Below are 113,639 nucleotides of genomic sequence, written 5' to 3' on the forward strand. Positions count from 1 at the left end.
GAATCATGTCGGCCAGGCCGATGTGAGAGTCCCTTTTGGGGCCTTAGCTCAGCTGGGAGAGCACCTGCTTTGCAAGCAGGGGGTCGTCGGTTCGATCCCGACAGGCTCCACCATGTTCGAGTTTGTTCCGGAAGAGTCTTTCCGGGTCTGTAGCTCAGGTGGTTAGAGCGCACCCCTGATAAGGGTGAGGTCGGTAGTTCGAGTCTACCCAGACCCACCATTCTCTGAATGACGCATACAATCGATCTTTATACGCATCAGCACTGTGGCTGGTACGTGTTCTTTTAAAACTTGTGACGTAGCGAGCGTTTGAGATGTTCTATCAGACGTGTCGTGAGGCTAAGGCGAGAGACGTAAGTCTCTTTATTGATTGAGTCGTTATATTCGTATCCGGGCTTTGTACCCCCGGGTCACATGTATAACCCAAGGCAACTTGCGGTTATATGGTCAAGCGAATAAGCGCACACGGTGGATGCCTTGGCGGTCAGAGGCGATGAAGGACGTGGCAGCCTGCGAAAAGTATCGGGGAGCTGGCAACAAGCTTTGATCCGGTAATGTCCGAATGGGGAAACCCACCCGCTTGCGGGTATCCTGCAGTGAATACATAGCTGCTGGAAGCGAACCTGGTGAACTGAAATATCTAAGTAACCAGAGGAAAAGAAATCAACCGAGATTCCGTAAGTAGCGACGAGCGAACGCGGACTAGCCCTTAAGCTGATTTGGTTCTAGGAAAACACTCTGGAAAGGGTGGCCATAGAAGGTGATAGCCCTGTATCTGAAAGGGCCATTTCAGTGAAGACGAGTAGGGCGGGGCACGTGAAACCCTGTCTGAACATGGGGGGACCATCCTCCAAGGCTAAATACTACTGACCGACCGATAGTGAACCAGTACCGTGAGGGAAAGGCGAAAAGAACCCCGGAGAGGGGAGTGAAATAGAACCTGAAACCGTGTGCGTACAAGCAGTAGGAGCTCCGCAAGGAGTGACTGCGTACCTTTTGTATAATGGGTCAGCGACTTACTGTTCGTGGCAAGCTTAACCGTATAGGGGAGGCGAAGGGAAACCGAGTCTGATAAGGGCGCATAGTCGCGGGCAGTAGACCCGAAACCGGGTGATCTAGTCATGCCCAGGGTGAAGGTGCGGTAACACGCACTGGAGGCCCGAACCCACTCCCGTTGCAAAGGTAGGGGATGAGGTGTGATTAGGAGTGAAAAGCTAATCGAACCCGGAGATAGCTGGTTCTCCTCGAAAGCTATTTAGGTAGCGCCTCATATGTATCCTCTCGGGGGTAGAGCACTGTTATGGCTAGGGGGTCATCGCGACTTACCAAACCATTGCAAACTCCGAATACCGAGACGGACTGTATGGGAGACACACGGCGGGTGCTAACGTCCGTCGTGAAAAGGGAAACAACCCAGACCCACAGCTAAGGTCCCAAATTCAGTGCTAAGTGGAAAACCATGTGGAAAGGCACAGACAGCCAGGAGGTTGGCTTAGAAGCAGCCACCCTTTAAAGAAAGCGTAATAGCTCACTGGTCGAGTCGGTCTGCGGGGAAGATTTAACGGGGCTAAGCACTGAACCGAAGCTTGGGGTGCATAACTTTGTTATGCGCGGTAGAGGAGCGTTCCGTAAGCCTGCGAAGGTGGATTGAGAAGTCCGCTGGAGGTATCGGAAGTGCGAATGCTGACATGAGTAACGATAATGCGGGTGAAAAACCCGCACGCCGAAAGCCCAAGGTTTCCTTGCGCAACGTTAATCGGCGCAGGGTGAGTCGGCCCCTAAGGCGAGGACGAAAGTCGTAGTCGATGGGAAGCAGGTTAATATTCCTGCACCTCGCGTAAGTGCGATGGAGGGACGGAGAAGGTTAGGTGTACCAGGCGTTGGTTGTCCTGGGGAAAGGCGGTAGGTTTGGATCTTTGGCAAATCCGGGATCCTCTAAGACCGAGCACCGAGACGAGCCTTTATGGCGAAGTCACTGATACCACGCTTCCAGGAAAAGCTCCTAAGCTTCAGCTTACGCAGACCGTACCGTAAACCGACACAGGTGGGTAGGATGAGAATTCTCAGGCGCTTGAGAGAACTCGGGTGAAGGAACTAGGCAACATGGCACCGTAACTTCGGGAGAAGGTGCACCCTTTTTGGTGGCTCGTGCGAGCTATAGCTGAAGAGGGTCGCAGTAACCAGGCCGCTGCGACTGTTTATCAAAAACACAGCACTCTGCAAACACGAAAGTGGACGTATAGGGTGTGACGCCTGCCCGGTGCTGGAAGGTTAATTGATGGGGTCAGCCGCAAGGCGAAGCTCTTGATCGAAGCCCCAGTAAACGGCGGCCGTAACTATAACGGTCCTAAGGTAGCGAAATTCCTTGTCGGGTAAGTTCCGACCTGCACGAATGGCGTAACGACAGCGGCGCTGTCTCCACCCGAGACTCAGTGAAATTGAAATCGCTGTGAAGATGCAGCGTTCCCGTGGCAAGACGGAAAGACCCCGTGAACCTTTACTATAGCTTTACACTGAACGTTGAGTTCGTCTGTGTAGGATAGGTGGGAGGCTATGAAACTGTGGCGCTAGCTGCAGCGGAGCCATCCTTGAAATACCACCCTGTCGTGCTTGACGTTCTAACCTGGGCCCATTATCTGGGTCGGGGACCGTGTATGGTGGGTAGTTTGACTGGGGCGGTCTCCTCCTAAAGAGTAACGGAGGAGCTCGAAGGTACGCTCAGCGCGGTCGGACATCGCGCACTGTGTGCAAAGGCATAAGCGTGCTTGACTGCAAGATCGACGGATCAAGCAGGTAGGAAACTAGGACTTAGTGATCCGGTGGTTCTGTATGGAAGGGCCATCGCTCAACGGATAAAAGGTACTCCGGGGATAACAGGCTGATACCGCCCAAGAGTTCATATCGACGGCGGTGTTTGGCACCTCGATGTCGGCTCATCACATCCTGGGGCTGTAGTCGGTCCCAAGGGTATGGCTGTTCGCCATTTAAAGTGGTACGCGAGCTGGGTTCAGAACGTCGTGAGACAGTTCGGTCCCTATCTGCCATGGGCGTTGGAGATTTGAGAGGGGCTGCTCCTAGTACGAGAGGACCGGAGTGGACGAACCTCTGGTGTTCCGGTTGTCACGCCAGTGGCATTGCCGGGTAGCTATGTTCGGAAGCGATAACCGCTGAAAGCATCTAAGCGGGAAGCGCGCCTCAAGATGAGATCTCCCGGGGCACAAGCCCCCTGAAGGAACCATGTAGACTACGTGGTTGATAGGTCAGGTGTGTAAGTACAGCAATGTATTGAGCTAACTGATACTAATGATCCGTGCGGCTTGACCATATAACCTCAAGTTGCCTTGGCTTTACGACAACGTCGTAAGAGCATCCAAGTGCACGCTACGTCACAAGAACTATGCGAGGCTGGCGCCTTGTCCCAACGGGACGAGTGCGACTCTCCAAAAGCCTCCCTGGTGAAATTAGCGCTGTGGAACCACCCGATCCCATCCCGAACTCGGAAGTGAAACGCAGCTGCGCCGATGGTAGTGTGGCTCAAGCCATGCGAGAGTAGGTCATCGCCAGGGTTTATACCCAAAACCCCGCTGCTCACGCAGCGGGGTTTTTCTTATTAAGTGAAGGCATCGCTTTTTCGGATACCTTCCGCCCCCAAGGGCACGATCGCGAAGCTGGCGCTGAAAGCGCTGCTGCAACCGTCTCCCTGGTGAAATTAGCGCTGTGGAACCACCCGATCCCATCCCGAACTCGGAAGTGAAACGCAGCTGCGCCGATGGTAGTGTGGCTCAAGCCATGCGAGAGTAGGTCATCGCCAGGGTTTACACCCAAAACCCCGCTGCTCGCGCAGCGGGGTTTTTCTTTGCCGGATGTAAGTGTGCCGTGGTTGCCGGCCAGCGGCCGGCACTACCGGTGATCGACAGTGGGTAGATCCACGCCATGCGTGGATGGGGCGCCTGGCGCACAAAAGCGGCGCCCCGTGGGGCGCCGCTCAGGCCTGAACCTTGGTCAGTCGAGCAAGCTCGACTCTACTTGGCCGGGGCCTTGTCCTTCATCATGGCGTCGCGGGCCGCCTTGAACGGGTTGCCTGCGTACCAGTTCGGCCAACGATCACCGCCGGCCAGCTCCTTGCCGACGCCATACATCAGCTGCAGGTCTTCCACGGTGCCGTCCAGCTTCCAGGTGGCAGCGTCGAACTCATCCTTCGGGCCGTGGTAACGGTTGGCACCGTAGTCGGCAGCGGCCTTGCGACCTGCCTCCACACCACCCTCGCGCAGGTCTTCGCCACCATCGGCATACAGCGCCGGCACGCCGGCCTTGGCGAAGTTGAAGTGGTCCGAACGGAAATAGAAGCCGCTCTGCACCGACGTCTCGCCATGCAGGGTGCGGTCCTGTGCGGCGGCCAGCGGCTTGAGGATGTCTTCCAGCTCCGAGCTGCCGAAACCGGTCACCGTTACGTCCTTGGCACGGCCGGCCACCGACATCGCGTCGATGTTGATCACACCGGCAATCTTGTCCAGCGGGAAGGTCGGGTGGGCGACGTAGTACTTCGAACCCAGCAGGCCCGACTCTTCCAGGGTCACGGCCAGGAACACCACCGAACGCTCCGGCTTCGGATCCTGGTGGGCCATGGCCTCGGCCACCTCGAGAATGCCGGCCACGCCGGTCGCATTGTCGACGGCGCCGTTGTAGATGTTGTCGCCGGTCTCACCCTCGTGCTTGCCCAGGTGATCCCAATGAGCCATGTACAGCACGGCCTCATCGGCGCGCTTGCTGCCCGGCAGCACGCCCACCACGTTGCGCGACTGCTTCTGTGCAATCTGGCTCTTCAGATCAACCGCAGCGGTGGCCTTCAGCGGCACCGGCTTGAAGCCACGCTTGCTGGCGTCCTTGTAGGCCTGCGCCAGGTCCAGGCCCGCACCGGCAAACAGCGCCTTGGCCGCGTCGGCACTCAGCCAGCCCTGCACCGGGATGCGCGCATCCGGATCGTCCTTGGCCGGCAGGTCGTACTGCGGGCCGGCCCAGGAATTCTTCACCACGTCCCAGCCATAGGACGCGCCGGCAGTGTCGTGCACGATCAGTGCGGCGGCAGCACCCTTGCGCGCGGCTTCCTCGAACTTGTAGGTCCAGCGCCCGTAGTAGGTCATGCGCTTGCCGTCGAACAGCTTGGCGTCATCGACGTGGAAGCCCGGATCGTTGACGAACATCACGACCGTCTTGCCCTTCCAGTCCTGGCCGGCGTAGTCGTTCCACTTCTGTTCCGGCGCATCGACGCCGTAGCCGACAAACACCAGATCGCTGGCGTCGACCTTCACTTCGGCTTGGCCGGTGCGGGTGCCGACCACCATGTCAGTGCCGAACTTCAGCTCGGTGGTCTTGCCACCCTGGGTGATCTTCAACACGGTCGAGGCATCGGCCGTGGTCTCGGTCATCGGTACATCCTGGAACCAGCTGTCGCCGTTGCCGGGCTGCAGGCCGATGCGCTGCATCTGGTCGCGGATGTAGTTGACCGTCAGTTCCTCGCCCTTGCTGCCCGGCGAACGGCCTTCGAACTCATCCGAGGCCAGGGTCTTGACCATCTCGGCGAAGTCGCCGGCGTCGATCTCCGGCGAGAACGAGTGGGCCGCCGGCTTGGTGGTGGTGGCAGCGGCGTCGGTGGCCGGCGCAGGTGCCGGAGTGTCTTCGCCTTTGCAGGCACTGAGCGCGGCCGCAGCGGCCAGGCACAGGAGGAGTTTGCGGGGCATCGTCGATTCCTGGGAAACAAAGGGCGGCCGCACGCCTTGCGCGACCGGTGTCAGTGAGTATCACCGAACCCGGGAGGGCCGGTGCGCTCAGTCCGCCGGGGCGGTTTCGGTGTCGAACGGGATCGGCTCGGCGCCGGTGACCGGGCCAATGCGGGCGCTGCGGTGCACGTACAGCACCACTTCGCGTTCGAACTGCAGCGGGCCGTTGACCACGGCATTGGGGCCGACAATCACGCGCGGCTTGCGGCTGGCGGTCAGCGAGACGCTGAAGTTCGGCTTGCGCACATGCACACCGCCGTTGACCTGTGAGCCGATGCCGACGGTGATGTCACCGTTGACGGTCTCCACGTCCTTGCCGATGCGGGTCTCGACCAGACCGATACCGCCGTTGACGGTCTCGACGCCGCCTTCGATCTGGCTGCCGCGGTCGGCGAAGATGCTGCCGTTGACGGTGCTGACGCTGCCGTTGGCGATCACCTCACGGCCCAGCCGCACGCCGCCGTTGACGGTCTCGATCTTGCCGGTGCGGGCGCGGTCGGCGACCTTCACCCCGCCGTTGACGGTGTCGATGCTGCCGGTCTCGACGCCTTCGCCGACCCGGATGCCGCCGTTGACGGTGTCCAGCTTGCCGTAGCGCTGGCCGGGCTCGGCGCTGATGCTGCCGTTGACCTTGCTGATGTTGTCCTGCGCCGCCACCGGCGTGGCGACCAGCAATACGCCCAACAGCAACGGAATGGAAAGAGTGTTCATGGCGCCCTCGATGGAAGTGCGGCTGGCAGGCCGCGTGCGGAGATGTCACCATTCCCCGGTACCCCCTGCAACTGCCTGAAGTCACTGGAAAGCCCTTGCGCGACAACGTCTCCCCATCACGCCAACCTCACATCGCCGCGGCCCGTGGCGGGCGCTGGCTGTTGTTGGGGCTGGCCCTGATGCTGGCCGTGCCGCTTCCTGGTGCCGCACAGACCACCCGCGAGACCGAGCGCAAGCTGCAGAAGCTGCGCAACGAGCTGAAGGATGTCGCGCAGGAACGGCGGCAGATCGAAGGGCAGCGTGGGCAGGCGTCGCGGCAACTGCGCGAGGCCGACGAGAAGGTGGCCCGCAGTGGCCGGGCATTGGCACAGACCGAAACGGCACTGCGCGAGCAGAACCAGGCACTGGTCGAGGCCGAGCGCCGCCGCAGCAGCCTGCAGGCCAATCTGGCCCAGCAGCATCGCGAGCTGGCCGGCCTGCTGCGTGCCGCCTACCAGCTGGGCAGCCATGCACCGCTGAAGCTGTTGCTGTCACAGGACACCGTGGCCGATGCCAACCGTGCGCTGGCCTATCACCGCTATCTGCAGCGCGAGCGGGCGCAGCGCATCACCACGCTGACCGCCGACCTGAAGGAGCTGGAAGGGCTGCAGACGCAGATTGCCGAGCACCAGCAGAAACTGCAGGGCACCCAGCGCGACCAGAAGCAGCAGGCGGCGACGCTGGCGGCCGATCGTCGCGATCGCGCGCAGACCGTGGCCTCGCTGGACGAGCGCTTCAAGGACCGGCGGGAGAAGGAACAGGCGCTGGGCCAGGATGCCAAGGCGCTGGAAACGTTGCTGGCCAACCTGCGTGCCGCTGCGGCCCGCGCCGAAGCCGAACGCCGTGCTGCGGCCCGTCGCGCGGCAGCGGAGAAGGCGGCTGCCGAGAAGGCCGCGCGGCAGGCGAAGGCGGAAGGGCGTCCACCACCGCCGACCAAGGTGCCGCCTGCGGTGGCTTCGGCCCCGGCGCCGAAGGTCGGTGGCCTGGGCTGGCCGCTGTCGGGCAATCTGTTGGCCCGCTACGGCGGCAAGCTGCCCGATGGCCGTACCAGCAGCGGTGTGCTGATCGGGGCACCGGCTGGCAGCACAGTCACAGCGGTGGCCGATGGCACCGTGGTGTTCTCCGACTGGATGACCGGCTACGGCATGATCCTGATCGTTGACCACGGCAATGGCTACATGAGCCTGTACGCGCACAACGACACGCTGCTGAAGGATGCCGGGGCCCGGGTCAGCCGCGGCGACGCCGTGGCCAAGGTTGGCAATTCCGGAGGGCAGGGCGTCACGGCGCTGTACTTCGAGCTGCGTCGCGGCGGGCAGCCGGTCAACCCGGACAGCTGGCTGCAGCGGCGCTGAACCTGGCCTCGCTGCCAGCGCTGCGGATTCAACGGGAATTTAGCTGTGCTTCGCGCATAATCGCGGCATGTGCCTTGGGCACGATGCCACCGTCGACAGGAGTGATCCATGCGCGCAGCCCGTACCGCCACCCTTTTGCTGGCCCTGTTGCCGGCGCTGTCCTGGGCGCAGCAGACCGCGCCCGCCCCGGCCCAGGAAACCAGTGGGCAGGCAGCGAACAGCGAGGAGGCGGTGACCTCGAAGGTGCCGCTGGAAGAGATCCGCCGCTTCGTGGCCGTGTACAACGCCGTGCGCGCGGCCTATGTCGATCCGGTCGATGACAAGAAGCTGATGCAGTCGGCGGTGCGCGGCCTGTTGCTCGACCTCGATCCGCACAGCACCTATTTCAACAAGGAAGATGCGCAGGCCTTCGACGAGCAGGCCAACGGCGCCTATGAGGGCATCGGCGTGGAGCTGCAGCAGCAGCCGGACAACGCCAGCATGAAGGTGATTTCGCCGATCGACGACACGCCGGCGGCCAAGGCCGGCATTCTCGCCGGCGACCTGATCATCGCCATCGACGGCAAGCCGATCAGCGCCATCGATGCCAGTGAACCGCTGCGCGGCCCGGCCGGTAGCAAGGTGGTGCTGACCATCGTGCGCGATGGCAAGCCCAAACCGTTCGATGTCAGCCTGACCCGCCAGACCATCCGCGTGACCAGCGTGCGCAGCCGCCTGCTGGAACCGGGCTATGGCTACATCCGCCTGAGCACCTTCCAGGCCGACACCGGCTCGGATTTCCAGAAGCATGTGCAGCAGTTGCAGAAGCAGTCCGGTGGCCAGCTCAAGGGCCTGGTGCTCGATCTGCGCAGCAACCCGGGCGGACTGCTGACTGCCGCTGTGCAGGTGGCCGACGATCTGCTCGAGAAGGGCAACATCGTCAGCACCCGTGGTCGAATCAGCATCAGCGATGCGCGCTTCGATGCGACCCCGGGCGACCTGTTGAAGGGCGCACCGGTGGTGGTGCTGGCCGATGCGGGTTCGGCCAGTGCCTCGGAAGTGCTGGCCGGCGCGCTGCGCGACAACAAGCGCGCGCGCGTGGTTGGTAGCCGCACCTTCGGCAAGGGCTCAGTGCAGACCGTGCTGCCGCTGGACAACGGGGATTCGGTGAAGTTGACCACGGCGCGCTATTACACACCCAGCGGCAAGTCGATCCAGGCCACCGGCATCGTGCCGGACGTTGAACTGAAGCCGGCCCCGACGCCGGCCGACGATGCGCTGCCGGCCAGCCTCAGCGACTACAGCGAAGCGACCCTGCCGGGCCACCTGCGCGGCGACGACGAAGGCACCGAGGGCTACCGCGCCGGCGCAGTGCTGCCGGGCGACGGCCCGATCAACGACGCGCTGGCCGAGCTGAAGAATCCGGGTTCGGTGGCGGCACGTCTGAAGGCCGAAGCGGCCAAGGCGGACGCGGCCAAGGCCGCGAAGGCTGCAGCGGCCAAGCCGGAAGCCAAGGTCGAACCGAAGACGGAGGGCAAGCCGGAAGCCAAGCCCGCTCCGGTGCCGGCCAAGCCCTGACGGTAGCGCCGGGCCATGCCCGGCGGACGAGGCCCGAGTCGAGCAAGCTCGACTCTACGGAAAGGTGGGTCAGCGTGGAGCCGGCCAGCGGCCGGCACTACCGGGGCGGTCAGAACCCGTGCCGCTTGCGCAGGCGGCGGGCGATCGCTGCCCGCACGTAGACCCCGTACACCACGCCGAACACGAAGCCGCCGATGTGCGCCCACCAGGCCACCATGCCGAAGCTGGGGCCGATATGGGCGAACACCACCTGCAGCGCGGCCCACACGCCGATCAACAGGTAGGCCGGGGCGCGTACGAACTCCAGGAACAGGCCGAGCGGAATGACCACGCCCAGCCGCGCACCCGGGAACAGGGCCAGATAGGCGCCGATCAATGCCGAGACGGCGCCACTGGCGCCGATGATGATCTGGTCCGGGCTGCCCATGGTGTAGATCGCCACCAGGTTGGACACCGCGCCGCCGACCAGGAACAGCAGCAGCAACCGCCATGGCCCCAGTACGCGTTCGGCCGGCAGGCCGAAGATCAACAGGAACACCAGATTGCCCAGCAGGTGCGACCAGTCCGCGTGCAGGAACAGAGCGGTGAACAGGCGCAGCACGCTGCCGTCCTGCAGGGTCGCCCACCAGTCCAGCGGGTGGGTCAGGCCGGTGGACAACGCACCCCAGTCCAGCCAGAGACTGCTGCGGGCATCGTCCGGGCGCGAGATCGACCACAGGAACGCCAGCCACAGTGACGCAAAAAGCACGGGCGTGGCCCAGCGCAGGGCCGTCTTCTTGCGCGACGGGAGGGAGACGAACATGGGCAGTAGCCTAGCCTGACGGCGCCTGGGGCGGGGATTGTCCTGTTCAGCTTTTGAGACGGAAAAAGCGCCGGCGCTGTTATTGTTTCATTAACAGCTCTGGGTAATACTCGCATACGGCGTCGTATGTCGGGAGGGGAATCCGGCGCGCTTCGAACGGTCCCCCGGGGCTGGTCGGGCGCAGGCGCACTCAGAGCAACATCACCGCTTACCGGAGAGAGAACTACGATGCAAACCGCTTCCACCATTGCCCGTCTGACCCTGCTGGCCGTCGGCGTTGCCGGTGCGCTGGCTGCTGCTGACGCCAACGCTGCCGCCTTCCAGCTGAAGGAAAACAGCGCCAAGGGCCTGGGCCGCGCCTTCGCCGGCTCCACCGCTGCCGAAGGCGACGCCTCGGTCATCGCCACCAACCCGGCTTCGATGCGCCTGCTCGATGGCACCATGCTGCAGGGCGACGTCAGCGCCATCAGCTTCGGCGCCAAGTTCCGCGGCCAGGGCAAGTACGGCAACGGCGCGCCGATCTCGGGCGGCAACGGCGGCGACGCCGGCATGATCGCCCCGGTTCCGGCCGCCTACTTCCACCTGCCGTTCGGCGAGAACGACAACATGCACTTCGGTGCCTCGCTGACCGTGCCGTTCGGCTTCAAGACCGAATACGACCGTGACTGGGTCGGCCGCTACAACGGCGTCAAGACCGAGCTGCAGGCGATCGACCTGGGCGTGGCGTTCTCCTACGACGTCAACCCGTACCTGTCGTTCGGTGCGTCGGTGTTCGCCGAGCGCCTGAACGTCGACCTGACCAGCGCCGTCGATACCGGCACCGCCATCAACGCCACTGCCCAGCGCACCGCTGCCAAGCGCGTGCTCGACGCCGGCGGCACCGCTGCCCAGGCCGCTGCCGCTTCGCAGGCCGCTGCACGCCAGGTGGCCCAGCTCGGCTTCTCGCCGGGTACCGCCGATGGCTTCCTGCGCATCAAGGGCGATGAAGTGTCCGTGGGTTACACCCTGGGCATGACCGTCACCCCGGTGGAAGGCACCAACATCGCCTTCAGCTACCGTTCGCAGGTCAAGCACAAGATCACCGACGGCACCGCCGACTTCACCGTTCCGGGCAACGCCCAGGCGTTCCTGGCCTCGACCGCGCCGGGCACCTTCATCGACAGCAACGGCCGCGCCTCGATCACCCTGCCGGCCAGCGCCACCGTCAGCTTCAGCCACCGCGTGAACGACCAGTGGAAGGTCATGGCTGACGTCTCGCGTACTGCGTGGAGCAAGTTCGACCAGGTGACCGTCGACTTCGATTCCAACCAGCCGGACAGCGTGCTGCCGTTCCACTACCGCGACACCACCTTCGCGTCGATCGGTACCGAGTACCGCATGAACGAGAAGCTGACCCTGCGCGGCGGCCTCGCCTACGACCAGACCCCGACCACCGACGCCCACCGCGACGTGCGCGTGCCGGACACCACCCGCAAGTGGCTGTCGCTGGGCCTGACCTACGCGGCTTCGGACAAGATGGAATACAGCGTGGGTTACACCCACCTGTTCACCAAGGACCCGAACGTCAACTCGACCTCGGCCACGGCCAACACCGTGACCGGCAAGTACAAGGTCACCGGCGACGTGCTGGCGGCTTCGATGCAGTACAAGTTCTGATCCAGGCGATTGCCTGACGCAGGACACCGAGGGCCCCGCGCAAGCGGGGCCTTTTTTGTGCTGCGCCAGGGCATCCACGCGTGGCGTGGATCTACCGGGTGCGCCATCCGGATTGCCGATCCTCGACAATAGGGCGATGAACCTGTCCGACCCGAACTTCCAGCTGGAGCTGGCCGCCAACATCGCCGTCGCCGGCTCGATCCTGCTGGCCGGCCGCAACAACGTGCACACCTGGTGGCTGGGCATTGTCGGCTGTGCGCTGTTCGCTGCGGTGTTCGAACGCTCGCACCTGTACGCGGACATGGTGCTGCAGTTCTTCTTCATTGCCATCAGCGTGCTGGGCTGGTGGCAGTGGCTACGCGGCGACCATGGTGCGCCACTGCCGATCACCGCGCTGCGGCCGCGCGCGTGGGCCTGGCTGGCACCGTTGGCGGTGGTGGCCACCTTCAGCTACGGCTGGATGCTGACCCGCCTGACCCACGCCTATGCGCCGTACGTCGATTCGGCGGTGCTGGTGCTGAGCGTGATCGCGCAGATCCTGATGATGCGGCGCAAACTGGAGTCGTGGTGGGTGTGGCTGCAGGTCAACACCATTGCGGTGCCGCTGTATTACAGCCGCGGCCTGCATCTGACCTCGATCCTGTACGTGGGCTTCTGGATCAATGCGCTGGTGGCCTTGCGCCATTGGCGCAAGCTGATGCGGGTGTAGAGCCGAGCCCATGCAGGCAAGGCACAAAAACCCCGCGTCAGCGGGGTTTTTCGTTTACCGCATGACGCCTGGGATCAGTCGCCCAGAGTCAGCAGCGAGGCGTTGCCGCCGGCAGCGGTGGTGTTCACCGTCACCGTCTTTTCGGTGGCAAAGCGCAGCAGGTAGTGCGGGCCGCCGGCCTTCGGGCCGGTGCCGGACAGGCCCTGGCCGCCGAACGGCTGCACACCGACCACTGCACCGATCTGGTTGCGGTTGACGTAGACGTTGCCGACGTGGACGCCGTTGCTGATGCGGTCGACGGTCTCATCGATGCGCGAATGCACGCCCAGGGTCAGGCCGTAGCCGGTGGCGTTGATCTGCTCGATCACCGCATCGAGCTGGTCGCCCTTCCAGCGGATCACGTGCAGGACCGGCCCGAAGATTTCCTTGTGCAGCTGGCCAAGGTCCTTCAGCTCGTACGCACGCGGTGCGAAGAAGGTGCCATTGGCTGCCTCGGTGGACAGCTCGGCGGCAGCGATCAGGCGCGCTTCGCGGTCCATGCGTTCGGCGTGGTCCTGCAGGATCCTCAGCGCGTCGGCATCGATCACCGGGCCGACGTCGGTGGACAGCAGGCCGGGGTTGCCGACCTTCAGTTCCTTCATCGCGCCGGCCAGCATGGTCATCACCTTGTCGGCGATGTCGTCCTGCACGAACAGCACGCGCGCGGCCGAGCAGCGCTGGCCGGCGGAGGTGAAGGCCGAACCGATGGCGTCCTTGACCAGCTGTTCCGGCAGCGCCGAGGAGTCGGCGATGAAGGCATTCTGGCCGCCGGTCTCGGCGATCAGCACGCCGATGGCGGCATCACGTGCGGCCATCGCGCGGTTGATCGCACGGGCGGTGTCGGTGGAGCCGGTGAAGGCGACGCCGGCCACGCGCGGGTCGGCGGTCAGCGCGGCACCGACGGTGGCACCGTCGCCCGGCAGGAACTGCACCACCTCGGCCGGCACGCCGGCGTCGTGCAGCAGCTTCACCGCGTAGTAGCCGATCAGGTTGGTCTGCTCGGCCGGCTTGGCGATGACGCTGTTGCCGGCGGCGAGGGCGGCAGCGACCTGGCCCAGGAAGATCGCCAGCGGGAAGTTCCACGGGCTGATGCAGACGAACACGCCGCGGCCGTGCAGCTGCAGCTCGTTGGATTCACCTGTCGGGCTGGGCAGCTTCTCGGCGTGGCTGAACTGCTCGCGGGCCTGCTTGGCGTAGTAGCGCAGGAAGTCCACCGCTTCGCGCACTTCGGCGATGCTGTCGGGCAGGCTCTTGCCGGCTTCCTTCACGCACAGCGCCATGAACTCGGGCATGCGCGCTTCCAGCTGGTCGGCGGCGTGTTCGAGGATGGCGGCGCGGCTGGCGGCCGGGGTGCGGTTCCAGGCCGGCTGCGCGGCCACGGCATTGGCCAGGGCCTTCTGCACGGTGGCGGCATCGGCGGCCAGCCACTGGCCGACCACTTCGCGGGTATCGGCCGGGTTGGTTACCGGCAGCGCGGCGCCGGCCGGGTTGGCACCCGGCACCAGCGGGGCGGCCTGCCAGGGCTTTACTGCCGCGTTGATCTGCTCGGCCAGGGCGCGCAGTTCGTTGTCGTTGGCGAGGTTGGCGCCCATGGAGTTCTTCCTGTCGTGGTTCTGGCTGCGCAGCAGGTCAACCGGCAGCGGGATCTTCGGGTGGGGGATCGAGGCGAACGAGGACACCATTTCGACCGGATCGCGGATCAGGTCGGCGATCGGCACGCGTTCGTCGGTGATGCGGTTGACGAAGCTGGAGTTGGCGCCGTTTTCCAGCAGGCGGCGCACCAGGTACGGCAGCAGGTCTTCATGCGAACCGACCGGCGCATACACGCGGCAGGGCAGGCCCAGGCGGTCGGCCGGCACCACTTCGGCGTACAGGTCATCGCCCATGCCGTGCAGCTTCTGGTGCTCGTACACGCCACCGTTGGCGATGCTGCGCACTGCGGCGATGGTGTGCGCGTTGTGCGTGGCGAACATCGGATAGATCGCATCGGCGTGCGTGAACAGGCGCTTGGCGCAGGCCAGGTAGGACACGTCGGTGTTCTGCTTGCGGGTGAACACCGGGTAGCCCGGGTAGCCTTCGATCTGCGCGCGCTTGATCTCGGCATCCCAGTAGGCGCCCTTGACCAGGCGCACCTGCAGGCGGCGACCGGCGCGGCGTGCCATGTCGGCCAGGTGGTCGATCGTGTATGGCGTGCGCTTCTGGTAGGCCTGCACGACCACGCCGAAGCCATCCCAGCCAGCCAGCGAGGCGTCGGAGAACACCTGCTCGATGATGTCCAGCGACAGTTCCAGGCGGTCGGACTCTTCGGCGTCGACGGTGCAGCCGATGCCATAGCTCTTGGCCAGCTGTGCCAGCTCCAGCACGCCCGGCACCAGGTCCTTCAGCACGCGCTCGCGCTTGGCGTGCTCGTAGCGCGGGTACAGCGCCGACAGCTTGATCGAGATGCCCGGGGCGTTGTTGACGTCGCCGTCCGGACGGCCGCCGCGTGCCTTGTGATCGCCGCCGATGGCGTGGATCGCACGACGGTAGTCTTCCAGGTAGCGCAGCGCGTCCTTCATGGTCAGCGCACCTTCGCCCAGCATGTCGAAGGAGTAGCGGTAGCTGGCGTTGTCGCCCTTGTGCGAGCGCGACAGCGCTTCGCTGATGGTGCGGCCCATCACGAACTGGTGGCCCATGATCTTCATCGCCTGGCGCACGGCCAGACGCACCACCGGCTCACCGACGCGGCCGACCAGGCGCTTGAACGCGCTGGGCGCATCGGCGCGGGTGGCGTCGTTCATCTGCACCAGCTTGCCGGTCAGCATCAGGCCCCAGGTGGAGGCGTTGACCAGCACCGAGTCGCTGCCGCCCAGGTGCTTTTCCCAGTCGGCATCGGCCAGCTTGTCGCGGATCAGCTTGTCGGCGGTGTCCTGGTCCGGAATGCGCAGCAGCGCCTCGGCCACGCACATCAGCAGCACGCCTTCCTCGCTGCCCAGGTCGTACTGGCGCATGAAGGCTTCGATCGCGCCCTGATCCTTGGCACGCACGCGCACGCGGCCGACCAGGTCGGCGGCCAGCGCCTGCACCCTGGCCTGTTCCTCGGCCGGCAGGCGGGCCTGCGCCAGCAGCTCGCGGACGTGGCTGGCCTCGTCCTTCAACCAGGCATCGGTGATGGCCTGGCGGAACGGGTTGGGGGACGCCGGCAGTTCCGGCGACAGCAGCGCGCCGGGACGCGGAGCGTCGCTGGCGGCAGGGGAGGAGGAGGGTGCGTTCATGCCGGTCCGGCCAGTGGAAAACTTGGCGATTTTAATCATTTTTGCGCCCTTCGGAAGTGCCCCGCAGAGACCTTCATGAAGGGCTGATAGCCCCTAACGGTGGTGGATTCGGCGTGTTCAGCAAACCCGGCCATATTTGTGCTGAATTCGTCATTCGCGCCGCCGACCTCATGCTGTGTTGCAGCATGGGAAAAAGTGTGAATGCACCCTTGCTACCGGCGAGAGGGCGGGGCTACCATCGAGACGTTTCCCGCGGCAGGAACGCGGTTGCGACATGATCGAGGTGCTTCCAGCTCCGGATGGGTCAGGTACGCAGCTGCGGCTGCGTCCCCCACGGGCGCTCGATGCCCGGCAGTTCGTCCTGTTGTTCACCGTGTTGGCCGGTGCGATGTGGCTGGTGTCCGCCCTCGGGTGGTTGGCCGGCAATGCATTCGCACCCCTGTTCGCGCTGCTGTACAGCCTGGTGCTGGCGGCGGCACTGCGTGCCTTGTGGCGCAGTGGTGAACGGCAGGAGGAGATCCGGGTAGTGCCGGCGTACGTGGAGGTCATCCCCGTACCCGGTGGATCGCCGGTGTTCCGGGCCCACCCCCACTGGGTGCGCCTGCTCACCGACGACGAGAGGGTCCGGCTGGCATCCAGCGGCCGGCAGGTGGAGGTGGGGAGTTTCCTCGCGCCGGCCGAACGTCAGACGCTCGCAGAGACACTTGAAAGCTTGCTCGCCGCCAGCGATGGCGGCAACCGACGACGCTAAGGGTCTAGGCAATGAAGCAAAGCAGCAGGTGGGGCACGAAGTGCGTGAACGCGGTCGCCGCAGTGCTGGCGACCGGGGGACTGATGCCGGCGTTGGCCTGGGCCCAGGCGGCCGATCCCAAGCCGTGGCAGCTGAACATGGGCAAGGGGTGACCCAGACCTCGCGCCTGGCCTGGGAATCGAACAATCTCTCGCTGATCGTCTGCACGGTCATCGGCGTCATCGTGTTCGGCGCGATGGCCTATGCGATGTTCAAGTTCCGCAAGTCCAAGGGCGCAGTGGCGGCCACCTTCAGCCACAACACCAAGGCCGAGGTCATCTGGACGGTGATCCCGGTGATCATCCTGATCGTGATGGCATGGCCGGCCACGGCCAACCTGATCAAGATGTACGACACCCGCGATGCCGAGATGACGGTGAAGGTCACCGGCTACCAGTGGATGTGGAAGTACGAGTACCTCGGCGAGAACGTCACGTTCACCAGCCGCCTGGACCGCGAGTCCGACCGCGTGCGGCAGAGCGGCGTGGTGCCCACCCGCGAGAGCCATCCGCACTATCTGCTGGACGTGGACAACCGGCTGGTGCTGCCGGTCGATACCAAGGTGCGCTTCGTCATCACCTCCGACGACGTGATCCACGCCTGGTGGGTGCCGGCGCTGGGCTGGAAGCAGGACGCGATCCCGGGCTTCATCAACGAGGCCTGGACCAGCATCGAGCAGCCCGGCGTGTACCGCGGCCAGTGCGCCGAACTGTGCGGCAAGGACCACGGCTTCATGCCGATCGTGGTCGAGGCGGTGTCCAAGGAAGACTTCAAGCGGTGGCTGGCGCAGCGCAAGCCGGCACCGCCCGCAGCACCGGCGGCCCCTGCGGCGCCGGCAGAACCTGCTGCACCGGCCGCTGAGGCACCGGCCGCCCCGGCGGCGGTTGAAGCCGGCAACGCACCTGCCACCGCGGCCAGCGGCGCGTGATGTAAAGCCCGTGGCCGCCTGCGGCCGCGGTGACAACCGATTCTGAGAGGTGTTTTGCAATGGCGCACTCGGCAGTTGGGCACGACGATCACCATCACCATCCGGGCTTCTTCGAGCGTTGGTTCTTCTCGACCAACCACAAGGACATCGGCACGCTGTACCTGGGTTTCAGCTTCATCATGTTCATCATCGGCGCGGCGATGAGCGTGGTGATCCGTGCCGAGCTGGCGCAGCCGGGCCTGCAGTTCGTCAAGCCCGAATTCTTCAACCAGATGACCACCGTGCATGCGCTGGTGATGATCTTCGGCGGCGTGATGCCGGCCTTCGTCGGCCTCGCCAACTGGATGATCCCGCTGCAGATCGGCGCGCCGGACATGGCGCTGCCGCGCATGAACAACTGGTCGTTCTGGCTGCTGCCGGTGGCCTTCAGCCTGCTGCTGCTGACCCTGTTCCTGCCCGGTGGTGCACCGGCCGGTGGCTGGACGCTGTACCCGCCGCTGTCGCTGCAGGGCGGCTACAACGTGGCCTTCAGCGTATTCGCCATCCACGTAGCCGGCATCAGCTCGATCATGGGCGCGATCAACATCATCGCCACCGTGCTGAACATGCGCGCGCCGGGCATCGACCTGCTGAAGATGCCGATCTTCTGCTGGGCCTGGCTGATCACCGCGTTCCTGCTGATCGCGGTGATGCCGGTGCTGGCCGGCGCAGTGACCATGCTGCTGACCGACAAGTTCTTCGGCACCAGCTTCTTCAACGCCGCCGGTGGCGGTGACCCGGTGATGTACCAGCACATCTTCTGGTTCTTCGGGCACCCTGAGGTCTACATCATGATCCTGCCCGCCTTCGGCGTGGTCAGCGAGATCATCCCCACCTTCAGCCGCAAGCCGCTGTTCGGCTACCAGGCGATGGTGTACGCCACCGCCGCGATCGCCTTCCTGTCGTTCATCGTCTGGGCCCACCACATGTTCACCGTGGGCATGCCGCTGGGCGGCGAGATCTACTTCATGTTCGCCACCATGCTGATCTCGATCCCGACCGGGGTGAAGGTGTTCAACTGGGTCAGCACGATGTGGCGCGGCTCGTTGACCTTCGAAGCGCCGATGCTGTGGTCGGTGGCCTTCGTCATCCTGTTCACCATCGGCGGTTTCTCCGGGCTGATGCTGGCGATCGTGGCCGCCGACTTCCAGTACCACGACACCTACTTCGTGGTCGCCCACTTCCACTACGTGCTGGTGACCGGTGCGGTGTTCGCGCTGATTGCCGCGGTGTACTACTGGTGGCCGAAGTGGACCGGGCGCATGTACAGCGAGAAGTGGGCCAAGGTGCACTTCTGGTGGTCGATCGTGTTCGTCAACCTGCTGTTCTTCCCACAGCACTTCCTCGGCCTGGCCGGCATGCCGCGCCGCATTCCCGATTACAGCGTGGCGTTTGCCGACTGGAACCTGATCAGCTCGATCGGTGCGTTCGGCATGTTCGTCACCCCGTTCATGATGGCCGCGATCCTGCTGTCGTCGCTGCGCAACGGCGAGAAGGCTGAGGCCCGAAGCTGGGAAGGCGCGCGGGGCCTGGAATGGACGCTGCCGTCGCCGGCACCGGCACATACCTTCACCACGCCGCCGACCATCCGCCCGGGGGACCTGGCGCATGACGACATCACGCATTGAGGTGGGGCATGCATAACGAGAGCCCACTTGCCCCGTGTAGAGCCGAGCCATGCTCGGCTGACGAGAAGCAGCCGACCAACGGTCGGCTCTACAACAGCGAAGAACAGCCGACCAGCGGTCGGCTCTACCAGAGCGACAGCCAGAGCAACGGCATCGAACAGCAGCGCCAGCGCGCCAGGCGCACTGCGGCCTGGGTCGGCGCGATCGCGGTGCTGGTCTACGTCGGCTTCATCCTCAGCGGAGTGATCGGCCGATGAGCGAGGCACCGGCCAGCACGCCGTCACCCAGCGCCGGGCTGCCGCGCCTGATCGGCGTGGCGGTGGCGGTGTTCCTGCTGACGTTCTCGCTGGTGCCGCTGTACCGCATCGCCTGCGAGAAGGTCTTCGGCGTGCGCCTGGAGCGCGGTCCCGGCAGCGAGGCCAGCACCGGCGCGGCGGCCGGCAAGCGCACCGTGCGCGTGGAGTTCGATGGCGGCGTCAATTCGCGGCTGCCGTGGTCGTTCCACCCCGAGCAGCTGACCATGGACGTGGTGCCGGGCGAACTCAACGAAGCGCTGTACTTCGCCCGCAACGACAGCGCCAACGCCGTGGTCGGCAGCGCGGTGCCTTCCGTCGCACCGGCGCGCGCGTCGGGCTTCTTCAGCAAGACCGAATGCTTCTGTTTCACCGCGCAGACGCTGCAGGCCGGCGAGAAGCGCGACATGCCGGTGCGCTTCATCGTCGATCCGGACCTGCCGCCGGAAATCAAGACGATCACCTTGTCCTACACTTTCTACCGCAACGACGCGCTGTCCGATCGGCTGGCCCCGGCCGCCACCTCGGAAGGCGCGCACGCCGCACCCTGACCCGGATACCGACATGGCCCAGACACCGACCGACGCCAACGTGTACTTCGTTCCGGCCCAGAGCAAATGGCCGTTCGTGGGTTCCATCGCGATGATGGTGACCATGGTCGGCGTGGCCAGCTGGCTCAACGATGCCAGCTGGGGACGCTGGACCTTCTATATCGGCATTGCGATGCTGGTGCTGACCCTGTTCTGGTGGTTCAGCGATGTGGTGCGCGAATCGCAGGCGGGCCATTACAACCGCCAGGTGGATGGCTCGTTCCGGATGGGCATGGTCTGGTTCATCTTCTCGGAAGTGATGTTCTTCGGTGCCTTCTTCGGCGCGTTGTTCTACACCCGCAACCTGGGCCTGTCCTGGCTCAGCGGCGAAGGCCGTGGGGTGATGACCAACGAGCTGCTCTGGCAGGGCTATTCGGCCGGCTGGCCCACCAACGGCCCGGCGGCGATCGGCGGTGCGTTCCAGACCATCCCGGCCTGGGGCCTGCCGCTGATCAATACGCTGATCCTGCTGACCTCCGGCGTGACCCTGACCATCGCCCATCACGCACTGAAGGCTGGCAACCGCCGCCAGCTGCTGATCTGGCTGGGCCTGACCGTGGTGCTGGGCCTGGGCTTCCTGACCCTGCAGGCGGAGGAATACATCCACGCCTACAAGGAGCTGAACTTGACGCTGGGTTCCGGCATCTACGGTTCGACCTTCTTCATGCTGACCGGTTTCCACGGCGCGCACGTGCTGCTGGGCACGATCATGCTGATCGTGATGTGGCTGCGGTCGGCCAAGGGGCACTTCACCCGCGACAACCATTTCGGTTTTGAAGCCGCCGCGTGGTACTGGCACTTCGTCGACGTGGTGTGGCTGATGCTGTTCCTGTTCGTCTACGTGCTTTGACCACGCAGGCAACGGTGGCCTCAGCCGCCGATGCCGTGCGGCTTGATCCAGCCCATGTAGATGCTCACGATCACCAGCAGGATCAACGCCACCGACACCGAGATGCGACGTGTCAGTGCGTTGACCGTGCGCTTGGTCTGGCCGCGGTCGACCAGCAGGTAGTACAGGCCGGCGCCCAGATTCCAGACGATGACGATCAGAAACGCGATTACCAGCAGGGTCTTCAGCGAATCACTCATGCGCGGCTCGAGGGCAGGGTGGATGCGCCTATCTGACCGCGTTTGCGCGGACTTGTCATGATGCGCCAGCACACACGCGTGATTGGATGGCTGCTGGCCGTGCTGGCGATGGCCGCTTTCACCGCATTGGGGCTGTGGCAGCTGCAGCGCATGCATGCCAAACAGGCCATGTTGGATGCACAAGGTCCAGCCGCAGCGCAGGTACTGTCGCTGGCACAGGCCCTGGCAGCACCCGGTGCGTTGCACGGTGTGGCCGATCACGGTCGCTTCCTGCCCGGCGTGGTGCTGCTGGACAACCAGACCCGGCACGGCCGGGCGGGCGTAAAGATCTACCGCCCGTTCCGCAGTGACGATGGCAGCGTGCTGCTGGTCGACCTGGGATGGCGCGCGCTGCCGCCCGACCGCACGTTGCCGCAGGTGCCGCCGCCGCCCTCGCCGGTGGCGGTGCGCGGGCTGCTGGCACCGCCGCCGGCGGCCGGGTTGGCACTGGGCCCCGCATTCTCCGCCACCGGGGAACCGGGCCGCTGGCTGGCCAGCCGTCTGCCCGCCGAAGGCCTGGCCCGCGCGCTGGGACTGCAAGCGCTGCCAGAGCGGGTGCTGCGGCTGGACCCGGCGCTGCCGTTCGGCGACGAGCGCGACCTGGACCTGCTGCCCAACACGCTGCCGCCGCAGCGCCATCTGGGCTATGCCGTGCAGTGGTTCGGGCTGGCCCTGACCGTGCTGGTGGTGGCGCTGGTGCTGGAATGGCGCCGGAGACGCGCGGTGGCCCGACCGGCATCCCTTACCCAACCATGAGAAAATGCCCCGCATGAACACTGCTACGTCCCCGCAGGCGCGCGGCTCCGGCCGCCGGACCCTGGTGCTGCTGTTTGCCGTGTTCTTCGGCGCGATGGCGCTGGCCGCCGTGCTGCGCTTCTCCGGTTGGCAGCCGACCGGGCACCGCAATGCCGGCCAGTTGCTGAAGCCGCCGGTGGATCTACGCCAGCAGGCACCGACCCTGGCCAATGGCCAGGCCTATCCGTGGAACCCCGAGGCACGCACCTGGCGCCTGCTGGTGGCGCCGTCCGGGGCTGCGACGCGCAGTGCGTCACTTTGTCGCAGGGACTGGGCAAGGTGTGGCAGCTGTTCGGCCATAACGCCGATAATGTCGAGATCCTGTGGCTGGGAACGCCACCGGCGTCGATCGCCTCGCTGCCCGCGCTGCGGCCGCTGGCTCCGTCGCCCGCCCTGCGCGCGGCGTTGCCGGGCGTCGATGATCCGGCGGGACTGCCGGTCTACGTGATCGATCCGAACGGCTTCGTGATCATGCGCCATGCCCCGGGTTCCGACCTCGGTGGCCTGCGCAAGGACATGGCCACGTTGCTGAAACTGAAGTGAGTCCCGTTTGATGAGCCTTTCCGCGCGTCCGGCGCTGCACCGCAATTTCCACCGCCTGGCGTGGTTCGCCATGATCATGACCGCGAGCACGATCATGTTCGGCGCCTTCGTGCGCCTGTCCGATGCCGGCCTGAGCTGCCCGGACTGGCCGACCTGCTATGGCCGCGCCACCTGGCCGCAGCACATCGAGGAGACCGTCGGGCACCCGGCCGCAGAGATCCGCCCGCTGGAGACCCACAAGGCCTGGCGCGAGCAGGTGCACCGCTTCCTGGCCGGTGCGCTGGGCATCGAGATCCTGACCCTGGCCCTGCTGGCCACGCGCAAGCGACGCTTCGGAAGCACGGCGGTGGTGACCGCCTGCGTGCTGGTGGCCGCTGGCATACCGTTGTACATGATGGGCTGGCATGGCACCGCCAGCGCCCTGGCATTGATCGGCGAGGCGATCCTGCTGATCGCCGCGCTGCGCTGGAGCAACATCGACCTGGCGCGCGCAGCGCTGCTGACCCTGGCGGTAGTGATCTTCCAGGCCCTGCTGGGCATGTGGACGGTGACGTTGTTGCTCAAACCCATCGTGGTGATGGGTCACCTGCTGGGTGGCATGCTGATGTTCGGCCTGCTGGTGTGGATGGCCTGGCGTGCCACGCATGTGCCGATCACCCTGGCCGAAGCACCGAAGCTGAAGTGGCTGCTGCGCATCGGCGTGGCCGTGCTGGTCACCCAGATCGCACTGGGTGGTTGGGTCAGTGCCAACTACGCCGCGCTCGCCTGTGGTGGTGGCAGCCTGTCGATGGACAACTTCCCGCGCTGCGCCAACCAGTGGTGGCCGCAACACAACTTCGCCGAAGGCTTCACTCTGTGGCGTGGCATCGGCGTGGATTACGAAGGCGGCGTGCTGGACGGCGCCTCCCGTATCGCCATCCAGATGGCGCACCGCCTGTTCGCGATGGTGGTGGCGGTCTACCTGCTGTGGCTGGGCGTGCGCCTGTTCCGCCTGCCGAGCATGCGTGGCTGGGCCAGCGCGCTGATCGCGCTGCTGGTGCTGCAGGTCACCCTCGGTATCCTCAATGTAAAGCTGGCGCTGCCACTGGAAGTGGCCGTTGCCCACAACGGCGTGGCCGTTGCCCTGCTGTTCGTGCTGGTCAGCCTGCTGGCCCGCCTGCGTGCCCCGGACTGATTCCATGTTTGCCAATTACCGCCAGTACTGGGACCTGACCAAGCCCAAGGTCGTCGCCCTGATTGTGTTCACCGCCCTGGTCGGCATGGTCCTGGCCATTCCGGGCGTGCCCAGCTGGGAGCAGGTGCGTGCCGGCCTGCTCGGCTTCCTCGGCATCTGGCTGGCCGCTTCGGCCGCCGCCGCCATCAACCAACTGCTGGATGCGCACATCGACGCGCAGATGGCGCGCACCTCGTGGCGTCCGTTGGTGGTGGGCAAGGTCAAGCCATGGCAGGTGCTGGTGTTTGCCGGCGTGCTGATCGTGCTGTCGATGGTCATCCTGGTGCTGTGGGTGAACCTGATCACCGCCGTGCTGACCTTCGCCTCGCTGATCGGCTACGCGGTGATCTACACCGTGTACCTGAAGCGCGCGACCTCGCAGAACATCGTCATCGGTGGCCTGGCCGGGGCGATGCCGCCGATGCTGGGCTGGGCCGCGGTCACCGGCATGCAGGGCCCGTCGGACTGGGCGTACTCGTCGCTGCTGGTGCTGATCATCTTCATCTGGACGCCGCCGCACTTCTGGGCGCTGGCGATCTTCCGCCGCGAGGACTATGCCAAGGCGAAGATCCCGATGCTGCCGGTGACCCATGGCGTGGTGCACACCCGCAAGCAGATCATGGTGTATTCGGTGGTGCTGGCGCTGGTCTGCCTGCTGCCGTACCTGGTGGGCATGAGCGGCGCGTTCTACCTGGGCGGCGCGATCGTGCTCAACGCCGTGTTCCTCTGGTACGCCTGGCGCATGCTGGACCCGCCGGACGAACTGTTCTCGATGAAGATGTTCCACTACTCCATCGTCTACCTGATGGCGCTGTTTGCCTTCCTGCTGGTCGACCACTGGATCCTGCCCTGGTTGTAAGGCGCCACCTGTAGAGCCGAGCCCATGCTCGGCTGAGGGGGAGAGCAGCCGAGCGTGGGCTCGGCTCTACACTTGATCCCTTCCAGCGGCGTCGCCATTGCTGTTCCTGACCCCAAGGAAAGGAGCGAGCAAGGATGCATTCGATTTTCCGCTGGACCACCGCGCTGCTGCTGGCGCTGGGCATGGCGTTCGGTGCGCATGCCAACGACACTGCCGCGCAGATCCGCCAGCACGCCGCCGAGCATCGCCTGCTGGTACTGGGCGAATTCCACGGCACCCGCGAGGTACCACTGCTGGTGCGCCAGCTGGTGGACGACTACAGCCGCGACGGTACGCCGGTACTGCTGGCGCTGGAACTGCCCCGTGCTGAGAGCCCCGCGCTGCACGACTATCTGGATTCCGATGACGGGACGGCGGCGCGCCAACGCCTGCACGACCGTGCGTTCTGGACCGTGCGCAATGACCAGCACGATGGCCGCCGCAGCCGCGACATGCTGGCGATGATCGAAGCACTGCGCGCGCTGAAGGCACAGGGCCGTGCGATCGAGGTGGTGGGCTACGACGTGAACAGCAGCGACGGCGGCAACCAGGATCGCGATGACCGCATGGCCGCCGAGCTGCGGCGCCTGTACCGGCGCCTGCCCGACGGCGCACGCATGGTCGTGCTGACCGGCAATGTGCACGCCATGCTGCAACGCCCCGCCGATGCGCCGCCGGAAATGCAGACCCGGCCGATGGCATCGACGCTGCGTGACCTGGATATCTACAGCGTGCGGCTGGAAGCGCTGCGTGGGCACTTCTGGGGATGCATGGACCGTTGCAAGGCACTGGCCCTGCTCGAACGGCCGGCGCGCGCGGCGCAGGTCAACACCCATGCCGAGCGCGAGTACGACCTGTGGGTGTGGATGCCGCAGCTGAGCGTCGGCACCCTGGTGGACCCGTAGCGCCAGGCAACCCATCCACGCATGGCGTGGATCTACCCCAAACCATCGGTGACGTCGACCAGCAGTAGATCCACGCCATGCGTGGATGGGTCTCCTGATCCCGTGCATCCGGTGTCGGCTTCCCCTCCCCAGGATTGCGCCGCGCCAAAAAATCTACCGGGCAAGGTGTAGGGATTTGCCGCGTCGCTGACTCCCCGCGAGCCATGGATCACAGATGCGGATGGATCTGCCAGGCGGGACGATCCGGAGTGGATACACAGGACGAGCGAGATGACTCGCAATTCTGTGGAGCAATCAATGAGAAGCCACTTTTCTCTGCCCATCGCTCTAGGTGCCGCGGTTGCCTGCCTTGCCGGCAATGCTTCAGCGGAAGTGAAAGCATTGAGCCGGGCGAACTGTATCGGATTCATCAATGAATCCGTTACCTACGAACGGCCTCAGTTTCGCAACTTCCAGGGGTCGGCCGTCACCAGACACATCCCGCTGGGGAACATCGAACCAAAGCACGTCTTCGGTGCACCCAACAATGGACACTTCTCCTGGCGCTTCTACGCGGGGGATGGCTCCGATCCGGAGCGGATGGTCGTCCACGGCTATCACACATGGGTGCTGGACGGGCGTGTATTCACTCAGTCCACGAGCGCGGTCGACTGCCAACTTTCGGAGTGGTGAGCATCATGAAAAAGCTCGTTTGCATCGCAATCCCATTGGCGATATCGATGTCCGCCCACGCGTCCCAGTCGGGTACAGATCCCGATCCGGTGGGACGTTGGCTGCACCAGCGTGCCCTGCAGATGGCAATGCAGGATAAGGATTCGACTATGGGAAGGTTGTCCGCCGGCGTGGGCAGCTACCGCATCGTGCGATTGGCGGACCTGGACGCACCTGAAGAGGTGAAGCGTCAGCTTCGTGCTGACATCGCGCGATCCGAAGGGGTGGTGCGGGTTGCGGAGGGCAGTATCCCGACGCAGGCCCAGATGCTTGCGGCCCTGCCTCGACGTCACCGCTCGGCATCGGAACTGCGCCAGCGCCTGCCGCAGCCTCCCAGCGCGCTGCTGGCCAGCCCCTTGGGGCCGGCAGAATTGATTGGCATGGAGCCCAGTGGCGTGCTGGAGGGAGGGACGTCCTCGGGCCTCAGTCGCTTCTACCGGCTGGGGGTGTCGGCATCGTGGAGTTCAGCGAGAACAACTTCCTCGCTGCGGGCACGCACATCGAAGCCATCGCCGAGGCGCAGAACACCACGGTCAACGGCGTACTTGCGCAGCTGAGGAAGCGTGCTGATGGCGTTGGCCACACCCGGGTGGAGCTTGCCTGGACGGGCCGCAGCAAGACCTACAGTCTGGTGGCCACGGGTGAAAAGGGTAGCGACGTGGAGCGTAACGCGCGGTTGCTGCACGACATCGCAGCGGCCATCGTGGATTAGTGGCGGAACGGGGAGCATCCACGCATGGCGGTACATCAGCCGAGCATCGGCTCGGCTCTACAGTAGATCCACGCCATGCGTGGATGGCGTTTTCGGCAACAACCCGCGCGCCCGATCAGGGCGCGCGCTTTGCATACCGCTGCGCGATCACGCCGCAGACGATCAGCTGGATCTGGTGATAGATCATCACCGGCAGCACGATCGCGCCGAGGCTGCCGCCGGCAAACAGCACCTTGGCGATCGGCACGCCGGTGGCCAGGCTCTTCTTCGAGCCGCAGAACACGATGGCGATCTCGTCCTCGCGGTTGAAGCGCAGGCGGCGGGCGATGAAGGTGATCAGGGGCATGGCGATGCCCAGCAGCACCGCGGCCACGATCGCCACCGCGAACAGCGACAACAACGGCGTCTTGCTCCACAGCCCTTCGGTGACCGCTTCGCCGAACGCCGAGTACACCACCAGCAGGATGGTGGCCTGATCGGTATAGCGCAGCAGCGCGCGCTGCTTTTCCACCCAACCGGCGATCCACGGCCGCAGCAGATGGCCGGCCACGAACGGCACCAGCAGCTGCAGCATGATGCCGCCGATGGCATGCAGCGGGTCGTGCACGCCGCCGGAGGTACCGGCCAGCGCGGTCAGCAGCAGGGGTGTGAGGAACACACCGAGGATGCTCGACAGCGAGGCGCTGCACACGGCCGCAGGCACGTTGCCGCGCGCCATCGAGGTGAAGGCGATGGAGGACTGCACGGTGGACGGCAGCGTGCACAGGAACAGCACGCCCAGGTACAGCTCCGGGGTCAGCAGCCAGCCCGACAGCGGCTTGAACAGCAGCCCCAGCAGCGGGAACAGGATGAAGGTGCAGGCCAGGATGGTCAGGTGCAGCCGCCAGTGCAGCATGCCGCCGATGATCGATTCGCGCGGCAGGCGCGCGCCGTGCAGGAAGAACAGCGCGGCGATGGCCACCGTGGTGACGTCGTCGAGGACGATGGCGGCAGCGCCCTTCATCGGCAGCAGCGAGGCCAGCCCGACGGTGCACAGCAGGGCGAGGGTGAAGTTGTCCGGTCGCAGGCGCGACCACCAGCGGGTCATGGGGGCGGACTCCTTGGTGCGGGTGATTCAGGGCGAGGTGACCGGCGTGGCCAGGCGCTGGCGGGTGGCGGCTTCCAGCGACTTCAGGCCGGCACGCTGGCCGAGCTGCAGCGCCTGTTCGGGGCTGGCCTGTTCGTAGCGTGCGTTGACCAGGCCGAGCACGGCGCCGGCGCGGTTGCCGGAGGCGCAGTGCAGCAGCACCGGCCCCTGGCTCTGCCGCAGGGCCAGGTGCACGGCACGCACGTTGGCCGCGTCCAGGCCCTCGGCGCCGGCCACTGGAATGCGCACGTAGCGCAGGCCCAGCGATTCGGCGACGCCGGTTTCGTCGAAGCCACGGTCCTCGCCGGGCTGGCGCAGGTCGATCACGGTGCGCACGCCCTGCGCGGCAAGCTCGCGCAGCTGCACGGCGCTGGGCTGGCCGCCGGCATACAGGCCAGGGCGGACTTCGTTGAGCGCCGCGTCTTCGGCCAGCGCGGCCAGCGGCAGGCAGAGCGACAACAACAGCAGGCAGGTCAGGCGCAGCGGCATGGTCTTCTCCGTGAAAACGTCCTGCCGCTACAGGCGCAGTCCGGCGCGGGCCTTCAGCAGCTCGCGCAGTTCGTACTTGTCAGTATCGTCCAGGCCCTGCTGGCGCTGCTTTGCCAACAACTCCTCCAGACGTTGCACCAGCAGCTGTTTCTCCAGCTGGGCCACGGCATCGTGCAGTTCCTGGGTCCACATTGCCTCGTCGCCCGGCATCGTCTGCGCGGCCAGGGTATGCAGGGAGGCCTGTTCTTCGCGGCCGTCGAAATGCTCCAGCAGCGCGCCGGTGCTGATGTCCGGGCGCTGTTCGACCAGCCCCAGCAGCTCCAGCAGCAGTTCCACGCCGGGCAGGCGCAGGCCCTGGAAGTGGTGCTTGCCGCCCAGGGTCAGCGCCAGCGAAGGCTGCTGCAGCAGTACGGCAATCGCACCACGCACCAGGCTGCGCTTGGCCACCGGTTGGATCGAACGCGCCGGCGGCCGTTGCGGCATCGGCGAACGTGCCGCCTGGGCATTGCCGCCGAGGCCGGTCAGCTGCCCCAGCTGCTGCTTCATCAGATCGCCGAAGGCGCCATCGGGAATCTGCGCCAGCATCGGCTTTGCGCGTTCGGCCAGGCGGGCCTTGCCGTCCAGCGTGCCCAGGTTGATCTCGCGGGTCAGCTCGTCGAAGAAGAACTGCGACAGCGGCGTGGCCTGCTTCAGGCGCTCGTTGAACGCCTCGGCGCCTTCCTTGCGCACGATGGTGTCCGGGTCTTCGCCATCGGGCAGGAACAGGAAGAACGCCTGGCGGCCATCCTTCATGCGCGGCAGCACCGATTCCAATGCCTTCCAGCCGGCGCGGCGGCCGGCGGCGTCGCCGTCGAAACAGAAGAACACGTCCGGCGCGTTGCGGAACAGCAGCTCGGCATGGTCCGGCGTGGTCGCGGTGCCCAGCGTCGCCACCGCCTGGGTGACGCCGAACTGGAACAGCGAGACCACGTCCATGTAGCCCTCGACCACGATCAAGCGCTCGATCTTCTGGTTGGCCTGGCGCACCTGCCACAGGCCGTACAGTTCGCGGCCCTTGTGGAACAGCGCGGTCTCGGGCGAGTTGAGGTACTTGGGGCCGTCGTCCTTCTCGAACACGCGGCCACCGAAGGCGATCACCCGGCCACGGCGGTCGAAGATCGGGAACATCACCCGGTCGCGGAACTTGTCGTAGACGTGGCCGCGATCGTTCTTGGAGAACAGGCCGGCACGGTCGAGCAGCTTCATGCGCCGCTCGTCCTTGCCCAGTGCATCGCGCAGGCCGCTGTAGCCATCCGGCGCATAGCCGATCTGGAAGCGGGCGCGGTTGTCCTCGTCGACGCCACGGCCATCGAGATAGCTGCGTGCCTTGTCACTGCCTTCCAGGTTCTTCTGGAAGAACCTGGTGGCCGCATCCAGCGCCGAGTAAAGCTCGCGGCTGTCGTCCTGCTGCTGCGGGCTGCGCGGGTTCTCGTTGCGCGGTACTTCCATGCCGGCGCGCTTGGCCAGCTCATCCACCGCATCGAGGAACTCGAGGCGGTCGTAGTTCATCAGGAAGCTGATTGCGGTGCCGTGCGCGCCGCAACCGAAGCAGTGATAGAACTGCTTGGTGGGCGAGACCGTGAACGAGGCCGAGCGCTCGTCATGGAACGGGCAGCGCGCCGCGTACTCCTTGCCCTGGCGCTTCAACGGCACGCGGCTGCCCACCACCTCGACGATGTCGGTGCGGGCCAGCAGGTCGTCGATGAAAGCGTCGGGGATACGGGCCATGGGCAACAGGGCAGGGCGCAGCCGGCAGGCCGCGCAGAAGGGAAGGCAGGTTCCCTAGTCTACTCGCTGGTGGCCGCCGGGCCCGCTTCTTCGCTGGTGTCCCCGCCCTTGGCCAGCTGGGCCCGTGCATACAGGCGTTCGTCGATCACCGCGGTCATCAGTGCGCCGACGAAGAACACCGCGGTGGCGTAGTAGATCCAGACCAGCGAGATCACCAGCGCGCCCATCGAGCCGTAGGCGCTGCCCGGGGCCACGGTGGCGATGTAGACGCCGATGCCATAGCGGCCCAGTGCGAACAGTACCGAGGTGATGGCGCCGCCGATGAAGGCCTGGCGCCAGGCCACGCGGCGGTCGGGCAGGTAGTGGTAGAGGAAGGCGAAGGCCAGCGTGTACAGCAGCAGTGAGGTGAGGTAGCCGATCGCCGGCAGCACCGAGGGCAGCTGTGCGAACACCACCTGCAGCGCGGTGGTGGCGGTCATCGACAGGATCAGCAGGAAGCCCAGCGCCAGCACCACGCCGAAGGAGAACACGCGCTTGCGCAGCCAGGCCTTGATGCCATCCAGACGCTGCCCGCTGGTGTGGAAGATGCGGTTCAGTGCGTTCTGCAGCTGGGCGAACACCGCGGTGGCACCGACAAACAGCAGCAGCGTGCTCCACAGCCCGGCCAGCGAACCCATGCTGGGCTGGCTGTTGGCGTTGTGCAGCACGGTGTCGGCGACGCTGGCCACGCTGCTGCCGGCCACCGAGCCGATCTGGCCGATCAGTGCCTGCTGTGCCGGCGGGTACAGCGAAGCGGTCAGCCACAGCAGCAGCACCAGCAGCGGGGCCATCGACAGCAGGGCGTAGAAGGAGACCGAGGCGGCCTGGGTCAGCACGTCGATCTCGACGAAGCGCTTGGCCACGGCCATCGGGAAGCTGTCCTGCAGCTTTCCCAGGCGTGATCGGACGGCAGGCAGAAGGGCGTGGGGATGCGGCATCGAAGCAGAAGAAGGCAGGTGGATGATGCTTTTTCTAGCAAATCAGGGTGTTGGGTTGGGTGAAGTGCCTATTCAGACGTTGTGCCGTACAGCGTCCGCGCTATCCTTCTGCCCGACCGTGGGTGCGCAGGGGGCTGCCGCCACGGTATCCGCGGCCGGCTGCCGCTGCGCAGGGCCGCGACATTCCAATTTCTCTGCAAAAGGACGCGTTATGAAAGGGATGGTCTACACCACGATGGTGTTGCTGGCGACGGTGAGTGGCTCGGCGGCCGCCGCCTCGGCTGCCTGCGAGAAGGCATTCAAGACGGTAGGGGATCCGCGCAACGGCGCGATGTACATGGCCGATGTGACGGTGCCGGGGCTGAAGGTGCAGAGCGCACTGGACCAGCTGCGGCAGATCGGTGCCGAGGACCAGTTCGAGATCGGCGGCCAGCTGGTGGAAGGCAACACCGGCAACCAGTACCTGATCCAGACCAAGGGCCTGCGTACGCCGCTGGTGCTGATCGGTACCGCCGACCACACCGGCCGGGTGACCCTGGCGACCAAGCTGGCGCGTGGCCAGACGATCGGGCAGGACGAGGCGCGGCAGTCGATGTGCGCGATGCTGGACAAGCTGAAGGGCGGCAGCCAGGGTGAGGCGCTTGCCGCTGCCGCGCGCGCGAAGCAGCCGATGCCTGCGCTGGAAGACGTGGCCGCCCCGGACCTGTCCAAGAAGATGGGCAAGGAAGTGCGCAGCACGATGGCCGCCTACAATGCCGCCGGCAGCTTCAAGGACCTGATGCTGGGTACCACCACCAACAAGGAAGACCTGGGCGATCGTTCGGCTACCTTCCTGCCGCTGTATGCGAAGTACATCGGCCGCCGGTACCGCATCGACGGGCAGATCTATACCGTCAACCGGAACAGCTACTCCACCCGCCCGGGCGAGGTGGGATCGATCAACTACCTGGTGACGCCGGAACGCGGCCTGCTGCGGATCCGCCAGAACGACACCTTCAACAACAACAACTACACCATCCGCTGCGAGTTCGCGCCGGACCAGGCGGCCAACTTCAGCGTGCTGCGCGAGCGTGACTGGGCCAAGCTGGAAGGTGAGGTCAGTTCGATCGAAGGCAGCTCGATGACCCTGCGCAACTGCCGCCAGGCGTAAGCGGCAGCGCCCCTGCCTGCAGCAATGACAAGGCCCGCATAGCGCGGGCCTTGTCGTGTGCAGCAGGCGGTGCGGTGGTCAGCCGGCCAGGGCCTGCTTGACCAGCTTGGACACCAGGCCCATGTCGGCCTGACCGGCCAGCTTGGGCTTCAGTGCGCCCATCAGCTTGCCCATGTCGGCCGCGCCGGTGGCGCCGGTTTCGGCGATGGCAGCCTGGATGGCGGCCACGATCTCGGCTTCGCCCATCTTGGCCGGCAGGTAGGCTTCGATGACCACGATCTCGGCACGCTCGATCTCGGCCAGGTCTTCGCGCTGGGCCGCTTCGTACTGGCTGACCGAGTCCTTGCGCTGCTTGACCATCTTGTCGAGCACGGCGATCACCGCGGTGTCATCCAGCTCGATGCGCTCGTCCACTTCGCGCTGCTTGATGGCGGCGTTGATCAGGCGGATCACGCCCAGCTTGTGCTTCTCGCCCGCCTTCATGGCGGCCTTCATGTCGTCGGTGAGCTGCTGCTTCATGCTCATGAGGAACCTCGTGGTGGTGGTGGGGCGGGGCGGATGCCCGGGCCCGGAAACGCAAAAGCCGGCGACGCTCGCGCGTGCCGGCTTCGGCTTCACCGCGGAAGGACAAGCCTGCCGCAATGAAGATGCGTCCGATCAGTACAGGCGCTGACGCTTGGTGACGTCGCGCGACGAGCGGCGCAGCTGACGCTTCACAGCAGCGGCGGCCTTGCGCTTGCGCTCCTGGGTCGGCTTTTCGTAGAACTCGCGCTTGCGGGTTTCGGCCAGCACACCGGCCTTTTCGCAAGTGCGCTTGAAGCGGCGAAGAGCAAACTCGAAGGGCTCGTTCTCGCGGACTTTGACGCTGGGCATGGAATCTCCGGGACACAGTAGAACCGGGTCACGCCCGGCGAGCCGCACATTATAGCGGCGAATAGACAAACTGCAAGCGGCCAACCCTGAATACGGGCCGGAAGTTCGAAAGCAGTGAGATCTGCACATCCCCCGAGGGGGCGGCAGGGGCGTCATAATAGCAGGCATGCGAGTCCTTGGCATCGAATCTTCCTGTGATGAGACCGGCGTGGCGGTGTATGACACCGATCTGTCCGGCAGCGCGGCCCTGCGCGCCCATGCGGTCTACAGCCAGATCGCGCTGCACGCCGAGTACGGCGGTGTGGTGCCCGAACTGGCCAGCCGCGACCACGTCCGCAAGCTGCTGCCGCTGGTGCGCCAGACCCTGGCCGAAGCGGGCCTGGGTGTGGACGACATCGACGGAGTGGCCTACACGGCCGGCCCCGGCCTGGTCGGCGCCCTGCTGGTGGGTGCCGGCGTGGCCCGTTCGCTGGCCTGGGCGCTGGAGGTGCCGGCGGTGGGGGTCCACCATATGGAAGGCCATCTGCTGGCCCCGCTGATGGAAGATGACCCGCCGCAGGCGCCGTTCGTGGCACTGCTGGTCTCAGGCGGCCACACCCAGCTGGTGGCGGTCGATGCCATCGGCCAGTACCGCCTGCTGGGCGAAACCCTGGACGACGCGGCTGGCGAAGCCTTCGACAAGACCGCCAAGCTGATGGGCCTGCCGTACCCGGGCGGCCCGCAGCTGGCCAAGCTGGCCGAGCAGGGCACGCCGGGCGCGTACCGCTTTGCACGGCCGATGACCGACCGCCCGGGGCTGGATTTCAGCTTCTCCGGCCTGAAGACCCAGGTCCTGATGGCCTGGCGCGACAGCGACCAGAGCGAACAGACCCGCGCTGACATCGCGCGTGGCTTTGAAGATGCGGTGGTCGAGACCCTGTCGATCAAGTGCGAACGCGCGCTGGAAGCGGCCGGGACCAATGTGATCGTGGTGGCCGGCGGTGTCGGCGCCAACAAGCGCCTGCGCGCGCGCCTGCAGCAGATGGCCGAGCGTCTTGGTGGCCGTGCCTGCTTCCCGCGGCCGGCGCTGTGCACCGACAACGGCGCGATGATCGCCTTCGCCGGCGCGCTGCGCCTGCAGGCCGGCCAGCACAGCCCACCGAAGGTGGATGTGACCCCGCGCTGGGACATGGCGACCCTGCCGGCGGCGTAATCCGCTGTCTGTAGCGTCGAGCTTGCTCGCCGGGGTTGGTCGTAGCAACAACAGTCGAGCAAGCTCGACTCTACAAAGGCGGTGAGGCAGTCGAGCAAGCTCGACGCTACGGGCGGGCACCCAACGGCGACGCCGCCAACACCGTCGTCGCCCGCTCGTGCCGCTGCAGCCACCCCAGCGTATGCGGGCAGCGTGCATGGATCAGCCGCCCGATCGCGGCCAGGTCTGCGCCGATGTCGCGCTCCAGGATGGGTTCGTGGTGGGCGATGCGGTTGCGCAGGTGCCGGATGCGTCCAATGTCTGCGTGGATGGCTTTCCTGATGACACTGGGATGCGCCGAAGGCGCATGACGTAGAACCCCGCCGAGTGCAGGTATCCACAATGTGGCGTCGAAGCGGCAGGTGAAGAGCTGCTGCCAGAAGACCATCGGCAGGTTGGCGACGACTTCGGAGGCCTCTGTTGCGCGGCTGGCGACTTGCTCCAGCGCGATTCTCGCCGAGGTGGATGAAGCGGCGGGCAGCCTGCGCCGCAAGGCTTCATTCCACGGCCATCGCGGGCCGTGCTGTCGGGCCAGGACCGACGCCGCTGCGTTGCGAATGACCACTTCGCACAGATGCACCGGCATCATGAGTGCACCGCACATCCGCATGTTCCACACGTACAGGCATTCGGCAGTGACGTCAGCGCTGCAGGTTGATGCGATTCTCTCGTAGGTCGACAGTCGCTCCGCCGACAACGCGCGCCTCAATGCATCGTATGCAGCCATGGTGATGTGTGGTGAGGGAGGGAAGCGGGATGTTGCCGAGGGGCCGAGCCGGCCACCATCAGGAAACATCCTTGTGTACGTGGGCTGTTTCCCGCGTTTCAGCCGGGGCGGGAACACGGATCTGCGTTGTCGTGATTGGCCTTGACCCGCCGGTTGGTCACTGACTAGTCTGGGCACCTGCGCCACCGGGACTCGCGGCTTGAGAAAGCTCCCCCGGGGACAAACGGTAGTACCAAAGGGCCCCGCTAGCAGGGCCCTTTGTCTTTTCCGGGCCGCCCCATGCGGAACGCCCACCGTCCGTTCCGGGCAGGGTCACCGCCGTGCCGTTACCATGGCCGCCTGTATTGGCGCTGGTAACCGCAATGGACAAGGTTTTCATCGAGGGGCTGACGATCGACGCCCTGATCGGTATCTACGATTGGGAACGACGGATCCGCCAGGACCTGGTGTTCGATCTGGAAATGGGCTTCGACAACCGTCGCCCTGCGGCTACCGACGACATCGCCCACACCCTGAACTACAAGGCGGTGAGCAAGCGCCTGGAACAGTTCGTGCGCGAATCGGAATTCGGCCTGGTCGAAACCCTGGCCGAGCGCTGCGCGCAGATCGTGCTGGACGAATTCGAGGTGAAGTGGCTGCGCCTGAAGCTGAGCAAGCCCGGTGCGGTGCGCGGCGCGCGTGCGGTGGGCGTGATCATCGAGCGCACGCGCGACTGACCCGGTAAATCCGGCCGTCGGCCGGAAACCCGGTAGTGCCGGCCGCCGGCCGGCAACCTCATCAGCAATAAAACAAGGAGACAACCGATGGTGGACGCGGTGGTGGCGGTACAGTGGCTGGAAACGCTGCAGAACACACTGGAACCCTATCCTGGCGCCTACCTGGCGTTGATGATCACGGCGCTGCTGATCGCCGCCGGCCTGGCCAACTGGGTCACCAAGCGCGTCCTGCTGCGCGGGCTGCGGCGCCTGCTCAGCCGCCTGCCGGGCGCCGACACCGGCCGCGGCAGCCATCTGATGCGGGTGATCTCGCGCCTGTCCAATGTGGTGCCCAGCCAGGTGATCGCCTCGGGTATCCGCATCGTGCCGGACCTGCCGCCGGGGCTGGTCAGCTTCATCATCGGCGCCTGCCAGGCCTGGGCGATCCTGACCGTGGTGCTGGCGATCTCGCATGCGCTGGATGCGGCCAACGACCTGTACGAACGTCGCCCCGAAGCACGCAACAAGCCGATCAAGGGCTACCTGCAGGTCGCCAAGATCGTCATCTTCGTGATCGCCGGCCTGTCGATCGTTGCCACCCTGGCCGGTGTCGACCTGCGCTATCTGGTCACCGGCCTGGGCGCTGCCACCGCGGTGCTGATGCTGATCTTCCAGGACACCATCCTGTCGCTGGTGGCCAGCGTGCAGATCAGCGGCGATGGCCGCGTGCGCATCGGCGACTGGATCGAGATGCCCAGCCAGAACGCTGATGGCGATGTCATCGACATCGCGCTGCACACCGTTACCGTGCAGAACTTCGACAAGACCATCACCACCATCCCGACCAAGAAGCTGGTGACGGAGTCGTTCAAGAACTGGCGCGGCATGCAGGAAGCCGGTGGCCGCCGCATCAAGCGCGCGCTGTACCTGGACCAGCACAGCGTCGGTTTCCTGGACGAGGGCGACCTGGCCTTCCTCGGCCAGTTCGCGCTGCTGGGCGACTACCTGCGTGAGAAGGAACAGGAGCTGGGGCAGTGGAACGGGCGCCTGCGCGAGCAGGGCGTGGCCGAGGTCAACAGCCGCCGGGTGACCAACCTGGGCACCTTCCGCGCCTATGTGGAGCGCTACCTGCGCAGCCATCCGGGCATCCATACCGACATGACCCTGCTGGTAAGGCAGCTGCAGCCGACCACCGAGGGCCTGCCGCTGGAGCTGTACTGCTTCACCCGCAGCACCGCCTGGGGCGAGTACGAGGCGGTGCAGTCGGACATCTTCGACCACCTGCTGGCAATCCTGCCGGCCTTCGGGCTGCGGGTGTTCCAGGCCTCCAGCGATGCCATGTTGATGGCCGGGCAGCGCCAGTTGGCCGGCTCGGAGTAAGCTGCGAGGCCTCCGGCCGGACCGTACGGATCCGGCTGGAGGTTGAAACTGAACGACGAAACCTCTCGCCAAATGGCTCCGGATCGCTAGAATGCCGGGCTTGTAAACGTTTTCATCAAGGACTGCTGGTGGCCTCCGATCGCATCGAATCCCTCATTGCCCAGATGACCGTCGAGGAAAAGGTCGGCCAGCTGGGTGTCTTCGCGGACATGGTCCGCCCGTTCGCCCCGGACGTGAACCCGGAAGCCAACGTGCGCAATGCCGACCAGGTGCTGCAGCAGGTGCGCGAGGGCAAGGTCGGCTCGCTGTTCAATGGCGTGGGCGCCGAACTGGGCCGTCGCATCCAGCAGGTCGCCACCGAGGAAAGCCGGCTGGGCATCCCGGTGATCCTGGCCGCTGACGTCATCCACGGCATGCGCACCGTGTTCCCGATTCCGCTGGGCGAGGCCGCCAGCTTCGAACCGGACCTGGCCGAGCGCACCGCGCGCGCCACCGCCATCGAAGCCACCGCCGCCGGCCTGCACTGGACCTATGCGCCGGCCGTGGACATCGCCCGCGACCAGCGCTGGGGCCGCGGCGCCGAAGGTGCCGGTGAAGACGTGGTGCTGGGCTGCGCGTTCGCCGCCGCCCGCGTGCGCGGCTTCCAGGGCAGCGACCTGCGCGCCGCCGATTCGCTGCTGGCCACGCCCAAGCACTTCGCTGCCTATGGCGCGGTGATGGCCGGCATGGAATACAACATGGTGGACATCTCGCCGCAGACCCTGCGCGACGTGCACCTGCCGCCGTTCAAGGCCGCCTTCGACGCCGGCGCGATCACCGTGATGTCCTCGTTCAACGACATCAACGGCGTGCCGGCCAGCGCCAATGCCGAACTGCTGACCGACATCCTGCGCGGTGAGTGGAAGTTCCCGGGCGTGGTGATCTCCGATTACACCGCCGACATGGAACTGGTCGCGCACGGCTATGCCGCTGACGATCGCGATGCCACCGCCAAGGCGTTCACCGCCGGCCTGGACCTGAGCATGCAGAGCGGCTTCTATGCCGAGCACCTGCCGGGCCTGGTCGAGAGCGGCGAAGTGCCGATGGCGGTGCTGGATGAAGGCGTGCGCCGCATCCTGTGGCTGAAGGAAACCATTGGTCTGTTCGACGACCCGTACCGTTCGCTGGACCCGGCGCGCGAAGCCGATACCTCGCACCTCGCCGCGCATGACGCACTGTCGCGCGATGCTGCACGCCGTTCGATCGTGCTGCTGAACAACCGCGACAACGTGCTGCCGTTGCAGAAGAGCGGGCAGAAGATCGCGCTGATCGGCCCGTTCGTGCAGGACCGCGAGAACATCGAAGGCTGCTGGACGCTGTTCGGCGACAAGCAGCGCTATGTGGACCTGGAAACCGGCGTGCGCGCGGCCATCGGTGATGAAGCGCTGCTGGAGATCGTGCCGGGTTGCGAACTGGAAACCGCCATTGCGGGCGGCACCGAAGCGGCCGTGGCCGCCGCGCTGCGCGCCGACGTGGTGGTGCTGGCGTTGGGCGAGCCGCAGCGCTACAGCGGTGAGGCGCAGTCGCGCGTGGAGATCACCCTGCCGCCGGCGCAGCAGGCGCTGGCCGAGGCGGTGGCGATGACCGGCAAGCCGCTGGTGGTGCTGCTGCGCAACGGTCGCGCGCTGGCGCTGCAGGGCGCGGTGCGCAACGCGCACGCGGTGGCCGTCACCTGGTACCTGGGCACGCAGACCGGCCACGCCGTGGCCGATGTGCTGTTCGGTGATTACAGCCCGTCCGGGCGCCTGCCGGTCAGTTTCCCGCAGGTGTCCGGCCAGCAGCCGTACTTCTACAACCACCCGCGCACCGGCCGCCCGGAACTGCCGACCATGTCGGAGTTCAAGGCACGCTGGCGCGAGATCCCGAACGAGCCGCTGTACCCGTTCGGTCATGGCATCGGCTACACCACCTTCGCCTACGGCGTACCGCAGCTGAGTGCGGCCCAGCTTGGCTGGGATGACACCCTGACCCTCACCACCACGCTGACCAACCGCGGCGATGTGGCCGGCGAGGAAGTGGTGCAGCTGTACATCCACGACCGTGTGGCCAGCCGCGTGCGTCCGGTGCGTGAACTGAAGGACTTCCGCAAGGTGGCGCTGCAGCCGGGCGAGTCCACCGAGGTGGTGTTCACCCTGACCCGCGAGCAGCTGGCCTTCACCGGCCGCGATGGCGTGCTGCGTGCCGAGCCGGGTGTGTTCGACGTGTGGGTGTGCGCCTCGTCGGCCGCCGGTGAAGCGGTGCAGTTCGAGCTGCTGAAGGGCTGATTGCGCGCTCATCCACGCATGGCGTGGATCTACAGCAAGCGGTAGCGCCGGGCCATGCCCGGCGTTGCTGCGCTCACACTGCACGAACACGCTGGGCGTGGCCCGGCGCTACCATCGGGCTCCCTGATTCCATGGAGCGCGCGCATGCGCCGGATGGCTTGTCTGATTCCCGCCCTGATGCTGGCCGCCTGTTCGCAGCCGGCACCGCCGGCCGCGCCTGCTGCGGATGCGCCGCCGCCGATGGAGGCCAGTGCCGCGGCAACGCCTGCAGCACCTGCCGCTGAACCCGCGACCTCCACACCTGCCGCGCCCGCAGTGGAGGCGCCTGCCGAAGATGCACGCGCGCGCATCGACGCCGTACTCGGCGATGCCGCGCAGTACGAGAAGGTGTTCAACGCCTTCAAGACCGCCGTGGTCGGCGGCGATCGCGCCGCCGTCGTCGAGCAGGTGCGCTTCCCGCTGAACATCGCCGATGGGAAGAAGATCACCGGCCCGGGTGAGTTCCAGCGCAACTACGAGAAGATCATCACCCCGGCCGTGGTCAAGGCAGTGTCCGAACAGGACTTTGGCAAGGTCTTCGCCAACCAGCAGGGCGTGATGATCGGTGATGGCCGGGTATGGCTGAACGGGACGTGCCTGGACCAGGCCTGCACGAAGACCGAAGTGAAGGTCATCACCATCCAATGAATGCAGACGGCCCCGCGTGCGGGGCCGTTGCGGAGAAACGTGCCGGCCAGCGGCCGGCGCGACCTCAGGCCTTCGGTGTCAGCTTCAGCAGGCGCGCCTTGCTGCCGTCTTCCAGCAGCCACAGCGCGCCGTCCGGGCCCTGTTCCACTTCGCGGATGCGCTCGCCCATGTTGAAGCGTTCGGCTTCGCGCGCGCTGTCGCCGTCGAAGGCCACGCGCACCAGCGAGGTCGACGACAGGCCGCCGATGAAGCCGCTGCCCTTCCACTGCGGGAACAGCGTGCCGCTGTAGATCACGAAGCCGGCTGGTGAGATCACCGGCGTCCAGGTCACCTTCGGTGCAGCAAATTCCGGGCGGGTGCTGTGGTCGGGAATCGGGCGACCGTCGTAGTGGTCGCCGTTGGAGACGATCGGGTAGCCGTAGTTGGCGCCGCGCACGATCAGGTTCAGTTCGTCGCCGCCGGCCGGGCCCATCTCATGCGCCCACAGCTTGCCGTTGGCATCGAAGGCCATGCCGAGGATGTTGCGGTGGCCCAGCGACCAGACCTGCGCGGCCACGCCGCCCTGCGAGGCGAACGGGTTGTCGGCCGGCAGGCTGCCATCGTCGTTGAGGCGCACGATCTTGCCGAGGTTGCCGCCCATGTCCTGCGCCGGATCGAACTTCTGCCGTTCGCTGGAGCTGATCCACAGCTTGCCGTCCGGGCCGAAGGCGAGGCGATGGCCGTAGTGGCCCTCACCGCTCACCTTGGGGCTCTGCCGCCAGATCACCTTCACGTCCTTGAGCTGGCCAGCGCCGCTTGCATCCAGCGCCAGCGTCGCGCGGGCCACGGCCGCACCGCGGGTGTCCAGCGTGCCTTCCTCGGCATAGCTGAGGTAAACGACATGATTCCGGGCGAAGTCGGGGTGCAGGATGATGTCGCCAAAGCCCCCTGACCACCGTAGGCGACCTTGGGAACGCCGGTGATCTCGTGCTTCTGGCCGCTGGCCAGATCCAGGTGCTGCAGCGTGCCGCGCTTCTCGGTGACCAGCAGGCTGCCGTCAGGCAGGAAGGTCATCGCCCACGGCTGGTCGAAACGGCTGACTTCGGTGGCGGTGAACGGGCGCTGGTCGGTGGCGGCGGAGGCTGCGGGCGCGGCGGCCTGGGCTCCGTTGGCGGCCGGGTCGGCCGCGTTGCAGGCGGAAGTGGCGAGGATCGGCACCAGGCCGAGGGCGAGCAGCAGGGAGGTGCGGGTCATGGGTATCTCCAGGGCGGGGATGCGGATGGCCGGGCTGTCCCTTGTACACCACCCGGCGTGTGACCGTCGTGGCCCGAAGGTCCTGCGCCCCCTGTGCGACGACGGCCGGATCGACTAGGGTGGGCACGCCCGGGCAAAGCACGCCCGCCTGCCTGCAAGGATCCGCAATGAACACTGCCATGCCGCACAAGCCGTCCACCGCCTTCATCGCCGCCTCCTGGGTTGCCCTGCTGCTGGGCGCGGCGGCCTACCTGATCGGCCTGTTCAACGCCGCGATGGCGCTCAACGAGAAGGGCTACTACCTGACCCTGCTGCTGTTCGGCCTGTTCGCAGCGGTATCGCTGCAGAAGAGCGTGCGCGACCGCGTCGAGGGCATTCCGGTGAGCGCCCTGTACTACGCGCTGTGCTGGTTCGCGCTGCTGTCAGCGCTGATGCTGCTGCTGGTCGGGTTGTGGAACGCCACCCTGGCACCGAGCGAGAAGGGCTTCTACGGCATGGCCTACGCGCTGTCGCTGTTCGGCGCGGTGGCGGTGCAGAAGAACACCCGCGACCTGATCGCCGCAGGTGGTGGTGAGGCCAAGCGCAGCGCGGTCGTGCCGCCGCTGCCGGAACAGGAGTGATCCTGTAGAGCCGAGCCCGCGCTCGGCTCTCCTGCCGCATCTGTAGCGTCGAACCATGCTCGACTCTGAGCCGAGCATGGGCTCGGCTCTACAGGCGCATGGCGTTATCGCTTCAACTGCGGATCCGCCAGCTGTGCATCTTCCCAGCCACGGCGCACCGCATTGCGTGCCTGTGCCCATTCCAGTCGGCTGCGACCACGCTCGTTGGCCCAGCGCGATTCCAGCTCGGCCTCCACCTGTTCGTAGGCGCGGATCATGTCCTGCGCGCGCGCCGCGTGGCCGATCCGGTAGGCCGGTTCGTAATCCTCGAAGAACAGCTGGTCGTCGTAGTACGGCTCGGCGCTGTAGCGCTCGCGCCAGTAGTTGCTGACCGCGTCGCGCGGTGTGCTGTCGTCCGGTACGCGGCCGGGGATCTGGTACTCGGTCATGGAAGGCTCCGTTGTGTACGAAGCCTGATCGTGCCTGCGTGGCGGTTAACGGCCCGGTCCGGCAGCGTGATCACCAGATCAATCCGCCGGGCATGGCCCGGCGCTACCGGTCACCCGGCGTCGGCATCCTTGCGCGGCAGCGTGTAGATCACCGCACCAATGGCGAAGGCGACCAGCGCAGCGGCGATGTTCTGCCAGCTGGCACTGGCGAACAGGGCCACGCACAGCAGCAGTGCCAGCACTGGAATCAGCGGACCGCCGGGCAGCTTCAAAGCGCCCGGGCGGTCGGCATAGCGCTTGGCCAGCACCAGCACCGCAGCGGCGGTACCGATGTAGGCGAACAGGCGCGTGGTCATCGACAGCAGCGCCAGCTGCACGAACGAGCCGGACAGGGCCAGGCCGAGCGCGATCAGGCCCTGGCACAGGATCGATGCGGCCGGGGTGTGGAAGCGCGGATGCACCTGCGCCAGGATCTTCGGGCCGTAGCCATCGCGTGCCAGCGCGAACAGGAAGCGCGGTCCCATCATCATCGTGTTGCTGTTGGTGCCGAGGATGGAGATGGTGGCACCGACCGTCAGGATCAGCGCCAGTGCTTCGCCACCGAAACCGGCGGCGGCATCGGCCAGCGGCGTGGCCGAGCTGGCCAGGCCGGCCAGCGTGCCCTGTGCCACCACCTGTACTGCGCCGTAGATGACGGTGACGGTGATGATCATGGTGATCAGCGCGAACGGAATATCGCGGCGCGGATTGCGGTATTCGCCGGCGGCCGCAGGAATGTTCTCGAAACCGGCGTAGGCGTACAGCAACAGCAGCGCTGCCTCGCCCATGCGTTGCAGGTCATGCGGATCCGGGCGCTGGCCGGAGAACGCCAGCTGCGGGTCGATGTAGAACGCGCCGATGGCCACGAACAGCAGCAGCGGCAGCATCTTGCCGATCACCAGCACCACGCCGGTACGCGCGGCCGAACGCACGCCGATGATGTTGATGCCGGTGAGGAAGCCCAGCGACACCACGATCACCGCGATGCGGCCCAGGCCAGCACCGGCCCACGGCCAGAAACGCGCAACTGCATCGGCCAGCGCGTTGCTGAGCGCAGCGGCCGAGCTGATGCGGGTCAGCCAGATCATCCAGCCGATCTCGAACCCGGCGAAGCGCCCGAACGCCTCGCGGGCATACAGGTAGCTGCCGCCGGGCTCATCGAAGTAGCTGGCGGCCTGCGCGTAGCACAGCACCAGCAGGGCGACGACGATGCCGGCGGCAACCACGCCCCACAGGCTGAAGGGGCCGAGCAGGGCGACGGTGGCGGCCGGCAGCAGGTAGATGCCGCTGCCGATCACATCGTTGATCGACAGGCCGACAATCTGCCAGCGGCTGACCGCGCGCTGCAGCTGCGGTTCGTCCGGCGCGCTCAACGGGCGTCTCCGCTCAGTGCGGGCAGCTGCCACTGCGCCTGCAGCCGCGTGTACTCGGCGCGTGGCAGCAGCACGAAGCGCGGCGTATCCTGCGGCCGCAACCAGTCCAGCAGGGCCTGCATGCGCGCCTGCGGCATGGCGGTGCAGCCGGCAGTGGCTTCGCCGGGCTGGCGCCACAGGTGGGCGAAGATGCAGCTGCCCTTGCCGGGCTGGTTGTCGGGATTGTGGGCGATCACGAAGCCTTCCTGGTAACGCACGTCGCCCTTGGTGTGCAGGTCCAGCCGCATCGGTTCGGTGGAGCCTTCCACGGCCGCCTTGCCCACCTTCTTCGCGTCGACGATGCGGTTGTAGAACGGCGAGCCGGGTACGTCCATGCAATAGCTGCTTTCAAGCATCGGCTGGTAGGCCATGGCCGTGCCTGGGCGTGTGACGGCATAGCCGAACGCGCTGCCGAGCGCGAACACGCCCGCAGGGCTGCGGCCATCGCCTTCCTGCTTCTGCGGGCCGTCGGCCTGCGCCGGATGCAGGCCCAGCCCCCAGGCGCTGCCGGTGCGTCCCAGCGCCACCGGGAACGCCTGGCCATGCGCGTGCCAGCCCTTGCCGTCGCGCACATAGGCCTGCAGCTGCCCCTGGGGGCTGTCCCAGCCTTCGCTGGTGACCACGATCAGCTGGCGCGCCCCATCCAGCGGCGCAGCATGGACGGACACCGTCGCAGCAAGCAGCAGCGCAGCGGTAGCGAGGCGGACCAGCGATTTCATCAACAGGTGCTCCGGTCAGGAATCCAGCAGGTGGTCGATCCGCTCCAGGTTCACCGCCAGCTGCTGCTGGCGGTCCGGATTGGCGTGGCAGAGCAGCACGAACAGGAAATCGAGTAGGGCGTGCATGGCGCTACGGTACAGCAGCTGCGCCACCTGCGGCGCGCGATCGTGCGCACACACCACCAGTGCCGCATCCGCATGCGCGCGCAGCGGGTTGGCGGTGTGGCGGGTGATGGAAATCACCTTGCCACCCATGTCCTGGAACTGGCGCGACAGCTGCGAAAGCTGTGGCAGGTTGCCGAATTCGGAGAACACCAGCAGCGCATCGCCCGGGCGCGCGGCCGACAGGTTGGCCAGCATCAGGATCGGATCGGTATGTGGCACCACCAGCAGGCCGAGCAGCGACAGCCGCATGGCGAACTCGCGCGCGAACAGGCCGTCATCGCCCAGGCCATGGACGAACAGTTTCGGTGCGCCATCGAGCAGCTGCACGATGCGCTCGATTTCTTCGCGTGGGTTGGCCTGACGGGTTTCCTCTTCTGCCTGCGCCTTGCTGCGGCGCAGGGCGTCGCCCAGGCGCAGGTAGTCATCGCCGCTGTCGGGTTCGCGCGGTGCCTGTTGTGGATCGGTCCCGGCGCGGGCGACATCCTGGCCGATGGAATACTTCAGGTCCGGGTAGCCTTTGAAGCCGAGCTTCTGGCTGAACTTCACCACGCTGGACTGGCTGATGCCCAGCGCGCTGGCCAGCTGCTGCGACGAGTAGTCGCGCAGCAGGTGGGCGTTGTCGAGGATGAAATCGGCGATGCGGCGTTCGATGGCCGACATCTGCCCGCGCTCGGAACGGATCTTCAGCAGGGGCGGCATGCGGGGTGTCCGGGTGTTTGCAGATGCGTTGCGGTTGGCAGCGTAGAGCAGATCATGTCATGGGTCGGGCGCGTGCCAGCCGCGAAGACGTTACGGGGTAGGGCAGAAGCGGGAGCACCCACGCATGCCGTGGATCCACGGCATGCGGTTGTTGCCTTTGACGTTGAGTCCGCCTTCAAGCGAGCCGAGCACCGCGGGGCACCGACGTGCGCAGCACGTCGGCTCGCGGCCGGCGGAGCGTTTCTTTTGGTTACTTTTCTTTGCGCGCAAAGAAAAGTAACGCCCGACCAAAAGTCAGTTGTATGCCAGGCCAGCCGCAAGGCAGAGATCAACCCAGCATCTCCAGCCCGCGCACTTCGGTGATGCCCAGCCCCGGCACATCGCTGATGCTGATCTCCGATTCGTTGAAGTGCACGCCGCCGCTGACCGGGTCGAACTGGCCCAGCGACGGGCCGTCCAGGTCGACCTTGGTGATCACATCGCTCTTGGCCACGGCCAGGTGCACGGCGGCGGCCACGCTGATGCTCGATTCGATCATGCAGCCGATCATGCACGGCACACCGTAGATGCCGGCGATGTCGGCGATGCGGATCGCGTTGGACAGGCCGCCGGTCTTCATCAGCTTGATGTTGATGATGTCGGCGGCGCGCTGCTGGATCAGGTCCATCACCTGGCTCGGGCTGAACACGCTCTCGTCGGCCATCACCGGCGTGTTGACGCGGTCGGTGACGTACTTCAGGCCGCTGATGTCGGCCGCCTTCACCGGCTGCTCCAGCAGTTCCAGCACCACGCCGGCTTCTTCCAGTGTGCGCATCGCATGCACCGCCTGCTTGGCCGTCCAGCCCTGGTTGGCGTCCAGGCGCAGCAGGGCGCGGCCCTCGACGGCGGCATGGATCGCCTTGACCCGTTCGATGTCCAGCCCGATGTCCTTGCCGACCTTGATCTTCAGCGACTCGAAGCCGCGATCGATCGCCGACAGCGAATCGGCCACCATCTTGTCGATGTAGTCCACGCTGATGGTGATGTCGGTGGTGATCACCGGGTCGCCGCCGCCGAGCATCTGGTACAACGGCGCGCCATGCAGCTGCGCCCACAGGTCGTACAGCGCGATCTCCACCGCGGCCTTGGCGCTGGTGTTGCGCTCCATCGCGCCCTGCACCAGACCGCACAGGCGGTTGAGGTTGACCACGTCCTGGCCGATCAGGCGTGGGGCGATGAAATGGCGGATCGCTTCGATGATCGAGCCGTGCGTATCGCCGGTGATCACCGCCGTGGCCGGGGCTTCGCCATAGCCGGTGTGGCCGCTATCGGTGCGGATCAGCACCACCACGTCTTCCACGGTCTCCACCGTGCGCAGGGCGGTCTTGAACGGTGTCTTCAGCGGCACGCGCAGCATGCCCAGTTCGATGGCAGTGATCTTCATTCAGGAGTCTTGGCGCGCAGGCGCTGGATATTGGTGATGCGGTCGATGTAACGGAGAGTGTCGCTGGCCATCATCGGCTCCAGCGGCGTCACCGAAACACCATTGAGGTGGGCCTGTACACGCTTGCCGTCGGCACCGGACCAGCTGCCACCCGCCGTATCGTGGATGACCCAGGTACGGCCGTCGACGTGGCCGATGGCCATCATCACGTGCCCGGGAATGTAGACCAGGTCGCCCACCTGCAGGTCGGTGACGGCGCGATCGCGCGCGGCCTTGCTGTCCTTGGCGGTGAACGGCAGGCGGTCCAGCGCCGGGCTGACCGCCTGTGCGCTGGTATTGCGCGGCAGCAGCACGCCGAAGCTGCGGTAGATCTCGGAGACGAAACCGCTGCAGTCGCGGGTGTCGTAGTCGTGGCCCCAACCATAGCGCTCGCCCAGGAACTTGAAGGCCTGCTGCAGCAGCAGGCGCGGGGTCAGCGGCAGGTAATCGGCCGCGGTGTCCTGCGAGCGCGGCAGCAGGGCTGGCACCAGTTTCAGGCGCCCGTCGGCCTCGCGCACCGGCAGCTGCACCACCCACGAGGCATGCGCCTGCTGGCCGTTCACCGCTTCGGCGGCGGGCCAATCGGCCAGCACCGGCAGTCGCACGCCCATCTCCAGCTGCAGGCGCGAGACGCGCGGTTCCTCCGGGGTGTAGGCGGTCTGCGCGGTGGCGCCGGTGACAACGCGGTACGGGCCCTTCGTGCCGTAGCCGAGCACCGTGGCCTTGTCGCCGCCAGCGATGGCATCGGCTTCGATCCACGCGCTGTAGCGCTCGCTGTGCACGAACAGCCAGCGGCCATCGGCACTGCGATGGACCACCGCCACCTTGTCACCTGGGAACAGCGCCGATTCCTGGAAGCGGTCGATGTCGGTGTCACCGGCCGTGCTGAACACGCGCTCGCGGGTGGGGAAGGTGCGCAGCGCGGCACGCTTCACCACCAGTCCGTAGGCGGGTGCCACCTGGGCAGGAATCGCATCGAGGCCGAGGTTGGCTTCGATGCCACTGCGCAGCGCAGGCGCGATGGCCTGGCCCCGCTCGTTGAACAGTGCACGCTCGGGCCAGCGCGACAACGCGCTGATGCTGGCGCGTACCTGCGCGGCATCGAGCCGTGCGGGCAGCGCGGCGATGTCCTGGATGTGGCTGTCCTGCGCGCGCATCCGAGCGTTCTGTGCGTCGATCTGCGCGCGGTCCAGGATCGGCGCATCGGCGTTGTCCAGCCGCGCCGCCCAGTACTGCGGGGTCAGGTAGGCCTCGTGCAGGCCGATCACATACGGAAGCGGCGGGCCGGGGTCAGGCGGCGGTGCAGCCTGTGCGAAGGCCGGGGCGGCCAGCAGGCACGCGGCCAGGGTCAACCGACGCGGCCATTGCCACTGCCGTTGCGGTTCGCGGGAAGCCAGGATCATGCGCAGCACACCCTCCTCGAATGCCTCTTGGAATATTTATTCCTTTCGGCATAGAAAGCAAGAATAAATTATTGACCGACATCCCGGCCCGTGTTACACAGCCATTACCACCCGCGCTGGGGAAGTGTCGCTGTGGATCCTGCCGTTCGCAAACCGCGTCTGACTGCCGCCGCCGGCCTGTGTGCCGCGTTGCTGCTGTGGGCGTCGGCCGCGCCGGCGGCGGATGGGCGCAGCAGCCAGCAGCGGGCGCGCCAGACGCAGCTGATCGACCTGATCGACAGCGGCCGCTTCAACGATGCCCAAGCCCTGTTGGCAACGGCAGGCGATGCTGCCGAAGGCGCCTTCCAGCGCGAGCGCATGCGCCGCATCCGCCTGGATTTCAGCCTCGACGAAACCGCCGCCAAGGCCGCTGTGCGTCGCTGGATCCCCGACCTGAGCGACGAGGAATTCGCGCGCTGGGACCAGCTCGGCCTGATCGAACACCTCGATATCGATGGCACGCGTTGGTACTTCAAGCGTGCACCGTCGAACCTGTTCCTGCTCAGCGACGAAGCGCGCGCACGCCGCCGCGCGGATGCACCGATGCCGGTGCCGGGCCCGAACGAAGTGCTCAATCCACACCACGCGCGCGTGCTTGCCGCCGCCGAGCAGAGCGGGCAGACCTCGGTGCTGCCCCAGCGCATCGAGTTCACCCAATCGCTCACGGTCAAGGCCGATGCTGTGCCGGCCGGCGAGACCGTACGCGCCTGGATTCCCTACCCGCGCGAGATCCCCGGCCAGCAGGAACAGGTGCAGTGGTTGGGCAGCATGCCGGGCAAGGCACGCGTGGCGCCGGCCAGCACCCTGCAACGCACGGCCTATCTTGAAGCCAAAGCGGTGGCCGGGCAGCCGACCCGCTTCGAGGTCCGCTACGCGGTCACGATCTTCGCCCGGCATACCGCGATCGATCCGGCCAAGGTGCAACCGACCCCGGCCGATCCGGTCTTGAAGCCCTATCTGGCCGAGCAGCTGCCACATGTGCGCTTCACCCCGGCGCTGAAGCTGTTCTCCGACCAGGTGCTGCAGGGCGAGACGCGCCCGTATGAAGTGGTGCGCAAGCTGTTCGCCGCGGTCGATCGCATTCCCTGGGCCGGTGCGCGCGAATACTCCACGCTCAGCAACATCAGCGATTACGCCTTGCGCGCCGGCCATGCCGACTGCGGGCAGCAGACCCTGCTGCTGATCGCGCTGCTGCGCCTGAACGGCATTCCCGCGCGCTGGCAGTCGGGCATGGTGTTCTCCGACGATGGCAGTGGTTACAGCAATCTGCACGACTGGGGGCAGGTCTACCTGGCGCCGTACGGTTGGCTGCCGATGGATGTAACCACCGGCGCGCTGGTCACTGACGTGCCGGCGCTGCGCGACTTCTACCTGGGTGGCCTCGATGGCTACCGCATCGCCTTCAACGATGATTTCGGCCAGCCCTTCGTGCCGGCCAAACAGCACTACCGCTCGGAAACGGTCGACTCGCAGCGCGGCGAGGCCGAGTGGGCAGGCGGCAACCTGTACTTCGACCAATGGAGCTACGACGTCCAGTGGCGGGTACTGCCAGCCGGGCAACGCTAGCGCGACACATCGCATTCCACACCATTCAATTCTTGCAGGAGAGAGCAGGGGATGAAGGCTTACAACATCAAGCGGGCGGCGTTGTGCGTCGCCCTTGGGGCGTGTCTGGGCGTAATGCTGCCCGGTATCGCGATGGCGCAGAACGTGAGCGGCGCGGTCGCTGGCCGTGCAACGGCCGGTGACCAGGTCACCGTGGTCAGCAGCGGCACCGGCCTGACCCGCACCGTCACCGTCGGCAGCGATGGCAGTTACCGCCTCGGCCAGTTGCCGGTAGGTGACTACCAGCTGCAGCTCAGCCGCGAAGGCCAGAAGCTGGGCGATCAGGTCTCGGTGAGCGTCGCCGTTGGCGGTACCACCACGGTCAATCTGGCCAGTGGTGGTGGCGTTACCAATCTTGACGCACTGCAGGTGGTCGGTACCCGCGTGGTCAACCGCGTGGATGTCTACTCCACCGAAACCTCGTTCAACATCAACCGCCAGGAAATCTCGCGGCTGCCGGTGGCCCAGGATCTGTCGGCGGTGGCGCTGATGGCGCCGGGCGTGGTGGGGGCAACTCGTCCTTTGGTGGCCTGTCCTTCGCTGGTTCATCGGTGGCCGAGAATGCGGTCTTCATCAACGGCCTGAACGTCACCGACATGTATACCCGTCGTGGCTTCAGCACGGCGCCGTTTGCCTTCTTCAACGAGTTCCAGGTCAAGACCGGCGGCTACTCGGTGGAGTTCGGCCGCTCCACCGGTGGCGTGATCAATGCCGTGACCCGCTCGGGCAGCAATGAATTCGAAGGCGGCGTGGAAGTCACCGCCGAGCCCAGTGCCTGGCGTGCCAGCGGCGGCGATCATTTCCATCGTGATGGCACGCCGCATTCCTATGGCAGCCGTGACAACAACTCGTTCCTGAAAACCAATGTCTGGGGTTCCGGGCCGATCATCAAGGACAAGCTGTTCCTGTTCGCGATGTACGAAGACCGCAGCGACAAGGGTCACAACACCTCGTCCGATGGCAGTACCTGGTTCAAGAACGATTCCGGCAACGGCTTCTGGGGCACCAAGCTGGACTGGAACATCAACGACAACCACAGCCTGGCACTGCTGGCATTCTCCGACGAAGGCGACGTCACCAATGCCTCGTACGGCTACAACTGGAATGCCGACCAGCTCGGTGCCTGGGGCGGCGATTCGGTTACCGAGACCGGCGGCCGCAACTGGTCGGCCACCTACACCGGCCACTTCGGCCAGAATTTCACCGCCCGCGCCATGGTGGGCCAGAACAACCAGCGCGCGTTCACCAACTCGTCGCTGGACCAGGCCTGCAGCCCGGTGTTCACCGACAGCACCTACGGTCCGCGGTTGAGCAAGCTGCAGGGCCTGCGTGCCGGCTGCCATCCGACCGGTGCGGCCGTGGCCGAGCGTGACGATACCCGCGATGTAGCGCGCCTGGACTTCGAATGGCAGCTTGGCGACCACCTGCTGCGCTTCGGTGTGGACCGCGAGCTGATGACCACCAAGCAGTCCACCCGCTACCCGGGTCCGACCGAGCTGAGCTACACCGCCTACGTGGCGCGTCCCGGCGACGAAGTGTGGGACGGCGCCAACGCCTACGTGCCGGCCGGCGTCACCGAAATGCTGCGCGCGCGCAACCGCAGGTCCGGCGGCACGTTCGAAACCGAGGCCAATGCCTTCTACCTGGAAGACATCTGGAACATCACCCCGAACCTGATGCTGAACCTCGGCGTGCGCTGGGACCGCTTCGAGAACCGCACCGCTGCCGGCAAGGCGTTCATCAAGATGGACGACCTGATCGCACCGCGCGTCGGCTTCTCCTGGGACATGCGTGGCGATGGCAGCACCAAGCTGTTCGGCAATGCCGGCCGCTACTACCTGCCGGTCACCAACAACATCAACGTGAACTTCGCCGGCGGCCTGACCGACGAATACAGCTACTACGTGCTCAATGGCTGGGAGCAGAAGACCTCGCCGACCGGATCGGCGTACATGGCGCCGATCGTGGGCCAGCAGATCGGGCCGACCGACACCCGCATGAACACCGGCGGAGCTGACCTGCGGCAGAGCGTGGACCGTGACCTGAAGGCGGTCTACCAGGACGAGTACATCCTGGGCTTCCAGAACATGATCAACCAGGCCTGGTCGTGGGGTGTCAACGCCACCTACCGGCGCATGACCCGCGCACTGGATGACATCCGCATCAACTACACCCCGTGCGGCCCGACCCCGAGCACGCTGTGGCCGATTGCCAACCCCGGCGAGAGCCTGACGATCTGGGGAGACAAGAGCATCGGCTGCGCCAACGAAGGCTGGATCACCATCGATACCGCCAACAGCGGCTACCGCAAGGGCGGCAGCGGCGAGGTGATCGGCTATTCCAAGCCCAAGCGCACCTACAAGGCGCTGGAGTTCCAGATCGACCGTGCCTGGGACGAGAAGTGGATGTTCAACGCGTCCTATCTGTGGTCCAGGAGCGAGGGCAACTTCGAGGGCCCGGTGAACTCCGATACCAACTACGGTGACACCGGCATGGTGCAGTTCTGGGATCATCCGGCCACCAACGAACGCTATGGCGTGCTGTTCAACGATTTCCGTCATCAGTTCAAGCTGCGCGCCGCCTATGCACTGAACAAGCAGTGGTCATTCGGCACCACGCTGCAGGTGCAGTCCGGCGGCCCGATCACCGCTTACGGCGTGATGTGGCCGAACGATTCCATCGCCGGTGGCAGCACGTCCAGTGAAGGCAGCGGCGGCGGCACCGGGTGGTTGTGCGTGGCCAACTGCGCGGGCCCCTACAACCAGCGCCAGTTCGAGTACAGCCCGCGCGGTGCGTTCGGTCGCCTGCCGTGGACCTGGACCCTGGGCGCCAACGTGACCTGGCGCCTGCCGGTGGAGGGCATCGACCTCAGTGCACGTCTGTCGGTGTACAACCTCACCAACAACCAGAAGACCATCAACGTGCACCAGCGCTATGAAGCACAGCCGGGCCAGTACCGTGAGGCGACCTTTGCGACCGGCACGCGCTGGCAGGCCCCGCGCTATACCCAGCTGGTGGTGACCTGGAACTTCTGAGGCCAGCGCCGCGTGTAGCGCCGAACGTGCTCGACGGCTTCAGGTGGTGTCGATCCGTCGAGCACGCTCGACGCTACTTGTGCATCGCGGTGCTGGCGGTTCCCACCGCCTCCATCGATGCCGACGTCGCGGCCATCGTCCAGCACGAGCACCTGCCCGGGATCGCGCTGGCCGTGGTCGACAACGGGCAGGTGGTCTACCAGCACACCGATGGCATGCGCGGCGATGGTGGCGACATCGACCAGGACACGCTGTTCAAGATCGCCTCCAACAGCAAGGCGATGACCGCCGCGCTGCTGGCGCGACTGGTGCAGCAGGGCCGGCTGCGCTGGGATGACCCGGTGCAGCGGCACCTGCCTGGTTTCCGCATGCATGACGCGTGGGTGGGCCAGCAGATGCAGGTGCGCGACCTGCTGATCCACAACAGCGGCCTCGGCCTGGGCGCCGGCGATCTGATGCTGTGGCCGGAACCCAATGCCTTCACCCGCGCCGACATCATTGCCGGTCTGGCGCACTTGAAGCCGGTCAGCAGCTTCCGCAGCCGCTATGCCTACGACAACCTGATGTATGTGGTGGCCGGCGAAGTGGCGGCCGCTGCCGGTGGCAAACCGTACGACCAGCTGATGCGCGAGCAGGTGTTCACACCGCTGGGCCTGTCGCGCTGCCAGGTCGGGGCATGGCCGGTGAAGCAGGTGGGCAACGTGGCCCAGCCGCATGCCTGGCGCGCGGGCCGCAACGTGGTGGTGAATGCCGATGGTGAAACCAGCCCCGACCTGACCTCGATGGCCGCTGGCGGCATCCGCTGTTCCCTGCGCGATATGACGCGTTGGATGCAGGTGCTGCTGGAGCCTTCCCTGGCCCCTGATTGGCTCAATGCCGAGCAGCGCCGCACGCTGTGGACCCTGCACATGCCGATGCCATTGAGCGAGCGCCAGCGGCGCTGGGACAACGCACACTTCTACGGCTACGGCTATGGCTGGCGGGTGTCGGACATGGACGGGCAGTGGAAGGTGGCCCACACCGGCACCTTGTCAGGCATGTATTCCTCGCTGGCCCTGCTGCCCGACCGCAAGGTGGGCGTGGTGATGCTGATCAACGGCGAGGGCGAAGATGCACGCACGGCGCTGATGCAGGCGCTGCTGAAGCGCTTCACCGCTCCGCATGATGCGCGCCCGGCCGAGGCCTATCTGGCCCAACTGAAGACCGAGCAGGCCACGCGGGCAGCGTCGGGCCATCAGCGGCCTGTGACGTCGACGGCGCAGCCGGCGCGCGCGGTCGATCTACCGCGCTGGCAGGGCCGTTACCACGATCCCTGGCTGGGGCCGGCCTCGCTGTGCCCGGGCAAGGACGGCCTGCGTTTCAGCGTGGACACGTCGCCGAAGCTGCAGGGCGACGTGCTGCAACAGCAAGGACGCTGGCTGCTGCGCTGGGATACGCTGGGCGACGAAGCGCAGGCATGGCTGCAACCGGGCGAAGGCCCGGTGCCGACGCTGGACCTGCGCGCCATCGATCCGGACATCGACTTCAGCTATGACTTCCAGGACCTGCATTTCACTCGTACTGGCGATTGCCCTGGCCGCGACCGCACACGCCGCTGAGCCACCTCGCGTTTCGCCGGCCACCAATGCGGCGCAGGCTGGACTGGTGGAGATCCGCACGCTGTCGCCGCACATCGGGATGGATATCCGCTACGCCACTGCGAACAACTTCACCAGCGCGCCGGTACCCGGCTACGATGCGCCGTCCTGTTATCTGCTGGCGCCGGTCGCGAAGGCACTGGCCCAGGTGGAACAGGACGTGCGCGCACAGGGCTTCGGCCTGCGTGTTTACGACTGCTATCGGCCGGTGCGTTCGGTGCAGGCCTTCATGGCCTGGGTGAACGATCCGAACGAGCGCTCGCGCAAGGCGATGCAGTATCCGGAGCTGGACAAGCCGCGTCTGCTGGCCGACGGCTACATCGCCGAGCGCTCCGGCCACAGCCGCGGTGCCACCGTGGATCTGGGGTTGCTGGATTGCCGCAGCGGTGGTTGCACGGTGCTGGACATGGGCACCGACTTCGACTTCTTCGGCCCGCGTGCGCATACGCAGACGCCCGGGCTGAGTGATGCACAGCAGGCGAACCGCCAGCAGCTGGTGCAGGCGATGGCGCGGCGCGGCTTTGTGAACTACCCGCAGGAGTGGTGGCACTACACGTTCCAGCCCGAACCGGACCCTGGCACCGCCTACGACGTTCCCGTGCGGTAGTGCCGGGCGCCCGCCCTGTCGATACCCCTTACACTGGCCGCCTTACCACCACTGCCCACCCGATGAACCTTCCCCTGCACTTCGGCCTGCTCGGCACCCTGGAAGCCGGCGCCATCGCCTTGCTGGTCGGCCTGCTGGTGTACCTGCTGTGGTCGCGGTTGTGCCGGCTGCTGCACTGGTCGATGGGCCATGCCATCGGTTGGGCGTGTGTCCTGTCGGTGGTGATCTCGGCCGGCATTGATGCGTGGAAGCTGTTCTACATGGGCATCGTGCGGCTGGAATCACCGCTGTACGCGCGTATCTTCCTGTCCACCATCCACGATCCGAACGAACTGGGCAGCCGCGTGGTGCTGGAAATCGCCGGCGCGCTGGCCGGTGTGGCCTTGGGATGGGTCGTGTTCAGTTCGCGGTCATCGGAAAAACCGTCGACTGACGCAGGTTTTTCGTTGGCACCCGGTTAAATCCGGGCGCACTGAATGCGCATCTTATGAGCCACTCACCCGGCCCTAACCAGCGCACTAATGCATGCACGCGGGCCAGAGGTTAATCGCGCGTGTGGGCGCCGGTCGCAGCGCAAAATCGATTCAGAAAGGCGGTGGCAGGGTAGGTGCCGTGCGGAGACAACAGACCGCGCAACACCACCCAATAGGTAGGAGACACCCCTGATGACTATTCGCAACCGCAAGCCCCTGATCGCCCTGATCGTCGCCGCCGGCAGCGTACTGGCCATTCCGGCGATGGCGCAGTCGGCCAAGCAGCAGGCCGCGCAGGCGCAGAACGAGGCCGCGCAGGCCCAGCAGGCGGCGGCGCAGGCCGGTCAGGCCGCAGACCAGGCGACCAATGCGGCCGCGTCGGCATCGGCGCAGGCCAATGGCGGTGGCCAGACCTGGGCCAGCATCGATACCGATGGCAACGGCACCATCAGCAAGAGCGAGGCGCAGGTGAACGCGGGCCTGGCACAGGTGTTCGACCAGGCCGACAGCAACAAGGACGGTGAGTTGAGCGCCGATGAGTACAAGGCCTACGTCGCCGCCCAGCAGGCAGGTGCGGGCGGCGCTGCGCAGGGCGCGCAGGGCAGGTAACACCTGCATCGGGGCGTATGGGAACCCGGGCGGCTACGGCCGCCCGGGTTTTTCTCGTCACCATGGCCCCTGTATCCTTGGCCGATGAATACCCCCACGCCTGCGCCGTCGCGCGCCATCGGCCTGGTCGGTTTTGACGGTGACGATACGCTGTGGAAGAGCGAGGACTATTACCGCAAGGCCGAGCAGGATTATCTTGACCTGCTGTCGCGCTACGTCGACGTGCATGACACCCAGACCGCGCGCCACCTGCTGGAAGTGCAGCAGCGCCACCTGGGTACCTTCGGCTACGGCGTGAAGAGCATGACCCTGTCGATGATCGAAGCGGCCATCGACATCACCGGCCAGCGCATCGAAGCCAAGGACATCCAGCGCATCCTCGATATCGGCCATGCCACCCTTGGGCATCCGGTCGAGCTGATCGACGGCGTGCGCGAGGCGGTGGCGGCCATCGCCGAGCACTACCCGGTGGTGCTGATCACCAAGGGTGATCTGTTCCATCAGGAAGCCAAGATCAAGGTCGCCAACCTGGCCGAGCTGTTCCCGCGCATCGAGATCGTCTCGGAGAAGGACCCGGAAACCTACGCCCGCGTGCTGTCCGAGTTCGACCTGCCGATGCAGCGCTTTGTGATGGTCGGCAACTCGCTGCGTTCGGATATCGAGCCGGTGGTCACCCTCGGTGGCTGGGGCGTGCATACGCCGTACGCGGTGACCTGGGCGCACGAGACCCAGCACGGCGTGGCCGACGACGAGCCGCGCATGGTCACCGCCGACAGCGCCCACGATTGGCCGGCCGCGCTGGCCGCGATCGAGGCCAAGGCTGCCGCCACGGCCTGACAGGCGCGGGTGGCTGCGGCAGAATCGGGCCATGAACCTGCGACTGCACGCCCTGCTGTTGTCCCTGCTGCTGGCGCCGGCCACCGTGCTGGCCCAGCAGACCGCCGAGCGTTCGGCCGCCTATGAGGTGGACACCGGCGACAGCTGGGTGGATGACCAGCTGCAGGACATCAACCATTACGCCGAACGCTACCCCGACGCCTTCCTCGACGAAGTGTCTCGCTATGCGGGCGTGCCACGCGGCTACATCAGCGCGCTGTTCACCACCCATGGCTGGCAGGCCGGGGACATCTACTTCGCCTGCTTCTGGGCCAAGGCCAGTGGCCAGACCTGCCGCGACAGCGTGCGCGCCTTCAGCCAGAACCCGGAGGGTGGCTGGGAGGCAGTGGTGAAGCGAATGCCGGTGAAACCGCAGAACGTGCATGTGCGCGCCGTACGCCATGCCATCGTGGCCAGCTACCAGCACTGGGACCGGCCGATCACCCTGGATGCCACCCTGAAGCGCCAGTTGAAGCGGTAGTGCCGGCCGCTGGCCGGCAACTGCACTACTCCTGGCATCGAGAGGTTGCCGGCCAGCGGCCGGCACTACCGATTTCCTTCATGTTGCTCTGCATATCGCCGCCGCCTCGCGCTCCGGCGACAATACGGGCCCGAGCTGTTCCCCGTTCCCGTAATCGAGTGACTGATGAGCGCCTCTTTCGTTTCGCCTGATGTGATCCGCCGCCTGTTCGCACAGGCCATGTCCCGCATGTACCGCACCGAAGTGCCGCTGTACGGCACGCTGGTGGAACTGGTGGAGCGGATCAACGCGCAGGTGCTGGCCCAGGACCCGGCGCTGGCCGCGCAGCTGCAGCGCAACGACGAGCGCGCGCGCCTGGATGAAGAGCGCCATGGCGCCATCCGCGTCGGCACCGTGCAGGAACTGGCCACGCTGCGCCGCCTGTTCGCGGTGATGGGCATGTACCCGGTGGGCTACTACGATCTGTCGGTGGCCGGTGTGCCGGTGCATTCCACCGCGTTCCGCCCGCTGACCGGCGCCGCGCTGGCGCAGAACCCGTTCCGCGTGTTCACCTCGCTGCTGCGCCTGGAACTGATCGAGGACGAAGCCCTGCGTGCCGAATCGGCAACGATCCTTGCCCGCCGCCGCATCTTCACCGACGGCGCGCTGGCACTGATCGACCAGGCCGAGCGTGACGGTGGCCTGTCGCAGGCCGATGCCGAGCGCTTCGTCGATGAAGCGCTGGAAACCTTCCGCTGGCACGGCGACGCCACGGTCGACCTGCCGACCTATCACGCCCTGCACAACGCGCATCGGCTGGTGGCCGATGTGGTGAGCTTCCGTGGCCCGCACATCAACCACTTGACCCCGCGCACGCTGGACATCGACGCTGCACAGACCGCCATGATCGAGCATGGGATGGCGGCCAAGGCGGTGATCGAAGGCCCGCCGCGCCGCGCCTGCCCGATCCTGCTGCGCCAGACCAGCTTCAAGGCACTGGAAGAAGCCGTGCATTTCCCGGACCGCGAGGGGGCGATGCCGGCACCCATACCGCGCGCTTCGGCGAGATCGAACAACGCGGCCTTGCGCTGACCCCGAAGGGCCGCGCGCTGTACGACCAGCTGCTGTCCCAGGCGCGCGATGCCGGGGGCGAAGGCAGCACCGGTGGCGACTACGGCCAGCGCCTGCAGGCGGTGTTCGCCAGCTTCCCGGATGACCACGACACGCTGCGCCAGGAAGGCCTGGGTTACTACCGTTACCAGCTGACCGACGCCGGCCGTGCTGCGCCCGAGCGCGTGGCCGACCTGCCGGCCGAAGTGCTGGTGGCCGCGGGCCTGGCCACGGCCGACCCGATCGTCTACGAAGATTTCCTGCCGGTCAGCGCCGCGGGCATTTTCCAGTCGAACCTGGGCGGCGAAGAACAGCGCGCCTATGCCGCGCATGCCAACCGCGAGGCCTTCGAGCAGGCGCTGGGCGTGGCGGTGAATGACGAGTTCGAGATCTACGAGCGGCTGCAGGCCGAATCGCTGGCGGCGCTGCGCACCGCGTGAAGGCAGAGCCGGCCAGCGGCCGGCTCTACCCGATGTCCGTACCTGGGGTCATGCTGCTGCCCCTTTGTAGAGCCGAGCCATGCTCGGCTGCACGGGAAGGAGAGTCGAGCATGGCTCGACTCTACAGAAGCGGGCGTCAGCCCTTCATCGTGCCGGTATCCAGCCAACGCTGGTGCCACGACAGCGCTTCGGGCAGCAGGTGCGGGGTGTGCTTGCCGTAGCTCTCGCGGCTGGCACGGTCGAAGTAGTCCTGCAGCTGCGCGCGGAAATCCGGGTGCGCGCAGTTGTCGATCAGCACCTGCGCGCGCTTGCGCGGGGTCAGCCCACGCAGATCGGCCAGGCCCTGTTCGGTCACGATCACCGACACGTCGTGCTCGGTGTGGTCCACGTGGCTGGCCATCGGCACGATTGCCGAGATGGTGCCGTTCTTGGCGGTGGACGGGCTCAGGAATGCCGACAGGAAACCGTTGCGGGCAAAGTCACCGGAACCGCCGATGCCGTTCATGATCCGCGTGCCCATCACGTGCGTCGAATTGACGTTGCCGTAGATGTCCACCTCGATCATGCCGTTCATGCCGATGCAGCCGAGGCGACGCACCAGCTCCGGATGGTTGGAGATCTCCTGCGTGCGCATGATGATGCGCTCGCGGTAGAAATCGATGTTTTCCTTGAACGTCTCGTTGGCCTGCGGGCTCAGCGCGAAGCCGGTGCACGAGGCATAGCTCAGCACGCCGTCGCGCAGCAGGTCGAGCATGCCGTCCTGGATCACTTCGGTGAACGCGGCCAGGTCGCGGAAACCACTCTTGGCCAGGCCGGCCAGCACCGCATTGGGAATATTGCCCACGCCCGACTGCAGCGGCAGCAGGTTCGGCGGCAGGCGGCCCTTCTTCACTTCGTGCTGCAGGAACTCGATCAGGTGCGAGGCGATCTGTTCGCTGGTCGCATCGATCGGGCTGAACGGGCTGTTGCGGTCCGGGCCGTTGGTGCGCACCACGGCCACGATCTTGTCGGGGTCGCAGCGCAGCGCGGTGTCGCCGATGCGGTCGTTGGCGTTCACCAGCGGAATCGGCTTGCGGTGCGGCGGCAGCGCGGTGCCGTAGTAGATGTCATGCATGCCGTCGACGCCGGCCGGCTGCCACTCGTTGACCTCGACGATCACCTTCTTGGCCAGGTCCAGCCAGGTCTTGTTGTTGCCGACCGAGGTGGAGGGCACCAGCGAGCCGTCCTCGCGGATGGCCGACACTTCGATCACCGCGGTATCGATCTCACCGTAGAAGCCGAACCACACGTGCTGGGCGACGTGGCTGAGGTGGATGTCGATGTAATCCAGCTTGCCCTCGTTGATGCGGTTGCGCGCATCCGGGTCGCTCTGGAACGGCATGCGCATGGCGATGCCATCGGCCTTGGCCAGCGCGCCATCGAGTTCCGGCGCGGTGGAGGCGCCGGTCATCAGCTTGATCTGGAAGGGGTTGCCCTGGGCGTGCACCGCTTCGATGCGGCGGGCCAGTTCGACGGGAACGGCCTTGGGATACCCGGAGCCGGTAAAGCCGCTCATGGCCACGGTTTCACCGGGCTGGATCAGCGCGGCTGCGGCCTCGGCAGAGACCACGCGGTCACGGAGACGCGCGTTGGCGATGCGATCAACAGACATGACGACAGTGTTTCTGGGGGAAACCCGATTATCGGCCATCCTCATCCGTACGGGGGTTCTACCTTCGTGGAATGGCTTTTCCCCGCAGGGCTCACCCATACCCACCGGTTTTGTTTTGCAGTGCAGCGTGCAAAGTGCTTTCGCAGCCCGCACGATGGCCCTGCATCCCGACGTGGGGAGGGAGCAGAGCCCGCTGGCAGTTCGCTGCAAGCGGGCTTTTTTATGCCCGGCCGCCCAGTATGAATACGCAATAGCGGGGTCGGATCCCTTTTGCCGCAGGCAAAGGCTCTGACCCCATCCACGCTCCCGGTAGAGTCGAGCTTGCTCGACTGCCGTTGGGCGGCATGGGTGAAAGCCAGTCGAGCAAGCTCGACGCTACAGGCCCTTGGGGTCAGAGCCCTTCGCCCATGGCAAAGGGATCCGACCCCGGCCGGTCGATACAATCAGCCCATGACCCTCGCCCCCGCTGAACTGCCCGCCTCCCTGCAGCCCGTCGTCGACCGCGCGCTGTCGCGATTGACCCAGGCGCTGCCCGAGCCCGTCCCGGCCGAGCTGCAGCCGCTGCTGACCCGGCTGGCGGTGGCCAGCGACTTCGCGTTGGACACCCTGGTGCGGCAACCGGCATTGCTGGCGCAGCTGGTCGCCCCTGGTTGTCCGCCGATTCCCGCGCCGGTGCTCGACCCGGTGCAGCCCAGCGACTGGCCGGCGCAGCTGCGGCGCTGGCGCACCGCCATGTCCACGCGGCTGATCTGGCGCGACCTGGCCGGTCTGGACGACGTGGCGCAGACCCTGGCCGGCGCCACCACCCTGGCCGAGGATTGCCTGCGGCTGGCGCTGGACGCCCTGCAGCAGGAGTTCGCCCAGCGCCACGGCGTGGTTCGCGATGGCGAAGGCGCCCCGCAGCAGCTGGTGGTGTTCGGCCTGGGCAAGCTCGGCGGTGGCGAGCTCAACTTCAGTTCCGATATCGATCTGGTTTATGCGTATCCGCAGGGCGGCGAATCCGACGGCCCGCGCGCGCTGGCCGCCGAAGAGTACTTCGCCCGCCTCGGCCAGCGCCTGGCCAAGCTGCTGGACGAAACCACGGTCGATGGCTTCAGCCACCGCGTCGACCTGCGCCTGCGCCCGTTCGGCAGCGCTGGCCGCGTTGCGCTGTCATTCGCGGCGATGGACCAGTATTTCCAGCGCGAGGGCCGCGACTGGGAACGCTATGCCTGGTTGAAGGCGCGTGCAGTGGCCGGCGATATCGCTGCCGGTGAAGCGTGGCTGCAGACCCTGCGCCCGTTCGTGTACCGGCGTTATCTCGATTTCACCGCGCTCGATGGCCTGCGCGAGATGAAGGCGGCGATCACCGCCGAGGTCGCGCGCCGCGAACTGCATGAAGACATCAAGCGCGGTGCCGGTGGCATCCGCGAGATCGAGTTCCTGTGCCAGGCGCTGCAGCTGATCCGCGGCGGCCGCGAGCCGGCGCTGCGTGAGCGCCGCCTGCTGGTGGCGCTGGAGGCACTGGTGACCGCCGGACAGATCGCGCCGGAAGATGGCAGCGCGCTGCGCGAGGCCTATCTGTTCCTGCGCCGGCTGGAAAACCGCCTGCAGATGCTGCGCGACGCGCAGACCCACGTGCTGCCCAGCGATGCGCTGGACCGCGAACGCATCGCCATCGGCCTCGGCTACCCGGACTGGAACGTGCTGCGCGCGGCGCTGGCCGTGCAGCAGCAGCGGGTCAGTACCGAATTCGCCGCGCTGCTGGCACCGCGCAAGGGCCAGGCCGCGCCCGACGCGCTGGCCAACTACTGGCGCAGCCTGCCCGACGGCAGCGATGCACCGCTGCTGGCCGAAGCCGGTTTCCTCGATGCCAACGGCGCCGATCAATCGCTGCGCGATTTCGCCCAGGGCACCGGCGTGAAGTCATTGTCTGATGCCGCGCGTGCACGCCTGGACCGCGTGCTGCCGGCATTGCTGCATGCGGCCACGCGCTCGCCGCAACCGGACGCAGCGCTCAAGCGCGTGCTCGGCCTGCTGCAGGCGGTGCTGCGCCGGACCAGTTATCTGGCGTTGCTGGACGAACAGCCGAGCGCGTTGGCCCGGCTGGTGGACGTGCTGGCGCGCAGCGCACTGCTGGCCGAACGGCTGGCGGCGTATCCGCTGCTGCTGGATGAACTGCTGGACGTGCGCGTGTCCGGGCCGATGCCGGATGCGGACGGCATGCTGGCCGAGTGCCGGCAGGTGCTCACGGTGGAAGATCCCGAATCCGCGCTGCGCTGGCTCAACGAGACGCGGCTGGCGCTCAGCTTCCGCATGGCGATGGCCACGCTGGACGGCCGTCAGGGCGCGGTGGACAGCACCCGGCAACTGGCCGAGCTGGCACAGGCTGTGGTGATCACGGTGTTGGCGATGGCCGAAGCGGACATGCGCGCCGCGCACGGCGAGATTCCCGGCGGGCGTTTCGTGATCATCGGCTATGGCAGCCTGGGTGGTCTTGAACTGGGCTTCGGCTCCGATCTGGACCTGGTGTTCCTGCACGACAATCCGGCCGGCGTGGACGCCAGCGATGGCGCACGGCCGCTGGAGCCAGGGCGCTGGTATGCGCGCCTGGCGCAGAAGGTGATGGCCCTGCTCGGCGCGGTCACCGCTGCCGGGCGCCTGTACGACATCGACGTGCGTCTGCGCCCGGATGGCGGCAAGGGTTCGCTGGTGTCTTCGCTGGCCAGCTACACCGAGTATCAGCGCGAACGCGCCTGGACCTGGGAACACCAGGCGCTGGTGCGTGCGCGTGGTGTGGCCGGTGATGCCAGCCTGCTGGCCGACTTCGAACAGGTGCGCGCGCAGACGTTGGGTCGCGAACGCGATCAGGCGACGTTGTTTGCCGATGTGTTGAAGATGCGCGGCCGCATGCGCACCGAGCTGGACCGCAGTGATGCCGCGCGGCTGGACCTGAAGCAGGGCGCCGGTGGCGTGGTGGACCTGGAATTCCTGCTGCAGACCGGCGTGCTGGCGCGCAGTGCGCAGCATGCGGCGCTGCTGCAGCCGCGTGATACGCCATCATTGATCGATGCATTGGCCGTTGCCGGCTTCCTGCCCGCTGACACCGCATTGGCGCTGCACAGCGCACACGCCGCGCTGCTGGAGGTCGGATTGGCCTGCACGCTGGATCGGCGGCCGCGTTTGGCAGCGACCACCCCGGCCATTGAAGAGGCCTGCGCGGCGATCACTTCGGCGTGCGTTGAAGCGAAGTTGCCGTTCGCCTGACTGGCAGCGATGGCTGCGCAATGGCCTGCTTCTGGTGAATGCCAACCTTGGTTGGTACAGGCCATCAGGGTTCATGACCCTGGCAACAGCGTGCCGACCAACGGTCGGCACCCACCGAATCATTTCTCCCACCGAATCAATGGCCGTGCCGATGACCCGCTCTTGGTAGGTGCCAACCTTGGTTGGCACAGGCCCATCAGTGTTCATGACCCCGGCAACAGCGTGCCAACCAAGGTTGGCACCTACCAGGGAAACTGCGGTCAGCCGGCGGCGCGCAGCGGCGCCATCTTCCACAGCAGCGCGCGGAACGGGGCCAGCAGGCACACGCCGATCGCCAGCTTCACCGCCAGGTCGCCGGCGGCCCAGCTCACCCACGGCAGCGTCGAACCGGCAAACGCGATCGACCAGAAGATCGTGGTGTCCACCGTCGCGCTGCAGGTGGTGGCCACCATCGGCGCGCGCCACCAGCTGCCACGGCGCAGGCGGTCGAACACGGTGATGTCCAGCAGCTGCGCCACGATGAACGCAGAGCACGAGGCAATGGCAATACGTGGCGTGGCCACCCACACCGACAACACCACCGCCACCAGGAAACCGATCCACGCCACGCGGCGTGCCGGGCCCGGGCCGAAGCGGCGGTTGATCAGGTTGCTGACCAAAAACGCCACCGGATAGCTGAAGGCACCCCAGGTCAGCCAGTCGTTGATCGGGTACTGCACCAGCACGTTCGACAGCAGCACCACCGCGCCCATCGCCAGTACCGCCAGCACCAGGGCGCGCGGGGTCAGCGGGGCAAAGACAGGGGCAGGACGCACGGACATGGCGAGCCAGGGGGACAAGGGGAATCGCCCATTATCCGCCCGGCCCGCGGCAAAGCCAAAACCGGCCGTTCAGCTTTACAGCGCTTCGCTCATCACATCGCCGGCGGCGTAGGCGGTGGGCACGTAGGCAAGCGTCTGGCCCTGGGCACCCTTCACGTTCCAGCCGGCGCCGGCCGGGGTCGGCTCGAAGCGCACCTGCTGGCCAACCACGAAGGCCGCCGTCGGGTCCTGGTCCTTCGGCGTAACCGGCCAGTGCAGGGTGGCAGTCTGGTCGGCCTTGTCGGGCACCTGCAACTGCACCTTGCGCTCGCCCTGCGGCGTGGTCTCCACCTTTTTCACCTCCATCGGCGGCAGCGGCACCGCCTTGGTGCGGGTGGCCTTGCCGTGGCGCTCGCTGGCCTCGAACGGCGCCTTGGACAGCTCGGACAGGCCCATCGAGGCCGCCAGCGGCAACGACAGCACCACGAACGAAGTGACGATCACGCTGGCCTGGCTGCTGTTCAACTGCGGCGCAGCGCCGGCATGGACGGTGGGCACCAGCAGTGCGGACAGCAGCAGGGCGGACGCGGGAACACGCAGGCAACGGAACATGCAGACCTCCAGGGAGCGAGGGAAAAGAGGGATTCAGGGCGCGGCGGCGGCAGCACCGGCCACCGGCACATGGGCGATCACCAGTTCCTGCTGCAGCTGGCTGCGTTGGTGCAGGAAGTCGAACACCGATTCCACCGTCACCACCGAGTAGTTGCCGGAGATGCGTTCACCGGCGGGGTGGTCGGTGGTGGTGGCGTTGGCCACGAACAGGCGCGCACCCACGCGCTTGCCCAGGCCGATATGCAGCACGCTGGGCTGGTACTTGTGCTGGCGCAGCCACTGCTGGGCCTGTTCGCGCTTGACGATGGCCGGCGCGCCGTCGGCCTGTGCCATCGCTGCGGCCAGCACTTCCAGCACCCACTGGTTGGAGTTCTGGTAATCGGTGGCGAACGGGTAGGCCACCACGTTGTACCTGGTTTCGTGCAGCGCCTTGGGCTGGATCGACGGCGCGGCCAGCATCGCCTTCAGTGCCGCACGCAACGCCGGCGAAGGAATGCCGATGCGCACATCGGTATGCCCCGCGCTTTCACCGACGAAGTTGCCCAGGCCTTCGTGGTACAGCTGCGAGCTGTCGGTCTTGCAGCGGTTGAGCAGGTGCATCGCGCGCCAGCGGCCGTCGTCTTCGCGCAGCAGGAAGGCCAGATGGCTGTGGCGCAGGCCGTAACGGCTCAGGTCCTGGCCACCGCGCGCGGCCACCACCACGTCCACCTCGGGCAGCGCGTCCAGGCGTTCGGCGGTGGTCCAGGCAACGTCCAGCATCGCCGCCTGCGACGCCACGCTGGGGTAGCGCTCGCGGCACTCGGTGCTGTTGGCCCAGGCGGGTGTGGTTGCCAGCAGGCTGGCGAACAGCAGCGCGGCGCGGGGCAGGCGATAGAAACGATCCATGTCGGTACCTTCAACGGCGGTCAGGGCCGCGCGCTGATCATACGCCGGTCAGCGCAGCGGGCGGTCCACACCCTTGCGCTTGAGCTCGCGGTCGCAGGCCTCGCTGATCGGTGCCACCGGCAGTGGCGGGCGCTCGTCGCGCGGATTGCGCAGCGCCGGCTGCTCGCGGTACGCATCCAGCTGCTGCTGGCACTGGTAGGAAATCGGGTCCAGCTCGGTGGGCGCGGTGGAGCACGCGGCGAGCAGGGCCAGCGGCAGCAGAAGCAGGGTACGCATGGGGACATCCGGTCCGATGGGGGAAGTTGGACTCTAACCGTGCGGCCCGATCGAGATGTTCAAAAATCGCTGGGCGAACAGGTGGTGCCGGCCAGCGGCCGGCACTACCGTAGTGCCAGGCGCTGCTTTACCTCCGCGGCAATCCGCGTGGTCTCGCGCAAAGGTTCGATGCGCTCGTACTGCCAATCCAGCCACTTCGGCTGCAAGCGCCCGCGCTCGCGCAACTGCTGCTGGAAGCGCGCCAGCCGCCCTTGCACGGTGTCGGCCAGCGCCACCATCACCGGCATGCGCGTGGCGCAGGCTTCAGAGAGCAGGTTCACCGAATCGGGCGATACCACCACGCGGTTGGCCCAGCCGAGCAGGCCGCCATACGGATTCACCCCGTCGCCGCCATCGCCCCAGATCACGTGCGGCAGGTCGGCGAAGGTCGCGCGCAGGATCTCGGCCAGCGCCGGCGGGGTGCGTCGCGAGGTGGTGGCCAGCAGGCTGCCGCCTTCGCTGCGGATCTGCTCGGCCAGGGCGCGGAACACACCGACCATCGCGGTCTCGTCCCACGGTGCCAGCGGCGTCGGGCCGCCCACCAGCAGCGCGGTGCGCGGGCCGGGCAGGGTGCTGAAGCCGGCGAACGCGGCGCGGCCCCAGGCCAGCCAGTCATCGTCCACCGGGTTGAGGCTGCCGAGCAGGGTCAGCACGTTGCTGCCGCGCAGGCGGTCGTGCTCGGGCACCACCACCACATCCCAGTGGCGCGCGCCCAGGCGCGGGTCAAGAATCTGCACCACCTGGCTGCCGCGTGCACGCAGCACGCGCAGGGCACCGGCGGCCTGGCGGCCACAGCCGATTGCCAATGCCGGCGGGTCGGCAGCCAGTGTCGCCAATGCCTCGCCATAGCCGTTCACTTCACCGGGCAGGCGCCGTGGTGACAGCCAGCGCCACGGTGCACGCGGCTGCAGGAGCAGCGGCCGATGGGTGCCCTGGCGCAGCGCCGAGGCCAGCGCGACCGCCTGGCGGACATTGCCCGCGCGGCCGTCGGTGACCGTCCAGGGCGCGCTCGATCGTTTCACCATTGGCATTAATTCGTTTCAGCCCTGCTGGGTGTTGCAACAGTCGCGACACTCTACACTGCGGCTCGTCGATTCGCCCCGCGCCGCCCGCGGGCACTGACTTCCCTTAGCCGCCCTGGAGATCCACCGATGTCCCACGCGCTTGACGCTGCCGCCCTGGACCAGCTGTTCCGTACCGCCCGCACCCAGAACGCCTTCCTCGACAAGCCGGTGTCCGACAGCCTGCTGCAGGAACTGTACGAGCTGGTGAAGTGGGGCCCGACCGCAGCCAACACCACCCCGGCCCGCTTCGTCTTCGTGAAGTCGGCCGAGGCCAAGGCCAAGCTGGCCCCGGCCCTGTCCGAAGGCAACCACGACAAGACCATGGCCGCCCCGGTCACCGTCATCATCGGTTTCGACCTGGATTTCCACGAGAAGCTGCCGTACCTGTTCCCGCACACCGATGCCAAGGCCTGGTTCGAGGGCCCGCGTGAAGGCCGCCACGAAGCCGCCATCCGCAACGGCAGCCTGCAGGGCGCCTACCTGATCCTGGCCGCGCGCGCGCTGGGCCTGGATGCCGGCCCGATGTCCGGCTTCGACAATGCCAAGGTGGACGAGGCGTTCTTCGCCGGCACCGCCATCAAGTCGAATTTCCTGGTCAACCTGGGTTACGGTGACTCGGCGGGCCTGTTCCCGCGTCTGCCGCGCCTGTCGTTCGACGAAGCGGCGCGCATCGCGTAAGTCGCTGTATCGGTTTCGGGCCCGCCGTTGCTCGGCGGGCTCTTGCTGCACCGTGTACCCACCCTACGATCCGGAGAGTTCCTCAGATGAGCGCCACCCGTAAACTGCTGCTGCCGCTGGCCCTGACCCTGGCCATCGCCGCCTGCTCCAAGCCGGCCGACACCGCTGCCCCGGCCGCTGACGCTGCTGCCCCGGCCACCACCGAACAGGCCGCTGCCCCGGCTGCTGCGGCCGCCGATGCTGCCGCTGCCGCCCCGGCCGCCGAAGCGATCAAGATCGCCTCGGGCACCTACAAGCTGGACCCGAGCCACACCGACGTGCTGGCCCAGTGGAGCCACTTCGGCTTCTCCAACCCCAGCGCGCACTTCGGCAACGTGGAAGGCACCCTGGTGTACAACGCCGAAGACGTGACCAAGTCCACCGTGGAAGTGAAGCTGCCGCTGAGCGGCCTGAACAGCTTCACCGCCAAGTTCGACGAGCACCTGAAGAGCGCCGACTTCTTCGACGCCGCCAAGTTTGCTGATGCCACCTTCAAGAGCACCAAGGTGGAAGCGGCGGGCACCAACAAGCTGACCGTCACCGGCGACCTGACCATCAAGGGCATCACCAAGCCGGTCACCCTGGACGTCACCGTCAACGGCGGCGGCGAGCACCCGATGGCCAAGGTTCCGGCCGCCGGCTTCGATGCCACCACCACGCTGAAGCGCAGCGATTTCGGCGTCGGCGCCTATGCTCCGAACGTCAGCGATGAAGTGAAGATCCGCATCACCACCGAAGCCACTGGCGAAAAGCCGGCGGCTTGATGCACCCCGCTCACTCGTCGTGAGAAGGCAGAAGGCCCGCTGAAAAGCGGGCCTTCTTTGGGTTCTGGTAGAGCCGGCCGCTGGCCGGCTGCATGCGAGGTGCCCGATGCTGATGGGGTTGCCGGCCAGCGGCCGGCACTACCCGGTAGGTGCGGACCTGCATCTGGTGGGTGCGGACCGTTGGTCCGCACGATCCCTCAGCGCAGCGCGCCCATCCACGCCACGCACGCTTCGCTCGGGCTCTGCTTGGCCTTCACCGTCAGCCCGCTCACGCGCACGAAGGTCTGCGCTGCCTGCGCCACCACCTGGCGGGCGATCAACGCCGCCTGCTTGGTCGCGGCCTGCTGCTTGCGCAGCTGCACGATGTGCACCGACGGGCGGCCCACCGGCGCGTACTTCTGGTCGCGACGCAGCACGTCGGCCACCTGCGCCACTTCGAACTCGGCCTGCAGGTAGCGGTGCTGCGCCTCCACCAGGTCGCGCAGCGGCGCGCGCAGCGCGGCGGTGTCGGTGAACGCGGCCAGCGCTGTGTCGCAGGCGGCATCATCGGCGAAACGGGTACGCAGCGCGTCCACGCTGGCCAGGGTCAGTTTGGCCATGTGGGCCTCGTTGCTGCAGGAAAGGAGCGCGATTGTCGCATTGCTTGCCGGCCCCTGCGTTGATCCGGGGTACTTTCGGCCTTCGTTGGATGGGGGGCGGGGCGCCGCCTCTGTAGCGCCGAGCCGATGCTCGGCTCATCCCGCGTAGCGCGGGGGATGGATCAATGGTGGCTGGGAGAGCAGCCGAGCGTGGGCTCGGCTCTACAATGAGCCGCTGTTTCATTCACGGAAGAACGACCCATGCAGGACGCGCAGTACTGGTTGAACGAATTCTGGGCCGGGTTGAGCGTGCTCGATCTGGCCTTGGGCAGCGTGCTGGGCACGTTGCTGGGGCTCATCGCCGGCCTGGCCGTGTGGTATGGCCTGCGCCGCCGCGGCTGGCTGCAGCGGCGCAAGCGCTGGCATCACTGGCTGCTGGCCAGCTACATGGTGCTGCTGCCGCTGGCCACCGCCTTCTTCGGTCTGCAGCTGGGCTTCACCGCCGGTGCGCACCGCGCGCTGTTCAAGCAGCTGGACCATTTCCAGCCGCACCTGCAGACCCTGGTGGCCGAATGGAGCCACGGCTTCACCGATTCGCTGGACGACCCGCGCATGCGCGAGGCGCTACGCAGCCAGGGCACGGTGGGCGATGTGGCCGATGCGGTGGCCTCGGCCTACCTCAGCGAGCACCCGCTGCCGGCGCTGGACCGCCTGGGTGACGGCGTACTGGCACGTGCCACGGGCTGGGTGATCGGCAAGGTGCGCGAAGGCGTGCTGCGTGGCCTGGTGGAAGACACGCTGGTGGACAAAGCGGGCGCACTGGGCGTGGAGCCGAAGGTGGTGCGCGAGGCGCTGACCATGCACGTGGACGAGCTGCTGCACACCCGAGGCGTGCTGCGCCTGGTGAAGGCGCAGATCAACGGCATGATGCCCGGCGTGTACTTCGGGCTGCTGCTGCCGTGGCTGTTGATCCTGCTGCTGGTGGCGCTGGAGATCTGGGCCGCGCACCGGTTCGGATGGACGCGGAAGGCGGCGACCGACGTGGTAGTGCCGGCCGCTGGCCGGCAGCTGCAGGTTCCTGCCGAAGGTTCATGAGGTTGCCGGCCAGCGGCCGGCACTACCTGCCGTAGAGCGTGCGGACCAACGGTCCGCACCCACCGAGGAAGGTGCGTCAAGGGCGTGCGGGCCAACGGTCCGCACCTGCCCAGGTGCATGCGGTCAATCGCCGTCGGTTTCGTCGGGGTGGGCCTTCCAGTAGCCGGTGGAACGGATCCAGTCGCGTGGCACGCCCAGGTGGCCTTCGATGAACTTGCGCATCATCCGCGCGCGGCGCGATTCGGTGGCGATCCAGTAGAAGGCATCGCCGTCCGGCGCCTCGAAGTCGGTCAGCATGTCCTCCAGCAGCGTGCTGCTGGCGGCCGGGAAGCCGTTGCGCTCCAGCCAGTGGATGCGCACGTTCTCGTACTGCGGCAGGTCCTGGCGTTCGGCTTCATCGCTCACTTCGATGTAGGCCTGCACCTCGGCGCCGTCGGGCAGCACGTCCAGCCAGCGGGCGATGGCCGGCAGCGCGGTCTCATCGCCAATCAGCACATAGGCGTCGTAGCTGTCGGACACCACGAACGAGCCGCGCGGGCCGCCGATCACCAGCGCGTCGCCGGGCTGCGCGCGCTCGGCCCACGGCCCGGCAATGCCCTGGTCGTGCAGCACGAAGTCGATGGCCAGCTCGCCGGTCTCGTGGTCCCACCAGCGCGGGGTGTAGTCGCGGGCGGGCGAGGGCTCCTTGCCCTCCGGGTAGCTGCGGCCTTCGGCGGTCAGCACCGGCAGCACCATCTCGCCGGCGGCATTGGGGAAGAACAGCTTGATGTGGTCGTCGGCGCCGGGCGAATCGAAACCGGCCAGGTCGTCGCCGCCCAGCACGATGCGGCGCATGTGCGGGGTGACTTCTTCAGTGCGCAGCACGGTCAGTTCACGGAAGCGCACATCCAGGCGCAGGCGCGTGTTGTTGTGTTCGGTCATGGGGATACCTGTAAAGGTGTCGCGCGGGGGCGCGCGGCATGGGGGAGGACCTGGCTGGAATCAGTCTGGCTGGGTCGTTGAAAGCGGTGGTTGCTCGTTACCGGCAGTCCCGTTGAGCAGGGCCGAGGCCCGGGTCAGCAGTGCGGCCACTTCGTCCGCCTCACCCTCGGCCCAGCGGCCGTGGTGGTGCACCAGCGCCCGCTTGAACTCGCGCAGGGCGCTGGCCAACGGCGGCGGCAGCGAGGCCTTGGTGATCTCGCGGGCGCGGTCGAAGGCGCGTCGCTGCGCCAGCCGTACCTGGGTGCGCTGCACCTTCAGCTCGAACTCGCCGGCGGCGGTGATGCGGAAGATCCGCTTGCCGTCCACTTCCTCGGCCTCGATCCAGCCGGCCTGCTCGAAGCTGGCCAGCAGCGGGTACATGGTGCCGGCGCTGGGCGTGTAGGCCTGCATGAACTGGTTGCTGATCAGCTGCATCAGCTCGTAGCCGTGGCGTGGCTGCTCGCCGATCAGGGCCAGCACCAGCAGGCGCAGGTCACCACGGCTGAGCACCCGCGGCTGGCCGTTGCGGCGCGGCACCGCCGAATCGGTGGAACGGGCTCGGGGAGAAGGGGAACGGCTCATTTCGATATATCGGTAAACGAGTGTGCAAACGATATATCGATATGTTGAAAGCGACAACACTCGATCCGGCCACAAGCAGGGCTGATTTGGGCCACGGCCGGCCACGCGGACGGCAAAAGGGGCGCCCCTTGCGAGGCGCCCCGGGCACTGCTGTGGAAGGGAGCCAGGCCGCGAAGGGCCCCACTCGCCTCCACCGTGATGCCGTGCTGGGGGCCGATCCAGAGGCAGGCGCGACATGTTGGCGGCGGTTCAGCGCCCGCCCCGCGCACCGCCCCGCACCGTGGTCGGCCGTGCCCCACAACCGTCATCGGCAGCGGTAACACTGCGTCCTGCACATGGGCGCAGCGGCCCGTAAGCGACAGCCCACGCAGCCGCCAAGGCCCGTCGCAGGGCCATCAAGGGCGCTTGCAAGCCCCTTGCGGACACTGGCCGCTTGCGTCCATACGCCAGCGTAGCCAAGTGACGAAAGCCCTTGGTGCGCTACACTTTGCGGTCTAGAAATCTATACAACAGTCGCGCGCGTGCGTGCGGTTATGGGAGCGCTAATGAACTGGTTGAACGAGGTGCTGAACAACGACCCGAATCCTGTGGAAACCCAGGAGTGGATCGAGTCGTTGAAGGCCGTTATTGATGTCGAGGGCTCCGAGCGCGCGCATCAGCTGCTGGAAGGCATGGTGGAGCTGACCCGTCGTTCGGGCGCCTACCTGCCGTTCTCTCCCACCACCGAGTACGTCAACACCATCGAGCCGCAGCTCGAGGCCAAGAGCCCGGGCAATGCCGAGCTGGAATGGCGCATCCGTTCGATCATCCGCTGGAACGCGATGGCCACCGTGGTGCGCGCCAACCGCAAGCCGGGTGACCTGGGCGGCCACATCGCCTCGTTCGCCTCCGGCGCAACCCTGTACGACGTGGGCTTCAACCACTTCTGGCGCGCACCGAGCGAAAGCCACCCGGGCGACCTGCTGTTCATCCAGGGCCACAGCGCCCCGGGCATCTACGCGCGTTCCTTCCTGGAAGGCCGCATCAGCGAAGAGCAGCTGGACAAGTTCCGCATGGAAGTGGACGGCGGTGGCCTGTCCTCGTACCCGCACCCGTGGCTGATGCCCGATTACTGGCAGACCCCGACCGTGTCGATGGGCCTGGGCCCGCTGGCCGCCATCTACCAGGCGCAGTTCATGCGCTACCTGGAAAACCGTGGCCTGATCGAGAAGTCCGACCGCAAGGTGTGGTGCTTCATCGGCGACGGCGAGAGCGACGAGCCGGAAACCCTGGGTGCCATCGCGCTGGCCGGCCGTGAAGGCCTGGACAACCTGATCTTCGTGGTGAACTGCAACCTGCAGCGCCTCGATGGCCCGGTGCGCGGCAACGGCAAGATCATCCAGGAACTGGAAGGCGTGTTCCGTGGCGGCGGCTGGAACGTGATCAAGCTGCTGTGGGGCGGTTACTGGGATGCCCTGCTGGCCAAGGACAGCGACGGCGTGCTGAAGAAGCTGATGATGGAAACCGTCGACGGCGAATACCAGAACTGCAAGGCCTTCGGCGGTGCGTATACCCGCGAGCATTTCTTCGGCAAGTACCCGGAAACCGCTGCGATGGTTGCCGGCCTCAGCGACGACGACATCTGGCGCCTGAACCGTGGTGGCCACGACCCGCACAAGGTGTACGCCGCCTACCACCAGGCCGTGAACACCAAGGGCATGCCGACCGTCATCCTGGCCAAGACCGTGAAGGGTTACGGCATGGGCAGCGCCGGTGAAGCGCTGAACCCGACCCACCAGACCAAGAAGCTGGACGACGATGCGGTGCGCCACTTCCGCGACCGCTTCAACATTCCGGTGACCGACGCGCAGCTGGCCGACGGCCAGGTGCCGTTCTACCACCCGGGCCCGGATTCGCCGGAAGTGCAGTACCTGCAGGAACGCCGTGCCGCGCTGGGCGGCTACCTGCCGCAGCGCCGCCGCAAGGCCGACAAGACCTTCGTGGCGCCGAAGCTGGAAGCCTACGACCGCCTGCTGAAGAGCAGCGGCGAGCGCAGCTACTCCACCACCATGGCGTTCGTGCAGAGCCTGAACATCACCCTGCGTGACAAGGAACTGGGCCCGCACATCGTGCCGATCGTGGCCGACGAAGCCCGTACCTTCGGTATGGAAGGCCTGTTCCGCCAGATCGGCATCTACGCGCCGTTCGGCCAGAAGTACAAGCCGGTCGACGCGGACCAGCTGATGTTCTACCGCGAAGACCAGAGCGGCCAGGTGCTGCAGCAGGGCATCAGCGAGCCGGGTGCGATCAGCTCGTGGATGGCGGCCGGTACCAGCTACTCGGTCAGCAACGTGCCGATGCTGCCGTTCTACATCTACTATTCGATGTTCGGCTTCCAGCGCGTGGGCGACATCGCCTGGCAGGCGGCGGATATGCGTACCCGCGGCTTCCTGCTGGGTGGCACCGCCGGCCGCACCACGCTGAACGGTGAAGGCCTGCAGCACGAAGATGGCTTCAGCCATCTGGTGGCCGGTGGCATTCCGAACGTGCGCAGCTACGACCCGACCTTCGGCTTCGAAGTGACCGTGGTGCTGCAGCACGGCACCAAGCGCATGATGGAAGACCAGGTGGACGAGTATTACTACGTCACCCTGATGAACGAGAACTACACCCACCCGGAAATGCCGGAAGGCGCGGCCGAAGGCATCGTCAAGGGCATGTACCTGCTGACCGACGCCGGCAAGCCGAAGAAGGGCGAGCTGCGCGTGCAGCTGCTGGGTTCGGGCACCATCCTGCGCGAAGCCATTGCCGCGGCCGAGCTGCTGGACAAGGACTTCGGCGTGACCGCCGATATCTGGAGCTGCCCGAGCTTCAACGAACTGCGTCGCGATGGTTTCGACGTGGAACGTGCCAACCGCCTGCATCCGGAAGGTGAGCAGCGCAAGGCCTACGTGACCGAGCTGCTGGAAGGCCGCCAGGGCCCGGCGATTGCCGCCACCGACTACGTGCGTGCGTATGCGGACCAGATTCGTGCGTTCGTGCCGATGTCGTACACCGTGTTGGGTGCGGATGGTTTCGGCCGTTCGGATACGCGTGCGAACCTGCGTCGGTTCTTTGAAGTGGATCGGTACTACATCGCGCATGCCGCGATTGCGGCGCTGGCGAAGGAAGGGAAGATGACCGCGAAGGATGTGGCCCGGGCGATCAAGCAGTACAAGATTGATCCGGAGAAGGCTAATCCTGTTGGGGTTTGATTTCAGAGCAGGTACTGTCTGTATGAAAGGAAAGAGGCGGCCTTGTGCCGCCTCTTTCACATATCAATCTGTCGTTGTTCCAAACGAGAGTCAAACCAAAATAGGAGTGCAAAGGCAATGAATGCTCGTAAAGTGTCCCACCGTCTGTCTGCAGATGAAGAGGTTCCAGAGCTCGGGGACGAAGTTCGCTATGCAATTAGCCTTGTTCGCCAAGGCGCGCATCGCTTCTACACATTGACAATGCCTTCGAACGTTCTGGCTGCATGCTGCTACGCGACATCTAAGGACGAAGATCCTGTCCACGGATTTCAGCGTGTGTTGAACGACAAGCGAGCGCAAGAAATTGCTGACTACATTGACGAGGGAGGGACGATTCCTAGCTCAGTGGTTCTTTCCGCTCAAGCTATCTCAGAGTTCCGCAGCGTCGATCGCTCGAAGACTGCTGCGTTCAAGTTCGGGCCCCATGCGTTTCTTATTCTGGATGGCCAGCATCGTGTGTTTGGCTTTTCAAAGGCAAAAACAACTCTGAGAGTTCCCGTTGTTGTTTACGATGACTTGACGACGGAGCAAGAGGCGCAGTTGTTTATTGATATAAATACGAAGCAGCGCCCTGTACCGAAAGAGCTTCTTCTTGCAATCAAGGGTCTTGCCAGAAAGGAAAGCGACCTGGAGGCGACCCTCAGTCAAATATTTGATCTATTCCATTCCAGTCCCAGTAGCGCACTTTTCGGCTGGACGAGCTCTACCAAGAGAGCGGTTCAGAAAATCGATCGAGTGACGTTCAATGCCGGTCTGCGCCAGCATCTTGAAATGTTTAGAGAGAAGGATATCTCATTCATATATGAGACATTCAACTCGTATCTTCAGGCGGTGGTTTCTGGCCTGCGCGCAAAGGGAGTCGAATCCGCGATCGCAAAGAAAACAACATTTCGAGCGTTCATGGTTATCTTTCCTGATGTTGTTCAGAGAGTGCAGGATAAATACAAATCAAAGTACTCGGCTGACAATTTCTCGAGTGTCTTGTCTCAAGTCTTTGATCTGGCTTCTCAGACCTTCACTAGTCCCAAAAGTACGATTTTGGATCTGTCATCTGATATGAAGAAGCGTCTCAAGACCGGTCTCAAAATATGAAATCCCTGCCTAGAATGGCAAGAGAAATGTGGTTGTCGGGACTGACAAGAAAGAATTTCACAACATCTGTGGGGACGCGCGAATGGATCTTGCGTTGTGACTGGGTGTTTGCGGAAGACTTGAAAAAGAACAGAATCAAGTTTATTCCAAGCATTTTTGACGAGTACGCGCAATCTTCACTCTATGACGCGGTGTCTTTAGCTATCGCTGCATTTGAGAGTGTCGCATCCTTCTCGAATGACAAGAAGAAGCTTGGGGATAAGCAGTGTGCCTGGAGGAGTATTTCTCTGTACTATGCCGCGTATTTTGCGGCAAATTCCATAATGCGGCTTGCAGGGTATGCTTGCACGAACATGTCTGCAGTTGAGTGCGCCTCAATCAATGAGTTCGCTCGTTTAATGGGGTGCGGTGGGGAGGTGGATTCAAGGAGACTGGGGAACGGGATTTACTATGTCCGACCGGGAGCATCTTCATCTGCGCCAATTTCTATGGATATTCTAAAGGGAAGTGGTGGTGTCCATATTCAATTTTGGATTGGCTTCTCTCGATTTTTGGCTGATTTGCGTACATCGATAAAGAAGAGTGGTGCTGTGAAATTCGAGAAGGATGCCGCTTTGGAGGAGGCCGATCAGTTGTCTGCTGCGCTTTCTTTTGGTTCCTCGATCAATGGTGCGTGGCTTTCAGAGATTAGAAACTCGGTGAACTATAGGTTCTCGTACGGGGCGTGGTATCCCTATGACGGGAGCCAGGTCACATTGAGTGAGATTTCGGCGATAATGAGCTCTGCCGTAGCTGGCAACAGGGTGAGCATCCCTCAGGTTTCAGTAAAAATGCCAGAAATAATTAGAGCTGCACACCTGTCTGCGGTGCTGGTGTCATGGCTTAGAGATTCTATGAATGTTATCTCTGAATCATCATCGGGGAGAAAAAGAAGTTGATTGATGAAGGGGCGCTTGCGATGTTGTTGCGGTGAAAGTGCGGAGGTGACCGAATAGAATTATCCTGTTGAGGATAGATCTTTCTAAATCACCAACCCGTGGTCGTAGTGCTCGTTCTCTTTATAGATAATTACGTACCCGGGAAGGGCCGTTATCTGCCAATCAGGCCCGAGTGCGCGGGAGATGCATTTCAGTATGGATCTAACGGTCTGCGATCCGTGATGAAGTTCGACGCCGGCACTGGAGAGGTCCGCATGCGGCCGCTTCGAGCCCGGGGATGTCGTCTCAAATCTGATTGTGTACGGCAACTTTTCCTTAAGTTCCGCCAATATGGCGGCCGCTGTCATATAGTTTTGCGAGCCGACGGATACCCTCCAATCCAGATTGATTGGGTGGAAATAATCGAAGTGATCATTCTTGAGTTTAGAGTGGTCGCGCTTTCTTCCGGGGTCATTTGAGCCGAATCCACTATTATTCCAGGCGAGCGCCCCTTGCTCAGTCCGATAGTGCCTAATTAAGGCTCCCTCTAAGTCCATTGCGGTGAAAACATAGATCCGTACGGCCTTAAAAGAAACGTCTCTTGGATTTAGGTTCAATCGAGAACTAATCTTCTCGCAGTGCCTAAGAAGCCGCTTGCGCAGTCCGGCTTCGTTGTCTGTCTTCCCAACATAGACGAGCTTTCCTCGATGATAGAGCTGATACACACCCTGTCCGTCGGCAAGGGACGTTACGTACTCTTGGCTGAGCGGTGCTGCGCTCATTCGTGCGAATAGCTCAACCAACTCCCTTAAAAGAGCTGCTGGCAGGTCGAACTCGAGGTCTCGGAAGTATTGCATGCAATTGGACGTAGCATCGGAGACTACAGGTTAACTCCGATGCCAAGTCAATTGCGACATGTCAATTTATTGGCACGGCGCCGCTCCTACTCGCCTTCCGCTTCAATGAACTTATCCGAAAGGCACGACGGCAAAATGCGAAGATAGGTAGTGGCGTCCTCAGCGACTCTGGACGGAGACTCGGGTCGCTCTGCTAGGCGCTGTGCCCATTCGCGCCCTGGATGCAGGACATCCCAGCGAGGGCGCATCCCAGCATGCCGTCCCTTGCCAGGATTATGGTTTCCAAATCCATCAATCAGTGAATTCCACACAGGTGTGAATCGCGAGATGATTAGGGACTCGCCGAGTGGAATCCAGATGTCATCGACAACGAGGAATCGGCAGAAGAAGTCCTCGATACTCAGGTTCGTCGCGGCCTTGATGCTGTCCGCGTGCTCCTTAAGTCTCTTAAAGAGCACCTTGCCAGGCGGAACGTCGGAGCCTGCACCCATGCGAGCGCCGGCTGGGACGGCCTTCCCCACATAGATGGGCAACATGAACTTGCCGTCGTTGTTGAGCCGAGTAATCTGTTCGTAAGCCTCGAAGTCGCCCGTGTAGTAGATGGCATAAATGCCCGCGCCATCGAACGGCGATAGCTCGCCGAGGGGGTGCACTTCCTTGGTCAGCAATGCCTCGGCAACGCTCGCGCCAAGGTTCTTCTTATCCAGTGGATTGAACGGAATTACTTTGGCCGTCATGCGCGCTTTCTTTTGGTGTTTGCTTCATTCTTGGCGATTTGCGATAGTCCCGCAATCGCGAGCTGCTCCGCAACACTTGCCGCGACGCGCTGCCCCAGCAGTACGGGGACTGCATTCCCAAGCTGCCGCATGGTTTCCGACCAGCTGCCATGGAACTGGAATCCATCGGGGAACGTCTGGATTCGAGCGCTCTCTCTAATGGTGAAGTAGCGAACCGAGCCGTCATCCTTCACCAACATGTTCTCTCCGCCTGGCACGCCATGACCGCCGGCCTTAAGCGTCTTTGCCGGCAAATCGAGTGGACTGCCAGTGTGACCCGGGTAAGAGCGTGCACCGGCCTGATAGACGTGGTTCGCAAACTTCTTTGCTTCGCGACCTTCCGGGTCTGGAAGCCCCTGCAGTGCATCTCGAACAGTTCGCCATGCCTGCGTCGGCAGCATCGTACGGAACTGCTGCAATTTAGCGACCCGAGCCGCCAGTTTTGCGGGCATCTTGGGCTGACGTATGCCGTGACGCTTCCAGTAGACCCCGGTCACCCATTGATCATGCAGAAGAGCATCGTAGCTATGGGTCTCATGCGGGAACGACCATTCCACGCCAAGATCGTCTCTGAAGCCCACCAAGAACACACGCTCACGCTTCTGCGGTACGCCGAAGTTCGCGGCATTTACCAGCGTAGGGATGACATTGTAAGTGTGTCCCTTGCCCTTCCGCTTGCCCGATGTCTTCTCGATCTGAAGGCGCGCGAGGTGATCTGACCAGTCCTCATCCTTGCGAGGAGGAACATCTGGGAACTCCAACTGCAGTTGAATGTAATGGAAGTAGTTCGCGAACTTGGCGCGAGTCAGCCCCTTCACATTCTCAACAATGAAGGCCTTCGGTCGCAGTTGCCTGATGATCTCGACAGTCGCCGGGAACATATCCCGTCCGTCTTCATGCGCCTTGTGCTTACCGCCAATAGAGAACGGCTGGCAGGGTGGGCCACCAGCCAGGAGCTCAATGTCTTGCGGGATGGAAGACCAGTCGAACGAGCGGACATCACCTTCGTGCAGGGTCCATCCACGAACAAGGGGTAGTCGCGCCGTTGATTCTCGCGGACCGTGTCGCACGCCCACTTGTCCCATTCGACCACGGCCAAGTGCTCGAAACCGGCAATTTCGCATCCCATGGCCAAACCGCCGGCTCCTGCGAAAAGCTCAACCGATCTCATTCCAGTACTCCAGTGAATTTTGCTTGATTGGACCAATGGTCCACATAGATTTGGACGCGATCATCCTTCTTCCGAAATGAAGGATGGCGTCGTGCTGAGTGAGATTTCCATACCCAAAGCCGACAACACTGCAATCAGCTTTCTGCTGCCGAGCTCAGAAAGGCGACCCCTTTCGAATCGTGAAAGCAGTTCAGCAGTTACGCCGCTGGTCTTCGCTACGTCGATCTGCTTCAAGCCAAGCTGCTTACGCCTAGCAGCTACCTGACAGCCTAGTTCTTGGAGGGTCGTCACGCTCGGCTTCCGTATTCGATACGCCTCAATTATTGATCTATACGTCAAGTGAGGCAAGTGAAATCCGGACGCGAAGGATCTCCCTCTGCTGTCTCAGAAGCTGAGACAACCACTCAGAGGGGCTCTACACCCAGGTACACTGCGACCGGTGCCAGGCTAGCGAATCAGGGCTGGCCGAAAGCATCGCTGAAACTGGGGTAGCCAGTTCCTTGCCGAGAAGGTCGCTATAGCTTGACTGGTGCAATGCAGGCGCCAGAGACACCCGCAAGGACACAGGGTCTACGGCGATAAGGTAGAGGTCAAAAAGGGTGTGAACGTCCGCGCGCAACAGCAGGCCGTTGCTGACCACGCTACTCGATTGGCCGGAGTAGGGACGGATGTGGGCCGCCTCAAGCGCATCGACCACATTGCACCCCGTCATGGCACAGCAACCGTCGTACGCCTCCAGTAGTGCCTTACGGAACGCAGGCTGTCCGCGGCGCCGAACAATAGCCGCGAGCACACGCTGCCTCTCGTCAACCTCGTCTGTTGGGGAGAAACTGCCAGATGCTTCCGCCGCTTTAGTCTCCTGCTCCAACAGTCCCCTTGTAGGACCGGAGACCGATGTGAGCGCTTCACCAGAAAGCCCAAGGAGCTTGGCAAGTTTCGGCTCAACATTCGCACCTACGTTTGAAGCTGGAAGAAGCCCGGGTAGCCATGGCTTGCCTGCCTGATCCAGAACATGGGAGATGTTCTGCATGCGGTACTCCCACGCCTTAGCTGTGCGTCCGTGGCGGTCCGCGAGTTCCCGATAGACCCTGGCCTTCTCAAGCCCTGATCCATTGGCGAGACGCGCCTCCATTTGACGATACGCGTCAACGGCAGCAGCCAATTCGTCTTCAGTCCACCTGCTCACAGTCTTCCCCTGTCCCTGGCAGCACGAGGCGCCCTGGGGGAAGTATGCCGTAAACGACAGCATGAGCCGCTAACGGCCTTTGTTGGAAGAGCGCAGATTGTCAGCGCAAGCCGCCGACTACTCAGGCCTTACGGTAGATCTAGAGCGTGGATTCGAGTAGCGGTGCTCTAATCGCCTGGGAGTAGTCGGCTACTCCAACGCTGGAGCAGCGGTTGAGCGCAGGGCCTCTCAGGGGCTCGGCTAATGAGGCCGATGATGAGTAACTGTGATGACGAGTTGTCCACCAGCAGAACGGGCTCGCCTCGGCAGGTGAGTACGAAGTACTTGGCTGCGAACCGTCCGGCTCCGAGCGCTACATCTTCGGTCACTAGACGTTGGGCTTCCTCCCGCATTACTGCAAACTCGGCATCTGAAACTCTGGGGAAGGTTCCTATCTCAAGCCCGCCTTTGGGCAGGTCCAGGTAGACGAGCGCTGAGCCAATCAGCGCTGCCAAACACAGTGGTGCGTACGTCAGAGACTTCATTGGGAAGTCCTGTAGATCAGGGCCGAGTGGAGAATGGGGCGCGACGACAGCCCGCAGCTTACTACTGGAGGGTCAGACCTCTGGTCCTACTCCCGTACCTGCAACCGATCAGCCACCTGCGCCGTCAACGCCACACACGCCATCTTCAACCCTTCCATCACCCGATCCCCCAGGTACTCCTCGGGTGCACCGTTCTGCCGCGTCCGTTCCGCAGCCAGCATCAACTCCGCGACCACACGCAGACCGGCCACGGCACAGTCCGCATCTGCCAGTTGAAGGCAACGCCCAGGCAGCTGATGCCGTTCCGGCCAAGGCTGACCATCCGCCGCCGCACCGGTTCCGATGCGGCGCAGCGTGGCGACGAAGGAGTTGGGATCGGGGAGGGTTCGCGCTCGGCGTCGGCGTCGGCGTTGTCCGGATCGTATAGCGCGTGCAGGGAACGGAAATCCGAGGTGCTCATGGCAATGCTCCGTACAGGACAGATAGCAGCGCCACCGATAGAGGTGGCGGACGGTGCGTGGCTCGAAAACCGGTGAATACCCAAGCCGGCGGACCCGAAGGCCCCCACGCACCGCCCGCCATGGAACGCGAACGGATTGCCAGCCGACGCCATCCGAAGATGACGCCGACTGGCAAGCGTGAAGCACTGGGTATTCAGACGGGTTTTCGAGTCCCGCGCCACCTTGTGCGTGGTGGCATGCCAAGGTGTACCCGCATGGTTGCGAGATGCCAAGAAACCGTAGGCCGCAGGGGCCACAAATGCTGACGCTTACGGCATTGTTGCATGGCAGGAGCACGGGGGAACCCTTGCGGTGCAGCGGTCTCGGCTGTTGTTAAGTTACCGCCCGAATGCGTTCCTAAAAGCACGGTTTGCCGCCGTGCGGGGTTCCAAAAGCGACACTCAGCTCAAAGCGTCGGCAGGCGAGGTGTGCCAATTGCGACACGACTTAACGTTTCGGCGCTGCGCCCGGCCGTGGCCACAAGGCATCGTCACGCTCCAGGTCGTAGTCGCTGCCAAATGCCAGCGCCGCCTCGCGCGGTGGCAGATCCGCGTAGCAACCCAGCAGATACACATCCATACCGGCATCGCCATGGTCGATGGCGAACAGATGCAGCAACTCCTTGTCGAAGGCGTCTAGCCACGCGGCGTCGATTCGGGTCATGGTCATCCTCCAGTGGGGCGGGGAGGATGACGCGCCCTCGTCTCAAGACGTTGGATTCAACCCGCCACACTGTCCTCCGGCCATTCCCACCCCTCAGGCAGCAATACCTCGGCCCGCGTCAGGCAGAACGGCAGCACCCACAACCGCAGCCCTTCGCTGCCCGGAAAGTCGAACACAGGCAGCGGCTGATTCAGCTTGTCGGTACGCGGGTAGACCAGCGCAACCACACCCTGTCCATCCAGATAGCTACGCCCATAGGCGTGCAGCTGGTAGAAGTCATCCTGCTGCAGGCCGTACTTGTGGGTGCCGTTGGCCTGACCCGCGTCCAACAGCTTCCACTTGGTGTCCAGCACCAGTACGTCTGTCTTCTGCCGGCTCACCACCATGTCCGGGCGCAGCTGGAACCACTTTGCTCCGCCGTGATGCACCAGATGATGCCGCCTTACCTGGGTATCCAGTGCAAGATGCGCCGGTAGCTGCTTCTGGAAGTGCCTGGCCACGTACGCCTCGAACAACCGTTCCATCGGGAACAGCAACGACGGTGCCTGCTGCGCGCCCACCGCCGATGTGGGCGAGAGCCCTTGCAGGATCAAACGGGTCCAATCCAGCGCTTCGCGATAGGTGCGCATGTTGCGGTCCAGCTGCACCCGCTGCATGTCCTGGTCTGGGGTGTGGCTGACCGGCACCTCAGCGAAGAACGCGAGCAGCTCCCGCGCCAAGCGCTGATGGTTGGTCACGCGGGTCGCGCCAAGCACCCTGCGCAACGCCGTGTGGATCAGCCGGTTCTCTGGCCTGTCGATGCTGAATTCATCATGGGCGGTGTGGAAGCGATCGGCACGTACCAGATTGCGGCGTAGATGCTGGGCAACGAGCAGTCTTCCGCGCAGCGCGGGCAGGTCATCCTCGCGCGTCTGGTACTGGCCGCGCAGCCCGGTGCGGGTGACCGCCACCACCGTGCGCAGGAACTCGCCAACGAACACGTCCAGCAGTGGCATGCTGTCGGCGGCAAGCTGCGCATTGCCGAACCGAAGGTGCGAGAACTCCTGCAGGCAACGCAACATCCTCAACAGCAGGCCGCGCGCCTCACCGGCCCCTGCATCCAGCGCCTTGCCCACCTTGGGCAGGATCTCGATCTGCAGGCCGCCTGGCGCGGTAACCACGCCCACATGGCTGGTGACCTGAACACCGCGACGGCAACGGCGCACCCATGGGGAGAGCTTGCCGTCGATCAGTTCCAACGACTGCCGTTCCAGCCACCGGTAAACGCCATCGGGCACGACGCGCGCACCACCGAGCGCTGTGCCCGATGATGACGCCGGCACGAGTACGTCGTACTCGTGCAAGGTGAGCGTGGCTGCCGTGCTCACTCGTTGCCCAGCAGCGTGTTGTAGATGCCCACGTAGGCGTCTGGCTTGCTCAGGGCATCCGGATTTCGATTGAAGCGCGGCCGTGCACCATGCCCCTCGGCCGCAGCATTGGCGCCGAACAGGCGTTCCAATGTCTGGTCATCGTTGGTGGTCTCCTGCACAAACTGCAGACTTGAATGCTTCTGGTTGTCGCCAAGCACCAACCGAATCTTCTGCCAGTCGTCGTAGAAGTACTCTTCCAGCAAAGGCAGGATCTGCTTCTCGAACAGCGCGGTCAGTGCGGTCATGCGCTCGCTGTCTTCCTTTATGTTCTTCAGCGGCATGAAGTAAGCATGGCCGATCAGATGCTCGCGATCGTAAAGTGCTTCGATGCGCTGGTTCATCGCAGAGAGCAGCTTTGGGATATGAATGGAGACGTCATCCCTGTTGACGCGCAGACCGCCCAAGGGTGCAAGGTCGCCGTCTTCTGAGTTGGGGAGCACTTCCTCAAACTCGAATCGGCGGCGAAGCGCGGTGTCCAGAGATGCCAGGGATCGGTCGGCCGTGTTCATGGTGCCGATGATGCTGACATTGCGCGGAACGGAGAACAGCTGCTGTGAGTAGGGTAGCGTGACCGAATGGCAGTTCTTCATGCCGGTTCGCTTGTCCAGTTCAATCAATGTGATCAGTTCGCCGAAGATCTTGCTGATGTTGCCGCGATTGATCTCGTCGATAACGATGGCGAACATTTCATCGGGATACTTGCGCGCACGCTCGCAGAGCTTCAGGAACACACCTGGACGAACTTCATAGCGCACCTGGCCCTGGGCGCTATCCTCGATGACCGGGCGCAGCCCTTCGATGAAATCTTCGTAGCCGTAGGACTGGTGGAAGGTGACAAAGGTGTAGCGTTCGGTCCCGCCTTCAACCGCCGACTTCTCGTCCGCCTCAGCTGTGAACTGATCATCCAGCAGGAACTTGAGCTCGTACGTTTTGCCGGTTCCTGGCGGACCGAAGTAGATGCGATTGAACGCAAGCCTTTCCGCGACCTCGCTCTGCACCGCGGGCAGTCCTTCATCATTGTCGTCTACGTCCGACAGATCAGAGGTGGTAGACGCGTCATTGTCGGCCTGGCCAGGCCAGAAACCCTCGCGCTCTTCGTCGGTTCGAATCAGCTCCTGCAGGGCCTCATCATCGGCATCCAGCGCGGTCGCGATGTTGTCGACCATCTTCTCTGAGATGACCTTGCGAACGAACTTGGAAATGCTTGGCAACTCAGGTCGCCAGGTAACCCGGCAGGCGAGCGAACCTGTCACCAGCCCAACCACCGAAACGGCCCGCCCGCTGCCGGCGTTCTTCCGGCCAAAGCGCAGATGGGTGTGGGTACCTGCGAACCACCAGTCCATTCCCGAGTAATGCACCAGCCGAGCCAGTCTGCAGAACTGTGCTGTTTCTTCCGTGGTCCAACCCTTGCGCATGGTGCGGAAGTCTTCGTTGATATCGAAGTGTCTCAGCACGGCATCCGGCTCAACTTCATCGGGCTGGCCAATGCGCTTTGCCACTTCGTCGTAGCTCAGCCCGAACTCGGCGATGGCGTTCAAACTCCACGCCACCAGATCTTCCATGCCAAGCGACAGCCCTTGGTCGATCGGTAGCACTTTAACAATGGGTGAGGACTGGAACGGGCCACGCAACTTCAGATAGGCCTCACGCATGGGGTTGTTGTCTTGCAACTTCACCGTGTCGATCTTGACGACGAAGCCGTCATGGCCGTTGAGGCCAACGGTGTAGGCCAGTGAAGGCGGCGACGCGGCATCGGGATAAATCTTCGCCCAGTTGTAGCCAGCGAAGTGATTGCCCTGGTTGGTGGCGCGTCGGCGGATACTGACGCGGCCATTGGAGAAGCGCGCCGCCTTGATGCGGTTCGCCCAGTCCTGCGTCAAATCGTAGGCCTGGCGCAGCTTGTTGTAGGCGGTCTGATGCGCGGCATCGGTTTGATCGAACTTCTTCCCTTGCAGCGACTGCAGCAGGTTGAAATGTTCTTGCGTGAAGAATTCGGACATCGGGCCTTCCATTCCTTGACGATGCGGGCGGACTCATTCCGCCTTGGGGTGATTGCAGCACCTAGTGCTAGGCGGCAGCAACGGGTGGAACTTTAGGGCGGGCCCCTGGGCGTTTGGCAGGGATTGCGCGGGCGCCCGGTATAGGAGCCCACCCCGCCGCCCTGTCTCCTGCTACCATTCCCCCCGCTAACCCAGCCAGCCTTTCCGTGCGCACACGCCGGAACGGCCGTCTTCGTACGGCCCAGCGAGCCAGGACACCCTCCCGTGCCCTTTCAAGGATGCTCGCATGTTCCGTCATTCCGCTCTCCGCTCGGCCGCCCTGGCCCTTGCTGTCTCGCTCAGCCTCGGCGCGCCCGCCGCCTTCGCCGATAACGCGCCCGCCGCCAGCGCCACCACCGCCGTGCAGCGCCAGGCCGTGGCCAAGGGCCTGTACGAGCTGGCCTACAGCCCGAAACAGAACGCCGTGTTCGTCGCCTCGTCCGGCGGCTTCGGCGATGACGCCGGCCCGGCCCAGGTACTGCGCCTGAGCCCGACCACGCTGGCAGTGGAAACCCGCATCCCGCTGGAGCGCAAGGCGTTCGGCGTGGTGCTGGACGACGCCCACAACCGCCTGTACGTGGGCAACACCGTGGACCTGTCGGTGACCGTGGTCGACACCGCGCAGAACAAGGCCATCGGCACCATCCAGCTGATGGAAAAGAAGACCGGCAAGGACGGCAAGGCCGCCTACACCCACGACCTGCGCGAGCTGGTGGTGGACAGCGCCGCCAACCGCCTGTACGTGACCGGCCACAGCAGCCAGCCGGACGTGAGCAGCGTGCTGTTCGTGATTGATACCACCACGCAGAAGGTGATCAACACCATCGACGGCCTGGGCAATGCCAAGGCCCCGGGCCTGGCGCTGGATGCGGCCAACAAGCGCGTCTACACCAGCAACCTGCTGGCCGACCTGGTGGTGGTGGGCACCGATTCGAACAAGGTGGTGGCCCAGCACAAGATCGCCGCCGAGCAGCCGATGAACATCGCGCTGGACCCGGCCGGCAAGCGCCTGTTTGTGACCGACCAGGGCTCGGAATTCCTGCGCGGCTACCAGGCCAAGAGCAGCGGCCTGGTGAGCAAGCACCCGGGCCAGCGCGTGCTGGTGCTGGACCGCAGTACCGGCAAGGAACTGGCCAGCATCCCCACCGATGCCGGCCCGCTGGGCATCCTGCTGGACGCACCGCGCAAGCGCCTGTACGTGACCAACCGCGAAGCCGGTACGGTGACGGCGTACAACAGTGACAGCTACAAGCAGGTGGCCACCTACACCGTGCCGACCCACCCGAACAGCCTGGCGCTGGATGCGAAGAACAACGTGTTGTTCGTGAGCATCAAGAACGGCGAGAAGGATGCCAAGGACGCGAACGAGAGCGTGGCGCGGATTCAGTTGTAATGTGAATCCGCTGAGTTGATGGGGCCCGTGCCTTCGGCCGTTGGTCGTGGTGCGGGCGCTTTCTCATTGATGCGGCTCGCATGGCGATGGACCAGGAAGTGTTGCAGATGGCGTGGTGAGCGCTTGTTGAAGCCAGACAGGACGTGTAGCGTCATCGGGCTTTCAGGGGCACTTTTGCATGAGTACGTACACCACGTTCGTCGAGCTCGCATTTGAGAGGCTGAGCAAGGAGCTCGGAATTCCGAAGGGATTCGTCGTTGCGCTCTATGAGGAGAAGGACTCGTGGAGCTTCATTTCCAAGCTCGCCCAGCTTGTCGAGGCCGTCTTTACCCGTGCCGTGGTCGATGCGCTGCGCGAGCCGCTGATAATCGATGTGATCAGCAATCTTCCGCAGGAGGTGAGGATCAATCTCCTGCGCAAGATGAACATCATCGACAGCGAACAGAAATCCATGTTCAAGGCCATCGCCGAGATCAGGAACCAGTACATCCATGATCTCTCCAATGTCGACGTTCCGCTGGATGTCTACATCAGGAACCTGGAGGACGGTGCGAGGAAGGGATTCTTCAAACGGTTCAAGCCGTACATCGTCGACCCCAGGATGTCCGTTTCAGAGTTCATCCTGCAGTGCAGGCCGCAGGTGTTCCACGTGTGTGTGCTGCAGCTGCTGAAGGTCCACGGCACGGTGTCCTCCATCAACAATCGGAAGGATCACGAGGCGTTCCGTCTTCAGCAGGCGGGAAGGCTGCTGCCGGCAAAGAAGAAAGGCGAGATGCTGCCGATGGATCGAGTGACCGTGAGCGAGTATGTCACGCAGGCGAGGGACATCCTGAAGCGGGAAGGCCTGTTCGTCGCGCAGTTCGAGTAGCGGGAGCGAATCGCCTCCGCGCCTGCCCACCCCATCCGCGGTACGGAGTACAGAGCCGGCCCGCGAACCATCGCCTCGCGCCCCTCAATCCGCCGGCCGATGGTCGTAGCTGATCACCCGCTCCACCTGCCACTGCCCATCCACGCGCCGCCAGACCTGGATGAAGCGCGCCTGCCCGGTCCAACGCTCCACGCCCTTCGCATCGCGCTCGTGGAAGCGGTGATCGCCGATCTCCAGCGCCCGCTCGTCGTGCAGCGGAAACACCTGCAACGAACTCTCCACTAGTTCACGGCGCAGATGCGTGTGGTTGGCGCGGGTGCTTTCGCACAGCGCGGCCACGCTGCGGCGGAAGTCGTCGCGGTTGCTGGCGGACTTGCCGGCCTTGTCATGGAAGAACTCCATGTCTTCGGTGGTCATCGAAGCGGCCTTGTCGGCGTCGCAGGCGTCGAACGCGGCGGCGAACAGCTTCGTATCCGCCTGGCGGATCTGTTCGCGCAGGGTGTCCGGCGCGGTCGGGGCGGCGGCGAGGCCGGCGGCCAGCAGGGGCAGGGTGAACAGCAGCATGGCGAATCTCCCGGGAGTGGTCCACGCAGGCTGGCACGGCCCGCTGCGCCCCGCTGCCGTGCTGCGACGAAACCGGCGCCGGGCGCGATGAAACCCGGTTTTGGCGGCACGGCCGCCCGGCCACCCTGTGCACGCCATGTCACAGTGCGCCGCGATTCCCTCACGGGCGGCATAGGGATGGGGCTCTAGCCTGCAACTCTGCCCTTCCACAGGAGCCCCCATGTCCGCTTCCCCTATTCGCCTGCACGTTCGCCTGCACGTTGAAGACACCGGCGGCGATGGCCGCCCGGTCATCCTCATCCATGGCTGGCCGCTGTCGGCCGATGCCTGGAAATCGCAGGTGTCGATCCTGCGCGATGCCCAGTACCGGGTGATCAGCTACGACCGTCGTGGCTTCGGTCGCTCGGAGAAGCCCGCCGACGGCTACGACTACGACAGCCTGGCGGCGGACCTGGCGGCCTTGATCGAAGAGCGCGACCTGCACGAGGTGACGCTGGTCGGCTTCTCGATGGGCGGTGGCGAGGTGGCGCGCTACGTGGCCAACCACGGTGAGGACCGCTTGCACAGCGTGGTGTTCGCTGCCGCTGTGCCGCCGTACCTGCTGAAGAGTGACGACAATCCGGACGGCCCGCTGACCCAGGACAAGGCCGATGAGATGCGCCGTGGCCTGGAGAAGGATCGCGAGGCGTTCTTCGATGGCTTCACCCGCGATTTCTTCAGCACCGACGGCAAGCTGATGGTGACCGAGGAGCAGCGCCAGGCCGCGATCGCGCTGTGCCATCAGTCAGACCAGACCGCCGCGCTGGGCTGCATGCAGTCCTTCGCCACCACCGACTTCCGCGATGACCTGAAGAAGATCACCGTGCCGACCTTGATCCTGCACGGTGACAGCGACGCCATCGTGCCGTTTGCAGGCTCGGGCGAGCGCACGCATGAGGCCATTGCGGGCAGTGAGGTGGTGATCCTGGAAGGCGCGCCGCACGGCTGCAACACCAGCCATGCGGACCACTTCAATCTGGCGCTGCTCAACTTTCTGAAGAAGTAAGCTGGGGCCATGCGCAAGACCCAGACCCCACCGTGGAAGAAGCCCAACCCCAAGGGCCAGAAATCCCAGCCGCTGTCGCCCGCGCAGAAGGAGGCGGCGCGGCAGCGGGCGGAGGAGAACGGCCGCCCTTACCCGAATCTGGTGGACAACATGTGGGCGGCCAAGCTGCCACCCGGTGATTGATGGTGGTAGCCGAGCGTGGGCTCGGCTCTACAGGACGATCAGTGGTTCCCAACCGATGTCCATCCAGGGGGCTACGTCTGCCTGCTGCACCGACACTGCGTTGGCGGGCAGGCCGGCCAACCGTGCCAGTTCGGCCTGCAAGGCAATTGCATCCACGGCTGAGGGAATGGCCACCTGTAGTCGATCATCAAGATGCCGAACTTGTACCGGCAGCAGGGCGCGCGCTTCATGGTCGCCGCCGAAGCGGCCGATTGGATAGCGCATCACGACCGGGCGCGCCAGCGGCGCCAATGCGGGCTGCCATCGTTGCAGCACCACCGGCTGCGCCGCCGCCGGAACGCGCACTTCGGCCATCGTAACCGGATAGCCGCGCAGGCTCTCGACCATCACCTGGAAGCGTGCGCCATCGGGCATTGCCACCACCGTAGCCGCCAGCGCCGCCAGTGCGACCATCGTGCCGGCGACGTACCAGCGGCGCGGGGCGCTGGCGGGAAGGGTGGCGCTGCGCAGGCCCGGGCGGCGGCGCAGTGCGCGCGCGTACAGGCGGCGGTCCTTTTGCGCGCACTGCTGCTGTGCGCGGGCAGGTTCAGTGGGACCGGCGGCAGGCGCGCGGCACGCGCGTTGATCAGACGTGACAGCAACCAGGCCACCAGCGCGAATGCCAACAGCGGCAGCAGCGTGCGCATCACCAGATACAGCGTCACCATCGTGCGCACTCCTTGCACGCGTGCCTCTTTCCGAATGCGCATCCTACCGGTACGCGCTGCGCGTGTCGCATCTGCCAGCCGACAACGCCGGCATGCTTGGTTAGCATGGCCCCCGTTGTAATGGATGTACCCATGCCCGCGACTGCCTCCCGTCTTGGCCGCCTGTTCGGGCCAGCGTTGATGTTGTTCTTGTTGCAGGTGCTCGCGCTGCTGGCGCTGGGCCTGGAGGCTGGCTACTTCCATCATCGCGTGGCGCTGCTGCTGGAGCCGCTCAGCCCGGCCTGCGGCGGGCCGGATGCGGCGGCGCGGCTGCAGGTGGCCGAGCAGCTGATGGCCCGAGCCGAGGCGCTGGACGATTGGCAGCCCCTGCGCTGGATTCCGCTGCTGGGCATCGTGCTGGCACTGTTGGGTGCCATGACGCTATGCGCCAGCCAGGCGTTGCGCTTGTCCCAACGATGGCGTGCGGCGGGCGGGTCGCTGGCGCTGCTGCATGGCGCCGCGTTGGCGCTGGCGAGCTGGACGCTGCACCTGTATGAGAACGCCTGGAGCAGTCTGGCCACCCTGTCACCTGCGACATGCCTGGTGGATGTGACCGAGCATGGCAAGATGCCGCTGGCGCAGGCGCAGCAGGTGATGTTCCACATTCTCACCCGCGAGCATGCGCCGCTGCAGCGTAACCCCGACGATCTGGCCCTGGTGCTGGCCACGCTGCTGCTGATGGCGATGGTGGCCAGTCTTGCGTTGTGGCGGGCTGTGGCGCGCGGCAGTGTATCCGCCGACGGCTGAGGCCCATCTCGGCGAACGCGTGCATTCGCGCTACAGTCCACGCAGTGTCCTGACAAGGAAGTGCCGATGCGTGCGTTGTTGCGAGCCCTGCCGTTGCTGTTGTTGTCACTGGCCGTGCAGGCCGCCGAGGTCGATCGTCGCATTGCGGTGACCATCGATGACCTGCCGTGGGCGCGGGTGGACGAGATCGTACCGGCCGATCTGCAGGCGCGGCACGCCGCGTTGATGGCGCAGCTGCACCAGGCCAACGTGCCGGTGGTCGGCTTCGTCAACGAGAACAAGCTGGAGGTGGGTGGGCAGGTGCAGCCGGCGCGGGTGCAGATGCTGCGCGACTGGCTGCAGGCCGGCTACGTGCTGGGCAACCACACCTATTCGCACATGGACCTCAATGCCAAGGGCGTGGCGGCGTTCCAGCAGGATTTCCTGCGCGGTGAAACCGTGCTGCGGCCGCTGCTGGCCGAGCGTGGGCAGACGCCGCAGTGGATGCGCCATCCCTACCTGCGCGCCGGTCGTACACCGGAAGAGCGCGCGCAGATGGACGCCTTCTTCAAGGCGCATGGCTACCGCGTGGCGCCGGTGACGGTGGACAACGGCGAATGGGTGTGGGCGTTCGCCTATGCCAACGTGATGAACGAACAACCCGATTCGCCGGCACGCGAGGCCACGCTCGCACAGCTGCGCAAGGGCTATGTGCCGTACATGCTGAACAAGCTGGACTACTACGAGAAGCAGTCGCAGGCGCTGCTGGGCTACGCGCTGCCGCAGGTGTGGCTGATGCACGCCAACGAGCTCAACGCGGCCACGTTCGCCGAACTGGTGGCGGCGACCCAGCGCCGGGGCTATCGCTTCGTGTCGCTGGACGAGGCGATGCGCGACCCGGCCTATGCGCATGGCGCCGAAGGCTACAACGGCCGCTATGGCCCCAGCTGGCTGCACCGTTGGGCGATGGCGGAGAAGAAGCCGAAGGACTTCTATGCCGGCGAGCCGGTGGTGCCGACGTGGGTGATGCAGCTGGCGAAAGTGGATTCGGAGTGATCAGGTCTGCTTGGAAGGCGGTTCCTCGGGTTGTGAGTCCTTGCACGAAACAACTTGTTCCAGCATCGAGTTAGGAAGACGGTACGTGACGACGCCATTAATTCGCAGGCGAACTTGGATGCTGCCTTCCGCGGGTGCGAGTGCACGCAGCTGTGGGCTCCAGGTCGTTCCATCCTTCGAGGTGAAGTCAACCCGCTTGAGGGCTACTGGCACGGCATCATCTGACCTTACGGCGACACGGAAGCACTGGCTGTAAGGTGCAGAGGCAGCACCGAAGAACGGTCGAGGAAACAAGGAGGCGGTGGGCTGATACAGGCAAAAAGGGCGGTTAAACCCAGTACGCAACAGACCGAACGCTTCAGAAATCCTTGGCGTCCGCTGATGTTCGAAATAACGGCGACAACGACGAACTGCGCGCTCCCCAAGACGACGCTAAAGCCGAACAGAAATACCAGTGACCAGTTATCTGTCCATCCTCTATTGAGAGAATGTGATGCGATTGCGCTAATCAAAACGGTCATAACCATGAACTGCGCCGCCGATGTCATCACTCTCACGAAGAGGTCAGGCCGCTTCGCTTTCCGGCGGTTAGGTCGTCGAATCTTTGCGGCGAGCGTTGTCGTTGTTGATATCGAGATAGCTAATGTTGCAAGTAGGATCCAGGGTCCTTCGCTGAATTTCTTATCAAGGTTGAGCTCAAGAAGCGCCCAAGCGGATAGGAGGATGCCGGGGATGCTGAATACTGCAATCCAGGCAAGCATCGAGCTAAGCGCATGACGTTTGGTCTTCTTGATGTAACGAATCTTGCCGCGCGGAGCGATAAATAGTGGGGTGATTCGTCCTTTGCGGTCTCTCGCTGCGCCGTCGAAGGCTATCCATGTAGGTCCGATGAAGAAAAAGATCATCAGGATCGCAAGGAACAAGATCATGCAGAAGATGAGCGGGATCGCCGCAATCAGATCCGACGACAGGAAATTTATCGAGATTCCTTCAGTCGTAGCGTAGGACAATATTGAGCAGCCGGTCAGGAAGAGCGCCGCGATCATGATCGTGGCAGTGTTCTCCTTTGAGAGCCGATACAGCTCTTTGAATTCATCGATCCAAGTGTGGGGCAAAGTGTTACTTGGAGAATTCGGCTCGGTACTTGCGGGCTTCGGCTCAGTCGCGCTCACTTACTTCTCTACTAGTGAAAACGTGACTATGCCTCCAGCTTCATTGGGTAGGAATAGGGAAGTTCCCGATTGCAACTTTCCTCATTTTTTTACCGCCAGTACCCCATCCAGTGCCAGTTCCGCCTTGAAACCGGCCTTTTCCAACCGCTTGGCCACTTCGCGTGGTACATCGCGGCCGCTGGTCAGCTTGTTCGGTGCGCCGGTGTAGTGGAACAGGCGGCCGCCCTTGCGGATGACGCGGGCGAGGTGGTCGTAGAATGCCTGCGAGTACAGTTCGCCGGCAATGCCGAAGCGCGGCGGGTCGTGCAGGATTGCGTCGACGCTGTTGCTGGCCACCTGTTCGATCTGCTGCGAGACATCGCCGTGGCTGAACTGCAGGCGGCCCCCGGCAGCAGCCGAATCCGGATCGGGCGACCACGGGTTGAGCGTGCGCAGCCACATCACGTCGGCGTTCTTCTCGAACGAGCGGATCTGGCCGACGCCGGCCTCCAGCGCGCAGGCGGCGAAGTAGCCCAGGCCGCCGCAGGTATCGAGGATGATCTTGCCGGCCGGGGCGACCAGCTCGACCTTGCGGCGCGCATCCTCGAACGGCGACAGCTTCGAGGTGGGCAGCATCTTGATGCCGTCGATCTCGAAGGTCGGCGCGCCCCATTCGGTGGGCACCAGCTTGATGAGTGAGCCGCTGTAGCGCGAGATCGGCGCGAAGTCCTCGCCATCCCAGTAATACAGCGTGCGGTCCTTCAGCTTGCCCGGCCACGGGTAGTGCTGGTCGCGGAAGCCGAAGCCTTCGGCGTCCAGTGCGACCGGATCCTGGCTGCGCCCCAGATCGAGCGAGCCCTGCCAGTCGGTGGCGCCCTTGTCATGGGCACGGCGCAGGGTGTCGGCGCTGTCACGGGTCAGCAGGGGGCCGGTGTAATGGGGCACGGCGGGTACCGGGGCGGTTCGGGGAGGGCATGGTACCGCAGCTGTTGTAGAGCCGAGCCCATGCTCGGCTTCACCGCGCCTGCATCCACGCATGGCGTGGACCTACTGCACTAAGGGCCCAGCCTGGGCTCGACACGGGTACAGGTGAAGCCGTGCGTGCTGCCTTCCCCGAGATGATGGCGACACCACGTGAGGGCTCCATATCCAGCAGCGCGCATGAGCGACGGTGGGCATCCTGGGTCTCCGGAGGCTGCCGATGAAAGTCGTAGAGCATGCGGCCGTCTTCCAGCAGCAGCCAGTGCACGATAACGCGCTCGTGGCTGCCGTTGCCGTGGTCCCAATCCAGTGTGCGCATCACCAGGGTCTGGCCATCGGGCATCTCGCGTACTTCGTCATACGCGCCTTGGGTTTTTGCGGTGCTTGTCGCAACCAGAAGGAACAGCAGCAGCATCGTCCACCGCCCAAAGTGGGCAGTGTGCTTGCGCTCGAGAAGGGACGGCCATCAGGATTATTGCAACTTACGGGCACTTCACCGCATACACCGGCCCGGCGCCGATCAGCATCAGTGCCATGTAGTCGCTGTCGCTGGCCTTGCCTTTCAGCGTGGCGCCCTTGTTGAAGTGGAAGATGCCGAAGCCGCCGGCCATGCGGATCAGCGCGCTGTCGATCTGTGCGGCGTCATCGCGGAAGTAGCGGCCGATCTCGCTGGTGCTGGCCTTGTGCAGGGCATTGGGGTCGCGCTGCCACTGGCCGTCGCGACCGAAGGAGACGAAGTACTGGCCGCCTTCCTTGTCGATGCGGAAATCGGCGGGCTTGCGCGCGCTGGTGGCGAAGCAGCCCTGCAATGGGTCGGCAGAGAAGGGTAGCCCTGCCTCACCACCGCAGGCGGTGAGCAGCAGGAGGGCACCGGGCAGCAGCAGGCGGAGCGTGCGCATGGGATGTCCCTACAGGGCGGGTGCGGCTAGTGTAGGCAGCAGTGGGGCGTGGCCCGTACAGAAATTCGGCAAGGTCAGAGGGGTTTTCGGATGGCGCAGGGCAAGGCACCGTGGTGCGGCGTGGCCAGTTGGCTGGGCATTGCAGTGGGCTGGGGCGCGGGCACGTTGGCGGCGCAGGCGTCGGTTGCGGCCGGCGGCAATGGTCTGGCCGCAGGGCTGGGCGTGGGCGTGCTGGGGGCCGCGCTGGTGGGGTGCGGACTGGCGGTGGCCTCGCGCGTGCGCGGTGAGCGCTGGCCATGGATCGGTATTGGCGGCGCGGTGCTGAGTGCGCTGCCGTTGCTGATGTACCTGCTGCGGATGCTGTTGAAGCTTTAGGTGGTAGTGCCGGCCGCTGGCCGGCATTCGCAGGGTGCATTCGCAGTCCATGGGGTTGCCGGCCAGCGGCCGGCACTACCGATGGGTTCACGTGCTGCGGTGGATCTCCACGGTGACGTGCACCAGCTCTTCGTGGATGGCCAGCGCTTGGCGCACGCTGTCGGCGTCCAGCAGCGGGTCGCTGGTGACCACGCTGGCGCTGACCGCGTACTTGCCGCGGCCCACCTGCCAGACGTGCAGGTCGGCCAGGCGTGCCGGCCACGGGCCCTGCTCGATCACTTCGCGCACTTCGGCCACCACCGGCGCATCCATCTGTGCGTCCAGCAGGATGCGGCCACTGTCGCGCAGCAGGCCGATGGCCCACACGGTGACCAGTACCGCGCCGACCAGGCCCATCACCGGGTCCAGCCAGGTCAGGCCCAGCAGCTTGCCGCCAAGCAGGGCGACGATGGCCAGCACCGAGGTGGCGGCGTCGGCCAGCACGTGCACGTAGGCCGAGCGCAGGTTGAGGTCGTGGCCGTGCGAGTGGTCGTGGTGATCGTGATCATGCCCGTGGTGGTCGCCATGGTCGTGCCCGTGCCCGTGCCCGTGGTGGTGATGCGCATGCCCCGGGCTGTCATGCAGCCACCACGCGCACAGCAGGTTCACGCCCAGGCCGACCACGGCGATGGCGATGGCTTGGTCATAGTGGATCGGCGCGGGCACCCACAGCCGCTCCAGCGATTGCACCGCCATCAGCGCGGCCACGCCGAGCAGGGCGATGGCGCTGGTGTAGCCGGCCAGGATCTCGATCTTCCAGGTGCCGAAGGCGAAGCGCGGGTCGTGCGCATAGCGGCGCGCACAGCGGTAAGCGAACACCGACAGGCCCAGCGCCAGCGCGTGCGAACTCATGTGCCAGCCGTCGGCGAGCACGGCCATGGAGTTGAACCACCAGCCGCCGACGATCTCCACCAGCATCATGCTGACGGTGAGCCACAGGGCGCGGCGGGTATTGCGTTCGGCCAGCGGATTGCCGTCGTCGAAGCGGTGTTCGTGGCGGCGGGCTGCGGCGAGGGCGTCCAGGTGCATGGGGAAACCAGAGGGTGGAAGGATACCCCCACAGGGTATACGATACGCGCATGGCCCATGTACACAAGAATCGAAAGCAGCTGCTGACCCGGGTGCGCCGTATCGGCGGCCAGGTGGCGGCGTTGGAGCAGGCGCTGGACAAGCCCGAAGGTGAGGCCGGTGACTGCGCGGACGTGCTGGTGCAGGTGGCCGCCGTGCGCGGTGCCGCCCACAGCCTGCTGATGGAGCTGCTGCATGAGCACCTGCAGGAGCATGTGGTGGGGGCGGAAGACCCGCAGCAGCGGGCTGCCGAGGCCGAGGTGCTGGTGGAGCTGCTGCGCCGCTACGGCAAGTGATCGGGTCGTGCCGGCCGCTGGCCGGCAATATCAGGTGGCGGCCGTCGTTCGTACGGTTGCCGGCCAGCGGCCGGCACTACCAGGTACGTTCGGGGTTCATGCGGTTGCCGGCCAGCGGCCGGCATTACCGGGTGCGTTCGGGGTTCATGAGGTTGCCGGCCAGCGGCCGGCACTACCGGGTACGTTCGGGGTTCATGAGGTTGCCGGCCAGCGGCCGGCATTACCGGGTACGTTCGGGGTTCCTGCGGTTGCCGGCCGGCGGCCGGCATTACCGATGGCGGTGCCGGGCGTTCCAGAGATGCGTTGCCGCCAGCAGCAGGCTGCCGGTGACGGTCATCGGGGTTTCCCAGTCATGCGAGGGCAGCGCCAACGCGCCGGCCAGCAGCAGGCCCAGCCCGCTGCCGGCGGTGGCCCAGGCCAGCACGGGCAGGGGACGGCGACGCTCGGCGCGCCACAGCGCGTAGCCGGTCAGTGGCAGGGCGATGGCCACGAACAGCAGGTGCACCCATTCCGCTTCGGCCCAGGCGCCGAACAGCGGCAGCGCGGCGGCCAGCAGGGGCAGCGCCAGGCAGTGCAGCAGGCACAGGCTGGACAGGGCGACCGCGCCGGCATCGAGCAGGGCGGCGGAGGGTGACTTCATCGGGGCAGGTTCCTTGCGCGGCAATTGTTATACAGTAACATTTCCGTTCCGCAGCCAACCCGCTCCGACATGAACACTGTTTCCCGCGCCGACCGTCGCCTTCCGGTCACCGTGCTGTCCGGCTTTCTCGGGGCCGGCAAGACCACTCTGCTCAACCAGATCCTGCGCAACCGCGAGGGCCTGCGCGTGGCGGTCATCGTCAACGACATGAGCGAAGTAAACATCGATGCGCAGCTGCTGCGCGAGGGCGGCGCCGAGCTGCGCCGTACCGAAGAGACGCTAGTGGAGTTCAGCAACGGCTGCATCTGCTGCACCCTGCGCGACGATCTGCTGCAGGAAGTGCGGCGCCTGGCCGACGCCGGCCGCTACGACTATCTGCTGATCGAATCGACCGGGATCGGCGAGCCGATGCCGGTGGCGGCCACTTTCGCGGTGCGCGACGAGCACGGCTTCAGCCTGAGCGACATTGCACGCCTGGACACGATGGTGACCGTGGTGGACGGCAGCGCGTTCCTGGCCGACTTCGGTTCGACGCTGCGCCTGGCCGAGCGCGGCCAGCAGGCCGGCCCGGACGATGACCGTGGCGTGGTCGATCTGCTGTGTGAGCAGGTGGAGTTCGCCGATGTGATTGTGGTGAGCAAGGTCGACCAGGTGGATGACGAGGTGCTGCAGGACACGCTGGCGGTGCTGCGTGGATTGAACCGTGATGCGAAGCTGCTGCTGTCCCGTTTCGGAGACGTGCCGCTGGCCGAGCTGCTGGATACCGGCCGCTTCGACTTCGAACGCGCGCAACGCGCACCGGGCTGGGTGAAGGAGCTGCGCGGCGAGCACACGCCGGAAACCGAGGAGTACGGCATCGGCAGCTTCGTCTACCGCGCGCGGCGTCCGTTCCATCCGATGCGCTTTGCGCGGGCACTGCAGTCGGGCATGCCAGGCGTGATCCGCAGCAAGGGCTGGTTCTGGCTGGCCAACCGCATGGACTGGGTGGGCGAGTTGAACAGCGTGGGCGCGGCCACCCGCACCCAGGCCGCCGGCTTCTGGTATGCCGCGCGCGAACGCGTGCGTGCCGGCCAGGAAGACACCACGCCGCTGCTGCCGCCCACGCCGCTGCCGTACAGCGATCTGGGCTGGGCACGGCAGCAGGCCGAATGCTGGAGCGCGCCGCTGCCCGGTGTGGAGGAATTCCCGGACAGCGCTGCACATTCGGCGATGGCGCGCCTGTGGCATCCGCTCTGGGGTGACCGCCGCCAGGAACTGGTGGTGATCGGCGTGCACATGGATGAGCGTGCGGTGCGTGCCGAGCTGGATGCGTGCCTGCTCAACGACCAGGAACTGCGCGCCGGCCCGTTGTTGTGGCAGCAGCTGCCGCAGGCGTTCCCGGTGTGGAAGCGGTAGGCGGGATACCGTTGTAGCGCCGAGCCCACGCTCGGCTGCTGCTTCGGTAGATCCACGACATGTGTGGATGCAGGCATGGCAGAGTCGAGCAAGCTCGACTCTACAACGCGTCGCGCCATTGCCAGCCATCGCTGCGGACCTGCAGCACCTGGGTAGGCCGCAGCGCGTGCAACAGGTGGTGGTCGTGGCTGACCATCACCAGCGCACCCGGCCAGGCCGCCAGCAGTTCTTCCAGTGCCTGCAGCGCGCTCAGGTCCAGTGCGTTGCCGGGCTCATCCAGCAACAGCAGCTGCGGGGCCGGGGCGGCGTACAGCACGCTGGCCAACGCGCCCTTCACCCGTTCGCCGTCGCTGAGGCTGGCCGCTGGCCGTTGGATGCGCTGGGCGTCCAGCCCGAGCAGGGCCAGCCGCGTGCGCAGTTCGCCCGGATCGGCGGTCGGGTTCGCCGCCTGCACGGTCTCCAGGATGCTGCGCTCGCCGGACATGCCCAGCAGCTGTTGATCCAGCAGTGCCAGCGGCGCGTGGCGCTGGACGCTGCCCGCGCGTGCCGGCAGCTGGCCGGCCAGCACGCGCAGCAGGGTCGACTTGCCGGTGCCGTTGTCGCCGACCATGGCAATGCGTTGGCCGCGGCGAATGTCCAGCTGCAACGGTACGCCGCAGCCATGCGGCAGCAGCAGATCCTGCGCCTGCAACAGGCGTGCGCTGCTGCGCTCACCTTCCACGGCGAACAGCGCCAGTTCCGGTGCCACGTGCACGGCCGAAGCGGCGGCCCGCAGCTGCTCGGTGCTGGCCTGCAGGCGCTCGGCCTGCACCTGCTGCGCGCGTGCGTGCGTGGCCTCGGCGCGCTGCTTCTGGCGGCCGAGCAGGATCGGCGCCTGGTTGGCCTGCTTCGCATCGCGGTTGCCGCGCGCCTGGCGTTGCTGTTGGCGCTGGTGCTGTTCGCGCGCGCTGCGCTGCTGCTGGCGATGCTGCGCGCGCGCATGGTCGAGCTGGGCGACGGCGGCCTCGCGTTCGGCCGCGCGCGTATCGGCATAGTGCTGCCATGCGCCACCGTAGCGATGCAGGCCGCGTGCATCGAGTTCGACGATCTGCTGCATGTGGCCAAGCAGTTCGCGATCATGGCTGATGGCCAGCAGGCCACCGCGCCACTGCTGCAACTGCGCGTACAACTGCTGGCGATGGTGCGCATCAAGGTGGTTGCTGGGTTCGTCCAGGATCAACCAGTCGGCACCGCTGGCCCAGGCGCCGGACAGCGCCACCTGCATGGCCTGGCCGCCACTGAGGCGCGCGGCAGGGTGGAGCGGATCCAGATCATCGGGCAGACCCAGTGCCTGCCAGCGTTGCAGCAGGCGCTCGCGCAGATCCCAGCGGTCACCGATGCAGGTGAAGTCGGCCTCATCGACGCTGCCCGCTTCGATGCGTGCCAGCGCGGCCAGTTCCCGACCGACTCCCGCCAGTTCGCCGACCGTGCCGGCCGGAGGGTAGCCCGGGGTGGGCAGCAGGAACACACGGCCGCTGCCGCGCACCTGGCCGCTGTCGGGGGTGAGGCGGCCGGCCAGCAGGCACGCGAGCACGCTCTTGCCGGCGCCATTGGCACCGACCAGGCCGGTGGTCACCGGTTCGAAGGAAAAGGACAGATCGGAAAACAGCGCGCGGCCGTCGGCCAATCGATACGACACGCGATCGAGCGTGAGGGAATGCGGGGTCATGCGACCTCCAGGGATGCCGGGTTCTCCCCTGCGCGCAGGGGCGGGAAGAGTCAGGCCGTCTGTTGGGAAGACGGCGGCATCACTGGCGCATTGGTCGCGAGCCTCTGGGAGGAATGAGAGGGCCAGTATAGCGGAGCGGGCTGAATGGCTGCGTGCACCTGTGGGGCTGGGCGGCGGCGGCTGAATGATCGCGTGCAGTTGTAGAGCCGAGCCATGCTCGGCTGATTTTCGCTTGGGTTCCGATTGGTCGAGCATGGCTCGACTCTACAAGGAGCATCCACGCATGGCGTGGATCTACGGCACGGTGCCCAGGCGTTCGCCGACGAAATCGATGAAGACCCGCAGCTTGGGCAGCACGTGGCGGCCGGAGGGCCACAGCAGGTGGAAGGTGCCGCAGGAATGCACGTGTTCTTCCAGCACGGTCGCCAGCTGGCCGTCGGCCAGCGCATCACGCACCGAATGCACCGGCACGAACGCCACGCCCACATCGCGCAGCGCCAGCGCCACGCGCGCTTCGATGGTATTGGCCACCATGTGGACCGGCAGTTCCTGCGGCACTTCGTCATCGGGCCAGTGGATCGGCCACGCCTCCAGCTTGCCGGTGCTGGGAAAACGATAGTGCAGCAGCGTGTGCTGCATCAGCTCCGCCGGCGTGCGCGGAATGCCGCGACGCTGCAGGTAGGCCGGCGAGGCGACGATGCGGCGCGGGAACACGCCCAGGCGTCGTGCGTTCATGCGCGAGTCGCTGGGTTCACCGACGCGCAGCACGGCATCGAACCCTTCCTCGATGACATCGACCAGGCGATCGCTGAAATCCAGATCGAGCCGGATGTCCGGATAGACCGCCATGAACTCGGCCATCAGCGGCAAGGTCAGGTCGCCCACCAGCGGCAGGCTGATGCGCAGCGTGCCGCTGGGCGTGGCATGCGGCTGTGCGAGTTCGGTGCGGGCGGCATCGCGCTCGTCGAGGATGCGCCGGCAGCGCGCCAGGAACAGCTGGCCTTCGGCGGTGAGGGTGATGCTGCGCGTGCTGCGGTGGAACAGGCGCACGCCCAGCGCGTGTTCGAGCCGGGCCACGCACTTGCCGGCGGCCGAGGCGGAGATGCCCTGCAGACGCCCGGTCTCGACGAAGCTGCGGGTGTCGGCGGCGTGCACGAAGGTCTGCAGGTTGGCGAGGTTGTCCAGGACTGACATGGGCGTGCGGGCGATCAAAGCGGCAGGGTAGGGGAAGGGCGCGCCGCCGGCGGCACGGCCATCGCAACGCTGTGGTGCGTGACGGGACGCGGGCGGTTGCGGCCTCGCAGTTCCGGCCATCATGCCGATTGCGGACTGCATGGTCCACGATGCGCGGAGCGGTACCCCGCTTTTGCGACGCGGCGGGCTGCCTAACGTGGCGGGCCTGTCCCCACGGATCACCGCGATGAATGCCGCTCCTTCCCTTCCCCCGCGCCGACCCTGCCCTCGGTGCAGCGCCTGTTGCAGCAGGTGCACCCGCAGCGCCTGATCGGTGCGGTGGTGCGCGTGCGTCAGCACGGGGTGCTGCGCCATGCCAGCGCCACCGGGCTGTCTGATCGTGAAGCGGCCGCGCCGATGCGCGCGGACCAGCTGTTCCGGCTGGCTTCGGTGAGCAAGCCGCTGCTGACCACCGTGTTGCTGCGCCTGGTGGCCGACGGCGTGCTGGACCTGGATACGCCGGTGCAGCGCTGGCTGCCGCAGTTCCGCCCGGCGCTGGCCGACGGCAGCACCCCGCCGATCAGCTTGCGCCAGCTGCTCAGCCACAGCAGCGGGCTGGGCTATCGCTTCCTGGAAGCCGATGCCGATGGCCCCTATGCACGCGCCGGTGTCAGTGATGGCATGGACGCCAACCCGCTGTCCCTGGCCGACAACGTGCAGCGCATCGCGCAGGTACCGCTGCTGTTCGCACCGGGCAGCCAGTGGCTGTATTCGCTGGGCGTGGACGTGGCCGGTGCAGTGGCCGAGGCGGCGACCGGCGAGACCTTGCAGGCCTTGTTCGTGCGGTTGCTGGCCGCGCCGCTGGGCCTGCGCGACACCGCGTTCGCCACGCGTGATGCGGCTCGCCTGGCTACGCCGTATGTGAGCGATGCGCCGCAACCGCATCGCCTGCGCGAAGGTGAGGTGGTGGCGCCGTTCGAGGGCACCGTGGGCATCGACTACAGCCTGGCGCGCGCCACCGATGCCAGCCGCTTCGCGTCGGCCGGCGCCGGCCTGGTGGGCACCGCCGACGAGGTGATGGCGGTGCTGGAGGCACTGCGTGATGTGCAGGCGTCGGGGCTGCTGCCGCCGGCACTGGTGGCACAGATGGGCACGCCACAGGTGGGAGAACTGGGGCCGCCCGAGCCGGCCGGCTGGGGGTTCGGGCTGGGCTTTGCGGTCCTGCGTGATGCGACGGCCAGTGGCACGCCGCAGAGCGTGGGCACCTGGCGCTGGGGCGGTGCCTATGGCCACAGCTGGTTCGTTGACCCGGCACGGGCGCTGAGCGTGGTGGCACTGACCAACACCTTGTACGAGGGCATGGACGGTGCGTTCGTCGATGAACTGCGCGATGCGGTGTACGCCGATCTGGAGGCTGCGCGATGAGCGGCCATGCGATCGACGCGGGCAGCCCGGCCGGAGAGGCCACGCGCCTGCCATGGGCGGGCCTGCTGGCGCTGGCGGGCGGCGGTTTCATCACCCTGCTGACCGAGACCTTGCCGGCCGGCGTGCTGCGGCCGATGGGCGACAGCCTGGGCGTGAGCGACGCGGCGGTCGGCCAGCTGGTCAGCGTGTACGCGCTGGGCTCGGTGATGGCCGCGTTGCCGATGACCGCGCTGACCCAGCGTCTGCCACGGCGCCCGCTGCTGTTGGCGGCGATCGCCGGCTTCGTGGTGGTCAACACGCTGACGGCGATGAGCAGCAGCTATCCGCTGATCCTGGCCGCACGCTTCCTGGCCGGCGTCTGCGGTGGCCTGCTGTGGTCGCTGGTGGCCGGGTACGCCGCGCGCATGGTGGTGCCGTCGTTGCAGGGGCGGGCGATCGCGGTGGCGATGGTCGGTTCACCGCTGGCACTGTCGCTGGGCGTGCCGGCGGGCACGCTGCTCGGCCAGCAGATCGGCTGGCGCTGGGCATTCGCGCTGATGAGCGTGCTGGGCGTCGGGTTGCTGGCCTACGCGCGCTGGGCGTTGCCGGCGCTGCCCGCTGCCGGGGCCGGGCAGCGCACATCGCTGGGCACGGTGTGGCGCATGCCCGGGGTACGCAGCGCGCTGGCCGTGATGGCGTTGTACGTACTGGCGCACAACGTGCTCTACACCTACATCGAGCCATTGGCCGTGGACGCCGGCGCCGGTGCGTGGCTGGACCGGCTGCTGCTGGCGTTCGGCGTGGCGGCCATCGCCGGCATCGGCATCGCCGGCTGGGGCGTGGATCGTCACCTGCGCCGGCTGGTCTGGGCGGCGGTGGTGGGCTTCCTGCTGCCGGTGCTGGCGCTGTTGCTGTGGCCGGGAGCGCCGGGCGTGTTGCTGCCAGCCACGATTGTGTGGGGGTGGCGTTCGGTGCGGTGCCGACGCTGTTCCAGACTGCGCTGGCGCGCCGCGCCGGGGCGGCGGCCGATCTGGCGCAGTCGATGCTGGTGACGGGCTGGAACCTGGCCATCGCCGCTGGCGGTGTGGCCGGTGGCGTGCTGCTGCAGGCCGGCGGTGCCGGCATGCTGGGGTGGTTGCCGTTGCTGCTGCTGGCTGTGTGCGCGGGGTGGCTGCTGGTCCAACCGAAGGCGTGGCTGTAGAGGATGATCGCGCCCGCAGCCGGGTGTGGGCTCGGCGCTACGCCTCCGGCTCCTGCTCGATCGGTACGCTGCGCGGGTTCTGCATGTGCTCGCGCGCAGCGCCGTACTGCTGCTGCCGCTTGTGATGGAAGGCCACGAACTCGTCGCGTGGCAGCGGCCGCGAGAACAGCCAGCCCTGCCCGAACTCCACATGCCGGCTGTGCAGGTAGGCCAGCTGTGCTTCGGTTTCCACGCCTTCGGCCACCACCCACAAGCCCAGCTCCTTGGCCATGTCGATGATGTGCGGGGTGACCGGGCTGGTCGCACTTTCGGTGCCGATCGCATCGATGAAGGACTTGTCGATCTTCAGCGCGTCCAGCGGCAGCTGCTCCAGGTACTGCAGGCTTGAGAAGCCCACGCCGAAATCGTCGATGGCCACGCTGTGCCCGGCGCGCCGTGCTGCCGCCAGCATGGTGCGCGCACGATCCAGGTCGAGGAAGCCACGTTCGGTGGCTTCCATCCAGATCTGCTGCGGCAGGATGCCGCTGCCGGCCATGTGCTTGGAGATCATCTTCAGCGCACGGCCACTGCTGATGTCTTCGGCGGCCAGGTTGATGGCGATGTGCGCGCTGCGGTCGGCCACCAGCAGGTCGCGCATGTCGCGCACCACGTTTTCGATCACCAGGTCGGTGACGTCGGCGATCATGCCGGCCTCTTCGGCCAGCGGAATGAACAGATCCGGCCGCACCTGGGTGCCATCGGGGCGCTGCCAGCGCACCAGTGCTTCGGCGCCGACGCAGATGCCGGTATCCAGTTCGATGATCGGCTGGTAGTGCAGGTACAGCTCGCGGCGGCGGATGGCCGTGGCCAGCTCGCCACGCAGCGACAGGCGGCGCTGTGACAGCCAGATCACCAGGCCGACTGCGGCGGCGGCCAGCAACAGGCCCAGCGGGACGTACAACCAGGCCTGCTGGCGGAACGTGGCGGCCAGTGCGGTGCGGGGCGTGGTGGCGATCGCCAGCCATTCCTCGTTGCGCGCAGTGGCGTACAGCGTGTTCTGGTCCAGGCCCTGGCCGGGGTCGCGCAGCAGTGCCAGCAGCAGGGTCGGGTCCACGCCGGACTGCTGGGCCAGCAGGCGCCCATCCGGGCTGGCCAGGGCCAGGCGCACATGCGGATCAACGATGACATCGACGAAGCGGCGCGGGTCGACCAGCACATCATAGGAGCCGTACAGGATGGCCAGCATCTGGCGGCGCCCGCTCGCTTCGGGGCGCACGTCCACCGCGATGCCGGCGCCGTCGCTGGTGACATGGTCGGGCTTGGGCTGGTCCACGTCGGACAGGAACGGCCCCCAGGACGTGCAGCGCAGCTTGCCGCCTTCGAAATACCCCATCTGCTCGATCGACGAGGTGGTCATCACCAACGTCTGCATGCGCCGGATGTGGTCGGCGCTGCACGGCACGTGGGCACCAGCCTCGACCGACTTCAACGCCGCCAGCGCCTCCTGGTAGGACAGGTCCGAGCGGCGCAGGGTGCGCCCGGCGATATCGCGCAGGCGTTCCTGCTCGACGCTGACCGCACGGTCCCAGGTGGCGTAGGCCATCACCGCGATGGGCACGGCCGCGGCCAGCAGCGCCAGCGCGGTGCCACCGATGATGACGCGCAGGCGGCTCATGGCCGGGGCTCGGGCAGGGCGGTCAGGGCAGGGCGCATGGTCGGGCCGGTCCTTGGGCAGGTGCGGCTATCTGAACACGGTGCCGGGCCGGACGGAATGGGATCAATCCGGTATTGGGTCACATTGTGATGAAAGCGACCCCGTGTGACGTAACAGGCCAGTCTGGTGCTGGCGCTCCGGGCCGGGGAGGACTACCGTCGGACGCTTCGCCCGCCCCTTTCCACGCCCATGACCGAGCCCGCAACGCCCCCCGAGCACCTGCGCCGCAGCCTGTCCAACCGCCACCTGCAACTGATCGCCATCGGCGGTGCCATCGGTACCGGCCTGTTCATGGGCTCGGGCAAGACCATCAGCCTGGCCGGCCCGTCCATCGTGTTCGTCTACCTGATCATCGGCGCGATGCTGTTCTTCGTGATGCGCGCGATGGGCGAACTGCTGCTGTCGAACCTGCAGTACAAATCCTTCATCGATTTCTCCACCGACCTGCTCGGCCCCTGGGCCGGCTTCTTCTGTGGATGGACCTACTGGTTCTGCTGGATCGTCACCGCCATTGCCGATGTGATCGCCATCGCGGCCTACGCGCAGTTCTGGTTCCCCGGGCTGGATGCATGGATACCGGCGCTGGCCTGCGTGCTGCTGTTGCTGGCGCTGAACCTGGTGACGGTGAAGCTGTTCGGCGAAATGGAATTCTGGTTCGCGCTGATCAAGATCGTGGCCATCTGTGCGCTGATCATCACCGGTGCCGGGCTGGTGGCCTGGGGCTTCACCTCGCCCAGCGGCCACACCGCCTCGCTGTCGAACCTGTGGAATGACGGTGGCATGTTCCCGATGGGCCTGGTGGGCTTCTTCGCCGGCTTCCAGATTGCAGTGTTCGCCTTCGTCGGCATCGAGCTGGTCGGCTCCACCGCCGCCGAAACCGCCGACCCGGAGCGCAACCTGCCCAAGGCGATCAATTCGATTCCGGTGCGCATCATCATCTTCTACGTGCTGGCGCTGATCGCGATCATGGCGGTCACCCCGTGGCGCCAGGTGGTGCCGGACAAGAGCCCGTTCGTGCAGCTGTTCGTGCTGGCCGGTATTCCCGCCGCGGCCAGCCTGATCAACTTCGTGGTGCTGACCTCGGCGACGTCGTCGGCCAACAGCGGCATCTTCTCCACCAGCCGCATGCTGTACGGCCTGGCCGAGGAAGGCCACGCACCGCGCGGGCTGTCGCGGTTGTCGCGCGCGGCGGTGCCGGCGCGCGGCCTGCTGTTCTCCTGCCTGTGCCTGCTGGGCGGCACGCTGCTGATCTACCTGATTCCGAACCTGGTGACCGCCTTCACCCTGGTGACCACGCTGGCCACCGTGCTGTTCATCTTCGTCTGGTCGCTGATCCTGGTGGCCTACATGGTCTATCGCCGCCGCTATCCGGAGCGGCACGCCGCCTCGATCTTCAAGATGCCCGGCGGCGTTGCCATGTGCTGGGCCTGCCTGCTGTTCTTCGCCGGCGTGCTGGTGCTGCTGAGCCTGCAGGGCGATACGCGCCAGGCGCTGATGGCCAGCCCGGCGTGGTTCGTGCTGCTGGGCGTGGGGTATTGGGTGCGGCGCAGAACGGCGAAATGACCGGGAATGCCGGAAACTGGAATGGGTAGAGTCGACTGTCAGTCGACTGCTCTCCTGCGGGCCACCGATAACCCCGCGCTGCGCGCGATAGTCGACTAACAGTCGACTCTACCGGTCCCGGTCCCGGTCCCGGTCCCGGTCCCGATGCCTGGGCCCCATTCACCCGGCGTTAGCGGCTGCGGCCGGATCATCCGGCCGCCATGTTTACCCGCCCTGCCGCCATCGCGCTGTTGCTGCTGTCCAGCCTCTGGCCCGGGCTGGCCGCTGCGCGCACCGTCTACCGCTGCGTGCAGGGCAACACGGTCAGCCTGGCGACCGCGCCGGAGCCGGGCTCGCGCTGCACAGCGAAGGAGATTGACGACAACGCCATCCAGACCCCGAACCTGTGGGGCAACATGGGGGTGTTCAGCGGCGTGCTGTACGAACGCGAGCAGGACGGCGCACTGGTCTATTCCACGCGCAATCTGCCCGGCTCGCGGGTGTTCCTGAAGTTCACCGTGGCCACCCCACCAGGGGAGCCTGCCCACGAAGGGCTGGGCAAGGTCGGCACGCCGCAGCTGGCGCAGCACGCAAAGCAGTTCAAGGCGGCGGCCAAGGCCACCGGCGTCGACGATGCCTGGCTGCGTGCGATCGCGCATGCCGAAAGCAATTTCGATGCGTTGGCGGTATCGAGCAAGGGTGCGCAGGGCGTAATGCAGCTGATGCCCGAGACCGCGCAGGAATTCGGCGTGCGCGATCCGTTCTCGCCGCAGCAGTCGATCGATGGCGGTGCGCGTTACATGCGCGCGCTGCTGCGCCGCTACAACGGTGACCGGCCCCTGGCCGCAGCCGCCTACAACGCTGGTATCGGCGCGGTGACCCGCTACAAGGGGTGCCGCCGTATGCCGAGACCCTGGCCTACGTGGACAAGGTGATGGCGTTGTACGCGCGCTACCGCGAGGCGATGGGCATCCGCAACGAGGTGCCGGCGCGCTAGCCGGGTTCTGCCGGTGGTGTTGTAGAGCCGAGCCCATGCTCGGCTTGCGCCAACAGCCGCCGAGCGTGGGCTCGGCTCTACAGCAGAGCCGATCAGCGCGAGGTGCCGCTGCTGACCAGGTCGTAGCGCTCGACGCGGCCGATGCGGGCGATCTCCGCCTGCACGTCGGTGCGCTGTTTCAGTGCACGCCACGCCGTATCGATCTTCATGTCGCCGGGCAGCGACGGGTAGGTGCGCATGTCCTGCAGGGTGGCCAGTGTCTGGCCACGTTCAACCGGCGACCGCAGCTGTTCAATCAGCAGCGCAGCCGCGGCGTCCAGATCGCCTTCCTCCAGCAGCATCTCGCGCTGGAACAGGCGCGCGTCTTCGCCCTGGGCCAGAATCACCGCGCGCGCGGCCTGCGTGGCTGGCGCATCGCCGCGTTCGCGGGCGGCGGCGAACTGCACCAGCGCCTGCGCCGCCCTGCCGTAACCGGTCAGCCCCGCGATGTCATTGACCGCCGCGGCCCCCTCCTGCGCGCGTCCCAGCGAGATCAGGAAAAAGCCGACATTCAACTGGTGCTCGATGCCGTTGGCACTGGGGGCACCGATGCGCGCAGCCCACCTCGCCGTGGCCAGCGCATCATCGACGCGGCCCAGCCGGCGCAGCGCGGCGGACCGGCTGCTGAGCAGCCACGCCACCCATTGCGCCTCGGCCGCCGATGGCGACTGGCCTGCGGCGGCGGCGCGGGCCATGCCATCGGTCAGCGCCAGCACTTCCTCGCTGCGGTCGAGCATCAGCAGCGTGCTGGCGAAGTCGGCCATGCGCGCATCCAGTGCGCGATCGAGCAGGCCCGACACGCGCAGATCATCCAGGTGCGTCTGTGCCGCCTGGCGTGGATCAAGGCGCGGGTCATCGCGGTCGATATAGCGGTCGAAGCGCTTGTCGCTGCGCAGCCGGATGATCTCGGCCGGGCCCTTGATGCGGGCCAGCGTGGCCGGAATGTCATCGCCGTGACCGTGCTCGGCCTGCAGCGCGGCCAGTGCCAGCCACAGCCCGCTGGGTTGCACGCCGTCGCCCTTCCAGCCGTTGTCGAACAAGGCCTGCAACAGTTCCATGCGCCGCTGCGGCTGGTCGCGCAGGCGGTACTGCAGGTAGAGGACGGACTGCTGCTCGATCGGCAGCGGCGCCTGGGCGTGCTTCAGCGCCTGCAGCAGGTAGGTGGTGGCCGGTGCAGGCTGGTTGTCGGACAGTTCCAGCGATACCCGGGTGAGCAGGATCCGCGCATCGTTCGGCAGGGTCTCCTGCGCGCGCTGCAGGTAGCGGCGTGCCAGGGCGGGCTTCTTCTGCATCATCGCGGTCCAGCCGGCCGCCTGCGCAGCGCGGCCCTGCCGCTCGGCGTCGAAGTCGTCCAGCAGCGGGTCTTCCATCAACCGTTCCATGCTGATCAACGCGCCCAGCGTGTTGCCGCTGTCCGACTGCCCGATCGCCTCATCCCAGCGGTTGGCATAGGCCACATGCACCGCATCGGTGGTGATGGACGGCTTCTGCGGCGCCACCGTGATCGATGCCGCAGCAGGTGCGCCGGCCAATGCGGCCATCAGCACGACGGTGAGGGGGACAAGGCGGGGCATGAAGATCTCCATCCGTGGCAGCCCATTGAACCCGCTGCGCCTGGCAAGGACAAGCACGATGGATGCAACGTTGTTGCTTGAGCACCCGCGCGACCGTGGCGCATCACGCGCGCAGCGTCTATTGTCGGTGCCTCTTCAGGCAGCAGGCAGGGCGGCACGGCACGATGGCACGGTGGCAATGGATGGCGGCAGGTGTGGCGTTGGCAACGGTGGTGGCGTTGGCTGCAACGTGGTGGGAAACGCCGCTGCATACCCTCGCTGAACCGGCAGGCCCGCTGCCGACGCCGCTGGCCTGGACCGCGCAGATCGAGCCGCTGGCCGGCGATGGCCATCCCGGTGATCGCGATGGCGCGTCGGCGCAGGCCCGTTTCGCCGATCCCTATGCGCTGCTGCGCGCGGCCGATGGCAGCGTCTATTTCACCGATGCAGGCGACAACAACCGCATCCGCCGCCGCCTGCCCGATGGTCGCGTCGAAACCGTGGCCGGGCAGGGCGAAGGACGCCTCGACGGCCCGGCGTTGCAGGCGAGCTTCAACACGCCCTCGGGCATTGCCGCCGATGCGCAGGGCAACCTGTACGTGGCCGACACCGGCAACCATGCGATCCGCCGCATCGGGAGCGACGGCCACGTGACCACGCTGGCCGGCGGTGAGCAGGGCTACACCGATGGCCCTGCCGCCCAGGCGCGCTTCGATGCGCCGATGGGCATCGCGGTGGATGCGCAGGGCCAGGTCTTCGTGGCAGACACCTACAACGACCGCATCCGGGTGATCGGCACCGATGGCACGGTGCGCACCCTGGCCGGCGGTGAGCGCCCGGGGCTGGCTGATGGCGCCGGTGCCGAGGCGCGTTTCGATACCCCGGTGGCGCTGGCCTTCGATGCGCAGGGCGCGCTGCTGGTGGCCGACCTGTTCAACAACGCGGTGCGCCGGGTCGGCGCCGATGGCACGGTCAGCACGGTGCTGGGCACGGGCGGTGTGATCAATGGCCCGATGTCGCTGGCCACCACGCATGACGGTGTGCTGTACGTGGGCGATCTTGATGGCCGCATCGTGCAGGTGACGCCGCAGGGCCACCAGATCGCGCTGGTCGGCAATGGTCGCCTGCCGCGCCTGGCCCGCCCCAGCGGGCTGGCGGTGGATGCCGATGGCAGTGTGCTGGTGGCCGACGCGGCGGCCTATCGCCTGCACCGCCTGCGCCCGCTGCCGGTGGGCGAACTGCCGGCACCGGCGCTGGTCGGCCCGGCCGCCGATGCCGCGCTGCCCGATACCGGTGGCCGCTGGCCGCTGGCGCCGCAGCAGGGCTGGCACGAAGTGGTCGGCACGCTGGGCGAAGTGCGCGGCAACTTCAAGGGCGAGAGCCGCCATCACCTGCACGGTGGCTTCGACGTGCGCGGTGATGTCGGCCAGACCGTGCTGGCCATCGCCGAGGGCAAGGTGAGCAGCCCGGTGGCGGCGTGGAGCCTGGGTGGGCAGGCCGAAGGCCTGGCGGTGGATCGCCTCAAGTACATCCACATGCGGGTCGGCCGCACACCGCGCGATGAGCCGTTCGACGCGCGCTGGCAGGCGCTGTACGACGAGCAGGGCACGCTGGAGCGGATGCGCGTGCGCCGCGGCACCCGCATCCACGTGGGCGACCGGCTGGGCAGCATCAACAACCA

General features: G+C 65.7%; 94 protein-coding genes, 2 tRNA genes, 3 rRNA genes and 10 pseudogenes (1 of these 109 running past the window's edge). 59 read left to right on the forward strand and 50 right to left on the reverse strand.

Annotated features, from left to right (window positions below; genetic code table 11):
* The first annotated feature begins 37 nt into the window (after positions 1 to 37).
* The 5 genes from N4G47_RS00130 to rrf (N4G47_RS00150) all read left to right on the forward strand — a co-directional run bounded on the left by N4G47_RS00130 (position 38) and on the right by rrf (N4G47_RS00150) (position 3,814).
* Positions 38 to 113 (forward strand) — tRNA-Ala (locus N4G47_RS00130).
* Between the two features lie 30 nt (positions 114 to 143).
* Positions 144 to 220 (forward strand) — tRNA-Ile (locus tag N4G47_RS00135).
* A 225-nt stretch (positions 221 to 445) separates the two neighbouring features.
* Positions 446 to 3,325 (forward strand): 23S ribosomal RNA (locus N4G47_RS00140).
* A gap of 126 nt (positions 3,326 to 3,451) precedes the next feature.
* Positions 3,452 to 3,566 (forward strand): 5S ribosomal RNA (gene rrf, locus N4G47_RS00145).
* Between the two features lie 133 nt (positions 3,567 to 3,699).
* A 5S ribosomal RNA gene (rrf, locus tag N4G47_RS00150) occupies positions 3,700 to 3,814 on the forward strand.
* 208 nt (positions 3,815 to 4,022) lie between these two features.
* On the opposite strand, the gene N4G47_RS00155 is transcribed toward rrf (N4G47_RS00150), so the two are convergent.
* Together N4G47_RS00155 and N4G47_RS00160 are read right to left on the reverse strand one after the other, a co-directional pair.
* Complete coding sequence (locus N4G47_RS00155) at positions 4,023 to 5,738, reverse strand: M28 family metallopeptidase (protein ID WP_475284433.1); 1,716 nt, start codon at positions 5,736 to 5,738, stop codon at positions 4,023 to 4,025.
* 87 nt (positions 5,739 to 5,825) lie between these two features.
* On the reverse strand, positions 5,826 to 6,488 hold the full coding sequence (locus N4G47_RS00160) for a DUF4097 family beta strand repeat-containing protein (RefSeq protein ID WP_475284435.1): 663 nt from the start codon (positions 6,486 to 6,488) through the stop codon (positions 5,826 to 5,828).
* Positions 6,489 to 6,583: 95 nt separating this feature from the next.
* Between N4G47_RS00160 and N4G47_RS00165 the strand changes: the two genes are divergently transcribed.
* Both N4G47_RS00165 and N4G47_RS00170 read left to right on the forward strand, forming a co-directional pair.
* Positions 6,584 to 7,882, forward strand: coding sequence for a murein hydrolase activator EnvC family protein (locus tag N4G47_RS00165; protein ID WP_475284437.1), 1,299 nt, complete (start codon positions 6,584 to 6,586; stop codon positions 7,880 to 7,882).
* Between the two features lie 108 nt (positions 7,883 to 7,990).
* Complete coding sequence (locus N4G47_RS00170; protein ID WP_475284439.1) at positions 7,991 to 9,439, forward strand: S41 family peptidase; 1,449 nt, start codon at positions 7,991 to 7,993, stop codon at positions 9,437 to 9,439.
* A 109-nt stretch (positions 9,440 to 9,548) separates the two neighbouring features.
* On the opposite strand, the gene N4G47_RS00175 is transcribed toward N4G47_RS00170, so the two are convergent.
* Positions 9,549 to 10,241 (reverse strand): rhomboid family intramembrane serine protease, encoded by a 693-nt coding sequence (locus N4G47_RS00175; RefSeq protein ID WP_107232094.1) that lies wholly within the window; start codon positions 10,239 to 10,241, stop codon positions 9,549 to 9,551.
* 228 nt (positions 10,242 to 10,469) lie between these two features.
* Here N4G47_RS00175 and N4G47_RS00180 point away from each other — a divergent pair, with 228 nt between their 5' ends.
* Together N4G47_RS00180 and pnuC are read left to right on the forward strand one after the other, a co-directional pair.
* Positions 10,470 to 11,897 carry an outer membrane protein transport protein gene (locus tag N4G47_RS00180; protein ID WP_475284441.1) on the forward strand — a complete coding sequence of 476 codons (1,428 nt, stop codon included), beginning with the start codon at positions 10,470 to 10,472 and terminating at the stop codon, positions 11,895 to 11,897.
* Between the two features lie 136 nt (positions 11,898 to 12,033).
* Positions 12,034 to 12,606 (forward strand): nicotinamide riboside transporter PnuC, encoded by a 573-nt coding sequence (gene pnuC, locus N4G47_RS00185; RefSeq protein WP_475284443.1) that lies wholly within the window; start codon positions 12,034 to 12,036, stop codon positions 12,604 to 12,606.
* 74 nt (positions 12,607 to 12,680) lie between these two features.
* On the opposite strand, the gene putA is transcribed toward pnuC, so the two are convergent.
* Complete coding sequence (gene putA / locus N4G47_RS00190; RefSeq protein ID WP_475284445.1) at positions 12,681 to 15,899, reverse strand: bifunctional proline dehydrogenase/L-glutamate gamma-semialdehyde dehydrogenase PutA; 3,219 nt, start codon at positions 15,897 to 15,899, stop codon at positions 12,681 to 12,683.
* Between the two features lie 274 nt (positions 15,900 to 16,173).
* Between putA and N4G47_RS00195 the strand changes: the two genes are divergently transcribed.
* The 6 genes and pseudogenes from N4G47_RS00195 to N4G47_RS00220 all read left to right on the forward strand — a co-directional run bounded on the left by N4G47_RS00195 (position 16,174) and on the right by N4G47_RS00220 (position 21,017).
* Entirely contained in the window at positions 16,174 to 16,650 is a 477-nt protein-coding gene (locus N4G47_RS00195; protein ID WP_475284447.1) for a DUF2244 domain-containing protein, read from the forward strand.
* Positions 16,651 to 16,661: 11 nt separating this feature from the next.
* Positions 16,662 to 17,617 (forward strand): annotated as a pseudogene (gene coxB, locus N4G47_RS00200) (cytochrome c oxidase subunit II).
* A 59-nt stretch (positions 17,618 to 17,676) separates the two neighbouring features.
* Entirely contained in the window at positions 17,677 to 19,284 is a 1,608-nt protein-coding gene (ctaD, locus tag N4G47_RS00205; RefSeq protein WP_107232100.1) for a cytochrome c oxidase subunit I, read from the forward strand.
* 8 nt (positions 19,285 to 19,292) lie between these two features.
* On the forward strand, positions 19,293 to 19,541 hold the full coding sequence (locus tag N4G47_RS00210) for a hypothetical protein (protein WP_475284449.1): 249 nt from the start codon (positions 19,293 to 19,295) through the stop codon (positions 19,539 to 19,541).
* Positions 19,538 to 20,128: a cytochrome c oxidase assembly protein gene (locus N4G47_RS00215; protein ID WP_475284451.1), complete on the forward strand. Its 591-nt coding sequence runs from the start codon at positions 19,538 to 19,540 to the stop codon at positions 20,126 to 20,128. Before N4G47_RS00210 ends, N4G47_RS00215 begins: the two co-directional genes overlap by 4 nt.
* 13 nt (positions 20,129 to 20,141) lie before the next feature.
* Entirely contained in the window at positions 20,142 to 21,017 is an 876-nt protein-coding gene (locus N4G47_RS00220) for a cytochrome c oxidase subunit 3 (protein ID WP_107232103.1), read from the forward strand.
* Positions 21,018 to 21,037: 20 nt separating this feature from the next.
* On the opposite strand, the gene N4G47_RS00225 is transcribed toward N4G47_RS00220, so the two are convergent.
* Entirely contained in the window at positions 21,038 to 21,256 is a 219-nt protein-coding gene (locus N4G47_RS00225) for a twin transmembrane helix small protein (RefSeq protein WP_005407794.1), read from the reverse strand.
* Positions 21,257 to 21,313: 57 nt separating this feature from the next.
* On the opposite strand from N4G47_RS00225, the gene N4G47_RS00230 reads away from it, so the two are divergent.
* From N4G47_RS00230 to N4G47_RS00260, 7 genes and pseudogenes are all read left to right on the forward strand, one after another.
* Positions 21,314 to 22,051, forward strand: coding sequence for an SURF1 family protein (locus tag N4G47_RS00230; protein WP_475284454.1), 738 nt, complete (start codon positions 21,314 to 21,316; stop codon positions 22,049 to 22,051).
* Positions 22,052 to 22,064: 13 nt separating this feature from the next.
* Positions 22,065 to 22,633 (forward strand): annotated as a pseudogene (locus tag N4G47_RS00235) (hypothetical protein).
* A 10-nt stretch (positions 22,634 to 22,643) separates the two neighbouring features.
* Entirely contained in the window at positions 22,644 to 23,807 is a 1,164-nt protein-coding gene (locus N4G47_RS00240; RefSeq protein ID WP_475284456.1) for a COX15/CtaA family protein, read from the forward strand.
* 4 nt (positions 23,808 to 23,811) lie between these two features.
* Positions 23,812 to 24,705: a heme o synthase gene (cyoE, locus tag N4G47_RS00245; RefSeq protein ID WP_475284458.1), complete on the forward strand. Its 894-nt coding sequence runs from the start codon at positions 23,812 to 23,814 to the stop codon at positions 24,703 to 24,705.
* A 134-nt stretch (positions 24,706 to 24,839) separates the two neighbouring features.
* The gene (locus tag N4G47_RS00250; protein WP_475284460.1) at positions 24,840 to 25,649 is read left to right on the forward strand and encodes a calcium-binding protein; all 810 of its coding nucleotides are present in this window, start codon (positions 24,840 to 24,842) and stop codon (positions 25,647 to 25,649) included.
* Positions 25,650 to 25,919: 270 nt separating this feature from the next.
* Positions 25,920 to 26,321, forward strand: coding sequence for a hypothetical protein (locus N4G47_RS00255; protein WP_475284462.1), 402 nt, complete (start codon positions 25,920 to 25,922; stop codon positions 26,319 to 26,321).
* A 496-nt stretch (positions 26,322 to 26,817) separates the two neighbouring features.
* The gene (locus tag N4G47_RS00260; protein WP_475284464.1) at positions 26,818 to 27,072 is read left to right on the forward strand and encodes a hypothetical protein; all 255 of its coding nucleotides are present in this window, start codon (positions 26,818 to 26,820) and stop codon (positions 27,070 to 27,072) included.
* A gap of 115 nt (positions 27,073 to 27,187) precedes the next feature.
* Here N4G47_RS00260 and N4G47_RS00265 read toward each other — a convergent pair whose 3' ends face one another.
* From N4G47_RS00265 to N4G47_RS00280, 4 genes are read right to left on the reverse strand one after another with little or no spacing between them, the layout of a single operon-like run.
* On the reverse strand, positions 27,188 to 28,159 hold the full coding sequence (locus tag N4G47_RS00265; RefSeq protein ID WP_475284466.1) for a bile acid:sodium symporter family protein: 972 nt from the start codon (positions 28,157 to 28,159) through the stop codon (positions 27,188 to 27,190).
* Positions 28,160 to 28,186: 27 nt separating this feature from the next.
* Complete coding sequence (locus tag N4G47_RS00270; RefSeq protein WP_475284468.1) at positions 28,187 to 28,687, reverse strand: protein tyrosine phosphatase family protein; 501 nt, start codon at positions 28,685 to 28,687, stop codon at positions 28,187 to 28,189.
* A 27-nt stretch (positions 28,688 to 28,714) separates the two neighbouring features.
* Positions 28,715 to 30,454 carry a DNA primase gene (gene dnaG / locus N4G47_RS00275; RefSeq protein ID WP_475284470.1) on the reverse strand — a complete coding sequence of 580 codons (1,740 nt, stop codon included), beginning with the start codon at positions 30,452 to 30,454 and terminating at the stop codon, positions 28,715 to 28,717.
* Between the two features lie 59 nt (positions 30,455 to 30,513).
* Positions 30,514 to 31,431 carry a YihY/virulence factor BrkB family protein gene (locus N4G47_RS00280; protein ID WP_475284472.1) on the reverse strand — a complete coding sequence of 306 codons (918 nt, stop codon included), beginning with the start codon at positions 31,429 to 31,431 and terminating at the stop codon, positions 30,514 to 30,516.
* Positions 31,432 to 31,642: 211 nt separating this feature from the next.
* On the opposite strand from N4G47_RS00280, the gene N4G47_RS00285 reads away from it, so the two are divergent.
* Entirely contained in the window at positions 31,643 to 32,581 is a 939-nt protein-coding gene (locus N4G47_RS00285; protein ID WP_295576486.1) for a hypothetical protein, read from the forward strand.
* 78 nt (positions 32,582 to 32,659) lie between these two features.
* Here the strand turns inward: N4G47_RS00285 and N4G47_RS00290 are convergent, their stop codons facing one another.
* Both N4G47_RS00290 and rpsU read right to left on the reverse strand, forming a co-directional pair.
* Positions 32,660 to 33,106, reverse strand: a complete 447-nt coding sequence (locus N4G47_RS00290) for a GatB/YqeY domain-containing protein (protein WP_475284474.1) — start codon at positions 33,104 to 33,106, stop codon at positions 32,660 to 32,662.
* 132 nt (positions 33,107 to 33,238) lie between these two features.
* The gene (rpsU, locus tag N4G47_RS00295; protein ID WP_002808376.1) at positions 33,239 to 33,454 is read right to left on the reverse strand and encodes a 30S ribosomal protein S21; all 216 of its coding nucleotides are present in this window, start codon (positions 33,452 to 33,454) and stop codon (positions 33,239 to 33,241) included.
* A gap of 166 nt (positions 33,455 to 33,620) precedes the next feature.
* On the opposite strand from rpsU, the gene tsaD reads away from it, so the two are divergent.
* Positions 33,621 to 34,646: a tRNA (adenosine(37)-N6)-threonylcarbamoyltransferase complex transferase subunit TsaD gene (gene tsaD, locus N4G47_RS00300; protein ID WP_475284476.1), complete on the forward strand. Its 1,026-nt coding sequence runs from the start codon at positions 33,621 to 33,623 to the stop codon at positions 34,644 to 34,646.
* A gap of 106 nt (positions 34,647 to 34,752) precedes the next feature.
* Here tsaD and N4G47_RS00305 read toward each other — a convergent pair whose 3' ends face one another.
* Entirely contained in the window at positions 34,753 to 35,412 is a 660-nt protein-coding gene (locus N4G47_RS00305; RefSeq protein ID WP_475284478.1) for a hypothetical protein, read from the reverse strand.
* A 362-nt stretch (positions 35,413 to 35,774) separates the two neighbouring features.
* Here N4G47_RS00305 and folB point away from each other — a divergent pair, with 362 nt between their 5' ends.
* The 4 genes from folB to N4G47_RS00325 all read left to right on the forward strand — a co-directional run bounded on the left by folB (position 35,775) and on the right by N4G47_RS00325 (position 40,477).
* A complete protein-coding gene (gene folB, locus N4G47_RS00310; RefSeq protein WP_049465349.1) occupies positions 35,775 to 36,128 on the forward strand; it encodes a dihydroneopterin aldolase in 354 nt (117 codons plus the stop codon).
* 87 nt (positions 36,129 to 36,215) lie between these two features.
* Positions 36,216 to 37,487, forward strand: a complete 1,272-nt coding sequence (locus N4G47_RS00315) for a mechanosensitive ion channel family protein (protein ID WP_475284480.1) — start codon at positions 36,216 to 36,218, stop codon at positions 37,485 to 37,487.
* Positions 37,488 to 37,615: 128 nt separating this feature from the next.
* Entirely contained in the window at positions 37,616 to 39,790 is a 2,175-nt protein-coding gene (locus N4G47_RS00320; RefSeq protein WP_475284482.1) for a glycoside hydrolase family 3 N-terminal domain-containing protein, read from the forward strand.
* Positions 39,791 to 39,934: 144 nt separating this feature from the next.
* Positions 39,935 to 40,477, forward strand: a complete 543-nt coding sequence (locus N4G47_RS00325) for a hypothetical protein (protein WP_475284484.1) — start codon at positions 39,935 to 39,937, stop codon at positions 40,475 to 40,477.
* A 64-nt stretch (positions 40,478 to 40,541) separates the two neighbouring features.
* On the opposite strand, the pseudogene N4G47_RS00330 reads toward N4G47_RS00325, so the two are convergent.
* Positions 40,542 to 41,710 (reverse strand): annotated as a pseudogene (locus tag N4G47_RS00330) (PQQ-dependent sugar dehydrogenase).
* Positions 41,711 to 41,877: 167 nt separating this feature from the next.
* Here N4G47_RS00330 and yiaA point away from each other — a divergent pair.
* Positions 41,878 to 42,330, forward strand: a complete 453-nt coding sequence (yiaA, locus tag N4G47_RS00335; RefSeq protein WP_475284486.1) for an inner membrane protein YiaA — start codon at positions 41,878 to 41,880, stop codon at positions 42,328 to 42,330.
* A 104-nt stretch (positions 42,331 to 42,434) separates the two neighbouring features.
* Here the strand turns inward: yiaA and N4G47_RS00340 are convergent, their stop codons facing one another.
* The 6 genes from N4G47_RS00340 to N4G47_RS00365 all read right to left on the reverse strand — a co-directional run bounded on the left by N4G47_RS00340 (position 42,435) and on the right by N4G47_RS00365 (position 48,657).
* Entirely contained in the window at positions 42,435 to 42,758 is a 324-nt protein-coding gene (locus tag N4G47_RS00340) for a hypothetical protein (RefSeq protein ID WP_475284488.1), read from the reverse strand.
* Between the two features lie 110 nt (positions 42,759 to 42,868).
* Positions 42,869 to 44,170, reverse strand: a complete 1,302-nt coding sequence (locus N4G47_RS00345; protein ID WP_475284490.1) for an APC family permease — start codon at positions 44,168 to 44,170, stop codon at positions 42,869 to 42,871.
* On the reverse strand, positions 44,167 to 44,928 hold the full coding sequence (locus N4G47_RS00350; protein WP_475284492.1) for a L,D-transpeptidase family protein: 762 nt from the start codon (positions 44,926 to 44,928) through the stop codon (positions 44,167 to 44,169). The genes N4G47_RS00345 and N4G47_RS00350 overlap by 4 nt, the downstream gene beginning before the upstream one ends.
* Before the next feature lie 15 nt (positions 44,929 to 44,943).
* Positions 44,944 to 45,792, reverse strand: a complete 849-nt coding sequence (locus N4G47_RS00355; RefSeq protein WP_475284494.1) for a MurR/RpiR family transcriptional regulator — start codon at positions 45,790 to 45,792, stop codon at positions 44,944 to 44,946.
* 328 nt (positions 45,793 to 46,120) lie between these two features.
* Entirely contained in the window at positions 46,121 to 47,215 is a 1,095-nt protein-coding gene (locus tag N4G47_RS00360) for a dipeptide epimerase (protein ID WP_107232127.1), read from the reverse strand.
* Positions 47,212 to 48,657 (reverse strand): C40 family peptidase, encoded by a 1,446-nt coding sequence (locus N4G47_RS00365; RefSeq protein WP_475284497.1) that lies wholly within the window; start codon positions 48,655 to 48,657, stop codon positions 47,212 to 47,214. The genes N4G47_RS00360 and N4G47_RS00365 overlap by 4 nt, the downstream gene beginning before the upstream one ends.
* Before the next feature lie 132 nt (positions 48,658 to 48,789).
* On the opposite strand from N4G47_RS00365, the gene N4G47_RS00370 reads away from it, so the two are divergent.
* The 9 genes and pseudogenes from N4G47_RS00370 (at position 48,790) to hglS (ending at position 59,548) form a co-directional block, all read left to right on the forward strand.
* Positions 48,790 to 50,262 (forward strand): transglutaminase-like domain-containing protein, encoded by a 1,473-nt coding sequence (locus N4G47_RS00370; protein ID WP_475284499.1) that lies wholly within the window; start codon positions 48,790 to 48,792, stop codon positions 50,260 to 50,262.
* Between the two features lie 51 nt (positions 50,263 to 50,313).
* Positions 50,314 to 53,336, forward strand: a pseudogene (locus N4G47_RS00375) (TonB-dependent receptor).
* A gap of 89 nt (positions 53,337 to 53,425) precedes the next feature.
* Entirely contained in the window at positions 53,426 to 54,934 is a 1,509-nt protein-coding gene (locus tag N4G47_RS00380; protein WP_475284501.1) for a serine hydrolase domain-containing protein, read from the forward strand.
* The gene (locus N4G47_RS00385; protein ID WP_475284503.1) at positions 54,867 to 55,580 is read left to right on the forward strand and encodes a M15 family metallopeptidase; all 714 of its coding nucleotides are present in this window, start codon (positions 54,867 to 54,869) and stop codon (positions 55,578 to 55,580) included. The genes N4G47_RS00380 and N4G47_RS00385 overlap by 68 nt, the downstream gene beginning before the upstream one ends.
* Positions 55,581 to 55,642: 62 nt before the next feature.
* A complete protein-coding gene (locus N4G47_RS00390) occupies positions 55,643 to 56,041 on the forward strand; it encodes a hypothetical protein (RefSeq protein WP_475284505.1) in 399 nt (132 codons plus the stop codon).
* 204 nt (positions 56,042 to 56,245) lie between these two features.
* Positions 56,246 to 56,662: an EF-hand domain-containing protein gene (locus N4G47_RS00395; RefSeq protein WP_475284507.1), complete on the forward strand. Its 417-nt coding sequence runs from the start codon at positions 56,246 to 56,248 to the stop codon at positions 56,660 to 56,662.
* 84 nt (positions 56,663 to 56,746) lie between these two features.
* On the forward strand, positions 56,747 to 57,499 hold the full coding sequence (locus N4G47_RS00400) for an HAD family hydrolase (RefSeq protein ID WP_475284509.1): 753 nt from the start codon (positions 56,747 to 56,749) through the stop codon (positions 57,497 to 57,499).
* Positions 57,500 to 57,530: 31 nt separating this feature from the next.
* Positions 57,531 to 58,019 (forward strand): hypothetical protein, encoded by a 489-nt coding sequence (locus N4G47_RS00405; RefSeq protein ID WP_475284511.1) that lies wholly within the window; start codon positions 57,531 to 57,533, stop codon positions 58,017 to 58,019.
* Positions 58,020 to 58,184: 165 nt separating this feature from the next.
* A pseudogene (hglS, locus tag N4G47_RS00410) lies at positions 58,185 to 59,548 on the forward strand (2-oxoadipate dioxygenase/decarboxylase HglS).
* A 136-nt stretch (positions 59,549 to 59,684) separates the two neighbouring features.
* Here the strand turns inward: hglS and N4G47_RS00415 are convergent.
* Positions 59,685 to 61,199, reverse strand: a complete 1,515-nt coding sequence (locus N4G47_RS00415; protein ID WP_475284513.1) for an acetyl-CoA hydrolase/transferase family protein — start codon at positions 61,197 to 61,199, stop codon at positions 59,685 to 59,687.
* A gap of 450 nt (positions 61,200 to 61,649) precedes the next feature.
* Here N4G47_RS00415 and glnE point away from each other — a divergent pair, with 450 nt between their 5' ends.
* The gene (gene glnE / locus N4G47_RS00420; protein WP_475284515.1) at positions 61,650 to 64,445 is read left to right on the forward strand and encodes a bifunctional [glutamate--ammonia ligase]-adenylyl-L-tyrosine phosphorylase/[glutamate--ammonia-ligase] adenylyltransferase; all 2,796 of its coding nucleotides are present in this window, start codon (positions 61,650 to 61,652) and stop codon (positions 64,443 to 64,445) included.
* A gap of 260 nt (positions 64,446 to 64,705) precedes the next feature.
* On the opposite strand, the gene N4G47_RS00425 is transcribed toward glnE, so the two are convergent.
* The 5 genes from N4G47_RS00425 to N4G47_RS00445 form a co-directional block, all read right to left on the reverse strand.
* Entirely contained in the window at positions 64,706 to 65,266 is a 561-nt protein-coding gene (locus tag N4G47_RS00425; protein WP_475284517.1) for a queuosine precursor transporter, read from the reverse strand.
* A 75-nt stretch (positions 65,267 to 65,341) separates the two neighbouring features.
* On the reverse strand, positions 65,342 to 65,857 hold the full coding sequence (locus N4G47_RS00430; protein WP_249842111.1) for a hypothetical protein: 516 nt from the start codon (positions 65,855 to 65,857) through the stop codon (positions 65,342 to 65,344).
* Positions 65,858 to 65,890: 33 nt separating this feature from the next.
* A complete protein-coding gene (locus tag N4G47_RS00435; protein ID WP_475284519.1) occupies positions 65,891 to 66,742 on the reverse strand; it encodes a DUF2145 domain-containing protein in 852 nt (283 codons plus the stop codon).
* 48 nt (positions 66,743 to 66,790) lie between these two features.
* On the reverse strand, positions 66,791 to 67,018 hold the full coding sequence (locus tag N4G47_RS00440; RefSeq protein ID WP_107232142.1) for a hypothetical protein: 228 nt from the start codon (positions 67,016 to 67,018) through the stop codon (positions 66,791 to 66,793).
* 104 nt (positions 67,019 to 67,122) lie between these two features.
* Positions 67,123 to 68,082 (reverse strand): mitochondrial fission ELM1 family protein, encoded by a 960-nt coding sequence (locus tag N4G47_RS00445; RefSeq protein ID WP_475284522.1) that lies wholly within the window; start codon positions 68,080 to 68,082, stop codon positions 67,123 to 67,125.
* Positions 68,083 to 68,208: 126 nt separating this feature from the next.
* Here N4G47_RS00445 and N4G47_RS00450 point away from each other — a divergent pair, with 126 nt between their 5' ends.
* Together N4G47_RS00450 and N4G47_RS00455 are read left to right on the forward strand one after the other, a co-directional pair.
* Positions 68,209 to 68,799, forward strand: coding sequence for a malonic semialdehyde reductase (locus N4G47_RS00450; protein ID WP_107232144.1), 591 nt, complete (start codon positions 68,209 to 68,211; stop codon positions 68,797 to 68,799).
* Positions 68,800 to 68,885: 86 nt separating this feature from the next.
* The gene (locus tag N4G47_RS00455) at positions 68,886 to 69,602 is read left to right on the forward strand and encodes a YceI family protein (RefSeq protein ID WP_080393036.1); all 717 of its coding nucleotides are present in this window, start codon (positions 68,886 to 68,888) and stop codon (positions 69,600 to 69,602) included.
* Between the two features lie 197 nt (positions 69,603 to 69,799).
* On the opposite strand, the gene N4G47_RS00460 is transcribed toward N4G47_RS00455, so the two are convergent.
* Positions 69,800 to 70,201: a hypothetical protein gene (locus N4G47_RS00460; protein ID WP_249842107.1), complete on the reverse strand. Its 402-nt coding sequence runs from the start codon at positions 70,199 to 70,201 to the stop codon at positions 69,800 to 69,802.
* 240 nt (positions 70,202 to 70,441) lie between these two features.
* Here N4G47_RS00460 and N4G47_RS00465 point away from each other — a divergent pair, with 240 nt between their 5' ends.
* The gene (locus N4G47_RS00465; RefSeq protein WP_475284525.1) at positions 70,442 to 71,275 is read left to right on the forward strand and encodes a hypothetical protein; all 834 of its coding nucleotides are present in this window, start codon (positions 70,442 to 70,444) and stop codon (positions 71,273 to 71,275) included.
* A gap of 123 nt (positions 71,276 to 71,398) precedes the next feature.
* On the opposite strand, the gene N4G47_RS00470 is transcribed toward N4G47_RS00465, so the two are convergent.
* Together N4G47_RS00470 and N4G47_RS00475 are read right to left on the reverse strand one after the other, a co-directional pair.
* Positions 71,399 to 72,196, reverse strand: a complete 798-nt coding sequence (locus N4G47_RS00470; protein WP_475284527.1) for a siderophore-interacting protein — start codon at positions 72,194 to 72,196, stop codon at positions 71,399 to 71,401.
* A 60-nt stretch (positions 72,197 to 72,256) separates the two neighbouring features.
* Positions 72,257 to 72,817, reverse strand: coding sequence for a PadR family transcriptional regulator (locus N4G47_RS00475; RefSeq protein ID WP_475284529.1), 561 nt, complete (start codon positions 72,815 to 72,817; stop codon positions 72,257 to 72,259).
* A gap of 545 nt (positions 72,818 to 73,362) precedes the next feature.
* Here N4G47_RS00475 and aceE point away from each other — a divergent pair.
* The 3 genes from aceE to N4G47_RS00490 all read left to right on the forward strand — a co-directional run bounded on the left by aceE (position 73,363) and on the right by N4G47_RS00490 (position 78,119).
* Positions 73,363 to 76,050, forward strand: coding sequence for a pyruvate dehydrogenase (acetyl-transferring), homodimeric type (gene aceE, locus N4G47_RS00480; protein WP_475284531.1), 2,688 nt, complete (start codon positions 73,363 to 73,365; stop codon positions 76,048 to 76,050).
* Between the two features lie 117 nt (positions 76,051 to 76,167).
* On the forward strand, positions 76,168 to 77,181 hold the full coding sequence (locus tag N4G47_RS00485; protein WP_475284533.1) for a DGQHR domain-containing protein: 1,014 nt from the start codon (positions 76,168 to 76,170) through the stop codon (positions 77,179 to 77,181).
* Positions 77,178 to 78,119: a hypothetical protein gene (locus N4G47_RS00490; protein WP_475284535.1), complete on the forward strand. Its 942-nt coding sequence runs from the start codon at positions 77,178 to 77,180 to the stop codon at positions 78,117 to 78,119. The genes N4G47_RS00485 and N4G47_RS00490 overlap by 4 nt, the downstream gene beginning before the upstream one ends.
* 83 nt (positions 78,120 to 78,202) lie before the next feature.
* Here the strand turns inward: N4G47_RS00490 and N4G47_RS00495 are convergent, their stop codons facing one another.
* From N4G47_RS00495 to N4G47_RS00540, 10 genes and pseudogenes are all read right to left on the reverse strand, one after another.
* Complete coding sequence (locus N4G47_RS00495) at positions 78,203 to 78,955, reverse strand: Eco29kI family restriction endonuclease (RefSeq protein WP_475284537.1); 753 nt, start codon at positions 78,953 to 78,955, stop codon at positions 78,203 to 78,205.
* Between the two features lie 86 nt (positions 78,956 to 79,041).
* A complete protein-coding gene (locus tag N4G47_RS00500) occupies positions 79,042 to 79,692 on the reverse strand; it encodes an Eco29kI family restriction endonuclease (protein WP_475284539.1) in 651 nt (216 codons plus the stop codon).
* On the reverse strand, positions 79,689 to 80,816 hold the full coding sequence (locus N4G47_RS00505; RefSeq protein WP_475284541.1) for a DNA cytosine methyltransferase: 1,128 nt from the start codon (positions 80,814 to 80,816) through the stop codon (positions 79,689 to 79,691). Before N4G47_RS00505 ends, N4G47_RS00500 begins: the two co-directional genes overlap by 4 nt.
* Positions 80,786 to 80,902 (reverse strand): annotated as a pseudogene (locus N4G47_RS00510) (DNA cytosine methyltransferase); the annotation flags it as partial. The gene N4G47_RS00505 and the pseudogene N4G47_RS00510, both read right to left, overlap by 31 nt.
* Positions 80,903 to 80,962: 60 nt before the next feature.
* Positions 80,963 to 81,193 carry a helix-turn-helix domain-containing protein gene (locus tag N4G47_RS00515; RefSeq protein ID WP_227838124.1) on the reverse strand — a complete coding sequence of 77 codons (231 nt, stop codon included), beginning with the start codon at positions 81,191 to 81,193 and terminating at the stop codon, positions 80,963 to 80,965.
* A gap of 124 nt (positions 81,194 to 81,317) precedes the next feature.
* Entirely contained in the window at positions 81,318 to 81,932 is a 615-nt protein-coding gene (locus tag N4G47_RS00520) for an HNH endonuclease (RefSeq protein WP_475284543.1), read from the reverse strand.
* Between the two features lie 766 nt (positions 81,933 to 82,698).
* A pseudogene (locus N4G47_RS00525) lies at positions 82,699 to 83,072 on the reverse strand (hypothetical protein).
* Between the two features lie 487 nt (positions 83,073 to 83,559).
* Positions 83,560 to 83,775: a hypothetical protein gene (locus N4G47_RS00530; protein WP_475284545.1), complete on the reverse strand. Its 216-nt coding sequence runs from the start codon at positions 83,773 to 83,775 to the stop codon at positions 83,560 to 83,562.
* Between the two features lie 56 nt (positions 83,776 to 83,831).
* On the reverse strand, positions 83,832 to 85,013 hold the full coding sequence (locus N4G47_RS00535; protein ID WP_475284547.1) for an McrC family protein: 1,182 nt from the start codon (positions 85,011 to 85,013) through the stop codon (positions 83,832 to 83,834).
* 125 nt (positions 85,014 to 85,138) lie between these two features.
* On the reverse strand, positions 85,139 to 87,184 hold the full coding sequence (locus tag N4G47_RS00540; protein ID WP_475284549.1) for an McrB family protein: 2,046 nt from the start codon (positions 87,182 to 87,184) through the stop codon (positions 85,139 to 85,141).
* A 286-nt stretch (positions 87,185 to 87,470) separates the two neighbouring features.
* On the opposite strand from N4G47_RS00540, the gene N4G47_RS00545 reads away from it, so the two are divergent.
* Together N4G47_RS00545 and N4G47_RS00550 are read left to right on the forward strand one after the other, a co-directional pair.
* A complete protein-coding gene (locus N4G47_RS00545; RefSeq protein WP_475284551.1) occupies positions 87,471 to 88,616 on the forward strand; it encodes a YncE family protein in 1,146 nt (381 codons plus the stop codon).
* 178 nt (positions 88,617 to 88,794) lie between these two features.
* A complete protein-coding gene (locus tag N4G47_RS00550; protein ID WP_475284553.1) occupies positions 88,795 to 89,484 on the forward strand; it encodes a hypothetical protein in 690 nt (229 codons plus the stop codon).
* An 84-nt stretch (positions 89,485 to 89,568) separates the two neighbouring features.
* Here the strand turns inward: N4G47_RS00550 and N4G47_RS00555 are convergent, their stop codons facing one another.
* Positions 89,569 to 90,048, reverse strand: coding sequence for a DUF4440 domain-containing protein (locus N4G47_RS00555; protein ID WP_475284555.1), 480 nt, complete (start codon positions 90,046 to 90,048; stop codon positions 89,569 to 89,571).
* A gap of 220 nt (positions 90,049 to 90,268) precedes the next feature.
* Here N4G47_RS00555 and N4G47_RS00560 point away from each other — a divergent pair, with 220 nt between their 5' ends.
* A complete protein-coding gene (locus N4G47_RS00560; protein WP_475284557.1) occupies positions 90,269 to 91,093 on the forward strand; it encodes an alpha/beta fold hydrolase in 825 nt (274 codons plus the stop codon).
* Positions 91,094 to 91,102: 9 nt separating this feature from the next.
* Positions 91,103 to 91,276 carry a hypothetical protein gene (locus N4G47_RS00565; RefSeq protein ID WP_475284559.1) on the forward strand — a complete coding sequence of 58 codons (174 nt, stop codon included), beginning with the start codon at positions 91,103 to 91,105 and terminating at the stop codon, positions 91,274 to 91,276.
* A gap of 27 nt (positions 91,277 to 91,303) precedes the next feature.
* Here N4G47_RS00565 and N4G47_RS00570 read toward each other — a convergent pair whose 3' ends face one another.
* Positions 91,304 to 91,729 (reverse strand): hypothetical protein, encoded by a 426-nt coding sequence (locus N4G47_RS00570; RefSeq protein ID WP_475284561.1) that lies wholly within the window; start codon positions 91,727 to 91,729, stop codon positions 91,304 to 91,306.
* 386 nt (positions 91,730 to 92,115) lie between these two features.
* Between N4G47_RS00570 and N4G47_RS00575 the strand changes: the two genes are divergently transcribed.
* The gene (locus N4G47_RS00575) at positions 92,116 to 92,769 is read left to right on the forward strand and encodes a hypothetical protein (RefSeq protein ID WP_475284563.1); all 654 of its coding nucleotides are present in this window, start codon (positions 92,116 to 92,118) and stop codon (positions 92,767 to 92,769) included.
* 66 nt (positions 92,770 to 92,835) lie between these two features.
* On the forward strand, positions 92,836 to 93,804 hold the full coding sequence (locus N4G47_RS00580; RefSeq protein WP_475284565.1) for a polysaccharide deacetylase family protein: 969 nt from the start codon (positions 92,836 to 92,838) through the stop codon (positions 93,802 to 93,804).
* Between the two features lie 227 nt (positions 93,805 to 94,031).
* Here N4G47_RS00580 and N4G47_RS00585 read toward each other — a convergent pair whose 3' ends face one another.
* The 4 genes from N4G47_RS00585 to N4G47_RS00600 all read right to left on the reverse strand — a co-directional run bounded on the left by N4G47_RS00585 (position 94,032) and on the right by N4G47_RS00600 (position 96,835).
* The gene (locus N4G47_RS00585; protein ID WP_475284567.1) at positions 94,032 to 94,976 is read right to left on the reverse strand and encodes a hypothetical protein; all 945 of its coding nucleotides are present in this window, start codon (positions 94,974 to 94,976) and stop codon (positions 94,032 to 94,034) included.
* A gap of 81 nt (positions 94,977 to 95,057) precedes the next feature.
* Positions 95,058 to 95,900 carry a class I SAM-dependent methyltransferase gene (locus N4G47_RS00590; RefSeq protein ID WP_475284569.1) on the reverse strand — a complete coding sequence of 281 codons (843 nt, stop codon included), beginning with the start codon at positions 95,898 to 95,900 and terminating at the stop codon, positions 95,058 to 95,060.
* A gap of 70 nt (positions 95,901 to 95,970) precedes the next feature.
* On the reverse strand, positions 95,971 to 96,351 hold the full coding sequence (locus tag N4G47_RS00595) for a hypothetical protein (protein WP_475284571.1): 381 nt from the start codon (positions 96,349 to 96,351) through the stop codon (positions 95,971 to 95,973).
* A 67-nt stretch (positions 96,352 to 96,418) separates the two neighbouring features.
* Entirely contained in the window at positions 96,419 to 96,835 is a 417-nt protein-coding gene (locus N4G47_RS00600; RefSeq protein ID WP_107232164.1) for a hypothetical protein, read from the reverse strand.
* A 90-nt stretch (positions 96,836 to 96,925) separates the two neighbouring features.
* Between N4G47_RS00600 and N4G47_RS00605 the strand changes: the two genes are divergently transcribed.
* Complete coding sequence (locus tag N4G47_RS00605) at positions 96,926 to 97,210, forward strand: hypothetical protein (protein WP_475284573.1); 285 nt, start codon at positions 96,926 to 96,928, stop codon at positions 97,208 to 97,210.
* Positions 97,211 to 97,297: 87 nt separating this feature from the next.
* Here N4G47_RS00605 and dmeF read toward each other — a convergent pair whose 3' ends face one another.
* Complete coding sequence (dmeF, locus tag N4G47_RS00610) at positions 97,298 to 98,278, reverse strand: CDF family Co(II)/Ni(II) efflux transporter DmeF (RefSeq protein WP_475284575.1); 981 nt, start codon at positions 98,276 to 98,278, stop codon at positions 97,298 to 97,300.
* A gap of 50 nt (positions 98,279 to 98,328) precedes the next feature.
* On the opposite strand from dmeF, the gene N4G47_RS00615 reads away from it, so the two are divergent.
* Positions 98,329 to 98,613: a metal/formaldehyde-sensitive transcriptional repressor gene (locus tag N4G47_RS00615; RefSeq protein ID WP_106550496.1), complete on the forward strand. Its 285-nt coding sequence runs from the start codon at positions 98,329 to 98,331 to the stop codon at positions 98,611 to 98,613.
* A 268-nt stretch (positions 98,614 to 98,881) separates the two neighbouring features.
* Here the strand turns inward: N4G47_RS00615 and N4G47_RS00620 are convergent, their stop codons facing one another.
* Positions 98,882 to 99,253, reverse strand: coding sequence for a MerC domain-containing protein (locus N4G47_RS00620; RefSeq protein ID WP_309336014.1), 372 nt, complete (start codon positions 99,251 to 99,253; stop codon positions 98,882 to 98,884).
* A 69-nt stretch (positions 99,254 to 99,322) separates the two neighbouring features.
* On the opposite strand from N4G47_RS00620, the gene N4G47_RS00625 reads away from it, so the two are divergent.
* Positions 99,323 to 100,648 (forward strand): GTP-binding protein, encoded by a 1,326-nt coding sequence (locus N4G47_RS00625; RefSeq protein ID WP_475284578.1) that lies wholly within the window; start codon positions 99,323 to 99,325, stop codon positions 100,646 to 100,648.
* A 100-nt stretch (positions 100,649 to 100,748) separates the two neighbouring features.
* Here N4G47_RS00625 and N4G47_RS00630 read toward each other — a convergent pair whose 3' ends face one another.
* Positions 100,749 to 102,356: an ATP-binding cassette domain-containing protein gene (locus N4G47_RS00630; protein WP_475284580.1), complete on the reverse strand. Its 1,608-nt coding sequence runs from the start codon at positions 102,354 to 102,356 to the stop codon at positions 100,749 to 100,751.
* A gap of 294 nt (positions 102,357 to 102,650) precedes the next feature.
* Positions 102,651 to 103,550 (reverse strand): LysR family transcriptional regulator, encoded by a 900-nt coding sequence (locus N4G47_RS00635; protein WP_475284582.1) that lies wholly within the window; start codon positions 103,548 to 103,550, stop codon positions 102,651 to 102,653.
* A 226-nt stretch (positions 103,551 to 103,776) separates the two neighbouring features.
* Here N4G47_RS00635 and N4G47_RS00640 point away from each other — a divergent pair.
* Together N4G47_RS00640 and N4G47_RS00645 are read left to right on the forward strand one after the other, a co-directional pair.
* Positions 103,777 to 104,954 (forward strand): annotated as a pseudogene (locus N4G47_RS00640) (serine hydrolase domain-containing protein).
* Positions 104,951 to 106,134, forward strand: a pseudogene (locus N4G47_RS00645) (MFS transporter). The pseudogenes N4G47_RS00640 and N4G47_RS00645 overlap by 4 nt, the downstream one beginning before the upstream one ends.
* A 37-nt stretch (positions 106,135 to 106,171) precedes the next feature.
* On the opposite strand, the gene N4G47_RS00650 reads toward N4G47_RS00645, so the two are convergent.
* Entirely contained in the window at positions 106,172 to 107,788 is a 1,617-nt protein-coding gene (locus N4G47_RS00650) for an EAL domain-containing protein (protein WP_475284584.1), read from the reverse strand.
* Positions 107,789 to 108,016: 228 nt separating this feature from the next.
* Between N4G47_RS00650 and cycA the strand changes: the two genes are divergently transcribed.
* Complete coding sequence (gene cycA, locus N4G47_RS00655) at positions 108,017 to 109,390, forward strand: D-serine/D-alanine/glycine transporter (RefSeq protein ID WP_475284586.1); 1,374 nt, start codon at positions 108,017 to 108,019, stop codon at positions 109,388 to 109,390.
* Positions 109,391 to 109,590: 200 nt separating this feature from the next.
* Positions 109,591 to 110,366, forward strand: a pseudogene (locus tag N4G47_RS00660) (lytic transglycosylase domain-containing protein).
* 92 nt (positions 110,367 to 110,458) lie between these two features.
* On the opposite strand, the gene N4G47_RS00665 reads toward N4G47_RS00660, so the two are convergent.
* Positions 110,459 to 111,979, reverse strand: coding sequence for a hypothetical protein (locus N4G47_RS00665; protein ID WP_475284588.1), 1,521 nt, complete (start codon positions 111,977 to 111,979; stop codon positions 110,459 to 110,461).
* A gap of 164 nt (positions 111,980 to 112,143) precedes the next feature.
* On the opposite strand from N4G47_RS00665, the gene N4G47_RS00670 reads away from it, so the two are divergent.
* Positions 112,144 to 113,639, forward strand: partial view of a gluconolaconase gene (locus N4G47_RS00670; protein ID WP_475284590.1) — the 5' portion only. The gene runs 586 nt beyond the window's last position; 1,496 of the gene's 2,082 nt are visible here — the first part of the coding sequence; the start codon lies at positions 112,144 to 112,146; the stop codon falls past the right edge of the window.

It is taken from the genome of Stenotrophomonas sp. GSD10, assembly GCF_056172695.1.

Bases quoted from the DNA above. Each gene is read 5' to 3' on its own strand.
- N4G47_RS00470 (WP_475284527.1), bottom strand. From the start codon at position 72,196: ATGACCGAACACAACAACACGCGCCTGCGCCTGGATGTGCGCTTCCGT.
- N4G47_RS00600 (WP_107232164.1), bottom strand. From the start codon at position 96,835: ATGCGCACGCTCCGCCTGCTGCTGCCCGGTGCCCTCCTGCTGCTCACC.
- N4G47_RS00325 (WP_475284484.1), top strand. From the start codon at position 39,935: ATGCGCCGGATGGCTTGTCTGATTCCCGCCCTGATGCTGGCCGCCTGT.
- N4G47_RS00650 (WP_475284584.1), bottom strand. From the start codon at position 107,788: ATGAGCCGCCTGCGCGTCATCATCGGTGGCACCGCGCTGGCGCTGCTG.
- N4G47_RS00580 (WP_475284565.1), top strand. From the start codon at position 92,836: ATGCGTGCGTTGTTGCGAGCCCTGCCGTTGCTGTTGTTGTCACTGGCC.
- cyoE (WP_475284458.1), top strand. From the start codon at position 23,812: ATGTTTGCCAATTACCGCCAGTACTGGGACCTGACCAAGCCCAAGGTC.
- N4G47_RS00520 (WP_475284543.1), bottom strand. From the start codon at position 81,932: ATGCAGAACATCTCCCATGTTCTGGATCAGGCAGGCAAGCCATGGCTA.
- N4G47_RS00425 (WP_475284517.1), bottom strand. From the start codon at position 65,266: ATGTCCGTGCGTCCTGCCCCTGTCTTTGCCCCGCTGACCCCGCGCGCC.
- N4G47_RS00255 (WP_475284462.1), top strand. From the start codon at position 25,920: ATGACTCGCAATTCTGTGGAGCAATCAATGAGAAGCCACTTTTCTCTG.
- N4G47_RS00455 (WP_080393036.1), top strand. From the start codon at position 68,886: ATGAGCGCCACCCGTAAACTGCTGCTGCCGCTGGCCCTGACCCTGGCC.
- N4G47_RS00160 (WP_475284435.1), bottom strand. From the start codon at position 6,488: ATGAACACTCTTTCCATTCCGTTGCTGTTGGGCGTATTGCTGGTCGCC.
- N4G47_RS00355 (WP_475284494.1), bottom strand. From the start codon at position 45,792: ATGCCGCCCCTGCTGAAGATCCGTTCCGAGCGCGGGCAGATGTCGGCC.
- N4G47_RS00615 (WP_106550496.1), top strand. From the start codon at position 98,329: ATGGCCCATGTACACAAGAATCGAAAGCAGCTGCTGACCCGGGTGCGC.
- N4G47_RS00225 (WP_005407794.1), bottom strand. From the start codon at position 21,256: ATGAGTGATTCGCTGAAGACCCTGCTGGTAATCGCGTTTCTGATCGTC.
- N4G47_RS00630 (WP_475284580.1), bottom strand. From the start codon at position 102,356: ATGACCCCGCATTCCCTCACGCTCGATCGCGTGTCGTATCGATTGGCC.
- N4G47_RS00555 (WP_475284555.1), bottom strand. From the start codon at position 90,048: ATGCTGCTGTTCACCCTGCCCCTGCTGGCCGCCGGCCTCGCCGCCGCC.
- N4G47_RS00570 (WP_475284561.1), bottom strand. From the start codon at position 91,729: ATGGTCGCACTGGCGGCGCTGGCGGCTACGGTGGTGGCAATGCCCGAT.
- N4G47_RS00175 (WP_107232094.1), bottom strand. From the start codon at position 10,241: ATGTTCGTCTCCCTCCCGTCGCGCAAGAAGACGGCCCTGCGCTGGGCC.
- N4G47_RS00625 (WP_475284578.1), top strand. From the start codon at position 99,323: ATGAACACTGTTTCCCGCGCCGACCGTCGCCTTCCGGTCACCGTGCTG.
- N4G47_RS00490 (WP_475284535.1), top strand. From the start codon at position 77,178: ATGAAATCCCTGCCTAGAATGGCAAGAGAAATGTGGTTGTCGGGACTG.
- rpsU (WP_002808376.1), bottom strand. From the start codon at position 33,454: ATGCCCAGCGTCAAAGTCCGCGAGAACGAGCCCTTCGAGTTTGCTCTT.
- N4G47_RS00180 (WP_475284441.1), top strand. From the start codon at position 10,470: ATGCAAACCGCTTCCACCATTGCCCGTCTGACCCTGCTGGCCGTCGGC.
- putA (WP_475284445.1), bottom strand. From the start codon at position 15,899: ATGAACGCACCCTCCTCCTCCCCTGCCGCCAGCGACGCTCCGCGTCCC.
- N4G47_RS00505 (WP_475284541.1), bottom strand. From the start codon at position 80,816: ATGGGACAAGTGGGCGTGCGACACGGTCCGCGAGAATCAACGGCGCGA.
- N4G47_RS00360 (WP_107232127.1), bottom strand. From the start codon at position 47,215: ATGAAGATCACTGCCATCGAACTGGGCATGCTGCGCGTGCCGCTGAAG.
- N4G47_RS00195 (WP_475284447.1), top strand. From the start codon at position 16,174: ATGATCGAGGTGCTTCCAGCTCCGGATGGGTCAGGTACGCAGCTGCGG.
- N4G47_RS00285 (WP_295576486.1), top strand. From the start codon at position 31,643: ATGAAAGGGATGGTCTACACCACGATGGTGTTGCTGGCGACGGTGAGT.
- N4G47_RS00315 (WP_475284480.1), top strand. From the start codon at position 36,216: ATGGTGGACGCGGTGGTGGCGGTACAGTGGCTGGAAACGCTGCAGAAC.
- N4G47_RS00450 (WP_107232144.1), top strand. From the start codon at position 68,209: ATGTCCCACGCGCTTGACGCTGCCGCCCTGGACCAGCTGTTCCGTACC.
- N4G47_RS00385 (WP_475284503.1), top strand. From the start codon at position 54,867: ATGACTTCCAGGACCTGCATTTCACTCGTACTGGCGATTGCCCTGGCC.
- N4G47_RS00550 (WP_475284553.1), top strand. From the start codon at position 88,795: ATGAGTACGTACACCACGTTCGTCGAGCTCGCATTTGAGAGGCTGAGC.
- N4G47_RS00210 (WP_475284449.1), top strand. From the start codon at position 19,293: ATGCATAACGAGAGCCCACTTGCCCCGTGTAGAGCCGAGCCATGCTCG.
- N4G47_RS00230 (WP_475284454.1), top strand. From the start codon at position 21,314: ATGATGCGCCAGCACACACGCGTGATTGGATGGCTGCTGGCCGTGCTG.
- pnuC (WP_475284443.1), top strand. From the start codon at position 12,034: ATGAACCTGTCCGACCCGAACTTCCAGCTGGAGCTGGCCGCCAACATC.
- N4G47_RS00620 (WP_309336014.1), bottom strand. From the start codon at position 99,253: ATGAAGTCACCCTCCGCCGCCCTGCTCGATGCCGGCGCGGTCGCCCTG.
- N4G47_RS00220 (WP_107232103.1), top strand. From the start codon at position 20,142: ATGGCCCAGACACCGACCGACGCCAACGTGTACTTCGTTCCGGCCCAG.
- N4G47_RS00265 (WP_475284466.1), bottom strand. From the start codon at position 28,159: ATGACCCGCTGGTGGTCGCGCCTGCGACCGGACAACTTCACCCTCGCC.
- N4G47_RS00540 (WP_475284549.1), bottom strand. From the start codon at position 87,184: ATGTCCGAATTCTTCACGCAAGAACATTTCAACCTGCTGCAGTCGCTG.
- N4G47_RS00460 (WP_249842107.1), bottom strand. From the start codon at position 70,201: ATGGCCAAACTGACCCTGGCCAGCGTGGACGCGCTGCGTACCCGTTTC.
- N4G47_RS00170 (WP_475284439.1), top strand. From the start codon at position 7,991: ATGCGCGCAGCCCGTACCGCCACCCTTTTGCTGGCCCTGTTGCCGGCG.
- N4G47_RS00395 (WP_475284507.1), top strand. From the start codon at position 56,246: ATGACTATTCGCAACCGCAAGCCCCTGATCGCCCTGATCGTCGCCGCC.
- N4G47_RS00485 (WP_475284533.1), top strand. From the start codon at position 76,168: ATGAATGCTCGTAAAGTGTCCCACCGTCTGTCTGCAGATGAAGAGGTT.
- N4G47_RS00465 (WP_475284525.1), top strand. From the start codon at position 70,442: ATGCAGGACGCGCAGTACTGGTTGAACGAATTCTGGGCCGGGTTGAGC.
- N4G47_RS00405 (WP_475284511.1), top strand. From the start codon at position 57,531: ATGAACCTGCGACTGCACGCCCTGCTGTTGTCCCTGCTGCTGGCGCCG.
- N4G47_RS00430 (WP_249842111.1), bottom strand. From the start codon at position 65,857: ATGTTCCGTTGCCTGCGTGTTCCCGCGTCCGCCCTGCTGCTGTCCGCA.
- cycA (WP_475284586.1), top strand. From the start codon at position 108,017: ATGACCGAGCCCGCAACGCCCCCCGAGCACCTGCGCCGCAGCCTGTCC.
- N4G47_RS00665 (WP_475284588.1), bottom strand. From the start codon at position 111,979: ATGCCCCGCCTTGTCCCCCTCACCGTCGTGCTGATGGCCGCATTGGCC.
- yiaA (WP_475284486.1), top strand. From the start codon at position 41,878: ATGAACACTGCCATGCCGCACAAGCCGTCCACCGCCTTCATCGCCGCC.
- N4G47_RS00560 (WP_475284557.1), top strand. From the start codon at position 90,269: ATGTCCGCTTCCCCTATTCGCCTGCACGTTCGCCTGCACGTTGAAGAC.
- N4G47_RS00635 (WP_475284582.1), bottom strand. From the start codon at position 103,550: ATGTCAGTCCTGGACAACCTCGCCAACCTGCAGACCTTCGTGCACGCC.
- N4G47_RS00415 (WP_475284513.1), bottom strand. From the start codon at position 61,199: ATGTCTGTTGATCGCATCGCCAACGCGCGTCTCCGTGACCGCGTGGTC.
- dmeF (WP_475284575.1), bottom strand. From the start codon at position 98,278: ATGCACCTGGACGCCCTCGCCGCAGCCCGCCGCCACGAACACCGCTTC.
- N4G47_RS00340 (WP_475284488.1), bottom strand. From the start codon at position 42,758: ATGACCGAGTACCAGATCCCCGGCCGCGTACCGGACGACAGCACACCG.
- dnaG (WP_475284470.1), bottom strand. From the start codon at position 30,454: ATGGCCCGTATCCCCGACGCTTTCATCGACGACCTGCTGGCCCGCACC.
- N4G47_RS00495 (WP_475284537.1), bottom strand. From the start codon at position 78,955: ATGCAATACTTCCGAGACCTCGAGTTCGACCTGCCAGCAGCTCTTTTA.
- folB (WP_049465349.1), top strand. From the start codon at position 35,775: ATGGACAAGGTTTTCATCGAGGGGCTGACGATCGACGCCCTGATCGGT.
- N4G47_RS00595 (WP_475284571.1), bottom strand. From the start codon at position 96,351: ATGCTGCTGCTGTTCCTTCTGGTTGCGACAAGCACCGCAAAAACCCAA.
- N4G47_RS00440 (WP_107232142.1), bottom strand. From the start codon at position 67,018: ATGCGTACCCTGCTTCTGCTGCCGCTGGCCCTGCTCGCCGCGTGCTCC.
- N4G47_RS00565 (WP_475284559.1), top strand. From the start codon at position 91,103: ATGCGCAAGACCCAGACCCCACCGTGGAAGAAGCCCAACCCCAAGGGC.
- N4G47_RS00365 (WP_475284497.1), bottom strand. From the start codon at position 48,657: ATGATCCTGGCTTCCCGCGAACCGCAACGGCAGTGGCAATGGCCGCGT.
- N4G47_RS00240 (WP_475284456.1), top strand. From the start codon at position 22,644: ATGAGCCTTTCCGCGCGTCCGGCGCTGCACCGCAATTTCCACCGCCTG.
- N4G47_RS00575 (WP_475284563.1), top strand. From the start codon at position 92,116: ATGCCCGCGACTGCCTCCCGTCTTGGCCGCCTGTTCGGGCCAGCGTTG.
- N4G47_RS00435 (WP_475284519.1), bottom strand. From the start codon at position 66,742: ATGGATCGTTTCTATCGCCTGCCCCGCGCCGCGCTGCTGTTCGCCAGC.
- N4G47_RS00530 (WP_475284545.1), bottom strand. From the start codon at position 83,775: ATGACCCGAATCGACGCCGCGTGGCTAGACGCCTTCGACAAGGAGTTG.
- glnE (WP_475284515.1), top strand. From the start codon at position 61,650: ATGACCCTCGCCCCCGCTGAACTGCCCGCCTCCCTGCAGCCCGTCGTC.
- N4G47_RS00605 (WP_475284573.1), top strand. From the start codon at position 96,926: ATGGCGCAGGGCAAGGCACCGTGGTGCGGCGTGGCCAGTTGGCTGGGC.
- tsaD (WP_475284476.1), top strand. From the start codon at position 33,621: ATGCGAGTCCTTGGCATCGAATCTTCCTGTGATGAGACCGGCGTGGCG.
- N4G47_RS00290 (WP_475284474.1), bottom strand. From the start codon at position 33,106: ATGAGCATGAAGCAGCAGCTCACCGACGACATGAAGGCCGCCATGAAG.
- N4G47_RS00155 (WP_475284433.1), bottom strand. From the start codon at position 5,738: ATGCCCCGCAAACTCCTCCTGTGCCTGGCCGCTGCGGCCGCGCTCAGT.
- N4G47_RS00215 (WP_475284451.1), top strand. From the start codon at position 19,538: ATGAGCGAGGCACCGGCCAGCACGCCGTCACCCAGCGCCGGGCTGCCG.
- N4G47_RS00445 (WP_475284522.1), bottom strand. From the start codon at position 68,082: ATGGTGAAACGATCGAGCGCGCCCTGGACGGTCACCGACGGCCGCGCG.
- ctaD (WP_107232100.1), top strand. From the start codon at position 17,677: ATGGCGCACTCGGCAGTTGGGCACGACGATCACCATCACCATCCGGGC.
- N4G47_RS00305 (WP_475284478.1), bottom strand. From the start codon at position 35,412: ATGGCTGCATACGATGCATTGAGGCGCGCGTTGTCGGCGGAGCGACTG.
- N4G47_RS00350 (WP_475284492.1), bottom strand. From the start codon at position 44,928: ATGAAATCGCTGGTCCGCCTCGCTACCGCTGCGCTGCTGCTTGCTGCG.
- N4G47_RS00400 (WP_475284509.1), top strand. From the start codon at position 56,747: ATGAATACCCCCACGCCTGCGCCGTCGCGCGCCATCGGCCTGGTCGGT.
- N4G47_RS00475 (WP_475284529.1), bottom strand. From the start codon at position 72,817: ATGAGCCGTTCCCCTTCTCCCCGAGCCCGTTCCACCGATTCGGCGGTG.
- N4G47_RS00250 (WP_475284460.1), top strand. From the start codon at position 24,840: ATGCATTCGATTTTCCGCTGGACCACCGCGCTGCTGCTGGCGCTGGGC.
- N4G47_RS00280 (WP_475284472.1), bottom strand. From the start codon at position 31,431: ATGCCGCATCCCCACGCCCTTCTGCCTGCCGTCCGATCACGCCTGGGA.
- N4G47_RS00545 (WP_475284551.1), top strand. From the start codon at position 87,471: ATGTTCCGTCATTCCGCTCTCCGCTCGGCCGCCCTGGCCCTTGCTGTC.
- N4G47_RS00390 (WP_475284505.1), top strand. From the start codon at position 55,643: ATGAACCTTCCCCTGCACTTCGGCCTGCTCGGCACCCTGGAAGCCGGC.
- N4G47_RS00270 (WP_475284468.1), bottom strand. From the start codon at position 28,687: ATGCCGCTGCGCCTGACCTGCCTGCTGTTGTTGTCGCTCTGCCTGCCG.
- N4G47_RS00500 (WP_475284539.1), bottom strand. From the start codon at position 79,692: ATGACGGCCAAAGTAATTCCGTTCAATCCACTGGATAAGAAGAACCTT.
- aceE (WP_475284531.1), top strand. From the start codon at position 73,363: ATGAACTGGTTGAACGAGGTGCTGAACAACGACCCGAATCCTGTGGAA.